The organism is Novosphingobium profundi, from assembly GCF_018491765.1.
GTDB lineage: Bacteria > Pseudomonadota > Alphaproteobacteria > Sphingomonadales > Sphingomonadaceae > Novosphingobium > Novosphingobium profundi.
In genome coordinates this window covers 1-114,303 of record NZ_JABWCU010000001.1, presented here as the reverse complement: position 1 = coordinate 114,303, position 114,303 = coordinate 1, and the positions used below count along the sequence as shown (strand labels likewise).

Genomic DNA, 114,303 nt, shown 5'->3' with positions numbered 1-114,303 from the left:
TGGCGAAGCGCACCGCATACTCGCCCCCGGCCGCTGCCTGATGGATCGCCTGGGCCAGCGCCTGGCGCTCGGCCGGCGCGAGCGCGGCGATCGCCTCGGGCCGCAAGCTGCGGTGCGGCTGCTCGCCAGCCTGGCAGGCAAGTCCCCAGCGGGTCTGCGTCTCGAGCACCTGGCGCACGTTGGCCGCGGCTTCGGGGTTCAGGAAATCGCGCACCTGCACGCGGCCATCGCGCGCGAACCTCGTGCGCAGCGCCGCCCGGTCAAGCCCGGGATTGAGATCGAAAAGGGATAGCGTCATGGTATCACCCGGCTAGCACAGCCGATCCTCCTTGCCCAACCCCGTAGGCTGCGCGCATTGATCCCGGTCATGGCCTTGCGCTATCGCGCCAGGCCATAGCGACACCGCGCCTTTGGCGTGAAGCAGCCAGCGAGTTCCTCCATGCCCCAGACCCAAGGCCTGCACCTGGCCCTCAATCCCGCACTCGACGTCACGACGCTGGCAAACGACTTCGCACAGGGCGGCCATGCCCGCATCCGCGACTTCCTTGCAGCCGACAGCGCCGAGGCGCTGTGGACCGAGCTGCGCACGCGCAAGGACTGGAAGCAGGTGATCAACAGCGGCGACAAGCTCTTCGAGCTCGACCGCGAGACACGCAGCAAGATGCCGCCCGAGCAGACCGCTGCGCTCGACACCGCTGTCTATGCCGGTGCTCGCGGCGGCTTCCAATTCCGCTACGAATCGCTGCGGGTTCCCGATGGTGCAAAAGAGCGCGCGCAAAGTCGCGATCCGCTCGCCGCCTTCGTACGCTGGATGTCGAGCGAGGCCGTACTCGACGTGCTGCGCGCGATTACCGGTGAGGCCGGGATTAGCTTTGCCGACGCACAGGCGACGGCCTATGCGCCGGGCGATTTTCTCACCGGGCACGACGACGTGGTGGCAGGCAAGAACCGCCACGCCGCCTATGTGCTGGGGCTCAACCCGGTGTGGCGTCCGGAATGGGGCGGCTTGCTCGTCCTGCACGACGACGAGGATGCCGGACGCATCGCGGTCCCCTCGTTCAACACGCTCGACCTCATCCGGGTCGGCCATGCCCATTCGGTCAGCGAGGTGACCCGCGCCGCGCCCAACCGGCGCTACGCGATCACCGGCTGGGCACGCAAGGGCGCGGTTCCCGCCTGAGCCGGAAGGCGCTGCCCTCACGGCCGCCTCGCACCGAAAATTTCCCACCGCGGCAAGGACCTCGGGACTTTCGCCCGGGCGGACACTGTGCAAGTCTGCGAGCCCGCCAAGCCCGTACCACGCCTGCACGAGGACACCGACCATGGCCGCCGGACTTTCCTTCAAGCCCCCCCTGCCCACGCGGCTGCTCACGCTCGCGCTCGCACTCACGGCACCGACGTTGGCGGTACTGCCCACCCTCGCCCAGGCCGACGAGCCGGGCGAACGCCCCACTTCGCTGCGCGCCCTGGCGCAATGCCGCACGCTCACGGACGACGCCGCGCGGTTGGCCTGCTTCGACCGGGAGAGTGCTACGCTGATCGCCGCGAGCGACCAGGGCGAAGTCGCGATCGTTGACAAGGACGAGGCGCGCAAGGTTCGCAAGTCGCTGTTCGGCTTCGGCGTGCCGCGCATCGCCTTGTTCGAGAAGGGCAAGGACGAGGCCGAGGAGACCCGGCTCGTCTCGAGTGTGACGGCGGTCCAGACGCTTCCGCGCGGCTACTACCGCGTGACGATCGCCGAGGGCGATGCAGTCTGGGAGACCAGTTCACGCCGAAATGGACAGTCAGCCCCCAAGCCCGGTGACCGCGTCGAACTCGAGCCGGCCGCGATGGGCAGCTATTGGCTTCGGCTCAATGGCGAGATGGGTGTCAAGGCGCACCGGGTGCGCTGACCCAAAGACCTCGGGCACGCGACGCGAACGCCCTGGCCTACGTATACATACCTGTAATTTCAGGAAATTTTTTCTGGCGAGCCCGAAATCTTGGGCCGCTCGAGATGTGCGTTGCCTCGCGCCGATCTTTTATCACCTTGCGGCGACAACGAAATGTCCAGTGTTGCAGCTTTATTACACCTAAACGGTTTTTTTGTTGCTTCCAAGGGTTTGAAGTTGCCGCGTGCCACCACCGTGGCATCGTTGCCCCAACGCAGTCGCAAGACATCGCTCTTCCTTGCAGATCCTCGTCGCGGTCACACCTCGGGGATCTGCAAGTCGGTTGCGTGACATCATGAACAAGGGGCAATCCATTGAAATCCCATCTCAAGCGCACCGCGCTCTTTAGCGCGACGTGCCTGTCCACCATTGCGCTCAGCGCCACTCCCGTTCTGGCTCAGGACGCCACTGGCGACGAGACCGAAGCTCCCAGGGACGCAATCGTCGTCACCGGTTCGCGCCTCTCGCAGGACCGCAACTTTACCTCGCCCGAGCCGCTGACGGTCATCAACCGCGACCAGATGGTCGAACAGGGCTTCAACTCGCTTTCGGACGTGCTGCAGAGCAACGCGGTCACCCAGGGCGGTTCGCAGATCAACAACTACTACGGCGGCTTCGTCGTGAACGGCGGCACCGGCGTCAACACCGTCGGCCTGCGCGGCCTGGGCCCGAGCCGTACGCTCGTGCTGCTCAACGGCAAGCGCCTGGCTCCCGCCGGTACGCGCGGCTCGGTCGGCTCGGTTGACCTCAACACCATTCCCACCTCGATCGTGAAGTCGGTCGAAGTGCTCAAGGCCGGCGCCTCGTCGGTTTATGGTTCGGACGCCGTGGGCGGCGTCGTCAACATCATCACCGATGACAGCCTGATCGGCCCCAAGCTGGAAATGCAGATCAACGTGCCCCAGATGGGCGCAGGCGTCGATCAGCGAATCTCCGGCGCCTACGGCATCGGCGGTGACAACTGGCACGTGGTCGCCTCGGTCGACTGGCGCAAGCGCAAGGAAGTGACCCTCGGCGACGTCGATTTCACCAAGTGCCCGATCGGCGGCTACCTCTCGGGCGAAGGCACCGCGTTCGGTTCGGGTGACTACGTCGATCCGAAGACCGGCGAGCCCGCCTGCTACACGCTCGACAACGGTGGCCTGACGATCAACACCATCGGCGTTCCCACCCGTTCGGGCACCGACCGCGTGACCGGCGAGACGGGCCGATTCAACCGTTTCGTCCCCGACGCTTCGGTCACCGGCGGCAACACCCCGGGCTACGCGGGCGTGAGCTACTACACGCGCGACACGTTCACCAAGGACATGCTCAAGGAATCGCTGGTCACTCCCACCGAGAACCTGAACGTCTTCCTGCAGGGCAGCGTCGACCTGAACGCCCTGGGCGATGCCGAACTCTACGGCGAGTTCCTCTATTCCAACCGCAAGTCGTCGGGCTCGGGATACCGCCAGCTTGCGCTCGACTACGCCACCGGTTCGGAACTCATCCCCGAGCAGTTCCGCAACGGCGTGTTCCTCTCGCCTAACGAGATCTCGAACGGCAACTACGTCGCGCTGCGCTCGTTCATCGGCTACGGCATCATGAAAAGCGAGCAGGACGTGGACTTCTTCCGCGCCGCGGGCGGCCTTCGTGGTGAAACGGGCCTGAGCGACTGGCGCTATGACGTCTACGGCAGCTATTCGTGGTCGAACGCGAAGTACGGTCAGGAAACCTTCCTCACCGATCGCATCGCCCAGTCGCTGGACGTGGTCGCCAACGGCGACGGCACCTTCAACTGCGTCGACACCTCGAACGGCTGCGTCGCCGCGCCCGCGGTCAACGCGGATTCGGTCGGCGGCAACCTCAGCCAGGCCTACCGCGACTTCATCACCGACACGGTCTGGGGAACCACCAAGACCGCCGAGTACATCGCCTCGCTCTACGTCGACGGTTCGCTCTTCGAACTGCCCGGCGGCACGGCCAAGGCCGGCTTCGGTGCGGAATACCGCCACTCGAAGCTGGATGACCAGCCTTCGGCCGACAGCATCAACGGCAACATGTACAACCTGACCACCTCGGCACCGACCTACGGCACCGACGAGGTCTGGGAAGTCTTCGGCGAAGTCGCGCTGCCGGTCCTGGCCGACATGCCCTTCGCCTACAGCCTCAACATCAACGCCTCGGGCCGCTACACCCACTACCGCTCGTACGGCGGCGAGTGGACCTACAAGGCGGGCGCCGATTACGCTCCCGTTCGCGGCGTGACCTTCCGCGGCAGCTACGGCACCTCGTACCGCGCGCCGTCGCTCTTCGAGCAGTACCTCGGATCGACCAGCGGCTTCCTGTCGAGCTCGTACGATCCTTGCGACAGCTATGGCGAATCGAACAACGTCATTCTCCAGCAGAACTGCGCCTCGATCGGCCTGAACCCCGACTTCACCCAGACCAGCTCGATCCAGGTCAACTCGGGCGGTGGTTCTTCGACCGGTCTCTCGGCCGAAACCTCGAAGAACCTCTCGGCGGGCGTCATCCTGCAGCCGGTTCTGCCGAGCTGGGCGGGTAACTTCTCGATCTCGGCCGACTACTTCTCGATCAAGATCAACAACGGCGTGCAGCGCCTGGGCGCCAGCAACATCCTCAACCTGTGCTACGGCTCGGGCGGCTTCGATCCGGACAATGGCTATTGCCGCCTGGTCACCCGCAGCGCCGACAACGCGCTCACCGTCGAGAACAACTACATCAACGTTGCGACCGACCAGGTGAAGGGTTGGGAATTCAACCTGCGCTATTCGCACGACGTCGGTCCGGGCGTCTTCTCGTTCACCGCGCTCGTCACCAAGTTCACCGAGCAGGCCAACAAGCTGTTCGACGACAACGCGCTCGAGGACCTGAACGGCACTGTCGGCAGCCCGGCCTGGACCGGCACCTTCAACGCGACCTACGCGCTGGACAACGTCAAGCTCCGCTACGGCATCGACTGGACCGGTGGCACCGGCAAGGCGACCTACACCTACCTGGCGCTGAACTCAGACGGCACCAAGAACCCCGAGCTCGCGCAGGTCTACAAGGACAACTACTACTTCGAGACGCCGGACTACTTCCTGCACTCGGCCTCGGTCCAGTGGGACCTCAACGACCAGTTCGAGCTCACCATCGGCATGCGCAACATCTTCAACACGCAGCCGCCGCGGATCTCGGCCGACGCCTTCAATCTCTACGGTAACTCGCCGCTCTACTCGGGCTACGATTACCTGGGCCGTACGTTCTTCGCGAACTTCACGACCAACTTCTGATCGCCGCCACGCGGCGACACGTACCGCCAAGTCCCTTGAACGGTACGGGAAAGGGCCCCGGGAGCGATCCCGGGGCCCTTTTTTTCGCGCCTTTCCCACCCGTGCGGGCGGGATGCCGTCAGCCGACGGTGATTGTCAGCGCGCCGTCGCCATCGTCGATATGGACGTGCGAGCCATCGGGGATCTCGCCGGCCAGCAGCTTTTCGGCGAGCGGATCCTGCAGATACCTCTGCACCGCACGCTTCAGCGGCCTGGCCCCGTACACCGGGTCGTAGCCGACACGGCCCAGCCAGTGCTTGGCCGCCTGCGTCAGGTCGAGCACGATCTTGCGATCCTTCAGCAGCTTCTGCACCCGGTTCACCTGGATATCGACGATCGGGCCCATGTGGTCCTGGCCGAGGCGGTGGAACATGATCACCTCGTCGAGACGGTTGAGGAACTCGGGCCGGAAGTGCCCGCGCACGACTTCCATCACTTGCGGCTCGACGCTCTCCACGTCCTTGCCGTCCTCGATCTGCGTCAGGAACTGGCTGCCCAGGTTCGAGGTCAGGATGATCAGCGTATTCGTGAAGTCCACCTGGCGTCCCTGCCCGTCGGTCAGGCGCCCGTCGTCGAGCACCTGGAGAAGGACATTGAACACATCCGGGTGGGCCTTTTCGACCTCGTCGAACAGCACGACCTGATAGGGGCGCCTGCGCACCGCCTCGGTCAGCACGCCGCCTTCCTCGTAGCCGACATAGCCCGGAGGCGCGCCGATCAGGCGGGCGACCGCGTGCTTTTCCATGAACTCGGACATGTCGATGCGCACCATCGCGCTGTCGTCGTCGAACAGGAATTCGGCGAGCGCCTTGGTGAGCTCGGTCTTGCCCACGCCCGTGGGGCCCAGGAACAGGAACGAGCCGAGCGGGCGGTTGGGGTCCTGAAGCCCCGCGCGCGCGCGGCGCACCGCCTTGGACACCGCGACGACGGCCTGCTTCTGCCCGATCACGCGCTTGCCGATCATCTCCTCCATCTTGAGGAGCTTCTCGCGCTCGCCCTCGAGCATCTTGTCGACCGGCACGCCGGTCCACTTGCTGACCACGCCGGCGATGTCGTCCTCGGTGACCTCCTCGCGCAGCAGCGCGTTGGCGGCCTGGTCCTGCGCCTCGGCCAGCTGCTTTTCCAGGCTCGGGATCGTGCCGTAGGACAGCTCGCCCGCGCGCGCGAGATCGCCCGAGCGCTGCGCCTGGTCGAGTTCGATGCGGGCCTTGTCGAGGCTTTCCTTGATCTTGCCTTCGGCGGCGATCTTGTCGCGTTCGTTCTGCCAGCGGGTGGTCAGCTCGCTCGACTGCTGCTCGAGATTGGCAAGGTCCTCGCGCAAGGTCACCAGCCGGTCCTTCGAGGCCTCGTCGTTCTCCTTGGCGAGCGAGAGTTCCTCGATCTTGAGCTGGATGATGCGGCGGTCGAGCTTCTCGATCTCCTCGGGCTTGCTTTCCACTTCCATGCGGATGCGGCTGGCGGCCTCGTCCATGAGGTCGATCGCCTTGTCGGGCAGGAAGCGGTTGGTGATGTAGCGGTTCGACAGGGTCGCGGCCGCCACCAGCGCGCCGTCGGTGATGCGCACGCCGTGGTGCAGCTCGTACTTCTCCTTGAGCCCGCGCAGGATCGAGATGGTGTCCTCGACCGTGGGTTCGCCCACGAAGACGGGCTGGAAGCGGCGCTGGAGCGCGGCGTCCTTCTCGACGTACTTCTGGTATTCGTCGAGCGTGGTCGCGCCGATGCAGTGCAACTCGCCGCGCGCCAACGCGGGCTTCAGCAGGTTGCCGGCGTCCATCGAACCTTCGGATGCACCCGCGCCGATCAGCGTGTGCATCTCGTCGATGAACAGGATGATCTGCCCTTCGGCGCCCTTCACCTCGTCGAGCACGGCCTTGAGGCGCTCCTCGAACTCGCCGCGGTACTTCGCACCCGCGATCAGCGCGCCCATGTCGAGCGCCATCAAGGTGCGGTCCTTGAGGCTGTCGGGCACGTCGCCGTTGGCGATGCGCAGCGCGAGCCCTTCGGCGATGGCGGTCTTGCCGACGCCGGGGTCCCCGATGAGCACGGGATTGTTCTTGGTCCGGCGCGCGAGGATCTGGACGGTACGACGGATTTCCTCGTCGCGCCCGATGACAGGGTCGAGCTTGCCGTCGCGCGCGGCTTGCGTGAGGTCGCGCGCGTACTTCTTCATCGCGTCGTAGGCGTTTTCGGCCGAGGCGTTGTCCGCCGTGCGCCCGCCGCGCAGTTCGGTAATCGCGGCTTCGAGCGCCTGCGCAGTGAGACTGGCCGAGGCCAGCGCCTTGCCTGCCGCCGTGGCGGTGGCCAGCACGAGCGCAAGCAGCATGCGTTCGACGGTAACGAAACTGTCGCCCGACTTGGTGGCGAGCTGTTCGGCCTGGTCGAGCACGCGCACCGCGTCGTTGTCGAGCCCCGGGGTGTTCTGCGCGCCCGAGCCCGAGACGGCGGGCACCTTGGAAAGCGCCGCGTCGATCGCCTGGACGGCGACCTTCGGATTGCCACCGGCGCGCTGGATCAATCCGGCGGCCATGCCTTCGCTGTCCTCGAGCAGCGCCTTGGCGATGTGCTCGGGGGAAATGCGCTGATGGTTGTTGCGGATCGCCACCGTCTGGGCGGCCTGCAGGAAACCCTTCGCGCGATCGGTGAACTTTTCGAGATTCATGGGTAATGTGCCTCCTGATACCCCCGGATATAGTGTTGCATATTTGCAACACAAGGGGTGCCCGCCAAGATTTTCCCGAGCCATATCTGGGCGCTTTTCGCCGCGATTCAATTGCCCTCGATCAAGCCCCTGTCCGAATTTCCGCGAAGCCCCGACGATGCACGAAGCGCTGGTCAAGTCGATCGGGCGTGCTAGACAAGAGCCCATGCGTATCGGAACCCGTTCGAGCCTTGCCGCTCTCGCCGCCGCCCTCCTCGTCTCCACTGCCGGACCGCTCGCCGTCCACGCACAGGACAAGCCCGCCGCCACGGCCGCGCCTTCGCCCACCCCGGCCGCGACGCCGGCGCAGCTCGTCGCCAAGGTGGACATCCCCTACGAGACCTTCCAGCTCGCCAACGGGCTCACCACGATCGTCCACACCGACCGCAAGGCGCCGATCGTGGGCGTGACGCTCTACTACAAGGTCGGCTCAAAGAACGAACCGCGCGGCCACACCGGCTTTGCCCACCTCTACGAGCACCTCTTCTTCGGCGGTTCGGCCAATGTGCCCAACTTCGACATCCCGCTCGAGGCAGCCGGTTCCACGCCCTCGAACGGCTCGACCTGGTACGATCGCACCAATTACGTCGAGACGGTGCCCACCGGCGCGCTGAACCTGGCGCTGTTCATGGAGAGCGACCGCATGGGCTGGCTGCTGTCGGCCGTCACCCAGGACAAGCTCGACCAGCAGCGCGGCGTCGTCCAGAACGAGAAGCGCCAGGGCGACAACCAGCCTTACGGCCTCACCCGCTACGCACTTTCCGAAGGCCTGCTCCCGGTCGGCCACCCCTATCGCCACACCACGATCGGCTCGATGGCGGATCTCGACGCGGCCTCGCTCACCGACGTGCGCACCTGGTTCACCGACCATTACGGCCCCAACAACGTGGTGCTGGTGCTGACCGGCGACATCGACGCCAAGACCGCCCGGCCGATGGTCGAGAAGTGGTTCGGCGCGATCCCGCGCGGGCCCGAAGTCGCCCCGATCCCCGAGGCCAAGGCCGGGCCGGTGACGCTCGCCAAGTCCGCCTCGCGCGACATGCCCGACCAGGTGCCGGTGCTACGCCTCACCCGCGCCTGGACCGGCCCCGGGCTCAACGATCCCGAGACCCCCGCGCTCGAGATCGGCATGCACATCCTGGGCGGCCTTGCCTCCTCGCGGCTCGACAACGCGCTGGTGCGCGGGCAGGAGCTGGCTGTGGGCGTCACCGCCTCGGACGAGCCCTACCAGCAGCTCAGCATGCTCTCGATGGCGATGATGGTGAAGCCGGGCGTCGCGCGCGACAAGGCCGAGGCCGCCTTCGACGCCGTGCTCGCCAAGTACCTCAAGGAAGGCCCAAGCGCGGACGAACTCGAGCGCGCGGTCGTTTCCACCTTGTCGAGCGAGATCGGCGGCCTCGAGGAAGTCGGCGGTTTCGGCGGCAAAGGTGTCACCCTCGCCGAGGGCGAGGCTTATTCGAACGACCCCGCCTTCTACAAGAAGCGGCTCGAGGCGATCGCCGCGCTGACCCCTGAGAAGGTGCGCGCGGCGATGGTCAAATGGCTCTCGCGCCCGGTCTACAAGCTCGCCATCGTGCCCGGCACGCGCGTCGACGACGGCGCGAAGATGGGCGGCTGGGGCGACGAGGCAACGACGCCGGCCCCTGCGCCCGACGCCAAGCGGCCCGCCCCCGCGCTGCCGCCCGCCCCCCAGCGGTCCGCCCCCCAGCTCGGCGCGATCGGCGACCTCAAGCTCCCCGCGATCGAGCACGCGACGCTCTCGAACGGCATCCCCGTCACGCTCGCGCGGCGCACCGCGGTGCCCAAGCTCGAACTCGCGATCGACTTCGACGCGGGGATCGCCGCCGACACGCTCGACACCCCGGGTACGCAGGCGCTCATGCTCGACATGCTCGAGCAAGGCACCGACCACCTCGATGCGACCGGCGTCGCCGAGGCGCAGGAGCGCATTGGCGCGCGGATCGAGACCGGCGCCTCGACCGACACCAGCACGATCTCGCTCTCCGCGCTCAGCGACAACCTTGCGCCTTCGCTCGACCTGCTGAGCCAGCTCCTGCTCCACCCCGCCTTCCGACCCGAGGACGTCGCGCGCGAGAAAGCAGGGCAGCAAGCCCAGCTCGCACAGGCGCTGTCCTCGCCCAACGCACTCGCGCAGCGCACGCTCGACAGCGCGCTCTACGGCCAACATCCTTATGCCCAGCCGCAGGATGGCCTTGGCACCGAGGCCTCGCTCGCCGCGCTCACCCCGGCCGACCTCAAGGCCGCGCACGACAAGTGGCTGCGCCCCGATCTCGCGCGCATCACCGTGGTGGGCGACGTGACGATGGGTGAGCTCAAGCCCATGCTCGAACGCGCCTTCGGGCAGTGGAAGGCCCCCGCCACCCCGGCTCCCGCCAAGGCCAAGGCGATGGCCACCACGCTGCCCGCCGCAAAGGCCCGCATCCTGCTCGTCGACCGCCCCAATTCGCCCCAGTCGGTTATCATGGCCGGGCACGTGCTGCCGATGTCGGGCACCACGCAAGGAACCGAGGCGCTCGACCTGGCCAACGAGGTCATGGGCGGCGGCTTCCTCTCGCGCCTCAACGCCGACATCCGCGAGAAGAAGGGCTGGAGCTACGGCGTCTACAGCCGGGTGACTCGCAACGAGGGGCCGCGCGCGCTCGTCGTGCGCGCACCGGTACAGGCCGACCGCACCGGCGATTCGATCAAGGCGATCCTCGCCGACATGGCCGCGCTGCCCGCCACGGCCCCGGTCACCCCCGAGGAGCTCCAGCGCGTGACCGAGGGCGCGATCCGCTCGCTCCCCAACGCCTTCGAGACCAACGCCGCGGTCGCCGATGGCATCCGCCGCAACGCGCAGCTCGGCCGCCCGGAAAACTATTATGAGACGCTCGCCGCGACCTATCGCGCGATCGACGCCAAGGCGATCGACAAGGCCTCGGACACCTACCTGCAACCGGGCGAGGTGACGTTCGTCGTGGTCGGCGACCGCAAGGTCGTCGAAAGCCAACTGCAGGGCCTCGGCCTTCCCGTCGAGGTCGTGCCCGCACCGACGGTGTCGACCGCCGACGACCAATAAGACAACCAGGAGAGATACCAAGATGGCGCTCGAAGGACGCTACGACTGCATCACCAAGACCCCGATCGGCACCCAGAAGGGCGTGCTCAGCGTGGTCCCCGAAGGCGATCGCTTCACCGGCACGATCACCGGGGATCTCGGCTCGATGCCGCTCGAGAACGGCACGATCGTGGGCAATACGCTGCGCTGGACGATGACGATGACGAGCCCGATGAAGATCGAGCTCGACTGCACCGCCACGATCGACGGCGACACCCTGAGCGGCAAGATCAAGGCCGGGTTCTTCGGCTCGATGGAGCTTTCCGGCACGCGCGTCGCCTGAACCCCGCGCGCAGTCGGCGCAAAAAAGCCGGCCGAATCGCCCAAGCGACGGGACCACGTTCCTAGAATGAGACACCATCCATCGACGCGCGCGGGACCTCTCGCGCGCGTCTCGCCAAGGAATCTCTCTTGCGAACGATCCACGGGCTCTACGCCCTGTGCGCCGCCAGTTCGGCGCTGGCTGCCACCCCTGCTTTCGCGAAGGCCGTCGATGCCCCGGCCGACACCAGCGTCAGCCTTGGCGTGACCGGCGGCACGCTGGGCATCGGCCCCGAAGTTACCTGGCGTGCGAGCCCGGTGCTGTCGCTGCGCGCCAACGCCACCTGGATGGCCGCGAGCCACGGCGTCGACGGCGATGATATCCGCTACCACGGCCACCTCGACCTCAATTCCTATGGCCTGATGGCCGATCTCCACCCGTTCCGGAACGGCTTTCGCATTTCGGGCGGCGTGCGCTTGAGCGGCAACAAGATCGACTTGCGGGGCAAGGCCGCGGACGGCGATGTCGTCTCGATCGGTGGGCAGGACTACACCGGCGCCGAAATCGGCACGCTGACCGGCAAGGTCGAGGCGAACGACGTCGCCCCCACGCTCACCATCGGCTACGCCGCCAACGCCACGCGCGGCCTCAAGTTCGGCGCCGAACTGGGCGCGATGTTCATGGGCCGTCCCCGCGTCAACGACCTCACCGGCACCGGCATCGCCATGCAGGACCCCGATTTCGCGCAGGACCTCGCCAACGAGGAACGCGACATCGAGGACGATATCGGCGACTACCGCGTCTACCCCATCCTCCAGGTCTCGCTGAGCTACGCCTTCTGAAGACCCGGCTTCCGGCAAAGACCGGTTCCGGGCTCGTGACCCCCTTCGGCCCGGAAACGACTGCGGGCGGAGCGATGCCCCACGCATCGCTCCGCCCGCCTTCTCGTTGTGGGAGGGGCCTCTCCGGCCCCGCCCGGCTCAGCCCAGCTTGGTCTTGAGGATCTCGTTGACCACCTGCGGGTTGCCCTTGCCCTTCATGGCCTTCATCGTCTGGCCGACGAAGAAGCCGAACAGGGCGACCTTGCCGTCCTTGTACTGGGCGACCTTGTCCTCGTTCGCCGCCAGGATCTTGTCGACCTCGGCCTCGATCGCGCCGGTGTCCGATTCCTGCTTGAGGCCTTCGCGCTCGACGATGGTCTCGGCGTCATCGCCGGTCTCGAGCATGATCTCGAGCACCTGCTTGGCGGCCGAGCCCGAGATCGTGCCCTTGGCGATGAGCGCGAGCAGGTCGCCGCCCTTCTCGGGGGTGACGGGCGATTCCTCGAGGCTGGTGCCCAGCTTGTTGAGCGCGCCGAACAGTTCCGAGATCAGCCAGTTGGCCGCCTGCTTGGACACCTCGGCAGGGGCCTTGCCCGAAGCCTTGGCGGTTTCGGCCAGAAGACGCTCGAACCAGCGCGCGGTGTCGACATCGGCGGTCAGCACGGAGGCGTTGTAGGCCGAAAGACCCAGCTCGTTCTCGTAGCGCGCCTTCTTCGCATCGGGCAGCTCGGGCAGCGAAGCACGGCAATCTTCAAGGAAGTCATCTTCCAGGATCAGCGGCAGCAGGTCGGGATCGGGGAAGTAGCGGTAATCGTGCGCATCTTCCTTCGAACGCATCGAACGCGTGGTGCCCGAGTTCGGATCGAACAGGCGGGTTTCCTGGACGATCTGGCCACCCGATTCGAGCACGTCGACCTGGCGCATCGCCTCGTGCTCGATCGCCTGCATGACGAAGCGCACCGAGTTGACGTTCTTGGTCTCCGTGCGCGTGCCGAGCGGTTCGCCCGCCTTGCGCACCGAGACGTTGACGTCCGCGCGCATCGAGCCCTGGTCCATGTTGCCATCGCATGAGCCGACGTAGCGCAGGATCGTGCGCAGCTTGGACAGGTACGCACCCGCCTCGGCGGGCGAAGTCATGTCGGGGCGGCTGACGATCTCCATCAGCGCCACGCCCACGCGGTTGAGGTCCACGTAGGACATCGTCGGGTGCTGGTCGTGCATCAGCTTGCCCGCGTCCTGCTCGACGTGGATGCGCTCGATGCCGATGACCTTGTCTTCGGGGATGCCCGCCTTGGCGTCGGCCTCGATCGTCAGCGATCCCTCACCCACGATCGGGTGGTAAAGCTGGCTGATCTGGTAGCCCTGCGGAAGGTCGGCGTAGAAGTAGTTCTTGCGGTCGAAGCGCGAGTACTTGTTGATCTGCGCATTGATCGCCATGCCGGTGCGCACCGCCTGGCGAATGCACTCCTTGTTGGGCACGGGCAGCATGCCGGGCATCGCCGCGTCGATCAGCGCGACCTGCGTGTTGGGCTCGGCGCCGAACGCCGTCGCCGCGCCCGAGAAGAGCTTGGCCTGCGAGGTGACCTGCGCATGGACTTCGAGGCCGATCACGACCTCCCACTCGCCCGTTGCACCCTGAATGCGATAGTTGCTCATATTACCACCACTTCTCCGGCTTGGCCGTAAACTGGGCGCGCTGTTCGAGCGCGAGGCCGGCGTTGAGGACGCCCTGTTCGTCGAAGGCCTTGCCGATGATCTGAAGGCCCAGCGGCAACCCGTCCTTCGAGAGTCCTGCGGGCACCGACATGGCAGGAAGGCCCGCCAGCGAAGCGGGGACCGAGAACACGTCGTTGAGGTACATCGACAGCGGATCGTCGACGTTTTCGCCGAGCGCGAAGGCCGCGGTCGGCGTGGTCGGGGCGAGGATCACGTCGCACTGTTCGAAGGCCTTGGCAAAGTCCTGGCTGATCAGCGTGCGGACCTTCTGCGCCTGCGTGTAGTAGGCGTCGTAGAAACCGGCCGAAAGCACGTAGGTGCCGATCAGGATGCGGCGCTTCACCTCGGGGCCGAACCCGGCGGCGCGGGTCGCGGCGTACATGTCCTGAAGGTTGGCACCCTCGGGCAGGTCGCGCAGGCCATAGCGCACGCCGTCGTAGCGCGCGAGGTTCGAGGACGCCTCGGCGGGGGCGATGATGTAGTAGGTCGGCAGCGCGTACTTGGTGTGCGGCAGCGAGATGTCGACCACCTTCGCGCCCGCGTCCTTGAGCCAGGCCACGCCCTGGTCCCACAGCGCCACGATCTCGGCGTCCATGCCATCCATGCGGTACTCGCGCGGGATGCCCACGGTCTTGCCCGAAAGATCGGCCGAGAGCAGCGCTTCCCAATTGGGCACGGGCAGATCGAGGCTGGTCGCGTCCTTGGGGTCGAAGCCGGCCATGGCTTCCAGCATGATCGCGCAGTCGCGCGTGTCCTTGGCCATCGGGCCCGCCTGGTCGAGCGAGCTGGCAAAGGCCACGACGCCCCAGCGCGAGCAGCGCCCGTAGGTCGGCTTGATGCCGGTGGTGCCGGTGAAGGCGGCCGGCTGGCGGATCGAGCCGCCGGTGTCGGTGCCGGTCGCGGCGGGGCACAGGCGCGCGGCGATCGCGGCCGAGGAGCCGCCCGAGGAGCCGCCCGGTGCCAGCGGCGCGTTCGAACCTGCCTTGCGCCAGGGCGAAATCACGTTGCCGAAGTAGCTCGTCTCGTTCGACGAGCCCATCGCGAACTGGTCGAGGTTGAGCTTGCCCAGCATCCCCGCGCCCGCGTTCCACAGATTCTGCGAAACGGTCGATTCGTACTGCGGCCTGAAGCCTTCGAGGATGTGGCTGGCCGCCGTCGTCTGCACGTCGAAGGTCGCAAAGAGGTCCTTCATGCCGATCGGCACGCCGCCCATCTTGCCCAGCTCTTCACCCGCAGCGCGCTTGGCGTCGGTGGCCTTGGCCGCTTCGATCGCCTTTTCGGGCGTGGCGACGATGAAGGCGTTCAACGCCTCTTGCGCTGCGGCGACATTGGCGTTGAACGCCTCGGCCACTTCGAGCGCGGTAAAGTCACCGGCTTTGACGCCGTCGCGGATCCGGGCAACGCCCAGTTCGGTAAGTTCGGTCATGGTTCTTCTCTTTTCCGCCTGCGCCTTACTCGATCACCTTGGGCACGCCGTAGAAGCCGTGCTCGGCCACCGGCGCGTTGGCGAGAACCGCCTCGCGCTTGCCACCGCCGGTCAGCGGGTCGGCATCGACCACGTCGTCGCGCAGGCGCAGCGTATTGGGGATGACCGCGGTCATCGGCTCGACATTCGAGGTATCGACTTCGCCGAGTTGCTCCACCCAGGCGAGAATCCCGTTCAGTTCGGGCACCATCGCCTCGAGTTCCCCCTCGCTCACCTTGATGCGCGCGAGGCTAGCGATCTTCGCAACGGTTGCGGTATCGACCGACATGGCGTTCCTTCTTGTGTTGTCCTGACAGCCCGGCTGCGGCGCACACGGGATCGTGCGCGCACGCAAGCGGCGGCGCTCGTGATGACAGCCGCTAGCATCGGCGGCGGCGGGCTTCAAGCGGGGGCGACCCCGTCGGCCACGCGCGCGCCGACTTATTGCTGTTTCGGGTCCGGCTCGGGATCGGCGCCGCCGCCCTGCGCGGCGTCGATGCGGGCCTTGGCGGCGCGCTCCTGCTCGGCCTGGATCGCGGCCATCATCTGCGCGATTTCCTCGGGCGTCTTGTAGTCGATCAGCTCGATGTCGAAGACGAGGGTCGAATTGGCCGGAATCGGTCCGCTCGCTTCGGCCCCGTAGCCCAGTTCGGGCGGGATCGTCAGGCGGTAGTGCCCGCCGCGCTTCATCTGGACAAGCCCTTGCGCGAAGCCGGGCACCACGTTCGAGAGGTCGAGCGGCATGCGCTCGGCGGCGTCGAACTGGGTGCCGTCGGTGAGCATACCCTTGTAGGTGACGAGCACGAAGGAGCCGGGGGGAACAGTTTCGCCCTCCCCGTCCTTGAGCGTCTCGACCTTGACCTTGGGGCTCGCCGCCTCGGGTGCGGGGGCCGCCGACTTGTCCTGCGCGAGGAGCGGCGAGGCCGAAGACAGGGCCACCGCCGCGAGGAGCGCGGCGGTAAACGGCTTGCGGATCATGCCCAGGGCCCCGGCGCGCTTACTGCGCGGCGCCTGCGGGCGCCGGCGCGCCGGCGGCTCCGGCCGCGCCCTGCTGCTGCTGCATCTGCATCATCTGCTGCATCATGCGCTGCTGCTGCTCGATCTCGGCCTTGCTGCGGAAGTCGAGCAGCTCGACCTCGAACGTCAGGTCGGTGTTGGGCGCGATCTGGCCCTGGCCCTTGTCGCCATAGGCGAGCTCGGAAGGGATCTTGACCGTGTACTTGCCGCCCGCCTGCATCTTCTGCAGCGCGGTGGAGAAGCCCGGAATCACGCCGTCGAGCGCCATGGGGACCTGCTTGGCCTCGTCGAAGACCTTGCCGTCGGGAAGCGTGCCCTTGTAGTTGATCAGCACCATGTCCTCGCTCGTCGGCGAAGCGCCGTGGCCCGCGGTCAGCGTGGTGACCTTCACCTGCGGGGGCATCGCGGCATAGGCAATGCCGGCACCGGCGAGTGCGAGAGCGAGCGCGCCCACCCAGATCTTGGACAGCGAACCCTTCTTGACGGGCTGCAGCGGAACGCGGGTGATCTCGGTCATCGTATCGTAAGGCCTCGTGACGAAAGCGTGCCGCAGATTCGGCACCGGTGCGCAGATAGCGCCCCTTGGACCTTGCGCAAAGAGACCTTGTTGCCACAAACGCAAGTTCGCCAAGGACGCCAGACGCACAAAGGGCGCGAAACCTGAAAGTTCGCGCCCTCATGGCTCATGCGGCCGCGCCGTTCAAGCGGCGCGTCCGTATATCGAGGTGCCCGGGCACCGCCAGCCTGGCGCGCCCGGCGAACGCCGCCTTACTTGACGCCGTCGCGCTCCATGCGCTTGCGCTCGAGCTTGCGGGCGCGACGCACGGCAGCGGCCTTTTCACGGGCGCGCTTTTCCGAGGGCTTCTCGTAGTGGCGACGCAGCTTCATTTCGCGGTAGACGCCTTCACGCTGCAGCTTCTTCTTGAGCGCACGAAGGGCCTGGTCAACATTGTTGTCGCGAACCATGATCTGCATAAAACTACCACACCTCAAAAAATACAAACGAAGTCCGGCCCGCACCTCCTTTTGGCGAGTCGAACTGCGAATCATAGATGAACCAAAGGGCCGAATCCCGTGAGGAGACCGGCTTTGTTGGGCGCGCCAATATCAAAGTGACAGGTCAAAGACAAGCACGAACCAGCGAAAACCGCGCCCCGCGCCCTGCCTTGCCCGTGCGAAACATTGGAAAATGGGCGAATCGCGGGTAAGGCAGGCGCTTATGCCAACTCCTTCCTTTCTCGCCGCCTCGCTCTATGTAGCCACCGGCGGAGGCCTGGGCGCCTGGCTGCGCTTCCTGGTCGGGCGCGCGTGGGTCAGCGCGATCGGCCCGGTCCGTGCGGGAGCCTTTCCCTACAATACCTTGACCGTGAACCTGGTGGGCAGCCTGTTCATGGGGCTTCTCGTCGGGTGGTTTGCACGCTACGGGAGCCACGGCGAAGGAACGCACCTGTTCCTGGCCATCGGACTGCTGGGTGGTTTCACGACCTATTCCTCCTTCAGTCTCGATTTTCTATCTCTTGTCGAACGCGGCCAGCTCGGACTTGCCGCGATCTACCTCGGGATCTCGCTTGCGGCCGGGTTCGCAAGCCTCTTCCTGGGACTACTTATCATGCGGAGCGTCTGAATGGCGGGCAATGACGATACGGTTCGCCAGTTCACGGTGGGCCACGATGACGAAGGCGCGCGGCTCGATCGCTGGTTCAAGCGCCACCTGCCGCAAGTCGGCTTTGCGATGGTCTCGCGCTGGGCGCGCACCGGCCAGATCCGCGTCGATGGCAAGCGCGCCGATGTCGACACGCGCCTCACCGCAGGCCAGGTGCTGCGCGTGCCGCCCGGCGGCGAAGCGCGCCCCAGCGGCAAATCGCCCTACAAGCCGCGTGAGCTGTCCGAGGAAGAACTCGAGCTCGCCGACCAGATGGTGCTGACGCAGGACCGCGCCGCGATCGTACTCAACAAGCCGCCGGGCCTCGCCACGCAGGGCGGCTCGGGCATGAAGCAGCACGTCGACGGCCTGCTCGACGCCTATGCACCCAAGGGACCGCGCCCGCGCCTCGTCCACCGACTCGACAAGGACACCTCGGGTGTCCTGCTCGTCGCGCGCACGCCAGGCAGCGCGGCCTATTTCTCCAAGCGCTTCTCGGGCCGCACCGCCAAGAAGATCTACTGGGCGCTGGTCATCGGCGTGCCCAACATCAACGACGGCATGATCGAATTGCCCCTCGCCAAGCAGCCGGGCACCGGCGGCGAGAAGATGCACGTCGATGAAGAGAACGGCCAGAGCGCGCGCACCCGCTTTCGCGTGCTCGACCGCGCGGGCAACCGCGCGGCCTGGGTCGAGCTCCACCCGCTGACCGGACGCACCCACCAGCTGCGCGTCCACATGGCCGCGATCGGCCACCCGATCGTGGGCGACGGCAAGTACGGCGGGCAGGACGCGTTTCTTTCGGGCACGATCAGCCGCAAGATGCACCTCCACGCCCGGCGCCTGATCATCGAGCACCCCGATGGCGCCCCGCTCGACGTCACCGCCCCGCTGCCCGAGCACTTCGCCAATTCGATGGAGAACCTGGGCTTCGACGAGGCGGATGGCGCCGAACTGCCCCCCGCTCCGCCCGAATTCACCAAAGCCGATGAAAAGCGCGCGGCCAAGCAGCACTCCAAGCAGCTGCGCAAGGAGCGGCGTGGCGAGCGGCGCTCGCGCACCGGCGGCCAATCGGACGATGCGCGCGCGCCGCGCTCGGGCGGCGCCCGGGGCAAGCCTTCGGGCAAGCCCGGCGGCAAACCGGACGGAAAGCCGAGCGGAAAGGCGGGTGGTCGGGGCTTTGCCAAGGCCGGACCGGGCGCGCGTCCGGTCAAGAAGTCGGGCCCCAAGAAGGGCAAGGGCAGTCCCGTGCCCAAGGGCAAGCGCTGAGCGCGGGAGTGGCCGTGATGAAACTGGCGGTCTTCGATTGCGACGGCACCCTGATCGACGGGCAGGCCGCGATCTGCGAGGCGATGGAGGCGACCTTCGCCGCCTTCGACCTCGCCGCCCCCGCGCGTCCGGTGATCCGCCGCGCAGTCGGCCTCTCGCTGCCCCAGGCGATGCGCGCGCTGCTGCCCGAGAGCGACGAGGCCCAGCAGCACGCGATGGCCGACACCTACAAGCAGGCGTTTCGCCAGGCGCGCACCGAGGGCCGCGTCTCGCAGCCGCTCTTCGAGGGCGTTCGCGAGATGCTCGAGGACCTCGTCGGGGCGGGCTGGACGCTGGCGGTCGCCACCGGCATGTCCGACCGGGGCCTGGCGCATTGCCTCGCCAACAACGGCATCGCGGAGCTCTTCGTCAGCCTCCAGACCGCCGACCGCCACCCTTCCAAGCCGCACCCCGCGATGCTTGAGCAGGCGCTGTTCGAAGCGGGCGCGCAGGCCAGCGAGGCGGTGATGATCGGGGACACCGTCTACGACATGACGATGGCCAAGGCCGCCTACGTGCGCGCCGTGGGGGTCGACTGGGGCTACCACCACCCCGAGGAACTGCGCGCGGCGGGCGCCGAATTCGTCGCCGAGACCCCGGCGCAGCTGACCGCGCGCCTCCTGGCATGAGCGCGACGCCTCCCCCCTCCCCCCGGGAACCGGCTGCGCGGCGCTTCTTCGTGCTCCAGGCCGCGCGCCTCTCGGGCGTGGCGCTGGTGGTGCTGGGCATCATCGCCTCGAAGGGGACCGCGCTCCTCTTCCTCGGCGAAGATCTCGGCTACGCGATGATGGGCCTGGGGCTCCTCATCCTCTTCTTCGTGCCAGTCTGGCTCGCCCGCAAGTGGCGCAGCGAACAGCCCGGCCGCGACACCCAGCCCGACTGAACGACGAGACCGACGTGAAACGTTTCTACAAGGAAGTGACCACCACACCGGCCGATGCGGCCGAGAACGCAGGTGGCTGGCGCGTGCTGCTCGACGGGCGCGCGATCAAGACCGCCGGCGGGCGGGCGCAAGTCGTGCCGAGCCAGGCGCTGGCCGAAGCGCTGGCGAGCGAATGGGCCGCGCAGGGCGAGGAGATCGATCCGCGCCTCTTCGTCACGCGCGATCTCGTGGACTACGCGATCGACGCGGTGGCGCCCGCGCGCGAGGCCGCGCTCGCCGAGCTGCTCCCTTACGCCGACACCGATACGCTGTGCTATCGCGCCGATCCCGACGAGGCGCTCTACAAGCGCCAGCTCGAGGTCTGGGAGCCGATCCTGACCGCGACCGAGACCCGCCTCGGCGTCCGATTCACCCGCATCTCGGGCGTGATCCACCGGGCGCATCCGGCCGAGACCGCCGCGCGCCTTCACGCCCTGCTGGCCGAAGCCGACCCTTTCACGCTCGCCGCCCTCAAGATGATGGCAAGCCTTGCCGCCTCGCTGGTGATCGCGCTCGCCGCGCTCGAGGACGACGCCGATGCACAGAAACTGTGGCGCGCGGCCAATCTCGAGGAAGACTGGCAGGTCGAGCTGTGGGGCGAGGACGAAGAGGCGGCCGAGAACCGCACCGCCCGCTTCGAGGCCTTCCGTCTCGCGCAGCAGGTCGCCGCGCTGACCCGCGCGGCCTGACCGCCGCACCGCTCACCCGATGATGCAAGAAAGCCCGCCCCGGTCGAACCGGAGCGGGCCTTTTCCGTCGTCAGCCTCTCGGTGGCGTGTGCCGACGATCAGAACTTGGTGCCGACGGCGATCACGCCCTGGTGACGGCTAAAGTCCGACTCGTAGTTCGAGTAGCGATACTCGGCCTTGACGAAGAGCGTGCTGGTCACGTCGACCTCGTAGCCCGCACCGAGGCGGAAGCCGTCGAGGTCGTGGTGCGCGGTCGCGTCGCTGAAACCGGTCGCGTCGAGCGAGGGCGAGTTGTAGCTCGAGCCGACGCGGGCGTTGGTGTAGCCGCCGAAGACGTAAAGCTTGGTCTTCTCGCTCATCTGCGTGCCCACGCGCACGACGGCGGCGAGGTCACGGTTCGCCTCGAGGCAGCTACGGTCACCGGCTTCGGCCACATCGTGCACGCAGTCGCGCGCCGTGCTGTCGCCGTAGGTGCCCTGAATACCGACGAACATGCCGCCGGGGATCTGGTAGTCGTAACCGGCCGAAACGCCGTAGTCGAAGCCTGCCTCGGAATCGCCGCCCTGCTGCGCCACGTCGAGACCACCTTCGACCTGCACGTAAGCCTGTGCATTGGCGATGGCGGGAACGGCGAACAGCGCTGCACTGGCAGCAAGAAGAGCAATCTTCTTCATTGTAAACTCCTGAATATATTGGCCGCAACTGGTCACTTGGCCAGCGGGCCCGGGCCCCATACGCCTCACCACAGGGCGTGCAACCGGCGTGGGGGAGCCTCCCCGCCCGCGCTTCTGGAGCGTGTCTTTTTGACCACAGTGGTCCCTGTGGACAGTTTCATGCAACCGCGCAAATCCGGGCCTGCGCGCTATTCGGCCCCGTCGAGCGCTTCGTGCCGTAACAAATTTGTAATCTGTGGTCTTTAAATTGCACGATGCAGCACTATGTGTTTTGTATTGTTGCATCACCAATGCACAATTTTGCACCCGTGCAACGCAAAGTTGCTGGTGGCCTTCCACGAATCACGCAAATCCGGCGATTTGCCAAGGCCGGCGCGTCTTGCGTGCAGGTCTTGCACGAAAGCGCCGCAATCACGGCAGTTCGGCCACCTGCGGCGTCACCGCAACCCGCGTCAGCCGATCGCCGAAGGCGGTCCCCAGCCACCAGGCCCCGCTCGCGCGCACCGTGACCGAGAAGCCCGGGCTGGTGCGGCCGGCCGAGCGCACCAGGGGGCGCCAGCTTCGCGCCCTGAAGTCGACCAGCACCGCCGAGGAGGGAAAGGCACAGCCCGCCGGCCCCAGCCCTGCACAGTTGCGCGTGCTACCCCTCGGAGCGCCGGTGCCGCCAGTGACGATCGCCTCATGGTCGGAAAGAAGCGTGACGTTGTCGGGCTGCATCGCCAGGGCGACGTGCACCGCGCCGCGTCCATCGGGTGCGAGGCGGGTGACACGGCGCCCGTACGTCTCGGCGTAGACCAGCACGCCGCCGTCGGCGCTGGCATCGACACCGTTGGGAAAGCTGCCCGCCGCACCCGGAACCGGTGCCCAACCACCCGTCGGCGTCCAGCGCATCACCTCGCCCGTCGGTGCGCCCCGGGCAAGAAGCGCCTCGAGCGCGGCGCGATCGAGCGCGCGGTCGAACATGTGCGTGGCGACGAGGCTTCCCTCGGGAAGCGGCGCGAGATCGTTGAGATAGAGCGCAGAGGGCACCGCGAGACAGCCCAGACGCCGCGCGGTGACGCCGTGCCGATCGACCGCGAGGCGCCATCGCTCGATCGTGTCGTGCGCGCCGTGGACGATGCGCAGCAGCCGGTAGCCCTTCCCTTCACGGCGTACCCCGATCCCGCCGGCGCGCCCCGACAGACACCCCGCCGCCTCGGCCTGCACTCCGGTCGGCCGCGCGAACGCGATGCGTCGCCCCCCGCGCGTGTCGATCGCGACGAGGCCCGTGTCGCCCTGCCCGCGGCCCTGCCCGCTCACCACCAGCCAGCGGCTTCCGGCGAGAACCGCGATGTCCTCGGGTCCATCGAACCCGCATAGCGCGCCGCGGCACGGCCCGAGCGCGACCCCGCCCGGTTCGCCGAGTCCGGTGCCTTGCAATCCCACATGCGCCCATCCCGCAGGGGCGAACGGGCCGGTCACGGCCAGCGTTAGAGCCAGAGCCATTCCGGCGATCGCAGTGCGGGTCTTCGGGCGCATGCCACCTCCTGTGCGGGCGCCACGCCGGTTCGCCGGTCGGGGCTAGCACCCGTCGGGCCACCCGGCAGCGCACGGCGGGCCCGCCTGACCATCTGGCGAACAGGCCGCAGCCGGAAGGCAAGCCTCATGCCCGAAAACGCGAACGGCGCCGCAGCCCAGGCCGCGACGCCGTTCAAGCGTTCATCAATTCGCGCCGGTTCAGTCGCGCACCCAGGCGGCGACCTGTCCGGCGACGTCGTTGGCCGCGCGGTTGAGCGCGGGGCCCACCGTTTGCGCCTTGGGCGCGACGCCGGGGATCACCGCCTCGAAGCGCTTGCGCTTGATCTCATCGCCGCCACGATGCGAAAGCACCGCGTCGAAGCGCACCACCACCGACTGGGTCGATGCCTCGTAGCCCATCTCGAGCAGGCGCCCGCCGACGAAAGTCTTGCCGGTCACCTCGAAATCGCCGCCCTCGAGCACCATGCCGCCGTTCTCGGCGCGGATCGTCTCGGCGAGCAGGCCGCGGAACAGCCGGGTCGGCTTTTCCACCCAGCCCGCGTCCTTGAGATAGGCGAGGCTCGAGGCGTCGACCCGGACCGGCACGCGCAGCGCATCGAGGCTGCGATCGGCCTCGGGATCGAGCACCACGAGCGCATCGGTCAGCTTGCCGCTGGTGGTCGTACCCGCAGGCGCGACGTGTTCGGGCGTCAGGCGCAGCAGCGAGTCGGGCGCCTCGGGCGCGAGGCTGACACAGCCGGCCAGCGCGAGACCGGCGAGACCGGCCATGGCCCATCCCCGAAAGGCCCGGGGCGAGATCGAAAGGGTGCGAACATGCGTCATCATCGTCGTGTCCTTGGCCGTGTCACGGCTTGTAGTCGGGCAGCTTCTGCCCCTTGAGCAGGGCACCGGCCCCCTGTTCGTCGATCTTCTCGGTCACGTTGCGCAGCGCCTTGCTGGTCGCCCGCAGATCACGGATCGCGGCCTCGGCGGCGGGCAGCGTGCTTTGCGAAACCTGGTCGAGCGCGGGCTGGGCGTGGGCCATCGTAGTGTTGAGCTGGTCCATCGATTCCTGCGCGGCCTTCAACGTCTTGCGCAGCTGGTCGGCCAGCGAATCGCCCTTCGAGCCGAGCAGATCGTCGGCCTTGCTGGCGACGCCCTCGAAGGCGGCCAGTGTCTTGGTCGCCTGGTCGAGCGTGCCCTGCAATTCGGCCAGCGTGCCGCGCAGCTGCGGGGTCGCCTGCGAGAGATCGCGCGTCATCTTGTCGGTATTGGCGAGAATGCCCGTGATCGAGCGCCGGTTCTCCTCCGACATGAGCTGGTTGAGGTTCTCGGTCAGCGTGGCGAGGCGCTCCATCAGGAGCGGCGCGTTGGCGAGCACTTCGGAGAAGCCGCCGCGCTTGGTCGGGATCACCGGCACGCCCTCGGGACCCGGCTCCTCCAGCAGCGGCGCGCCCTTGACCGCACCTTCCAGCTGGATGTCCGAGACGCCGGTGAAGCTTCCCTGGATCGTCGCGGTGGTGCCCACCGTGATCGGCACGCGCTCCTTCACCTTCACGCGCACGCGCACGAAGCTGGGGTCCTTGGGCCAGAGTTCGATCTGCGAGATCTGGCCGACCGGCACGCCCGAGAAGTTCACTTCCGACCCCAACGCCAGCCCATCGACCGACTGCTTGAAGAAGATGTCGTACTCGTGCTGGTCGCCCTCGTTGAGGCGGGCGAGCCAGATGACGAAGCCCGCGGCAAGCGCCAGCAAGAGAAGCGTGACCGCTCCGACCCAGACGTGATTGGCTTTGGTTTCCATGCGTGTGCCTTATGCCCCCGTCGTCGAGGAATTGTCACTCTCGCCCGCCGCGACGGCGCACTCGGCGCTGACTTCGGCGGCGGCCTCGAGCTGGGGATCGTTCTTGCCCGCGAGCGCGGCCCGCCCGCGCGGTCCGTTGAAGTATTCCTGGATCCAGGGATGATCGAGCGCGAGCAGTTCGGGGATCGTCCCCACCGCGATGACCTTCTTGTCGGCCAGCACCGCCACCCGGTCGCAGATCGCGTAGAGGGTGTCGAGATCGTGGGTGATCAGGAACACCGTAAGCCCGAGCGTTTCCTTCAGTTCGCGCGTGAGATTGTCGAACGCCGCCGCACCGATCGGGTCAAGCCCTGCGGTCGGCTCGTCGAGGAAGAGCAGCTCGGGATCGAGCGCGAGCGCGCGGGCCAGGCCAGCGCGCTTCTTCATGCCTCCCGAAAGCTCGCTCGGGAACTTGAAGGCCGCCTCGTCGGGCAGGCCCGAGAGACGCACCTTGAAGCGCGCGATCTCGCCGCGCAGCTGGTCCGAAATCTCGGGATAGAACTGCTTCAAGGGCACTTCCACGTTCTCGCCCACGGTGAGCGTCGAGAACAGCGCGCCGCCCTGGAACAGCACACCCCAGCGCGAACGGATGTCGATGTCGTCCTCGTCCTCGGGCTCCATCATGTTGCGCCCGAGCACCTCGATCTCGCCACTCGACGGGGTCTGCAGCCCGATGATCGAGCGCATCAGCACCGACTTGCCGGTGCCCGAGCCGCCCACCACGCCCAGGACTTCGCCCTTGCGCACCTTGAGGTCGAGATCCTCGTGGATGAGGTGCTCGCCAAAGGCATTGGTGAGGCCGCTCACGCAGATCGGGTACTCGCCGCTATAATCGTCGTTGAGGTCGGTCATTTCCAGCCGATCTTGGTGAAGAACACCGCAAAGAAGGCGTCGAGCACGATCACCGTGAAGATCGCGGTGACCACCGCCTGGGTGGTGCGGCTGCCCACTTCCTCGGCGTTGCCCGAAACCTGCATGCCCTGGTAGCAACCCGCCAGCGCCACGATCAGCGCGAAGACCGGGGCCTTGATGAGGCCGATCCACACGTCGGTGATCGGCACCACTTCCTGGGTGCGGCGCAGGAAGGCGAAGAAGGGGATGTCGAGCGCGAAGTTCGAGATGAAGGCCCCCCCGATGATCGAGCAGATCGCGGCGTAGAAGCCGAGCAGCGGCATCATGATCATCGCGGCCAGCACGCGCGGCAGCACCAGCGATTCCATCGGCGCGACGCCGATCGTGCGCATCGCATCGACTTCCTCGGTCAGCTTCATCGTGCCGATCTGCGCGGCGAAGGCCGATCCCGAGCGGCCCGCGACCATGATCGCGGTCATCAGCACGCCCAGCTCGCGCATCGAGAGGCGTCCGGTGAGGTTGATGGTGTAGAATTCGGCGCCGAACTGGGCGAGCTGCACCGCGCCCTGCTGCGCGATCACGATGCCGATGAGGAAGCTCATCAAGCCCACGATCCACAAGGCGTTGACGCCCACGTGCTGCATGTGGTGGACGAGCGCCTTGGCCCGAAAGCGCGACGGATGGACGATCGTCGTGCCCATCGTCGCCATCAGCGCACCGAAGAAGCCGACCGTGCGCACGAACCCGCTGCCCCAGTTCGTGACGAGATCGCCCAGTTCCTCGAGCGTGCGCGTGATGAAGGGCCGCATCGGCGGCTTGGGCTCGGCCTCGTCGAGGTCGCCCACCGCCGCGAACAGGCGCTCGGCCCGCTCGCTGGCGCCGGTAATCTCGATCCCGTGCTTTCGGGCGAACTCCATCGTCAGCCAGGCGCCGGTGGTGTCGATATCGGTCACCCCGGACAAGTCGATCGCGCTGTAGCCGCCACCCAGAGCGCGCAGGCGACTGTCGAGATCGCCAATCGAATGGACGCGCAACGACCCGCTCAGCACCAATACCGGCGCCTTGCCCCCGTCGCTCTCCGACACCGAAAAATCAGCCCATTGTCTCATTTGCGTGCGTAATGGGGAATAATCCGTGTCCCGGCAAGAAGTTCCGTGGCAGCGACGAAATGCGCGATCGGTGTCGGACGGTTCATCCATCCCCTCCCGCTGTGGCAGCAGGATGAGGCGAAATCGTGGCACACGAAAGGCACCGCAAGATGACAATGCGTAACCGGCTGCAACAGGCCGCTTGCGCGCGGCGCAGCGCGCTGGCAAAGCGCGGCGCCATGACCCAGACGCCCGAAAACACGCCCGAGAACGCTCTCGACAAGACCTTCGATCCCGCCGCGATCGAGGCCAAGTGGTACGCCCACTGGGAAGAGACCGGCCTCTTCCGCCCCGAGCGCCCCGACGCGCAGCCCTTCACGATCGTCAATCCGCCGCCCAACGTGACGGGCTCGCTGCACATCGGCCACGCGCTCGACAACACGCTGCAGGACATCGTCATCCGTCACGAACGTCTCAAGGGCAAGGACGCGCTGTGGGTGGTGGGCACCGACCATGCGGGCATCGCCACGCAGATGGTCGTCGAGCGCCAGATGGAGGCGCGCCAGGACAAGCGCACCAACCATTCGCGCGAGGACTTCGTCGCCAAGGTGTGGGAATGGAAGGCCGAGAGCGGCGGCACGATCACGCGCCAGCTGCGGCGCCTGGGCTGCTCGATGGACTGGAGCCGCGAGCAGTTCACCATGGACCCGCACTTCACGGGCGCGGTGGTCAAGGTCTTCGTCGAACTGCACAAGCAGGGCCTGATCTACCGCGACAAGCGGCTGGTGAACTGGGACCCCAAGCTCAAGACCGCGATCTCCGACCTCGAGGTGGAGACCCGCGAGGTCAAGGGCGGCTTCTGGCACTTCAAGTACCCGCTTGCCGACGGCGTGACCCGTGACGACGGGCTCGACTACATCGAGGTTGCCACCACGCGTCCCGAGACGATGCTGGCCGACATGGCGGTTGCCGTGAACGCCGAAGACGCGCGCTACACGTCGGTCATCGGCAAGGAGATCCTCCAGCCGATCACCGGGCGCCGCTTCAAGATCGTCGCCGACGAGCACGCCGATCCCGAACTGGGTTCGGGCGCGGTGAAGATCACCCCAGGACATGACTTCAACGACTTCGAGGTGGGCAAGCGCGCCGGGTTCAAGCCCGCCGAAATGCTCAACATGTTCGATGCCGATGCGAACGTGGTGCAGACCGCCGACGGCCTCGTGCCCGAAAAGTACCTCGGCATGGAGCGCTTCGCCGCGCGCGAGGCCGTGGTCGCCGAGATGAAGGCCCTTGGCCTGCTCATCCCCCACGTCGTCACCACGACGAACAAGGAAGGCGAGACCGAAACCGTCGAGCACGACGCCGAGCCGCGCACGATCCAGACGCCCTTTGGCGATCGCGGCGGCGTGGTGATCGAGCCCTGGCTGACCGACCAGTGGTACGTCGATGCCGCCACTCTCGCCCAGCCTGCCATCGCGGCGGTGCGCGACGGGGCAATCGAGGTCGTCCCCAAGACTTGGGAGAAGACCTATTTCAACTGGATGGAGAACATCCAGCCCTGGTGCGTCAGCCGCCAGCTCTGGTGGGGCCACCGCATTCCGGCGTGGTACACCGAGGACGGCGAAGTCTTCGTCGCCGAAACCGAGGAAGAAGCCCAGGCCCTCGCCGGCAACAAGGCGCTCAGGCGCGACGAGGACGTGCTCGACACCTGGTTCTCCTCGGCGCTCTGGCCCTTCGCGACACTCGGCTGGCCCGAGAAGACCGACCTGCTCGCCAAGCACTACCCCAACGACCTGTTGATCTCGGGCTTCGACATTCTGTTCTTCTGGTGCGCGCGTATGGCGATGCAGGGCATCCACTTCATGGACGAGGTGCCCTGGAAGAAGCTCTACCTCCACGGCCTCGTGCGCGCGTCCGATGGCGCGAAGATGTCGAAGTCGAAGGGCAACGTGGTCGACCCGCTCGGCCTCATCGACCAGTACGGCGCCGACGCGCTGCGCTTCTTCATGGCCGCCATGGAAAGCCAGGGCCGCGACATCAAGATGGATGACAAGCGCGTCGAGGGGTACCGCAACTTCGCCACCAAGCTGTGGAACGCGGCGCGTTTCTGCCAGTCGAACGGCGTCGTTGCCTCGACTTCGTTTGCCGCGCCCGCCGCGACCTCGGCCGTCAACCGCTGGATCATCGGCGAAGTGGTCGAGACCGTCGCCGAGCTCGACAAGGCGATGGCGGACTTGCGCTTCGATGCCGCCGCGAACGCGATCTACCACTTCGTGTGGGACAATTTCTGCGACTGGTACATCGAACTGGTGAAAGGCAACTTCGACGCCGAGACCCAGGCGGTCGCCGGCTGGGTGCTCGACCAGATCCTCGTCATGCTCCACCCCTTCATGCCCTTCGTCACCGAAGAGCTGTGGTCGAAGATGGGCGCGCGCGAGGCCGAGCTGATTGTCGCCAAATGGCCCGAACCGCAAGCCGCGGTCGACGCCGCCGCCAAGGCCGAAGTCGAAGGGCTGATCGCGCTCATCGGAAACTTGCGCGCGGCGAAGGCGGAGCTGGGCATTACCCCCGGCGCGCGCCTTACCGCCTATGCCGCAGAGGCCTCCGAGGCGACCCGCGCGATCATCGGCGGCAACGCCACCGTGATCGACCGCCTCGCCCGCCTCGACGCGATCCACTTCGAGGCCGCGCCTGCCGGACCTGTCCTCCAGGTCGGCGCGGGCGACACGATGCTCGCGATCCCGCTCGAGGGCGTGATCGACATCGCCGCCGAGAAGACCCGCCTCGAAAAGGCGCTTGCCGCCTCGCAGAAGGAAGCCAAGTCACTGGAAGGCCGCCTCTCGAACCCCAAGTTCGTCGAGAAGGCCAAGCCCGAGGCGGTCGAGAAGGCCCGCGCCGACCACGCGCACCACACCGCCGAAGCGACCCGCCTTGCCGCCGCACTCGAGCGGCTGGGTTAAACCCGACACGAAAAGGCCCGCGAACATCGCGGGCCTTTTCTTTTCAAATCCAAGGGGTTTACCACCCCTCGACCCCGTATACCGTCCAGCTCACGGGCGCGAAGTGCCCTCACCGATTTGGGGAGCCCGAGGGCGATGGCCCTCGGAAACCTACTTCGCTTCCTGCAGCGCGTCCCAGGCCGCCCAGTCGATCGAGCGCCCCGGATAGGCGACTTTGGCAAACGGCCATTCCTTCGCCATCCACGCCTGCACGAAGGCATAGAGTTCGTCCTCGAACCCGGCCTCATACTCGTCCTTGGTGACCCACAGCCGCACCTCCGCGTCGTAGCCCGCGACCTTGCTCGGGCGCACGTAGACACAGCCGCGCTCGCGCGTGCCGTCGGGGGTGAGCACCGAATAGGCGAACGAGTCACGGCGGCGAAAGCGCGCCTGTTCGGTCTCCATGTCCACCAGCGCCTCGGCATCGGTGATCCCCGCGTGCGGCCAGGCGGTGCTGCGCGTGAAAGTCTTCTGCAGGTGCTCGACCGAGGACATGTAGGCTTCGTAGTCGATCCGGGCGAGCTGCGGTCCCAGCGGCACGAGGCGGAAGTCCTTGCCCGCCGCCTGCGTCGGCACCGCGAAATCGGCCGGGACGAAGGAGGCGGGCGCATGCGAATGGTGTGCGGGCGCCTCAGCCTGCCCTGCCCCCGCCAGGCTCCCCAAGGCCAGTGCGAGAGCCATTCCGGCGATCTTCGATGTCATTGCAACGCTCCCCGGGGCGCACCGCGCGCCCCACCGACGTGGTGGCAGGAGCCGACCTCGCACGCAAGCCACGCGCGCGAACCGCGGCAAGGGTGGGACATCCGCCTGGGGGACTTATGGCGGACTTACATCGTGGACAGATCACGAAGCGGGGCGGGCCATACCGGGCCGCGGCGCCGCGGTACCGGCTCCAATTCCACGCAGTCCTCGCCCCTGAGGCACGCGAGGGCATCGGACACGACGGAGCTCTCCTGAACGATATCCAGACACTGGATGATGCGCCGCGATTCCGCTTCGTACACCTGGCCCATCCGGTCGATCTTCTCGAGAATGCCCGCGATATTCGGGTCCTTGATATCGAACACGTAATCCTGCTGCTCGAAATGCTCGGCCAGATCCTGATACTTGCTCGCCCAGCCCAGGATGACCGCCGGAACGCCGCTGCGATAGGCAAACACGACCGAGTGATAGCGCGAGGCGACCACATATTTGAACCGGCTTATGATTTCGATGAGCTGCGGGCTGGAGTATTCGCCCGAAATGATCCGAACGCGCTCCGGAAATTTGACCATGGCGACAAGTTCCTCGACGTACCGGGCATCCGCCGTCGACGAATTCAAGATGTGGACCTTCTCGCCGTTGCCGACCAGTCGGTTCACGATATCGGCGTACAACCTCAGCACCGCGCCAGGATCGCCCACCCTGAAGACGTTGGCGTTCAGGATGAAGCCGACCGAGCCTTTCGCGGGATAGGAAACCTGCGCAGCCATGGACGGGGCATGGATATCGTGGGTGGCGGGGAAGAACCTCTCCCGGATGACCATGTCCGCCGACAGCTCGACGTTCTTCAGCCCCAGACCCGCCAGGCTGGCATAGCCCTCCTTCTCCCGGACATATATCTTCCGGCAATACGCCAGCTCCTCCCGGATCTGGTCGTTGAAACGGGCGTCGTCGGCCTCGCCCCAGTCGAATGGGCCGAAGCTTTGCGGCATCAACAGGATATCCTTGCGGTACCGCCTGGCCGTTCGAATGGTGTCCAGCAGCAGCTCCCCGGCCTCTTTGTCCCAGCCCGAACCCAGCGTGTACCCACTGGCATCGAAAATGGCGTCGGCTTCCCGCAAAGCGCGCGTCATCACGGGCACCACCCCCAACCATTTCCGATTGTTCCGGAACAGCCCCAGGAGATAGGTCATCACGTGGTGCAGCCCCGGAATTCGGTCCAGCCGGTATTTGAACAGGAAACGGGTATAGGCATCGTACGGCAAGAGCGTGAACGCGTATTGCTCGGGGTTATCGTACTTGTTGGCGAACCCGACCACCTCGCAATCGCGGAAATTGGCCTTGAGAGCGTAATACAGGGACAAGAACATGGCCTGGGAGCCCTTGTTGCGCATCTGTATGCCGGTAATGATAAACTTAGGCATCCACGCAGCTCCCAGGAATGGCCATTTTACGGATCGCAAAGGCCGTTTTCGATTTTCAGTAGCGCAAGGCCCACGATGGCCCTGAAATCCGGTTCGCGCCGACGTCACGTCACAGACATGCGATCTCGTCGACCGGGCATGCGCCCGCCTGCAAGGGCACGTACCAACGCTGCAGCGATTGGCCGCTCATTCGCTCCAGCGCCTCGATCGACGGGCGGTAATAGTCACTGAGGCGCTGCCGCAAGTCCTGCGTCAATTGCGGATACCTGGGCTTGCGCGCGAACACGCCGCGCACCGCCTCGAAAGCCGGATTGCCGCGCATGGGCTCCACGATCGGGGTCATCCACCCCAGGTTCCTGCGCAATACGGCAGGCACGATCGGAGCTTCCTTGTCCTTGACCTTCGCGTGCCCCGCCTCAGCGAACGGACGCCGCGGCAAGCCAAGATGGTCCCGCACCTGCGAGATCTGTCCGTGCGGGTCCTGCGCCACGCCCTCGAAGAACAGCAAGAGCAGCTTCTCGCGACCGAAATGGTCGATGTAGGACTGCAAGTGCGAGGCGAAGGTGCCCGAACCCAGAAGCTGAACATTCTCGCTCAGCGCGGGATCGAGATAGGACTCGATCTGCGCACCGACCTGCCCCCGCCGAAACAACATGCAGTAGCTTGAATAGGCCCGCTCCACCGGGTTGCGCAGCTGCGCGATCAGTCGGACCTGCGGTGCGTCCCGGTGAAGCCGGCCGGCTGCATCGGGCGAGTACAGATAGGAATTCGATTTCTCGCCGACGGTCTTGCCCCGCGCCTCTTCGCCGAATTGCGAAAGATACCAGTCGCCCCCCCGCCCGTACTCGCGCGAGAAATAATGCAACTCGGCGTCCGGCATGTAGACGGCCGGATCCGACTGAAGCTGTCGTTGCAGCCAGGTCGTCGCCGATTTCGCAGCCCCGATGATGACGAAATCGATGTCGTCGAAACGCATGGACTGGTGCCGCCTTCATTTCACCATTCATGACGTTGAAATATCGCACATCCCGTCGGGCCGATAGCTAGCCAACGGTATATCATCCAGGTGAATGGATCACGACCACCTGTCTCTCGAATGGGTTCCTTCCGGGCTTGCGCGAAGCTCCTATCGCGCGCGCATAATCCCTGGTTCGGTCTATTGCCCGGTTCCTTGCGCCGACTTTTGGAGGGGACTGCGCCCCTGGCCCCACTCTCGCGAACGAAACCATTTTCCCGGGCCCACCAAACCTGACACACTCGGCGCTATGGCCTACGTGAACCCGATTTTGCTTGCAATGCGGCGCGAAAGCGCCTTTTGGGCGCCGCGGACACGGCCATCCGCGGACCGTGTCGACCTGACGGCAACCGACTAAGCGCGCAACCATGCTCACTCTCGCCACCACCACCCCGGGAGAACCGGAGATCTTCGCCTCGCTGCAGGGCGAGGGCGCGAGCGTGGGCAAGCCGAGCACTTTCGTGCGCCTCTCGCGCTGCAATCTCGCGTGCCACTGGTGCGACACCGCCTACACCTGGCGCTTCACCGGTGACAACCGTCCCCACACCGACGGGCTCGACTTCGAGCGCGGCGCGAACCAGGTCACGTTGGAGGAAGCCGAAGTCGCCGATCGCGTCGCCGCGCTAACGCCCGAACGGCTCGTGCTGACGGGCGGCGAGCCGCTGCTGCAAGGCGGCGCACTCGCGCGCATGGTCGCCGCGCTGAAATCGCTGCGCCCCTCCATGCACGTCGAAATCGAAACCAACGGTACCGTCGCGCCGCATCCGCGGCTCGATCCGCTGGTCCACCAGTTCAACGTCAGCCCCAAGCTCGCGCACAGCGGCAATCCGGCCGAGCTCGCGCTCCTTCCCGAGCGCCTCGCCGCCTATGCCCGCGACCCGCGCGCCTACTTCAAGTTCGTGATCGCCGAGCGATCAGATCTCGAGGAAGTGCTTGGCCTCGTCCAGGCCCACGACATGGTGCCCGCGCGGGTCTTTCTCATGCCGGAAGGACGCGACAGCGCGACGCTGCGGGAACGGTCGCGCTGGCTGGGGGACCTATGCGCCGCGCACGGGTTCAATTTCACCGACCGTCTTCACATTCACCTGTGGGGCGATACACGGGGTACCTGAGCCCGCACCGGCAGGGTGCCGGGGCTCGATGGGGGACATATGAACGAAGCATCGCCGATACCCGAGGGCGAATGGGAACCGGGCGAGGAAGCCAGCCACAGAGCGATGCAGGGTGACCTCACCAAGGGGCCGATCCTGAAGACGCTGATGCTCTTCTCGATCCCGATGCTGCTCTCGAACGTGCTCCAGACCCTCAACGGCTCGGTCAACGCGATCTGGGTCGGGCGCCTCATCGGCGAGAGCGCGCTGGCGGCCACGGCCAATGCCAACGTCATCATGTTCCTGCTTTTCGCCGCCGTGTTCGGCTTCTCGATGGCAACGACGGTGCGCGTGGGGCAGAGCTTCGGCGCGCGCGACGTGGTGGGCGCGCGGCGCACGTTCGGCTCGGGCGTCGGCTTCTGCACCGTAGTCGCCGCCCTGACGGGCCTCGCCGGCTGGTTCTTCGCCGAACCCCTGCTCAACGCGATGAGCACGCCGGCCGAGAGCAAGCTTCAGGCGCTCACGTACTTGCGGGTCATCTTCATCACCCTGCCATTCGGCTCGGTTTCGATGATGGTCTCGATGGGCATGCGCGGTGCGGGCGATTCGCGCACACCGCTCTACGCCATGATCATGGCAGTCTGCCTCGATATCGGCCTCAACCCGCTGTTCATCATGGGTGGCGGCCCGATCCCTTCGATGGGCATTGCCGGATCGGCCATCGCCACCGCGATCGCCAATCTGGGCGGGCTCGTCTTCCAGGTCTGGCGCATCTACAGCCAGGACCTGCCGATGCGCCTGCGCGGCCCCGAGCTGGATTTCCTGCGTCCGCGCCGCGACGAGCTGTCCTACATCGTCACCAAGGGCCTGCCGATGGGCGCGCAGATGCTGCTGGTCTCCTCCGCGGGCCTCATCATGATCGGGCTCGTCAACCAGCTCGGGCTCAACGCCTCGGCCGCCTACGGTGCCTCGCTCCAGCTTTGGAACTACCTGCAGATGCCCGCCTTCGCGATGGGCACTGCAGTCAGCGCGATGGTTGCCCAGGCGATCGGCGCGGGCGACCACAAGCGCGTGGACCAGGTCGCCAACGTCGGCATGATCGCCAACCTCGCGCTGACCACGGCGATGGCAGCGGTAATCGTCGGCTTCGATCGCCCGCTGCTCTCGCTGTTCCTGGGCTGGGACAGCCCGGCCATGCCGATCGCCGAGCACATCCAGCTGATCTGCACCGCCTCGTTCGTGATCGTCTCGGTGACGATGATCATTCAGGGCACGCTGCGCGCCTATGGCATCGTGATCGCGCCGCTGGTGATCATGTTCCTGGGGCTCTACCCGGGCCGCCTGGGCTTCTACTACCTGCTCCATCCGGCGCTTGCGGGTGACGCGGTCTGGTGGTCGTTCCCGTTCGGCTCGGTGGTGACGGTCGGCCTGACGCTCGCCTACTACCGCCTCGCCAACTGGCGCGCGAGCCGCTGACAGGGATCGCAGGGGCGCTCAGCGCCCCTGCGAACGCCAGCGCTGGACGGTGCGGGTGAGCATGTCTTCCTCGCCGCCCGACTGGCTCCACAAGTCGGTAAAGGAGGGGTCCGCCGAAGCCGGACGCTTGTATTCCTCAAGGTCGTCGAAGCGCACGCGCATCGGGATCGCGGTGCCCTCGCCGCAGATGATGCATTCGCGGTTGCGCAGCGCGGGAATCGAATCGAGGAAGCCGCGTGCACCTTCGGGCATCGCGGCGCGCACGAAGGCCTGATCGCGCTCGTTGTTGAGGCGCATCGAGATGATCGTGCCGCACTGCGAGAGCACGCCCTCGGCAAGATCGGACGGGCGCTGGGTGATGAGGCCCAGCGAAATGCCGTACTTGCGCCCTTCCTTGGCAATGCGCGAGAGGATGCGTCCGACCGAGGAACCGTCGGCGTTTCTCTCGTTGGGCACGTACCGGTGCGCCTCCTCGCAGACAAGGAGGATCGGGCGGGTCTTCTCCTCGCGCGCCCAGACCCCGAAATCGAAGACCAGACGCGAGAGCACCGCGACGACCGTGCTGGTGATCTCGGTGGGAACGCCCGAGACGTCGATGATCGAGATCGGGCGCCCGCGCGAGGGCAGGCGGAAGATCTTGCCGATGAAGTCGACCATGGTGTCGCCCACCAGCATGCCTGAAAACATGAACTGGTAGCGCGGGTCGGTCTTCAATTCGTCGAGGCGGTTCTTGATGCGCATGTAGGGCGCGCTGGAGTGGCCCTTGTCGAGCTTGCCCATCGCGTTGTTGAGGACGTTGGACAAGTCGGACAGCAAATAGGGGATCGGCGAATCGACCGTGATCTTGCCCATCTGCTCGGCCAGCCGGTTGCGCGAACGCGCCTCGAGCAGCGCGCGTGCGAGCACCTCGGAATCGAGTTGGCGATCATCTCCGCGCGTGCTCAGGAGAATCTCGCAGTGCTCCTCGAAGTTCATCAGCCAATAGGGCATCTGCAGGTTCGAGACGTCGAGGATGACCCCGGTGTTGCGGAAGGCCGAAGCGTATTCGCCGTGCGGGTCGACCATGATGATGTGGCCTTCGGGCGCGTGCTCGCAGATCCGGTGCAGCATCAGCGCGGCGCTCGTCGACTTGCCGGTGCCGGTCGAGCCGAGCAGCGCAAAGTGCTTGCCGAGCAGCGCATCGACGTAGAGCCCGGCGCGGATATCCTTGGTCGGAAAGACCTTGCCCACCGAAATGCTCGCGCGCCCGTCGCTGGCGTAGATTTGCTGGAGGTCCTGGCTGGTCGCCGGATAGACCAGCGCGCCCGGGATCGGATAGGAGGTGACGCCGCGGCGAAAGCCGTGGATGCGCCCGGTCAGCCGCTCTTCCTCGCCCTCGCCGAGGAAATCGACTTCGGCGATGATGCCGCGCCCGAAGCCTTCACCCATCTCCTGCTTCTGGGCGCGCACGCTCGCGAGCAGCCAGCCGTTGCCGACGCGCACCTTGACCTGGCTGCCGACCTGCCCCGAGATCGCGACCGAAGGATCGAGTTCGGCCGAGATCGCGGTCAGGCGTTCGAGATCGAACGCGATACGGCTGCCCGATCCGCTGATCTCGATGACCGCACCGATTGGATCATGCGCCGCGCTGCCTTGGCCCGCCGACTGCCCTGCCGCCGGCCCATCACCTCGAGGAGCCCCGAAACCATCCATCTTCATCTGATTCATTGCGCACCGAAAGCTGCTGCCGGTCGAAACCCGTTCTCCGACTTCAGCCTAGGAGGTCTGCCGTTAATTTAAGACTAAGGCGCGCGCCTTGGCGCCAGGCATCTTGCAATTGGAATCGGAGGGAAATTCAGACCAGTGCAAAGAGGCGGCCGGCAAGCCAGCCCATGCCCACCGAGACGAAGACCGCGAGCAGGCCATAAGCGAACCCGTAGTTCTCCGAGAAGTTCGCGATCGCCCTGTCGACCCCGAGCTTGCGCACTTCAACCTCACTGCTGGCCGAGGCCACCACCCGGCCATCGGTGATGGCGAAAGTCTCGGCAACGTACTTTCCCGTGGGCACTTGCGAGGGCAGGCGGATGCGCGCCTGGTAGAGCACTTGTTCGCTGACGGAGACCCCGCCCTCGTCCTCGCGGTAGAGCCCGGCATCGCGATTACGCTCGACGAGACCGGCGGCGAAGCGAACCTGTTCCTCCGGATCGATCGCACCGATCGGCGAGAGTTGCAGCCACTTGAGGCCAAGCTCGTAGATCGCCGCTGTCTTGTCGTCGACGATGTCCGCGATCGGCCGGGTCGAGGCGACCGCGTAGTACGAGGGCGCCGAGCGGAATTCGGTGCTCGCCGCGTTGACCCAGATGCCCGCCATCTTCTGCTTCTCGCGCAGCACGATCGACTGCGTAGGTCCCTTCAGGACGACGACGATGTCGTAGTCCTTGGCCGCGCGCGAACCATCGGGCGTCAGCAAGGCGCCGAAAAGCAGCAGATCAGTGCCGTTGAAGCCCTGCTGAAGGTCGATCTCGTGCTGCGAGACCTCGGGCACGAGAATGGGATCGCGCGCGCCGCCCAGGACAACGATCGCGGCAAGGGCGAGAAGGCACGAAAGCGCGCCCTTCACAGCGGCGCTACCGTGTAGATGTCGTCGGGAATATAGGTCAGCCCGAAGGCCATGCGCAGCGCAACCATCAGCACGATGATCGCCAGCACGAGGCGCAGCTTCACCGGGCTCGACTTCTGCGCGAACTGCGAGCCGACTTGCGCGCCGGTGACCGAGCCGAACAGCAGCATCGAGGCGAGCACGATGTCCACCGCCTGGGTGGTCATCGCGTGCATCATGGTCGTCGCGATAGTGGTGAACAGGATCTGCCACAGGCTCGTCCCCACCACGACATTCGCGCTCATGCCCAGGATGTAGAGCATCGCCGGCACCAGGATGAAGCCGCCGCCAATGCCCATCAGCATCGTCAGGATACCCACGCAGCAGCCCAGCAGCAGCGGAGCGAAGGGCGAGATGTAGAGGCCCGAGCGGTAGAAGCGCCAGCGCATCGGCAGGCTGGCGATGATCGGGTGGTGGCGCCGCTTCCTGGCGGCGATCTTCACTCCGCTGCGCTCGGCGCGGATCGCCTGGATGCTCTCCTTGGCCATCAGCCCGCCGATCGAGCCGAGCAGGGCGACGTAGAGGATGGAAATGACCGTATCGATCTGGCCGATCCGCTCGAGCAGGCGGAACAGGAGTGCGCCGATGCCGGTGCCCACGATGCCCCCCGCGACCATGACGGTGCCCATCTTGTAGTCGACCCCGCCGCGCCGCGACTGGAAGAACACGCCCGAAACGCTCGCCCCGGTCACCTGGCTGGCCGCCGAAGCGGCCGCGACCGTGGGCGGAATGCCATAGAAGATCATCAGCGGCGTCGTCAGAAATCCGCCGCCCACGCCGAACATGCCCGAGAGAATGCCGGTAATGGCCCCCAGGCCCACGATGACCAGTCCGTTGACCGACAGGTTCGCAATGGGAAGATAGACGTCCATGCCAGCCTTCTCGCTACCGCAGCATGGCGCCCGTGAAAAGCCGGTAATGGCCTGCTGCGTATCAGAAACCTGCGGACAGCGTCAGCGCCGGCCCCGAACCGGGCGCGGCATCGCCCGCAACGCGCAGGCGCCAGTCGAGCGCCAGTCGGCCGAAATAGCGCTTGCCGAGTGGACCTGCCAGCACCATCGAGGGGCCCGCGTCGAGGCGCGCCGCCCCCTTCTGCGCGCCGCCCCAGACACCGCCGCCGAGACGCGCGTCGAACGGCCCCAACCGCGCGAACCCGCGATCGAGCCGAATCTGACCATCCCCGAACGCAGTCGCATAACGCCCGGCGACATAGCCCGCCTGACCATAGATTTCCGCGCGGACGCCCTCGACGACCTCGAAGGGCGGCAATTCGCTCGTCACGAGGGCGGCGGGCTGGACGCGATTGCCCCCCAGGCCATTGGTGAGACGCCCCTCGACCATCGCGCTGAGAGGAACGCGAGGCAAGGGCCGGACCGCGAATCCAAGGGCTGCCGCGCTCTCTTGGACCTCGCCAAGCGCGGCGGTCGTGCGCATGTAGCCGGTCGGACGGTGCCCGCTGGACGGCCGCAGTCGATAGCGAAGCACCGCTCCGGCCTGACTGCCGCCATACGTCGAAGGCAATGTACCCGACCCGCTGACCGCCCCCTCGCCGCTGCGCACCAGCGCCCAAGCATCGGCCGACCAGCGCCGGGGACGCACTTGGGGCGCTTGCGGATCATACGCCGTGCTCGCGGGCGTGGCACCTGTTCCGGAAGCCGCTCCAGCGCCGCGCGGCGCAGGTGCGAAGCCCGCAGGCATGACCTCGCCCAGATCGAAGCCGGATGTTCCCGGTGCAAGGTAGAAATCGGCTGGCCCTCCCCTTGCCGGGTCTCCGACGCCGCGCGGGGGCAATTCCGGATAGGGGCCGGACGCCCCGCGCCCCCGATTGTCGAGCAGCGCGGCCAAGAGGCGGATCAGCTCGGATGCGCTTGCACGCGGCAAGTCCTCCAGTGCTTCGCTGCGCCCCCGCCATCCATCGGCCTCGCCCAGAGACGCGTAAGATTGCGGGCCATCGACCGAGAAATCGCTTTGCCCCCGGTCGGATACAGGCAAGGCCTTGTAGGAGCGCGGCAGGTACGCCGCGGATTGCAGCGGAACGTGCAGGAGCGATACCGGATCAAGCGTCGCCACACGTCCGCCGAGCCATCCGGCGAGCACGGCCACGAATGCCACCAAAGGCTGCCCGCGCATGCGCTCGGGCATCAGGTTGCCTCGCTCGTGATGACCGGGTGCGCGCGGTGCGAAGTCTTGTCCCACACCAGCCCCGACCCTCTCAAGCTGCGCACGTAGGCGGTGATCGCCCGGCGACCGGCGAGTATGGCAATGAGATTGGCGACGGGAATGCGCAGGACAGCGAAAGCCCCTTCGCGAAGGCCGTACTCGCTGGCGGTGAACGCAAAGCGCTGCGCCGTGCGCCAGGAGAAAGCGAGGATGCACAGAACAAGCAAAGGCTGCAGGATCGGCGGCGCTGGCTCGCGCGCATGGAGGCCGGCAAACTCGGCCGCGCCCAAGGCGAGTTCCACCGCCAGCAGGCCATAAGAACAGGCCAGCACGAAGGCCGACAGCGGTCCGCGCCGGTCCCGCAGCACCATCCACCAATCCCGCAGCCGACTGTCCCAGCCCAGTCGATCCCAACCCTGGAAGGCAATTCCGAGTATCCAGCGGGACTTCTGGCGCACCGACGATTCCAGGGTGCCCGGGAAATAGGCGCGCGTCGCCACCAGTTCGCCACCGGCGTCGCGCACGCGCAGGAAACGCGAACGCCCGCCTTGGCGCTGAACCAGAAGCCCGAGCTCGTAGTCCTCGGTCAGGCACTCGCCGGCGAAGGGACCGCCCAGGCTCTGGCCGGAGCGCATGCGCGCGATGCGCTCGATCATCGCGCGCGAGAAGGCGCAGCCGACGCCGGCAGCCGGAATGCCGACACCCAGCGCATCGCGCACGACGAGGGCCTTGGCGTGCGCCTCGGTGAATTCGTCGCAGTAGTGGCCGCCGATCCAGCGCGAGGTCCGCTGCGGCTCGGGCCGCACCGGCAACTGCACGTAATCGGCCTGTATCAGCGCGCGGTCGAAGACGGCCAGTTCGGCCGGATGGACCATGTCTTCCGAATCGTGAAGGACCAGGAACGCGAAACGTCCCGCACCGCGCCGCTCGTCGAGGCACAGTGCGGCGTAGATACGGTTGAGGCAATCCGCCTTGGTGGTCGGGCCCGCACTCGCATGGATCACCACGCGCACCCGCGGATCCCCGCCGGCAGCGGCCATCGCCGCGCTCACCGTGGTCGGATCGTTGCCGTAGCAGCCGACATACAAGGTGTAATCGCGCTGCCGCCACGCCGCCAGCGCGTGGCGAATGGTATGGCCGATGACGTGCTCTTCCTGCCAGGCCGCGATGAGGATGGCGGCTCTCCCCCGCAGCGGCGCGGCGGCTGCGGGGCGCGTGATCGATTCGTCACGCCCCCGCCCCCTCAGCTTCAGAACGATCCAGACGAGGTCTACCGCAAAGTCATCCAGCGCACCGAGTACAAACCAAAACGCTGAAAACAGCAGCAATTCGCGTTCGATCGACTGGAGGAAGGCGCACCCCCAATGCAGAAATAAAAGTGCCTCCACAGTGCCCCCCAAAAAAATGGGCGCCGTCCACGCCAGGGCGACTCCCCTTTCAGGAACTATGGATTAATGCCTAATCTACATTAAGCCTCTGCACGCGACTAATTGCTATATTGCATAAATTTAATACTTAATTTCACCCGAATGGCGCAGCCAGCGCGCGCCGCAAGGCGTGCCCCGCGCGGCCGGTGCGCGGGGCTCCGAGGGGCCTACCAGCTGCCGCTGTTCGCCATGCTCGCCCACGGCTCGCGCGGCGCGAGACGACCGTTCTGGAGAAGCTCGATCGAGATACCGTCGGGCGTCTTCACGAAGGCCATATGCCCGTCGCGCGGCGGACGGTTGATCGTAATGCCCGCGTCGGCAAGCGTCTGGCAGGTCGCGTAAATGTCTTCCACCTGGAACGCGAGGTGCCCGAAATTGCGCCCACCCTCGTACGTCTCGAACGAACCATCCTCGGCCGGCCAATTGTAGGTCAGCTCCACTTCGGCATCCTCTTGCCCCTTGCAGGCGAGGTAGACCAGCGTGAAGCGCCCCTGCTCGCTCTCGATACGGCGGGTCTCGTCGAGGCCGAGGAGATTGAAGAAAGCGATCGTCGCGTCGGGGTCGGTCACGCGGATCATGGTGTGCAGGTAGCGGGTCACGGTGGACATCCTTTTTGCTGGGGGCATTCGTTGCGAAACCGCAATCGCGCGACCCTTCACGGGCGCACGCAAGCGCAAGCCTCGGCACTGCCCGGATAGCCCTAGCCAATCGCCCCCCCGCAACCAAGACCCGAATTCGCCCCTGTGCCCGTCCGGCCGGGCGAACATGCCTGCCGGGCCCTTAACCTCGCAGCCTGATGAGCCCAGCCGCGCAGATTTGAGCCCAAGTGTTCCCGACATCTGAGGATACGCGTCGTCGCGGACTTGTCGTGAGCCTCTCGCAATCGTATCCAAGGCATCACATGCTAGGAAAACTTCGCAAGCTTTTCGCGGCGCCCAAAGCGGCGAACCAGCCGTCTCTCCCCTACCATGAGAGAGTTTACGCCATTGGCGACATTCACGGGCGCCTGGACCTTTTCGAGGACCTGCTCGCGCAAATCGCACGCGACGAGGCCGGACGGCCGGCCGCGGCGACCACGATCGTCCTGCTCGGCGACCTGATCGACCGGGGCCCCGACAGCGCCGGCGTTCTGGCCCGCGCACGCGCGCTTTCGCGTGAACGCACCGTCGAGATCCTCTCGGGCAACCACGAGGAAATGCTGATGTCCTGCTTCGAGGATGCCAGCACCATGCGCGCCTTCCTGCGCTTTGGCGGGATCGAAACGCTCGCCTCCTACGGCATCTCTCCCGAAACGATCGCCGAACTCGCGGTAGAGGACCTGCAGGTTCTCGCCGCGCAGGCGATACCGGCGGAGGACATCGCCTTCATCCAGGGGTTCAAGAAGCTGGTGCAGAAGGGCGACTACGTCTTCGTCCATGCCGGGCTGCGCCCCGGCGTTCCGATCGAGATGCAACTGGCCAACGACTGCCGCTGGATCCGCGAACCCTTCCTCAGCCATGCCGGGGATTTCGGCGGCTTTGTCGTCCACGGCCACACCATTACGCCCGAACCCGACGAACGCCCCAATCGCATCGGGATCGACACCGGCGCCTATGTCCACGGCATGCTCACCGCGATCGGCATCGAAGGCCAGCAGCGCTGGTTCCTGACCGCAAGCGACGCTTCGGGCGAGGACCAGGGCGAGGCGCTCGACCGCGTCTCGGCCTGACAGGATTTAGGAAAACGTGTGCCGGGGAGCCTGTAAGCCGGGTTCTGTACCTGGCGTGGTCTCCCTCAAGTTTCCTTGAACGAGGGACCTTACGCCGCGGTGGCAGCCATTCCTCTAGGCGTCCCGTTGCCGAGACGCTCAAGCAACCAACCCGGGCTGCCTCGGTCCGAAACCGACCGGCCGTTCGAGACGGCGCGCAGCCCCTATTCGGTCTTGCTCCGAGTGGGGTTTACCCTGCCGCTTACCGTTACCGGCAGCGCGGTGCGCTCTTACCGCACCCTTTCAGCCTTACCTGTTCCCGTCACGGCGCGAACGCAGTGGGGGTCATCGGCGGTTTGCTCTCTGTGGCACTGTCCCTGAACTTCGCGCGGGCCCGAAGGATCGCACTCGTCCGGCGGGCGTTACCCGCCACCCTTGTTTCGTGGAGCCCGGACTTTCCTCGGCATGGCAAAAGCCATGACGCGGCTGCCCGGCTCCCCGGCACGGGCGCTCACCTAGCACGACCGATGTCGCGCTCCAACAGGAGTTCGAACAGGATGCCCCCGATTTCCCCGTCGATCTCTCCATCGATCAGTTCCGGGCGCCAGCGCCGCTGGAAGGCGGTGACCGCCGCGCGGCCATCGGTGATGTCGTAGCCGAAGCGCTCGAGCGCGAGATAGAACTTGCCCGGATTGTCGTAGAACAGGTTCATGCGCGCCTTGGGAATGTCGAGTGCGAGGCCCAGTTCGCCAAGTCGCGCCCAGTCGAACAGCTCGCCCGGATCCTGCTTGCGCGCGGGCGCGATGTCCGAATGGCCCACCACGTTGGCGCGCGGAATGTCGTGGCGATCGAGAATGTCGGCGAGCAGCGGAAGGAGCGCGTCCATCTGCGCCTCGGGAAAGGCGCGGTAGCCCCATTCGTGACCCGGATTGACCAGCTCGATGCCGATCGAGGCCGAATTGACGTCGCTCTCGCCGCGCCAGTACGAACGGCCCGCGTGCCAGGCGCGGTTCTCTTCCGAGACGAGCGACGTGACGATGCCCTCCTCGTCGATCATGTAGTGCGCGGAGACCTCGGCGGCCGGATCGCACATCCGCTCGAGCGCCTCGGCCGCGCTCTTCATGCCGGTGTAGTGCAGCACGACCATGGTGATCGGCCGCTTGCGCGCGTTCCAGTTGGGCGATTGCACGAAGGAATTGACCAGCCACCGGTTCATCGTCGTTCGCGTCTCCTGTCCTTCACGCCATCGGGTTGCCGCTCAGGCTCCGGGGAGGACCGCTCCCAGTATCAGGGCACCCTCGCCCAAGGCAAACTGCATGCGCCCGCCGACCGTCTGCGCCAGCTGGTTGAGCATGGCCGCGGGTGCCGTCCGGCTGGAAAGCTCGGCTTCGGGCAGGGTTCCCTCGAGCGCCTGGCCGACCGAAGGATCGAAGGCGATGCGCGGGCCTGCCGCGCGCACGACCAGCTCGGACGTGCCATCGCCGATCTGCTCGGGACGCAGTTCCACCGCGAGGTCGAGCGTACCGCCGCGCGGCAGCGCCTCGATCCCGAACAGGGCGAAGTTGAGCAAGGTCTTGATCGCGGGCTTGGGCAGGGCATCGGCCGAGATCGCCCAGTTGATCGTGATGCGCGCGTTGTTGGCGACGAGCGCCTCGACCAGCCCCTTCGCCTCGCCCACCGCAACGCGCTCGCCGAAGCCCCCGGCCGCGCCATAGGCCAGACGGAAGAACTTGAGCTTGTCCGCCGAGATCCGCGCGCTCTGTTCAAGCAGCTCGAAACAGCGCTGGCGCATCTCGGGATCGTTCTCGTCCGCCAGCAGCTCGAGCCCGTTGGTAAGCGCCCCCACGGGGCTGAGCAGGTCATGGCAGAGGCGCGAACACAGCAGGCTTGCGAGATCGAGCGAGCTCGTCGTCATGGAGAAATTCTTTCCGTTTTTCTTGTCGTTCCAGCCGGTGCTCCCTCAGGTGGGAACGCTTGCGGCATTTACCAGCCCCCGTCCCTCACACCTCGCGGCACCGCACGGGTTCGAACCCTTCCGCGCGATCGCGCCAGAAAGCAACAACGCCCTCGGCAACGATCGCCCAAATGCGACAATCGCCGGTGGAATGTTCACAATCCGTGACGGACGGCGCCGGTTTTCCCGTAGGGTGCGAGTGGTAGTAGCCCACGACCTGCGGCCCGCCGGCCCGCGCCGCCTTGTGCGCGGCAAACAGGACCATCGGGTCGATCTCGAAACGCACGCGCGGGGTCGCGGCCAGGTTGGCGGCAGGCCGGATCGCATCGATTCGCTCGCCCCCCTCTCCGCGCACGCCCAGAAGGAGCCCGCAGCACTCCTCGGGCGCGGCCAGCGCAGCCTGGCTGTGGAGCAATTCCAGCACCCCCCTTGTCACCTCGACGTCCATCCCCAAATGCTAGCGGCAATGGGGGCAACCGCAAACATCGTCGCAGGGCACATTCCACCGTCGGGTGGACGGCTCGACAAGGCGCTGGCCGACGCCAGCGGCCTCTCGCGCGAGCGCATCAAGGCGCTCCTGGCGCAAGGGTGCATCACGCTCGAGGGCAAGCCGGTCAGCCAGGCCTCGGCCAAGGTCGCGGGCGGCACCGCCTTCGCGATCGAGGTTCCCGAGGCCACGCCCGCCGAGGCGATCGCGCAGGACATTCCGCTCGTCGTGGTCTACGAGGACGAGGAACTCATCGTCATCGACAAGCCCGCCGGCCTCGTCGTCCACCCGGCTGCGGGAAATCCCGACGGTACGCTCGTCAACGCCCTCCTCCACCACTGTCGGGGGCAGCTTTCGGGGATCGGCGGAGTCGCGCGCCCGGGCATCGTCCACCGCATCGACAAGGACACCTCGGGCCTGCTCGTCGTTGCCAAGACCGACCGCGCGCACGAAGGCCTGGCCGTGCAGTTCGCCGACCACTCGATCGAGCGCGCCTACAAGGCGGTGGTGGCCGGACGGCCGATCCCGATGGCGGGCACCGTGCGCGGGGCGATCGGGCGCTCGAGCCACGACCGCAAGAAGATGACGATCGTCGAGGAAGGGCGCGGCAAGCACGCGGTGACCCACTACCGTACGCTTGAGAATTTCGCCTACGCGAGCCTCGTCGAGTGCCGGCTCGAGACCGGTCGGACCCATCAGGTGCGTGTTCACATGTCGTCAATCGGCCACATGCTATTGGGTGATCCTGTTTATGGACGCACACCCAAGGCCATCCGGCCGATTCTCTCCCGACTCGCTTTTTCGCGGCAGGCTTTGCACGCAGCGGAACTTGGCTTCGTCCATCCCGTTACAGGTGAGAACGTCCGTTTCGCGAGCGCCCTGCCCGACGACATGCGGACCCTGATCGACGAATTGCGACTCTGAAATCGGATTTGTGTGCTAGGATTAACAGGTGGCCGCAAGTTAAGATGCCTAGCACAAGGGTCTTAGACCGCGCGCCGACCGAGAAGAAGGACGGATACCAGTGAGCAATACCCAACGTAACCTACCGGCAGTCCCGGCCCTGGGCGGTGAGCAGAGCCTCAACCGCTACCTGGCCGAGATCCGCAAGTTCCCGGTGCTCAAGCCCGAGCAGGAATACATGCTCGCCCAGCGCTACAAGGAGCACGAGGACCCGCAGGCCGCCGCCCAGCTGGTGACCAGCCACCTGCGACTCGTCGCCAAGATCGCGATGGGCTATCGCGGCTATGGCCTGCCCGTCTCCGAACTCATTTCCGAAGGCAACATCGGCCTCATGCAGGGCGTGAAGAAGTTCGAGCCCGACCGTGGTTTCCGACTTGCCACGTATGCGATGTGGTGGATCAAGGCCTCGATTCAAGAGTACATCCTGCGTTCGTGGAGCCTCGTGAAGATGGGCACCACGGCGGCGCAGAAGAAGCTCTTCTTCAACCTTCGCCGGATGAAGAAGAACCTCGACGCGTACGAGGACTCCGATCTCCACCCCGACGACGTGACCAAGATCGCCACGACGCTGGGCGTGTCCGAGCAGGAAGTGGTCAACATGAACCGGCGCATGATGATGGGCGGCGATGCCTCGCTCAACGTCAGCTTGCGCGAGGAAGGCGAAGGCCAGTGGATGGACATCCTGCAGGATGACAAGCCGCTGCAGGACGAGATCGTCGCCGAGGCCGAGGAAAAGACCGTCCGCCACGACATGCTTGTCGAGGCGATGGACCAGCTCAACGACCGCGAGCGCGACATCCTCACCGAACGCCGCCTGTCCGAAGACCCCAAGACGCTCGAGGAACTGAGCCAGGTCTACAACGTCAGCCGCGAACGCGTGCGCCAGATCGAAGTACGCGCCTTCGAGAAGCTGCAAAAGGCGATGAACCGCATCGCCACCGACAAGCAGTTGCTGCCCGCCGGCTGAACGGACCCTCGCCAAGAGCGTCGAACGCGCCGCCCTCGCCCCAGGCGAGAGGCGGCGCTTTTCGTTTCTGCCTATGGCGATGTCCGTGATTGCGGACATCGCCGCGCTTGGCTCTGGCCCTCCGCCCCCGAGGCAGGCTATCTGGCCGGGCACTCATCGCCTACAGGATCGCCTGCCCCATGCGCCTCTTCGCCAAGCTGATACTCGGTTTCATCCTCCTGAGCGTCGGCATCACGCTGCTCTACCGCTTCGTGCCCGTGCCCGTAACGCTGACCATGCTGACCGACGGCAACGGCATCACCAAGGACTGGACCTCGCTCGAGGGCATCAACCGCAACATGGTGGACGCCGCGATCGCGGCCGAAGACAGCAAGTTCTGCTCGCACAACGGGTTCGATACCGACGCGATCGAGAACGCGATGAAGCGCAACGCGGCGGGCGGCCAGCTTCGCGGCGGTTCGACGATCAGCCAGCAGACCGCCAAGAACGTCTTCCTGTGGCAGGGCGAGGGCTGGAGCCGCTATGCGCGCAAGGGCTTCGAAGTCTGGTTCACTTTCCTGATCGAGCACCTGTGGGACAAGCGCCGGATCATGGAAGTCTACCTCAATGTCGCCGAGACGGGCATCGGCACGTATGGCGTGGAGGCGGGGGCGCAGCGCTATTTCGGCACTTCGGCCGCCGATCTCAGCCGCGTTCAGGCCGCCCGCATGGCGGCTGCCCTCCCCAGCCCCAAGACCCGCAGTGTAAAGAGCCCGGGCGGCTTCACCCGCCGCTACGGCAACACCATCGCCGCGCGCATCGGCACGGTGCGCGGCAGCTACGACACCTGCGTCTACGAATGAGGCCGCGCGCCGCAGCGGCGCTCCAACCGCACGTGGACACGAAAAAGGGGAGAGCCGCGCGGCCCTCCCCTTCCTTCTGTGCGACCTTGGCCGAGCTCGGTCAGAACTGGAAGCTGATCGAACCCGAGATCGTGCGACCGGCGCCGATGTAGGCGTAGCTCGTGTCGGTCCGGTCCGGACCGGCATCGTCGAACGAACCGTAGTAGAACTCGTCGAAGAGGTTGACGACGTTGAGCTGGACGAAGGTCTTGTCGCCCATGCCCGCAAACGCCATGTTCAGCCGCGCGTCGAGATTGACCACGGTGTAGGCCGGAACCTTGGCGCCCCAGATCTGGTTGCCGTCGTCGTCAAGGACCGTCTCGTTCTGGTCGTTGTAGTAGCGCGCACCGGTGCGCTTCACGTCGAGGCCCAGCGAGACCGGACCGGCGTTGCCTTCGATGCGGCCGCCGAAGGTGTAGTGCGGAATGCCGCCTTCCATCTTGCCCGAGGTCGCATAGTAACCGCCCGAAGAATCCGCGACGTCGTCGCGAATGCTCGACCACAAGTACGAACCGAATAGGTAGGCCTTCACGTGGCTGTCGGGCTGGACCGCGAAGGTCGCGTCGATGCCGTAACGGTCGACCGTTCCCAGGTTGGTGTAGGTCGAGATCTGGTTCACCGGATCCCACGAGGAAGACAGGCGGTTCGAGAAGATCGTGTACCAGGCGCCGAGGTTGGCCTGGATGATCCCGCTCGAATAGCGCACGCCGAGATCGAAGTTGTTCGAAGTCTCGGGCTTGGCCGACTTCGCGCGCGCGTCGGACTCGTCGTAGTAGAAGGTCTGGTACAGGTTGTCCGTGCCCGGGACCTGCATGCCCATCGAGTAGTTGAAGTAGACGCTGGCTTCGGGCGCGAGGTTGTAGACCAGGCCGAAGGTCGGCAGCACGTGGCTGTAGGTGAACTCGCGCTGGTCACGCCCGCCATAGCTCGAAAGCGTGGCGGCATAGGCGGCCTCGTCGGCGCTGTCGGTGGTGAAGCAGCTGACGTAGCCCGAATTGCTGGTGGTCAGGCAGTTGTTGGTGAGGTTGCGACGGAAGAAGGGCACGCGCACGCCCGCGTTGACGTGCAGCGTGTCATCCAGCCAGTCGCCGGTGTACTCGCCCGAGACCTGGTGCAGGATCGCGTAGGACAGGCGGTCGCGCTTCTGCAGGATGTTGCCGTTGACGTCGGTCAGCGCGCTATCGATGTTGAAATAGTTGGCGCGGCTGCCGTCGGAGTTGATCAGGCCCAGCTCGCCGGTCTGGCGGTGGCGACCGCGATCGTAGGTATAGGCCACGCGCACGCGGTTGTCGGCATCGATGTCGTAGCGCAGCGAGGCGATCACGCCGATGCGGTTGGTGACGGTCTGGCTGGGAGCGGCAATGCGCACCTTGTCCATGGTATCGCCGTCGCCATTGAGATCGACACCGCCAAAATAGGCCGTGCCCCCGATGTAGCCACTGGTGATCGTGTCGCTGTAGGTGCCCTCATAAGCGGTCGCATAGCCGCTGCCGCCGTTGGCCGAGGTATATTGGAAGTAGGGGTCGACGGTCAGGACCATCTTGTCGCTGAGCGTGAAGCGCGAGTTGATGCGGATATTGCCCGTGTTCGACGGGTTGTAACCGTACTCATAGGCGGTGCCGCAAGCATCCGCCGAATCCGCAACGCCGCTGGTGCCGGCTGCGACCTGGCAGCGGGCGACCTGGTAGGAATCGCGCTCGGACTTGTTGAGCGGAATTCCGCCATCCGCGTACGAAGTCGCGGTGCTCATCACCCAGTCGGAGGCGTTGTTGTTGCGGTTGCGGTTGTAGTGACCCGAGACCGAGATGAAATCGCCGTTGTTGCCGAGAGGCTGGTAGACCTTGGCGTTGAACTGGGTCTTGTCGATCTTGCCGTAGTCGCCCCAGAGCGCGTCGTAGGTGTCCTTCGAGGCCGAGAACCAGGCGCGCGTGCCCGAGGAGTTGAGATCGCCCGTGTTGATCAGGCCGAAGATGCGCATCTTGTTCTGCTCGCCGATCGTACCGACCATGCGCGCGCCGAATTCGTGGTCGGGGTCGATCGAGCGGTAGTTGACGGTCGAGCCCGAAGCCGATGCCGTGGGGGAATCGACGTCGGTGGTGCCCAGGTTCACGTTGACCTGCTCGATCAGTTCGGGGTCGAGCTGCTGGTTGGTGTAGAGCGAATAGTTGCCGGTGTCGTTGAGCGGAATTCCGTCGAAAGTCTGCGAGATGCGCGTGTCGTCGAAGCCACGGATCATCAGGCTGCCGCCCGAGGAGCCGTAGGCGTCGTTGTTGGTGAAGCTGACGCCGGGGACGAGGTTGATCGTCTCGTTGATGGTCTGGCCCGGCGTACCACGGCCGATCAGGCTCTGGTCGATGACCTGCTTGGCCTTCGACGTGTCGGGCAGTTCGATTCCGGCGACGCCCTTCTCGGTCTGGCCGGTGACGACGATTTCGCTGTTCTCGAAATCGATCGAACCCGTCGACTGGGCCTGGACGGGGGCGGAGCCAAGCGCGCTGGCAACCGCCAGCGACGCCGCGCCTGCAGCGAAATAGCTGAGCTTTTTCATTAACTAACGACCTCTTTATACGCTCTCGGGGGAGAGAGCGAGATTTCCTGGCGAGCGCTTCCTTGCTCAAGGCAAAGTCGAACCGTCCGCCAACGGTCGTCCTCAATCAGCGGGTCGCACCCCGCTGCGCAGGCGCCCTTAGCCGCTCGTTCATGACAATTTCGAGACGAAGTTTTCGCGCGTACACCAGAGGCGATGCACCTGTGGCAATCGAGCCACAGCGATTTCCGGCTTCGAAATCAGGTCCCCTGGACCAAATTTGCCGCAATTCCGCGCCGAAACGGGTCATCGCGGCGCACAAAAAAGGGAGAGGCCCGCAGGCCCCTCCCTCTTTTCGCTTTTTCCGTCGTGGATCGGTGCGAACCGATCAGAACTGGAAGTTGATCGAAGCCGAAACCGTGCGGCCCGCACCGATGTAGGTGTACGAGGTGGCGGTGTCCGACACGCCCGCATCGTCGAACGAGCCGTAGTAGAACTCGTCGAAGAGGTTGGCGACGTTGAGCTGGACGAAGGTCTTGTCGCCCATGCCAACGAAGCTCATGTCGAGACGCGCGTCGAGGTTGACGACGGTGTAGGCCGGAACCTTGGAGCCCCAGATCTGATCGCCGGAACGCGAGTAGACCGGTGTGTTCAGGCTGTTGTAGTAACGCGAACCGGTACGCTTGGCTTCTACGCCGACCGAAAGCGGCCCCACGTTGCCCTGCACACGACCACCGAAGGTGTAGGACGGCACGCCGCCTTCCATGTTGCCCTTGGTTTCGGCGTAGCCGGTCGCCGAGGTCTGGACGTCGTCGCGGATCTTCGACCAGAGGTACGAACCGAAGACGTAGGCCGTGAAGTGGCTGTCGGGCTGCACCGCGAAAGTACCGTCGATGCCGTAGCGGTCCACCGTACCGAGGTTGGTGTAGGTGGTGATCTGCGAGGTCGGGTCGTACGACGAGGACAGGCGATCCGCGAAGATCGTGTACCAGCCACCCAGGTTCGCCTGGATCATGCCGCTGCGGTAGCGGATGCCGAGGTCGAAGTTGTTCGAGGTCTCGGGGTTCGGCGACTTGGCGCCCGGCTCACCCGGTGCATAGTAGAACGACTGGTAGAGCGCGTCGGTACCCGGAACCTGCAGGCCCATCGAGTAGTTCGCGTAGATGCTCGCTTCGGGCGTGACATTGAAGGTCAGGCCCGCGGTCGGCAGCACGCGGCTGTAGTTGAACACGCGGTGGTCAGGCGCACCATGCGTCGGATGCTCGGCCGCGTAAGCTGCCTGGTCCGCCGTGTCGGTGGTGAAGCAGCTCACCGTGCCCGAGCTCGTCGAGGTGATGCAATTGTTGGTCAGGTTGCGGCGGAAGAAGGGAACGCGCAAACCGGCGTTGAGGTGCAGCGTGTCGTTCGCGAAGTCGCCCGAGTATTCACCCGAGAACTGGTGCAGGATCGCGTAGGACAGGCGGTCGCGCTTCTGCAGGATGTTGCCGTTCACGTCGGTGAGGGCATCGTCCATGTTGAAGTAATGCGCGCGCGTGCCGTCGTCGTTGAGCAGGCCCAGTTCGCCGGTCTGACGGTGGCGGCCGCGGTCGTAGCTGTAGGCCACGCGGAAGCGGTTGCTGTCGTTGAGATCGTAGCGCAGCGAGGCGATCACGCCGATGCGCTGCGTGCGGGTCTGGCTGGGGCCGGCGAGGTTGACGGTATCCATCGTGTCACCGTCACCGTTCAGGTCGACGCCGCCGAAGTAGGCATTCGCATAGCTGCCATCGGTGATGTAGCCGCTCACGACCGAACTGGTGGGGTGCGAACCCAGGACTGCGTCGTTGTAGGCGTATTCATAGGCGCGCACGTAGCCGCTGCCGCCGTTCGCCGAAGTCACCTGGAACGAGGGATCGACGGTCAGGACGAGGCTGTCGCTGAGCGTGAAGCGCGAGTTGATGCGGATGTTGCCCGTGTTCGACGGGTTGTAGCCGTATTCGTAGCTCGTGCCGCAGCTCGAGTAGGTGTCCGCAACGCCGTAGACGCCTTCGGCCCGCTGGCACGGGGTGACACGGTAGGCGTCGCGCTCGTCCTTGTTGAGCGGGATGCCGCCTGCGGTGAACGCCACGTCGTCGCGCAGAGCCCAGTCCGAAGCGTTGTTGTTGCGGTTCCAGTTGTAGTGACCTGCAACCGAGATGAAGTCACCGTTGTCGCCGAGCGGCTGGTAGATCTTGCCGTTGACCTGGGTCTTGTCGATCTTGCCGAAGTGCCCCCACAGCGGGGTATAGGTGTCCTTCGAAGCCGCGAACCACGCACGGGTACCCGAATCGTTCAGGTTACCGGTGTTGATCATCGCGAAGATGCGCATCTTGTCGTTTTCGCCGACCGTGCCGACCATACGCGCGCCGAATTCCTCGTCCGGGTTGATCGAACGGTAGTTCACCGTCGAACCCGAAGCGGCTGCCGTCGGCGAGTCGACGTCGGTGGTGCCGAGGTTGACGTTGACCTGTTCGATCAGCTCGGGGTCAAGCTGCTGGTTGGTGTAGAGCGAGTAGCCACCGGTGTCGTTCAGCGGCAGACCGTCGAAGGTCATCGAGATGCGCGTGTCGTCGAAGCCACGAATCATCAGGTTGCCACCCGAAGAGCCGTAGGCGTCATTGTTGGTGAAGCTGACGCCGGGGATCAGGTTGATCGATTCGCCGACCGACTGGCCGGGCGTGCCGCGGCTGATGAGTTCCTGCGTAACGACCTGCTTGGCCTTCGACGAATCGGGCAGTTCAACGCCCGCAACGTCCGAAGCGCGTGCACCGGTGACGACGATGGCGTCGTTGTCGAAGTCGATCGAGCCGGTCGACTGGGCGAAAGCCGGCATAGCGAGGAATGCAGCACCAACGGCGATCGCGCTCGTCGCGGTGTTGAGAACGGTATGAAACTTCATCTGTGCCCCCTGAGAAGTCAGTCTGGGATGATGCCAATTGCGATGGGAGAGCCACCGCATCGTGCTGCGGCCGCTATGCGCAGTCACATATGACAGCTTTCTGACAGTTGGGAGCCATTTACCGCTACAAAGGCGCAATTTTACAACTCAAACAGGATCTCCGGCGAGATTTGAAAATTAATTCATTGTAATACAACAATTTATTTCATAGCCGATTTTTTGCAGTGCGGCAAAAATGTCACGAAGCAAGGTCTCTTGACGCCCAACGGCCTGCCGCAAAAACGGCGATGACATGATACGACATCGCTTGAACCCTGCCCCCCTGCCATGAGAATGAGCTTGGCGATGCCCGACAACACCCCCTCCTCCGCAGTGCAACATGCCGATAGCCGCCGTGTGCCCGATCACAGTCATGATCATGGGCATGGGCATGGGCATGGGCACCACGGACACCATCACCATGCGCCCCCGCCGCCTGGCGGCGCAAACACGGCCTTCGCCATCGCGGTGGGTCTCAACGTCGTGTTCGTCGTGGTCGAGGTCGTCGCCGGCCTGCTCAGCGGATCGATCGCCCTGCTGGCGGACGCCGGGCACAACCTGACCGACGTCGTCTCGTTGCTGCTAGCCTGGGCCGCGGCGGTGCTCGCCGCGCGTCCGCCCTCGGAGCGCTTCACCTACGGGCTCAAAAGCTCCTCGATCCTCGCCTCTATCGCCAACGCCGCGCTGCTCTGGGTCACCGTGGGGGCCATCCTCGTCGAGACCGTGCGGCGCCTGTTCGAGCCTGCCCCGGTTGCCGGCACGACGATGATGATCGTCGCCGCGGTCGGCATCGCCATCAACGCGCTCTCGGCGTTGCTTTTCGCGAAAGGCTCGAAATCCGACCTCAACTTGCGCGCCGCCTTCGTCCACCTCATGGCCGATGCGGCGGTATCGGCCGGCGTGGTCGTCGCGGGCGCACTGATCACGCTGACCGGTATCGCGCTGCTCGACCCGGTCACTTCGCTCGTCATCACCTTCGTGATCGCCTGGTCGAGCTGGGCCATCCTGCGCGATTCGCTGCGCATGGGCATGCTCGCCGTGCCCGATGGAATCGATGTTGGCCGGGTACGTGCCTTGCTCGAGGCGCAGCCGGGTGTCACGCATGTCCACGACCTGCATATCTGGCCGATGAGCACGACCGAAACCGCTCTCACCGCGCACCTTGTCAAGACCGACGGGCCGGCCGACGACGCCTTCCTCGCCACGATCGCGCACGATCTGGCGCACGATTTCGGCATCGGGCACCCCACGATCCAGGTCGAGGCGAGCCTCGAGCACGCCTGCGCCCTGTCCAGCCCGGACACGGTCTGAGGCGCTGCGAACCGCCGGTCCGCCGCACACGCGACAATCCGCGACACGATCCTGGCGCAACACCGCCCGCCTTCGCGCGTTCAAGCCATGACCCGTTCAGGATGCCCGGCGCAGATCGGCACCGGCTCCGGCCCAAACGACGACAAGGTGTTCCGCCATGCTTCCCACGTTCGCCAAGACTCTCTTCGCCACCTCGGCCCTCGCCTGCCTGACCTTGGGCTCGACCCTTCAGGCGGCCCCGCTGCCGGCGCCCCACGGCACCACCCAAAGCCCGGCGCAGGCCCAACTGCAGGCGCGCTACACGGAGCTCAAGGCGGCGATGGAATCGCGCTCGGCCCCGCGCATCAAGGCGATGCTTGCCCCCGGCTTCGCAAGCACGCTGCTGAGCGGCAAGACCGTCGATGCCGACACCATGATCGCCGAGCTCGCCCGCGTGCCGCAGGATCCCGACCGCAAGACACAGACCACGCTTGGACCGGTCACCGTCTCGGGCAATCTTGCGAAAGTCGAGCAGACGATGACCGCAAGCGCGCTCGTCAAGGGACACGCGATGAAGCTCATCGCGGTGTCCGACGACGTCTGGGAGCACGGCCCCCAGGGTTGGCAGCTCAAGACGACGACATCCAAGGACATGACCGTCACGCAGGACGGCAAAGTCATTCGCCACGCCCACCTCGGCGATCCGAAGATAAGCGCAGCCGCGCCGACCCGGGGCAAGATGGGCCCGGTAATGACCGGGCGCTAAAGCGGTTTTCGATCTGACAGCGCTAATTTGACCGCTCCAGAGTTTTGTTTTTGCGCATTTTCAGAACCGTCTGGTGATTCCATCTGCCTTGAAAATGCGCTCACCTCGCGGCGCGCAGCCGAGGTATGTAAACTAGGGCAGATGCCGGGCCATTCGCGCCTCGAGCAGATCGACGAGGCGCGGGTCCATGGAGGCGTAGTCGTCCGGAATGTCGAGGCAGACGACACGCCGCCCGCCAAGGTGCCGTGCAAAGCGGCTCTGAAGCTTCGCGCGGTGTGCCTTCTCCATGACCACGATGACATCCGCCCAGCGCACCCATTCCGCGCTCAGCGGTTCTTCGGCATCGTGGTTGGTGCCGGCCGAGGCGACCTCGATCCCCCGCCGACCGGCGAAGACCTGCTCGGCGGTCGGACTGCGCAGCCGGTTCTGGCTGCAGACGAAGAGGAAGCGCTTCACGCGAAAAGGCCCGGCCATCTGGGATGGCCGGGCCTTTCGAAAGTGCTTGGCGCCAAACGCGCGATCAGGCCGCTTCTTCGGCCTTGTCGCCCTTGAGGACGCGCACCGGTTCCTTGCGACCGGCGACAACGTCGGCATCGACGACGACTTCGGCGATGTTCTCTTCGGTCGGCAGATCGTACATCGTGTCGAGCAGCAGCCCTTCCACGATCGAACGAAGGCCACGCGCGCCGGTCTTGCGATCGATTGCCTTTTGCGCGATCGCCTCGAGCGCTTCGTCAGTGAAGGTCAATTCGACGTCTTCCAGATCGAAGAGCTTGGCGTACTGCTTGATCAGCGCGTTCTTGGGCTCCTTGAGGATCTGCACGAGCGCCGAGATGTCGAGGTCTTCCAGCGTCGCGATGACGGGCAGACGACCGACGAACTCGGGGATCAGGCCGAACTTGAGGAGATCTTCGGGTTCGCTCTTCTGCAGGAGTTCACCCACGCGGCGCTTGTCGGGATCGGCGACGTGCGCGCCGAAGCCGATCGAACGCTTCTGCAGGCGGTCGGCAATGATCTTCTCGAGACCTGCAAAGGCGCCACCGCAGATGAACAGGATGTTCGTGGTGTCGACCTGGAGGAATTCCTGCTGCGGATGCTTGCGCCCGCCCTGCGGGGGAACCGAGGCGGTGGTGCCTTCCATCAGCTTCAGGAGCGCCTGCTGCACGCCTTCGCCCGACACGTCGCGCGTGATCGAGGGGTTCTCGGCCTTGCGGCTGATCTTGTCGATCTCGTCGATGTAGACGATGCCGTGCTGCGCCTTCTCGACGTTGTAATCCGACGCCTGGAGCAGCTTGAGGATGATGTTTTCCACGTCCTCGCCCACGTAGCCCGCTTCGGTCAGCGTGGTGGCATCGGCCATCGTGAAGGGCACGTCGAAAGTCTTGGCAAGCGTCTGCGCGAGCAGGGTCTTGCCCGAACCGGTCGGCCCGACGAGCAGGATGTTCGACTTCGACAGTTCGACGTCGCCCTGCTTGCTCGAGTGCTTGAGGCGCTTGTAGTGGTTGTGGACAGCCACCGACAGGACGCGCTTGGCGCGTTCCTGGCCGATCACGTAGTCGTTCAGCGTCTCGCAGATGTCACGGGGGGATGGCACACCGCCATCCTTCTTGCCCGCGATGCCCGCCTTGGTTTCCTCGCGGATGATGTCGTTGCACAGCTCGACACATTCATCGCAGATGAAAACCGTGGGGCCCGCGATCAGCTTGCGCACTTCGTGCTGCGACTTGCCGCAGAAGCTGCAGTACAGGGTGCTTTTCGCGTCAGATCCGCTCAATTTCTTCGCATTCCATCTAATGCCCCACCTAGGGCGACTCGTCGAGTGTACCTTGGCAGGGGCGGGTTTAGCAATCCTAGGCGGTCATGCTTGACAGGGAGTGAAGGGACCGTTCCGCCTGTCACGGCCCCTTCCGCAATCTCCTCAGCCTTCCGACTTGTCCGTGTCGGGGCGGGATTCAAAGACCTTGTCGACGAGGCCGAAGGCCAGCGCTTCCTCGGCTTCGAGGAAGGTGTCGCGGTCCATCGCCTTTTCGATTTCCTCGAGCGACTTGCCGGTGAACTTCACGTAGCAGTCGTTGAGGCGCTTGCGCATGCGCAGGATCTCGCGGGCCTGGATCTCGATGTCCGAAGCCATGCCCTGCGCGCCGCCCGAGGGCTGGTGCACCATGATGCGCGCGTTGGGCAGCGCGATGCGCATGCCCGGCTCACCCGCCGCGAGCAGGAAGCTGCCCATCGAGGCGGCCTGGCCGATGCACACGGTCGAAACGCGCGGCTTGATGTACTGCATGGTGTCGTAGATCGCCATGCCCGCCGTGACGACACCGCCCGGCGAGTTGATGTACATCGAGATGTCCTTCGAGGGATTTTCCGATTCGAGGAACAGCAGCTGCGCGACGATCAGCGAGGCCATGTGGTCCTCGACCTGGCCGGTCACGAAAACGATGCGCTCGCGCAGAAGGCGCGAATAGATGTCGAAGCTGCGTTCGCCGCGGCTGGTCTGCTCGACGACCATCGGCACGAGTGCACCGGTCACGGGATCGGTAGTGAACTTTCCTTGAGCGCCTGATGCGCCAAACAGGTCGAGCATGGGATTCCTCATCTGGTTGTCCGCCTTATTTCGCGTGCCCTTCCCCGATGTTCAAGGGCCATAACCCATCAATCGGTGTATGGATCGCGACAAACGCGCGACATTCGGCATGTGCACGCGACAATGTCCGGCAATGGAACGCTCCCGAGGCCAATTGCGAAGACCCTCCCTCGCCGTTCGACCCAGGGTCCTTACGTACCGTCCCGTCATGCAAAAGGAGGCGCGCCGGCTCGGCACGCCCCCTTTTCACGGACTGGCATAAGCCGCAACGCGCGACCACCGAAGCAATCGCGCGTCCAGGACGACCTCAGTCTTCCTTGGCAGCCTTCTTCGCCGGAGCCTTCTTGGCAGCCGGCTTCTTGGCGGCGGGCTTGGCCTCGCCGTCCTCGTCCTTCTTGGCGGCAGCCTTCTTGGCCGGAGCCTTCTTGGCGGCCGGCTTCTTGGCTTCGGTTTCCTCGGCCGCAGCGTCTTCGGCCGGAGCCTCTTCCGCCTTCTTGGCCGCCGCCTTCTTGGCCGGAGCCTTCTTGGCGGGCTTGGCCGGAGCTTCCTCGGTCTTGCCGTCCTCGTCGGCCTCGATCGCGGCCTGGAGTTCCTCGCGGGTCACTTCACGCTCGGTCACTTCCGACTTCTCGATGAGGAAGTCGACGACCTTGTCCTCATAGAGCGGCGCGCGCAGCTGGGCGGCCATCATCGGGTCCTGCTGGACGTATTCGAAGAAGCGCTGACGGTCCTCGGGACGGTACTGCTGGGCAGCCTGCGAAACCAGCATCGACATTTCCTGCTGGGTCACTTCCACGCCGTTGGCCTGGCCGATTTCCGAAAGCAGAAGGCCCAGGCGCACGCGGCGCTCGGCGATCTTGCGGTAGTCGTCCTTCTCGGCCTCGATCTCCTTGAGCGCGGCTTCGGGATCTTCCTCGTTCGAGGCTTCCTGGACGAGCTGCTGCCAGATCTGGCTGAATTCGGCTTCGACCATCGAAGGCGGAACCTCGAAGTCGTGGCCGGCGGCGAGCTGGTCGAGCAGCTGGCGCTTCATCGCGGTGCGGGTGAGACCGGCGGTCTCCTGCTCGAGCTGGCCCTTGATCAGGCCCTGGAGCTGCTCGAGGCTCTCGAGGCCCAGTTCCTTGGCGAAGGCATCGTCGATGGCGCCCTCGGCGGGCGCCTTGATCTCGTGCGCGACGATGTCGAAGGTCGCGTCCTTGCCGGCGAGGTTCTCGGCCGGGTAGTCGGCCGGGAACGTCACGGTGATGACGCGCTCGTCACCCGCCTTCATGCCGGTCAGCTGCTCTTCGAAGCCGGGGATGAGACGGCCCGAGCCGATCACGATCGGCTGCTTCTCGGCCTTGCCACCCTCGAACTCGACGCCGTCGAGCTTGCCGGTGAAGTCGCAGATGACCTGGTCGCCGTCAGCGGCCTCGCCGTCCTTGGTCTCGAAACGCTGCTGCTGCGAGGCAATGCGCTCGACCTGCTCGGCCACGGCGTCCTCGGCGACGGGGACGGTCAGCTTCTCGAGCTTGAGGCCTTCGATCGAGGGGGTCTCGATGACGGGGAGGATTTCGAGCGCGACGGTCAGCTCGGCATCCTTGCCCTGCTCGTAGCCTTCGCCGAGCGAGACGTCGGGGTTCATCGCCGGGCGCAGCGCCTTGTCGGTGACCAGCTTGTCCATCGCTTCGCGGATGACGCTGTTGAGCGTGTCCTGGTGGATCGAGTCACCGTGCATCTTGCGCACGAGGTTGGCGGGAACCTTGCCGGGGCGGAAGCCGGGCATACGCACCTGCGGAGCGATCTTCTTGATCTCGCCCTCGATGCGGTCGGTGATGGTGGTGGCCGGGATGGTCACCGTGTAGGCGCGCTTCAGGCCCTCGTTGGTGGTTTCGACGATCTGCATCTCAATGCCTTCCTGTGCAATCCGTGGAGCCGTGCACGACCAAATGCCGGGCGCGACCGATTCGCGGGGCCACATCCGGCCATGCGCGACGGACTGGTGCGGGCGAAGGGACTCGAACCCCCACATCTTGCGATACCAGAACCTAAATCTGGCGCGTCTACCAGTTCCGCCACGCCCGCATACGGATGAAGCCTAAAACTCAAGGGACGTGCCCTTATAAGGACACGGGCAAAAGGGCAAGCTCCGCGAGGCCTTCACACCAGCAAGTTCCACGATTCGCTGCCCCTTGCACGCCGCGCGCGCGATCCCCACGTCGATCGGGAACGTTCCGGAGCTGTCCGGCGCGAACCAGATGGAGCATGCGATGGCCACTCAACCCGGTGACGTCCCCGGCGACACTCCGCCCGAGACTCCCGTTCCACCAAGCGAGCCCGCCCCCGCACCGGCGCCCGACGAAGCGCCGATGCCGGGCCCCGACACCGACGTTCCCGACACCGGCCCGAGCGAGCTCCCGCCGCAGTAATCCGCAGCAGTCCGCGACTTTGCAGAGCCCCCTGGCTCAGCGGCGTCCGAGAAGCGCCGCGAGCCACGGCGCGGCGCTGGCCGGCGCGGGACGCTCGGGCACGGCCACGTCGCCGCCGAGCCCTGAGCAGACCATGCAGAAGGCCTGGACGCCGGTCTCGCCCAGCATCGCCTGGAGATCGGACGCGGCGCGACCCATGCGCAAGGTGGTGCGCCGCGCGACGAGCGAAGTGTAGTCGCTCGGCGCGCGCGTTTCCTGCGCGCCCGAACTGTCGAACAGGCCCGACAGCAGCGATTCGAAGGGATCCTCCGGCTCGGCAAGGTAGACCGGATGCCAGGCCCCGTTGCCCACGCCCCCCAGCTTGGCGGCATAGGCCAGCGCCTGGTCCATGCCGCCGATCTCGTCGACGAGACCATTGGCCTTGGCTTCCTGCCCCGACCATACGCGCCCCTGCCCGATCGCGTCGATCGCTTCGGGCGTCTTGCCGCGCGCCTTGGCGGCGAGCTGGGTGAACTTGGCGTAAGTTCCCGAGACCGAGGCCTGGAAGAGCTGCTCGACCTCGGGCGAGAAACCGCCCAGGACATCGGGCTCGCCCGAGAGCGGGGTCGTCTTGACCCCGTCGCTGGTCACCCCGAAGTCGGCAAGCGTCTTCTCGAAGCTGGTCACCACCGCGAAGACACCGATCGAGCCGGTGATCGTATCGGGCTGGGCGAACACGCGCTGGCCCGAGGTCGAGACCCAATAGCCCCCACTCGCGGCCAGATTGCCCATCGAGACCACCACCGGAATCTTGCGTTCGCGATAACGCATGATCGCACGGCGAATGCGCTCGGACGCCATCGCCGAGCCGCCCGGCGAATCAACCCGCACGACGAGCGCCTTGAAGCCCTCGTCGATGTTCTCGTCGAGCAGGCGCGCAATGCGATCGCCGCCCGCCTCGCCCGGCCCCGCGTCGCCGTCGACGATCGTGCCCGCAACGGTCACGACCCCGATCGCCGCCCCCTTTTTGGAGACCGGCTTGGCCGCAAGCCAGGTCGCGAGCGAGGTGTGCGCATAGGGCAGGTCGCCGGGCTTGGGGGCTTCGGCCTTGCCCACGACCTCGGCCACGCGCGCGTCGAATTCGCTCTTGTCGCCGATCCGGTCGACGAGGCCCGCTGCCTTGGAGGCCTGTGCCAGATCGCCCTTCCCGGTCGCAAGCCAGGCCGCGGGATCGTGCGTCATCTGCTCGACCGAGACCTTCGGCCGCGCCTTCGAAAGATCGGCGCGCCAGGCGTCCCACAGCGCTGCGTAGATGTCCTGGTAGTTTGCGCGCGCCTCGTCGGACATGCCCGAGCGGAAGTAAGGCTCCACCGCGCTCTTGTAGGTCCCAGCCCGGAAGATATGCGCCTTGACCCCGTATTTGTCGAAGAGCCCCTTGAAGTACAGGTGGTTGCCGCCGGGGCCCGACACATAGGCGCCGCCCATCGGATCGGCCCAGACCTCGCTCGCGTGGGCGGCAAGCAGCACGCCATCGTCGGCATAGGCGTTGGCGAAGGCCAGCACCGGCTTGCCGGCGTGGCGCACTTCGTCGATCGCGCGCGCCACCGCACGCTCGTGCACCTGTCCGCCACCAAGGAAGCGCGAGAGATCGAGGACCACGGTCTTGATGCGCGTGTCACCCGCCGCCTCGTGCAGCGCGCGCACAACGTCGCGCACCGGATATTCGCCCACCGGCGCGCGCTGCGAGAGCAGCACGTTCAGCGGATCGGGCGCGCTCTTCTCTTCGACGAGCGCGCCGTCGAGCTCCAGCAACAGGGCGCCATCGGTCACCTTGCCCGGTGTCGGGCGCAGGCTCAGCGCCCCGAACAGCACGGTGAAGAAACCGATCAGCAACAGCAGCACCAGAGCGTCCTTGATGCCGACCAGCAATGCCCAGACCTTGGAGGCGAATTTCATTGGAACTCCCGGAAAAATCGAGAACCAACCTAGCGGCCGCGCTGCGACGGCGAAAGAGCGCAATCGCCGCAAGGCCGATGTTGACCGACGAGCGACGAGCGAATGGGGCTTGAGCGAGGCTCCCTAGCGGCCTAAGGCCCTGTCTTCGATGACAGCTCCAGAATACATCTATCCCGAGGGCCGTGCGGCGTTCCCGCACGACGGCCTCGTCGGTATCGCCGGCCTCGCGCCCCACGAAATCTGGTTCCTCCTCGACGAAGCCGAACAGTGGGTCGAACTGAACCGGGGGGCGCAGAAGCGGCGCGACCTGCTCTCGGGGCTGACCATCATCAACGCCTTCTTCGAGAATTCGACCCGCACGCTGCTGAGCTTCGAGATCGCGGGCAAGCGCCTGGGCGCCGACGTCGTCAACATGGCCGTAGCCACTTCGAGCGTGAAGAAGGGCGAGACGCTCATCGACACCGCGATGACGCTCAACGCCATGCGCGCCGACGCCATCGTCATCCGCCACCAGAGCTCGGGCGCGGTGCAGCTGATCGCCGACAAGGTCGACTGCCCGGTGCTCAATGCAGGCGACGGCCAGCACGAACACCCCACGCAAGCCCTGCTCGACGCGCTGACCATCCGCCACGCCAAGCGCGCTTTCAACGGCCTTCGCGTGACGATCTGCGGCGACATCCTGCACAGCCGTGTGGCGCGCTCGAACATCCTCTCGCTCACCTCGCTCGGCGCCAACGTGCGCGTCTGCGCGCCGCCCGCGCTGATGCCCGCCGACATCGAGCGCATGAACGTCACCGTCTTCCACGACTTCGAGGGCGCGCTGAAGGGCGCCGACGTGGTCATGATGCTGCGCCTGCAGATGGAGCGCATGGAAGGCCAGTTCATCCCCTCACCGCGCGAGTATCGCCATCTCTACGGCCTCTCGCAGGAGCGCCTGACGCTGGCCGAGCCCGACGCGCTGGTCATGCACCCGGGCCCCATGAACCGGGGCATCGAGATCGAAAGCAATGTCGCCGACATGATCGACCGTTCGCAGATCACCACCCAGGTCGAGATGGGCGTCGCGATGCGCATGGCCTGCCTCGAAGTCCTCACCCGCAAGGGCCGCAAGGTGGAGGGCTGGGCATGAGCCAGCACGCTCCCCTCACCATCGTCAACGGCCGCCTGGTCCTTCCCGACGGCACGATCACCCCGGGCGCGCTGCGTTCGCAAGGCGGCTTCATCACCGCGCTCGGTGCCGAGGTCAGCGCGCAGGACGGTGACACCGTCCACGACGCGCGCGGCGCGCTGATCGCGCCCGGCCTCGTCGACCTCGGCGTCTTCGAGATCGACAAGCCTGCCTTCCACTTCGGCGGCATTACCCGCGCCGCGCTGATGCCCGACCAGTCGACCCCGCTCGACATTCCCTCACGCGTGCGGTTCGCCGCGCAATCGGGCAAGCCGGACTTCTGGGTCCACCCACTCGGCGCCGCGACGCGCGGCCTCGCGGGCGAATCGCTCGCCGAAGTCGCGCTCATGCGCGAGGCAGGTGCGCGCGCGGTCGCCACCGGCCGGCGCTGGATCGGCGATTCGGGCACGATGCTGCGCCTGCTGCAGTACTGCGCGATGCTCGACCTGCCCGTCATCACCCACGCCGAGGACGCCGGGATCACCGGCAAGGCCGTGGCTACCTCGGGCGAGATGGCGACGCGCCTTGGCCTGCCGAGCGCGCCGGCCGAGGCCGAAGCCCTCGCCATCGCGCGCGACGTGGCGCTGGCCGAGCTGGCGGGCGCGCGGATCCATTTCCGCAACGTCACCACCCGCGCTGGGCTCGATCTGGTGCGCGGCGCCAAGGCGCGGGGCCTGCGCGTGACCGCGGGCGTATCCCCCGCCTACTTCATGCTCTCCGACCTTGCCGTCGCCGAATTCCGGACCTTCGCCCACCTCTCGCCGCCGCTGCGCTGCGAAGAGGACCGCAAGGCGGTGATCGCGGCGATCGCCGACGGCACGATCGACGTCGTCGCTTCGGGCCACGACCCGCGCGGCGCCGAGGACAAGCGCCTGCCCTTCGCCGATTCCGCGCCGGGCATGGCCGGGGCCGAGACGCTGCTTCCGCTCACCATGAACCTGGTGCGCGACGGCGTCATCGCCCTCTCCCGCGCCTTCGAACTGCTCGCTGCAAATCCGGCCGCGATCCTGGGGGTCAACGCCGGCACGCTCGCCTTGGGTGCCGAAGCGGACATCGCGGTGATCGACCCCGACCGTCCCTGGATCGTCGATTCGCTCAAGATGGCCGCCAGCGCGGGCAACACCCCGTTCGACAAGCAGCCCGTGCAGGGCCGCGTCCTCGCCCTGTTCAAGGGTGGCATCACGATCAAGACCAAGCGCGTCACCGCCTGAACCTGGCGGGGCCCAAAAGAAGGCCCCCGTTCCCGAGGGAACGGAGGCCTTTAGGTTCACATGGAACTGGTAAGGTCGACCGGGCTCAGCGCCGCGCGCGCAGCGCCGCGCTACCGCGCATGGCTGGCACCGCACCGGGCAGTTCGCGCCCGTCGGCATAGGCAAGGCAGCCGTTGCCCCGGCTCTTGACCGTCGAGCACATCGTCTGCGCCGCGCCGCGATCGAACCCTTCGGCGGCAACGCGGTAGTAGCGCCGACCGGCAACGAGGGCCTCGGTAATGCGCATGGTATGGTCCTTCAGGCGCGGATCACGCGCCACGAAGATGCCCCAGGCGCGCTGGGCGCCTTCCATCGTACGGAACGAGCCAAGCTGGACGAGATGGGTGCCGTCGACCACGGGCGCCGCTTCGGCGACGCGGGCCGCGCTCGGTGCGCGGGCGGCGACCTTCGCCACGGCGCTGCGCGCAGGCGCCTGCGCACTCTTGCCCATACGCACTTCGGGAATACGCTGGACGACAGGCCTGGCGACGTAGCGTACGCCATCGTTGGGCTCCGCGGAAACGGGCGCCTGGGAAACCTCGGCGAGTGCCACCGCGCTCTCGCGCTCGGTGGCGCGCGGCATCGGAGCCATCGGCTCGGGGCGCGCCAGGGCCGGAAGTTCGCCTTCGACCGCCGGCATCTCCGCCGCGGCCATCGCGGGAGGGACGGGAATGGGGTCGGCCTCGGCCATGGCAGGCGCGTTCTCCCCGCCGCCGAGCGCAAGCGCGGCCGGCTGCCCGGGATCGAACGCCTGGCGCGGCGTGCCCAGAAGGCCTGCGACTCGTACGGCGCTGTCCTGCGGGCGCGCGGTGCGTGCCCATTCGCTCAGGCGGGCGTTGAGCTGGTCGCCGGGAATGTCCTGCGCGGCGATCACGCGGGCCTGGGCCCACTGACCGCTCAATGCATAGGCATAGGCCAGGTTCTGGCGCGACTTGGGGGAATTTTCCCCGCCGCGCACGACATCGGTGAGGATCGCCACGCCCTGCGAGGGCTGCCCCGCCAGCGCGACCGCGAGACCAAGATCGCTCGCCGGGATGCGATCGCGGTACTTGGCAAGGACCTGCAGCGCCTCGGCATTACGCCCCGAACCGATGCAGGCCAACGCGAGCCCGAGCGCCGTGCGCGGCTGATCGTCGCCAAGCGTCATCGCATCGCGGAACGAAGTGGCCGCCGATTCGAAACGACCCGCCGCGAGATAGGCATTGGCCAATTCGCCACGGCGCGAGGCCGAATCCATCGAACGCGCGACGCGCTTTTCGGCCTTCGCGATCTCGGCGGAGACGGCATCGGCCTGCGCCTCGCCCGAGACCGCTTCGGCCTCGCTGCGCGCGAGCGCGGAATGGCTGACGAAGCCGCCGAGCAGGGCAGCTGCGAGAGCCGTACACACCGCGAACCCGGCGTGCCGTGTCTGAATGTTCGTGCGTTGCATCAGGCCTCTACTCCTCACCTTCTTCGTGCCGCGGGGCTGGTCCGGAACCTGCGATCAGGAACCGGCAACGCGGCGACCGAAGCCACCCACGGGCCGCGTCATGCCCTGCACGGGCGCTCCGGCCGTCGGCGCGGCGAAGATGGTGCGGCGGAAATTCTTCTCGAGCCGGTCGGCGATGTAGTTCCACAGCGCCGCGACTTCCTGCGAAGAACGGCCATTGGGGTCGACTTCCATGACGGTGCGACCATCAATCATCGAAGCCGCGAAATCGGTGCGCTGGTGCAAGGTGACCGGAGCCACGGTGCCGTGCTGCGAGAGCGCCACGGCGGCCTCGGCGGTGATCCGCGCCTTGGGTGTCGCGGCATTGACCACGAACATCAGCGGCTTGCCGGCGCGTTCGCACAGATCGACGGTCGCGCCCACGGCGCGCAGGTCGTGCGGGCTGGGGCGGGTCGGCACGACGATCAGTTCGGCCACCGAGATCACGCTCTGGATCGCCATGGTGATCGCGGGCGGCGTGTCGATGACGGCGAGCTTGAAGCCCTGCTGGCGAAGGACCTGAAGGTCGTTGGCGAGACGCGCGACGGTGGTCTGCGCGAAAGCGGGAAGTTCGGCTTCGCGCTCGTTCCACCAGTCGGCGAGCGAGCCTTGCGGATCGATGTCGATGAGGACCACGGGACCTGCGCCGGCACGCTGTGCCTGAACGGCCAAGTGACCGGACAAAGTGGTCTTGCCCGAGCCACCCTTCTGTGATGCCAGTGCCAATACGCGCAAAGTCGATCCCCTACGAAAAACGCAATCGAGGCCAATAGTTTCGAGGAATGGAATCGCAGAGCGTTCCTAATTTACCGTTAATCAGCGCAAATTTCACACAATCCGCCTCACCGACCCAACCCGCAGGCCGAAACCTGCGGGAATTTATCGCTAACCGCGAATTTACCTTGGTCTGCGAAGAAAGCCGGGCGTCTCCAGAGGCACACGAGCAAAGACAAAAATCGTCTTGCTACGTATGGTTGCGTCAGGAGACTCGAATAAAGAATCGATCCCGGACGTGAAGAGGGTGCTGCATTGAACAAGCCTGAACTGCCCATTGCGGTCCCCCGCACCCTTCTGGCCGGGCTTGCCGCCGGTTTCGTCGCGCTCGGGGCGAGCTCGGGCGCAGCCGATGCCAAGGCCGGTGACGTCAAGGCTGGTGTCGATGCCTGGTCCGCGGGCGACTACACGGGCGCAATTTCACAGTGGCGGCCGCTCGCCGACAAGGGCGATCCCGACGCCTTGTTCAATCTGGCCCAAGCCTACAAGATGGGGCGCGGGGTGCCAGTCGATCTCGAGCGCGCCAAGCAGCTCTACGGCGCGGCCGCCGCCAAGGGGCATGTCCAGGCGGCCGACAACTACGGCCTCCTGCTGTTCCAGGACGGCGAGCGCGAGAAGGCCATGCCCTATCTCGAGGCCAGTGCCGCACGCGGCGATCCGCGCGCGCAGTACATTCTGGGCATCGCGCACTTCAATGGCGACTTCGTGACCAAGGACTGGGTGCGCGCTTACGCCCTGCTGACCCTCGCACGCGAGGCCGAACTTCCGCAGGCGACAGGCGCACTCGCGCAGATGGACACGCACATCCCGCTCGACCAGCGCCAAGAGGGCGTGGCCCTCGCCCGCACACTCGCGGCCCAGGCCGCGGCGAACCGCAATCGCCTCGCCACGGCGAGCGAGCTCAACACGCCAGGGCAGACAACGGCTGGGTCGATCAAGCTCGCCTCGACCAGCCCGGCCACCAGGCCAACCACCAGGCCAACCACCAGCCCGCCTCCCGCCAGATCCGGCAACTTCACGCCGGCCGGGAGCAACGTGCGCGCATCCTCGCCCGCCGAGGCCGGCGCCGACTATGCCCGCCCTCAAGTGGAAAGCTGGCCGGCCCCGCGTGTCGAAACGACTTCCGCAAAGGCCGCCAGCACGCCCCTCACGCCGCCCGCGCCAAGTCCCGCGCGCGCGCCCACCAAGGTCGCCGCCAGGGAACCGACGCGCACGAAGGACACCGCGTCGACCAAGCCGAGCCCGCCACCCGCCCCAGCTCCTGTTGCGACCAAACCCGCGAGCGGCCCCTGGCAATTGCAGCTCGGCGCCTTCGGCGTTGCGGGCAATGCCGAGAATCTGTGGCAAAAGGTCCGCGCGCGCGCCGAGATTCGCGGCCACACCAAGCGTACCGAGCCAGCCGGACGCCTGACCAAGTTGCTCGTCACCGGATACTCCTCGTCGCAAGAGGCGCAGGATGCCTGTCGCAAGTTGAAGGCGGGCGGCTACGACTGCCTCGTGACGCGCGACTGACCCTGCCCCCCGCCTCGTCCCCGATGCCCTGCGCAAACGAGGCGGGGCGGCTCCCCGCGCTGGACCTCATCCGCGGGGTGGCCGTGCTCGGCATCCTTGCCGTCAATATCGCCGGTTTTTCGGGCCCTCTCGCGGGCACCGTGAGCCCCGCGCTGACCGCCCCCACGACTGCACTTCCCTCGGCCTGGGATGGCCTCGCCACGGCGGCCACGCTGGTGCTCTTCGAGGGCAAGATGCGCGTGCTCTTCTCGCTGCTGTTCGGCGCGGGGCTGGTCTTGTTCTGGGAGAGCACCGAAGCGCGCGGCGAGAACGGCGACGTCCTGCAGGTCCGCCGGCTCGCCTGGCTGCTGCTGTTCGGCCTCCTGCACTACCTGCTGCTGTGGTGGGGCGACATCCTCTTCGTTTATGCGCTGTGCGGCCTGGCCGCGCTGCTCCTGCGCCCGCTGCGCGAACGCACGCTGATCGTCATTGCCCTCCTGCTCTACTACGGCTGGCACTTGTGGGGTCTCTTCGAGCTTGCCCCGATGGTGCGCGCCGAAACCGCGCTGCGCCTTGGCACCGCCACGCCCGCGCAGGCGCAGGCCGTCGCCCACTGGATGGAAGTCGTGCACGGCGCCATCGCCAGGGACCTCTCCGAGGCGCACTACGGCTATCTCGACCTCGTCCTCACCAAGCTGCGCGAGCGCCCCTTCTGGCTCTTCGGCATGACCTGGAACATCTTTTCGGAAACGCTGCCTTTGATGCTGCTGGGCATGGTCATGCTACGGCGTGGCTTCTTCGATCCCGCGTGCCATCCCCGCCATTTGCGCAGCGCCGCGCGCGTGTGCATTCCCTGCGGCCTCGGCCTCAGCCTTGCCTTCACGATCTGGGCCGCGTCGCGCGGGTTTCCCCCGCTGGCGATGGAGGCGGCGCTGTCCTGGGGGCTGGCCCTCCCCCATCTGCTCACCGCCTACGGCTACGCCGCGCTGCTCGTGCTCCTCACGCCCCGCCTCGTCCGCTGCGCTCTGGGCCAGCGCCTGGTCGCGGCCGGACGCATGGCCTTCAGCAACTACCTCGCCACCAGCCTCGTCATGACCTTCATCTTCTACGACTGGGGCCTTGGCCAGTTCGGGCGTTTCGGACCGGCTCTCCAGGTGCCCTTCGTAGGCCTTGGGTGGATTGCCATGCTCGGCTGGAGTCCGCATGTTCTCAGGCGCCTCCGGCGCGGTCCGCTCGAGTGGATCTGGCGCTCACTGGTCGAAAAACGCTGGCTTCACAATCGTTTCTAAGAATCGTTATCAATGCTATTGCGATCCATTCGCAGACACGTATAGTGGAAGGACAAGAGGATTCGCCCATGTACGTTTGTATCTGCAATGCCATCCGCGAAAAGGACCTGCGCTGTGCGGCCCGCCGCCTGTGCGGAGACGCCGAAGCGGTCTATGCTGCGATGGGCAGCAAGCCCCTGTGCGGCCAATGCCTCGAGGAGGCCGACGACATCATCGCCGAGGAAGTTGCAAGTTCCTGCATGTCGCGCGCGGCCTGACCGCGTCCGTCCGGAAAAGGCGGACAAAATCGTTTTCATTGCCTTGCCCTTGCTTGCCGGGGCGCTCATAATCGTGCCCACTTCCCATTCAGGAGAACCGGCATGAAGGGCGACCCCCAGGTCATCGATTTTCTCAACAAGGCGCTCTTCAACGAGCTCACCGCGATCAACCAGTACTGGCTGCACTACCGCATGCTCGACAACTGGGGGATCAAGAAGCTCGCCGAGTACGAGCGCCACGAATCGATCGACGAGATGAAGCACGCCGACGTGCTGGCCGATCGCATCCTCTTCCTCGACGGTCTCCCCAACTTCCAGGCGCTGGGCAAGCTGCGCGTGGGCGAGGACGTGGTCGACATCCTCAAGTGCGACCTCGCGCTCGAGCACGATGCGATCCCGCTGCTCAAGGAAGCCATCGCCCATTGCGAGGCGGTGCGCGACTACGTCAGCCGTGAGATTTTCGAGCGCATCCTCGAGAGCGAGGAAGAGCATGTCGACTATCTCGAGAAGCAGTTCGACATGATCGAGCGCATGGGCCTGCAGAACTACTGCCAGCTCCAGAGCAAGCCTGCGGAAAGCTGATCGGCACGCCCGAGGTTTGAACGCCGCCCCGATGTCCGATTTCTGTGAGAGCCTGGGCCTCAGCGTTCCGCTGGTCCAGGCGCCGATGGCGGGTACCTCCACACCCGAGCTCGCCGCCGCGGTCTGCGCGGCGGGCGGGCTGGGTTCGCTGGCCCTCGGGCACCTCGCCAGCGCCGACGCGGGCGAGGCGCTGGCGCGGATGGCGGCGCTCACCGAGCGGCCTTTCAACGTCAACCTCTTCGTCCACGGTCCGCCGAACGAAGACCCTGTGCGCGAAGCGGCCTGGCTCGAAGCGCTTGCCCCCGCCTTCGCGCAGTTTGGCGCCACGCCGCCCAGCCGGCTCGAGACGATCTACGAGAGCTTTCGCAGCAACGCCGCCTTGCTCGACGTCGTGCTGGCAGCCAGGCCGCGCGTCGTCAGCTTCCATTTCGGATTGCCCGACACCTCGGCCATCGCCGCCCTGAAGGCAGCCGGCTGCCTTTTGCTGGCGAGCGTTACGTCCCATTCCGAAGCCAAGGCCGCGTGCGCCGCCGGGATCGATGCGCTCGTCGCCCAGGGCTGGGAAGCGGGCGGCCATCGCGGCGTGTTCGATCCCGATGCGCCCGACGCCATGCTGGGCACGTTTGCGCTCGTGCGCCAACTCGTCGCCTGGGGCCGGCTACCGGTGATCGCGGCGGGCGGCATCATGGACGGGGCGGGAATCGCGGCCGCGCTAAACCTCGGCGCCGTGGCGGTCCAGATGGGCACCGCCTTCCTCGCCTGCACGGAGACCGCAAGCGACGCGGCCTACCGTGCGCTCCTCGCTTCCGAGGCAGCCCGGCACACGGTGATGACCCGCGCGATCTCAGGCCGACCCGCGCGCTGCCTCGCCAATCGCTTCACCGCGCTCGGCGCCGAGCCGGGCCTTGCGCCGGTGCCCGATTACCCGCGCGCCTATGCGGCGGGCAAGGCGCTCAACGCGGCCGCCAAGGCCCGTGGCGAGCCGCTCTACGGCGCGCAGTGGGCCGGCCAGGGCGCGCCGCTGGTGCGGGCGATGGGTGCCTGCGAACTCGTGGTCACCCTCGCCGCAGAACTCGCCGCTATTCGCCGCCCGGCGTAGGAGCCGGTACCGACGCCTTGTCGGTGCGGTAGCGGTCGAACCAGGCCAGGATCGCCGAGGCCTTCTCGGCCGACTGCGAGGGCCGCGCCGCGATGCCGCCGTGGCTGGCCCCGGGCACCTTGACGAGCGCGGTAGGAATGCCGCGGATCTGCAGCGCGGTGTAGAGCTGCTCGGCCTCACTGACGGGGGTGCGGAAATCCTGCGAGCCCACGACGACCAGCGTGGGCGTCTCGACATTGCCGACGAGACTGAGCGGCGAGCGCTTCCAGTAGACCATCGGCTCTTCCCAGACCGGCTTGTCGAACCAGTGGTCGTGGTAGGTCGTGGCGCCATCGGAGGTCAGCGAGAAGCTGCCCCAGTCGATCACCGGCTTTTGCGAAGCGGCCGCCTTGAAGCGGTTGGTCTTGCCCACGATCCAGGCGGTCAGCACACCGCCGCCCGAACCACCGGTGACGAAGAGATTGTCGGGATCGGCGACCCCGTCGGCAATCGCGGCATCGACCGCGGCCATGAGGTCGTCGTAGTCCGGCCCCGGATAGTTGCGGTCGATGAGGCGCGCGAATTCCTCGCCGTAGGAGGTCGAGCCGCGTGGATTGGTATAGAGCACGGCGTAGCCGTGTGCGGCGTAAAGCTGGTCATCGGTCGAGAAGGTCGAGCCATAGGCCGACATCGGGCCGCCGTGGATCTCGAGGATGAGCGGCACCTTCTGCCCCGGCTGGAGGCCCGGCGGGGTAACCAGCCAGGCGTCGATCGGGCGGCCGTCGGGCGCGGTCACGGGCAGCTTGCGCACCGGCGCCATCGCCTTGTGGTCGATCCAGGTGCCGTTGAGATCGGTCAGACGCCGTCCCTTGCCCCCTTTCCCGGCCTCGCTCACCCACAGATCTGCGGGCCGGTCGGTGCCGTTGGCGGTATAGGCGATACGCCCCTTTTGCGAGACGGAGAAATCACCACCGGTGTAGGGCCGGTCGTAGTGCGCGCCCTGGGTGATCCCCTCCAACAGGACACTGCGCGAACCGTCGAGGCCGACCTTGCCGACCTTGCGCGTGCCGTGATCGTCGTAGATCACGTAAAGTGTCGAATTGCCGACCCAGATCGCCTGGTCGATACCATAGTCGAAAGTGGCGGTGAGCGAACGCTTGCCACTGCCATCGGCGTTCATCACGTAAAGCTCGGTGTTCTCGTAGGAGCGCAGCGCGTCGTCGAAGCCGAGGTAAGCGACGTGCTTGCCGTCGGGCGAGACCACCGGCGACCCGTCCGGGCCGAACCGGCTGGTGAGCGCCGTGACCGCCCCGCTCGCGACATCCACGCGGTAGATCTCGCTGTCCATCCCCTTGCGCCGCCAGTCGTCCTTGCGGTTGCCGGTAAACAGGATCGCGCGGCCATCGCCGCTCCAGGCAAGATTGCCCTCGTCGGCGTAGTTGCCGAAGGTGAGTTGGCGCGGCGCCCCGCCGCTCGCGGACACCACGAAGACATGCGAGGAGCCTGCGGCGATATAACCTGCACCATCGGCGCGATAGGTCACGCGGTCGATCACCTCGAGCGGCTCGGCCCAGGTGGCGCCCTCGGGCTTGCCGGCGGGCGGTTCGCCCAGCTTGGGGCCTTCGCCCGGAACGTGCATCGCATAGGCGATCTGGCTTCCGTCGGGCGACCAGGCGAGGCTGTCGGGGCTCTCGGGCAAGTCGGTGAGGGCCACGTCGGCGCCACTGTCGAGCCACAGGACATGGAGCTGCGGCGCGCCCTCCCCCACGCTCGAGACATAGGCGAGACGCTGGCCGTCGCTCGACCAGCGCGGCGCGAAATGCGCGCCGGGGCCGGCCACGAGCGGACGCTGCGCGCCGCTGGCGACGTCGACGAGCCAGAGCGAGGGGACCAGCCGGTCGCTCATCACATCGGCGCTCGAGCGCACATAGACGATGCGCTTGCCGTCGGGCGAAATCTGCGGGTCGGTCGCCCCCTGGAGGCGGAACAGGTCCTGCGCGACGAAGCCGCGCTGCGGGCCGCGATCCCCCTGTTCGGCCGGGTCCGTTGCCGGTGCGGCAAGCGCGGCGCCCGGCAGGGCGAGTGTCAAGGCACTGGCCGCGAGCCAGCTCCAACGTGTTGCGACCACGAAATTTCTCCCTTGCTTAGTCCGGGCGGACTCTTGCGCGATGTCTCGAAAAAATCCACCCTCGCCACCAAAGGATGCACACATCGCCGCAGCCACCTCCTCGCGCGCGATCGCCTGCAGATGACACCGGCAAACGACATCGGGAAAAGCGAAGCAAAGCGCATGAGCGAAGTGAAGAAACCCAACATCGAGATCGAGGATGCCGGCTATGGCGCGCTGATCATCCTCATCACGCTGGCCTTTGCCTACCTGGTCGCCCCCTTCTTCGGGGCGGTGCTGTGGGGCGTGGTCGCCGCGATCATGTTCGAGCCGATGACACGCAAGCTGACGGCAGTACTGGGCGGTCGCAAGAGCCTCTCCGCCGCGCTGGTGCTGGTCGGGCTGCTGGCGCTCGTCATCCTGCCCACGATCGTGCTCGGCGTCAGCCTCGTCAACGAGGCCAGCGCGCTCTACGCCAAGATCAAGGCCGGCGACATCAGCTTCCCGCAGATCCTGGCCCAGTTGGAGCATGCCCTCCCCGATCGGGTCGCGCAATTCGTCCGGCAATACGGGCTCACCGACTTCAACACACTGCGCCGGATGTTCGGCTCGAGCGTGACGAGCGGCTTGCAGACGGTGGCCTCGCAGGCGCTGATGCTGGGTCAGGGCGCGCTGAGCTTCCTCGCCGCATTGGGTGTCATGCTCTACCTCACCTTCTTCCTGCTGCGCGACGGGCAGCGCTACACCGAGCTGGTGCGCGACGCGATGCCGCTTCGCCCCAAGATGCGCGATTCACTGTTCGCCCACTTCACCGTCGTGGTGCGCGCAACGATGAAGGGCACGGTCGTCGTCGCGGTCATGCAAGGGCTGGTCGGCGGGATCATCTTCTCGCTGCTGGGGATCGAGGGGGCGCTCCTGTGGGGCGTGCTGATGGGCTTCCTCTCGCTGCTGCCCGCGGTCGGGACCGGCCTCGTGTGGGTTCCGGTCGCGATCTATCTGCTGGTGACCGGGTCGGTCTGGCAGGGCGTGGTGCTGATCATCTGCGGCATGTTCGTGATCGGCATGATCGACAACGTGCTGCGCCCGGTGCTGGTGGGACGCGACACGCGCCTGCCCGACTTCGTGGTGCTGATCGCGACGCTCTCGGGCCTGCAGCTGTTCGGGCTCAACGGCTTCATCGTCGGCCCGGTGATCGCGGCGCTGTTTATCGCGATGTGGAACATCGTCAAGGAGCAGCGCGACGAGGCCCGCCGCCCCTACGAGACCGGGATCACTGCGGCCGCCAGCGAAGAGGACGTGGCGCGCGCCGAGGCCGAGGCGGGCGCGCATCCGGGCTGACCAGAGAAAAGGCCGGGAACGCGTGCTGCGTCCCGGCCTCGTTCGTCACTTCTTGTTTGCGAAGGGGTTCTTCGGGCTGCGCAAGTTGAGCCGGATCGGAACCGCATCGAAACCCAGTTCGCGGCGGATGCCGTTGATCAGGTAGCGCTTGTAGCTTTCGGGAAGCATGTCGAGGCGCGTACCGAACAGGACGAAGCCCGGCGGGCGGGTCTTGGCCTGGGTGATGTAGCGCAGCTTGATGCGCTTGCCCCCGGGCGCCGGGGGCGGATTGGCCGAAAGCGCGTCGTCGAACCAACGGTTGAGCGCGGCGGTCGGCACGCGGCGGCTCCAGGCCTCGCGAATCGAGAAGGCGGCGGTCATGAGCTCGTCGAGCCCCTTGCCGGTGCGGCCCGAGATCGCCAGCAACGGCACGCCGCGAACCTGGGCCAGACCTTCGTTTAGCGCGTCGCGGATACCGTTGAACAGGCCGCTGGCGTCCTCGGCGACGTCCCACTTGTTGATCGCGATCATCAGCGCGCGGCCTTCCTCGAGGACCATCGAGGCGATCTTGAGATCCTGGTGCTCCAGCCCGCGCGTCGCATCGAGAACGAGCACGACGACTTCGGCGAAATCGATCGCGTGGCGCGCGTCGGCAACCGCGAGGCGCTCGAGCTTCTCGATGACCTGCGCCTTCTTGCGCATGCCCGCAGTGTCGATCAGGCGCACCTCGCGGTCCTCGCCCGACTTGGGATCGTGCCAGGACCAGTCGATCGCGATCGAATCGCGCGTGATGCCCGCTTCGGGGCCGGTCAGCAGGCGATCTTCGCCGAGGTAACGGTTGATGAGCGTGGACTTGCCCGCGTTCGGGCGCCCGACGATGGCGAGCTTGAGCGGCCCGCGCAAGAGCGCTTCCTCGTCCTCCTCGTCGATCTCCTCTTCCTCGGGCGGCTGGAGCGGCTCGAGATGCGGGAGAAGCGATTCGAAGAGGTCGCCCATGCCTTCGCCGTGCTCGGCCGAGATCGCGACCGGATCGCCCAGGCCCAGCGAATAGGCCTCGAGCAGCCCGCTCTCACCCGCGCGGCCTTCCGCCTTGTTGGCAAGCAGGATCACGGGAACGGGCGAGGCGCGCAGCCACTGGGCGATTTCCTCGTCGAGCGGGGTGAGACCCGCGCGCGCGTCCATGACGAAGAGCGCGACGTCGGCGGTGGCGAGCGCGGCTTCGGTCTGCTGGCGCATGCGCCCGGGCAGCGTCTCGGCCTCGTCGTCCTCCCACCCGGCGGTGTCGACGATGGTGAAATCGAGACCGAGAAGATGGGCGTCGCCAAAGCGACGGTCACGGGTCACACCCGGCTGATCGTCGACGAGCGCAAGGCGCTTGCCGACGAGCCGGTTGAACAGCGTGGACTTGCCGACGTTGGGCCGGCCGATGATGATAACTTGTGGAAGCATGATTCCCACCCGATTGGGGACTTCGGAGCGTTTTGGCAAGAACTGTGCGCAACCCCGAGCAATTCTTACACGCCCGTTAACCGAACCTGACAGCTTGCAGCTAACCCGGTGCGGGCAAACCCGTCGCCATGAAGCGACTTGGATTGGCCCTGACATTTGCCGCCGCGACAATGGCTTGCCAGCCGGTGCACGCGCGCTCCGCGATCGACACCATCGTGACGAACAGTCCGGAAAGCGCCTCCGGCGGCGCGGCGCCCGGTGCGCCGGGCAAGCTCGAATGCGTGCCCTATGCCCGCACCGTCTCGGGGATCGCGCTTTACGGCGATGCCTATACCTGGTGGTCGCAGGCGCAAGGGCACTACAAGCGCGGGCATGTCCCGCGCGTGGGCGCGGTCATGGCCATCGAGCCGCACGGCAACTCGCCGCTCGGCCATGTCGCGACGATCAGCCAGGTCGTCGATTCGCGCACGGTGCTGCTCGACCACGCCAACTGGTCGTACCCGGGCAAGATCGAGACCGGCGTGACCGCGCTCGACGTGTCGCCCAACAACGACTGGAGCGAAGTGCGCATCTGGTATGGCCCCTCACAGACGCTGGGGACAACGCACTGGCCGGTCGCGGGCTTCATCTACAGGGAAGCCGGCAAGGAAAAGGCGCCGGCCCCACGAACCGCGGGAACGACGCCTCGAAACGATCCGATCGGGGCGATCATCGCGGACGCTCTCTGAAGAACCTCGCGGCAGCCCCGGATCGCCGGAAAAATTCAGCCGATCCTGGCCACCGGCGGGTTCTCGCCGAGGTCTTCGTACCAGGCTTCGACCGGGCCGGTCAGCTTGATGGTCAGCGGGTTGCCGTGGCGGTCGAGCGAACGCCCGGCCTGGACGCGGACCCAACCTTCGGAAATGCAGTATTCCTCGATGTTGGTGCGCACGGTGCCCTTGAACCGGATGCCGATGCCGCGCTGCAGCTTCTCCGCATCGAAAAAGGGGCTGCGCGGGTTGATCGCGATGTGATCGGGCGGCACGTCGGGGCCGACGGAGGTCTCTTCGGTCATGCACCGCGATTTAGAGCCCCGATTGCCCCTGTCAATCGGCTCTCAATCGGCGCGGCGCAAATCAGTGCTTGTCAAGCGATCCAAGATGGCCTAGGGGCGCCTTCCGCACTTGGTAGCGGGCGCGTAGCTCAGCGGTAGAGCACACCCTTCACACGGGTGGGGTCACAGGTTCAATCCCTGTCGCGCCCACCATCCTCTCCAGCAGGATGGCGGATTTTCCCGATACATTTTCGAACGTTGCCACCGCTTTTGCGGCCAGGCCGGGTGCGCGCCATCCAAGCCTCACTGGTTCTCGAAGAAGATCTGGCGTGCGCGTTGGATGTGCGAATGCGCGATCGATCGCGCCCAGACGCCGTTGCGCGCACGCAGTGCTTCCACGAGTTCCACATGGTCCTGCAGACTGCGCGCGAGATGCTCCGCGTCGTAGTGACGCAAGTTCTGCTGCACGTTGGGGATCATCAGCACGCGCTGGATCAGCAATTCGAGCACTTCCGAGCGCGCCGCCTCGAGCAGGAGGGAATGGAAGCGCGAGTTGCAGGAATTGACGCGCGTGTAGTCGGGGATTTCGGCCGAGAGAGCCTGGCGGTAATCCTCGTTGCAGGCTTCGAGTGCGGCAAGCTGGTCCGCATCGATTCGCGCGGCCGCGCGCTCGGCAATGTAGGGCTCGATCATACTGCGGGTGGCGAAGACGTCCTCCATCGCGTCGGTGGGCCAGATGCGCACGTAGGAGCGCTGCCGGTCGCGCTCGATGAAACGCTCGCCCTGGAGGCGCTGGATGGCCTCGCGCACGGGGGTTCGCGAAACGTTGCACTGGCGCGCCAGGTCCTCCTCGATGATCTGCATTCCCGGGGGAAAACTGCCGTCGAGGATCCAGTCGCGAATTTCCTCGTAAACCTTTTCCCCTGCCTTCGACATCGTCGCTTCACATCCTCACTGGTGCCCGATGCGCGCCCACACGGCGCCGGAGCCCCTCCGTGGCTAGAGGAATTGCATGAGGAAGACCATCCTTGCCCCCGCCAGACGATGCACGGGGGCGACCGGGCACTTCTCGTGCTTGCGCGGGGCCCCTCGAGACGGCATAGCCCGCGCCATGCACGATATCCGTTCGATCCGCGAGAACCCCGCAGCCTTCGACGCCGGCATGGCGCGCCGCGGGATGGAGCCGCAATCCACCCAGATCCTGGCTCTCGACGAGCAGCGCCGTTCGCTCGCCACCCGCGCGCAGGAAGGCCAGAACCGCCGCAACGAGGCCTCGAAGGCGATCGGCAAGGCGATGGGCCAGGGCGACACGGAAACCGCCGAAGCGCTGAAGGCGGAAGTCGCGCAACTGAAGGAAAGCCTGCCCGCGCTCGAGGCCGAGGAAAAGGTCGTGGCCGCACAACTTAACGACATGCTGGCCGCGCTCCCCAACATTCCCGTGGACGACGTGCCCGAAGGCGCGGACGAGAACGACAATGTCGAAGTCGCCAGGTGGGGTTTGCCTGGCACCTTTGCCTTCACGCCCAGGGAGCACGCCGACATCGGCCCCGCGCTCGGCCTCGACTTCGAGACCGGCGCGAAGCTTTCGGGCGCGCGCTTCACCTTCCTCAAGGGCCAGATGGCGCGCCTGCACCGCGCGCTCGCGCAGTTCATGCTCGACACGCAGACCGCGACCAACGGCTACATGGAATGCAATGTGCCGCTGCTGGTCAAGGACCATGCGGTCCATGGCACTGGGCAACTTCCAAAATTTTCTGCCGACCTCTTCTTCGCAGCAGACATGAGCACTCGTAGCGAACTGTTCTGGGATGCCATGCCTCAAGATTTCGAAAGTCAGATGTCGGGTGTTTCGGAAGGCAACTACCGTCCAAAACTCGAGACAATGCTCGAGGAGGCCGATACAAAGGAACAGTTCTGGCTGATCCCCACTGCCGAAGTGAGCCTGACTAATTACGTTCGCGACGAGATCGTCAACAACGCCGAACTGCCGCTGCGCATGACCGCGCTTACCCCCTGCTTCCGTTCGGAAGCGGGTTCGGCCGGGCGCGACACGCGCGGGTTCATCCGCCAGCACCAGTTCGAGAAGGTCGAACTGGTCACGGTGTGCCGCCCCGAGGAAAGCGAGGCCGAGCACGAGAAGATGGTCGCGGCAGCCGAGGGCATCCTGCAGGCGCTGGAGCTGCCCTACCGCAAGGTGCTTTTGTGCTCGGGCGACATGGGCTTCACCGCGAAGAAGACCTTCGACCTCGAAGTCTGGCTGCCGGGCCAGCAGGCCTACCGCGAGATCAGCTCGGTCTCGAACTGCGGCGACTTCCAGGCGCGGCGCATGAACGCGCGCTACAAGCCCGAAGGCAGCAAGAAGACCGAATTCCTGCACACGCTCAACGGTTCGGGCCTCGCGGTCGGGCGCACGCTCGTCGCGGTTCTGGAAAACTACCAGCAGGACGACGGCTCGGTGCGCGTGCCCGAGGTGCTCAAGCCCTGGATGGGCGGCATCGAGGTGCTGACACCCCTCGCCTGAACGCCGCCCCAAGCCCCCCATTTCCGATAGCGACGACAAGCGAGATTCAAATGCGCATTCTTCTCACCAACGACGATGGCATCAACGCCCCCGGGCTCTACGTGCTGGAGAAGATCGCCGCGCAGCTTTCGGACGACATCTGGATCTGTGCGCCGAGCGAAGAGCAGTCGGGGGCGGGGCACTCGCTCACGCTCAACCGGCCGGTGCGGCTGCGCGAACACGCGCCGCGCCGTTTCTCGGTGACGGGCACGCCGACCGATTCGGTGACGATGGCGCTGCGCAAGGTGCTGCCGGGCGCGCCGGACCTGATCCTCTCGGGGGTCAATCGCGGGGCCAACCTGGGCGACGACGTGACGTATTCGGGCACGGTCTCGGCGGCCATGGAAGGGGCGCTCGCAGGCATCCCCTCGATCGCGCTCAGCCAGGTGATCGAGCACAATGACGCGGGCAACGACGTCAGCTTCTCGGCGGCCGAGGAATGGGGCGCGAAAGTGCTGAAGCCGCTGGTCGGTGCCGCGCTGGCCCCGCGCACGCTGATCAACGTCAATTTCCCCGCGCTTGCGGGAAACAAGGTTAACGGTATTCGCGTGGTTCGCCAGGGATTCCATGATTATGCGCGCGGATCGCTGGTGGAATCCGTAGATCCACGGGGTTTCCCCTATTTCTGGTTTGGTTTACACGGCATTGAGCATACTCTGGGACGTAACACCGACCTGGAGGCCACAACGGAGGGCTACGTGTCGGTTACCCCGCTTCAGGTCGATCTTACCCACGATGCATCGCTGGCGATGCTGGCCAAACGTTTCGACGCATGATCCGCATTCCTGGCGCGGTCCGGCGCCTTCCGGCCCTTCGCGTCCACGCCGCTCTGGCGCTGGGCTGCGCGCTCGTCATGCCTGCGCATGCGGCGCCCGCTGGCGAAGAGACCACCCACATCGTCGCGCAGGGCGAGACGCTGAACGGGATCGCCAACCGCGCGGGCGTGAGCGCGGGCGACCTCGCCAGCGCCAATGGCCTTGCACCGCCCTACGTCGTGCGCACCGGTCAGAGGCTGGCCATTCCGCGCGCCACGAAGGCGCGCAGCGTCTCGACGGCCCCGGCCACGCCAACACCAGTGCCGAGTAGCCCGCGCCAGTACACGGTGACCTCGGGTGAGACGCTGAACGGCATCGCCAACCGCACCGGCGTCACGCCCCAGGCGCTGGCGCAGGCCAATGGCATCGCCGAGCCTTACGTGGTGCGCGTCGGCCAGATGCTGACAATTCCGGGCACTGGTCCGGACCGTGCCCCGCGCACGGCCTCACGCACGATCGCGGCACGCCCCCCCGGCACCAGCGCCGCATCGCCCTCTTCCGGCTCTTCGCCGAATGATGCGTCGAGCGAGAGCTACGTCGTCAAGCCCGGCGAGACGCTGGGCGGCATCGCCAACCGCACCGGCGTGCCGCGCGTGCTGATCGTGGAAGCCAACGCCTTGCAGCCGCCCTATACGGTGAAGGTCGGCCAGACGCTGCACATTCCGCGCACCCGCCACCACACGGTAGGTACAAGCGAGACCGGCTTCTCGATCGCGCTCCAGTACGGGGTACCCTGGGAGCAGATCGCGATCGCCAGCGGGATTGCCCCGGGCGCGCCGCTTTCGGCGGGACAGAAGCTGGTGATCCCCTCGGTGCTGACCCCGCCCGCCGGAGCGCTGGCCGCGCCTGTCGCCAAGCCGGCCGCAAGCCCCGCAACGCCCGCCCGCACGGCGCCTGCCGGCCGCTTCCTGTGGCCGGTGAAGGGCCCGATCGACCGAGGCTTTGCAACCGGAACCGATTACCACGACGGCCTCGACATCAAGGCCGCCAAGGGCACGATGGTGCGCGCGGCCGCGGCCGGAACGGTGCGTTTCGCCGGGCTGGAGAAGGACCAGTTCGGCAACCTGGTGGTGATCGACCATGGCGACGGCTGGTTCACGGCTTATGCGTTTCTCAGCCGGGTGACGGTGAAGAACGGCGCGAAAGTCAGCCAGGGCGAGCGCGTGGGTCTCGTCGGCGACACCGGCCTTGCGAAGGGTGACGAACTGCACTTCGAGATCCGCAAGGACGGCAAGCCCGTGAACCCGGTGGACGAACTGCCCAAGGCTCCCTAAGCCTTGGTGCCATGCCGAGACCGCAGCGCCCGAAAAGGCGGACACCGCCCGCCGTGTTCAATCCGCTGCGCCGCGCGCTCGCGGTGCCGGTGTGGGCGGACGTTGCGCTGCGCATCGGAGCGGCGCTCGCGCTGATCTCGATCGTGGTGCTGGTCCACTGGCTGGACCGCGAGGGCCTGCGCGACGGCTACGACAATGACGTGAGCTTCCTCGACGTCGTCTATTTCACGATGATCTCGATCACGACGACCGGATTTGGCGACATCGCACCGGTCAGCGACAAGTCGCGGCTGGTGGAGGCGATCATCGTCACTCCGATCCGGCTCGCAGTCATCTACATCTTCGTGGGCACGGCCTACAACTTCATCATCAAGCGCAGCTGGGAGACTTGGCGCATGAAGCGCATCCAGGAACGCCTCGAGAACCACGTGGTCGTGCTCGGCTACGGCGTCAGCGGCTCCGAAGCGGTGGCCGAGCTGATCGCCCGCGACACCGACCCTTCCGACATCGTGGTGATCGATTCCTCGCCCGCACGCCTAGCACAGGCCGAGCAGGCCGGGTGCAACGTGCTGGAGGGCGATGCAACGCGCGACGAGACGCTCAACGCGGTGCGAATCACGCGGGCGCGCACGGTGCTCGTCTCGGCAGGGCGCGACGACACGACGATCCTCATCATCCTGACCGCGCGCCACCTGGCGCCCAAGGTGCCGATCACCGCGGTGGTGCGCGCCGACGACAACGAATTGCTGGCACGGCAAGCGGGCGCGGACAACGTGATCAACCCGGTGCGCTTCACCGGATTGCTGCTGGCAGGCTCGGCGCAGGGCAAGCACATCTCGGAATACATGTCGGACCTCGCCTCCGTTTCGGGGCGGGTGCAACTGGTCGAGCGCGCAGTGAAGGCCGAGGAAATCGGACGCCCGCTCGATGCCATCGCCACCGGCAAGGGCCTTCGCATCTATCGCGGCACGCGCGCGATCGGATTCTGGCAGGACGAAGCCCGCGCGCTCGCGGCCGGCGACGTGATCGTCGAGATCACCGCCACCGGGCAGGACGACGATTCGCTTGCACGCTCAGCCTAGGAGCCAGAAGACCGCGCCCATGGCGAGGTAGGTCACCAGCCAGAACAGGCAGTCGAACACCCGCCACATCGGTTCGGTCCGGCTTTCGAGGTGGGTGAGCCAGAGCACCGGCATGACGAAGGCGATGGCGATGCCACCGGTCTGCATGAAGTAGAGCCAGGGCTTGGCCGCGAGGGTATCAACCCCGATCCGCGCGAAGGCGTGGCCGAACATGGTGGCGGCAAGCCCCATCACCACGAGCGGTGCCAGGAAAGTCATGCTTGAACGGGGCGCGCCGAGGATGGGCTGGCGACGGTTGCGCGACAGCGGCCCGTACCACAGCAACCCGAGCAGGAATCCAAGACCTGCGGCGAGGCCGACGGCCAGCCAGTTGACGGGACCCATCCATCTTCCTTTCCAAAATATCGCGCCGTCCTAATCTCTTATATGACGGCACAACGACCCGGCGTTTCAATTCGTCGCAGGCAGGGGTGCCACAAATCCCACCGCCGCGTCCATCCATTCGCACGCGAAACCAGCCAATGTGTCGCGCACAGTGTCCAATTCACCCGAATCGAGCCTTCTTTGGGGAACCAACCGGGCCGCCCAGGTGCCTGAATCGACCTCGCGTCGTCGTCGCCCCCGACTGGACGTGTTCGACGAGGGCCTCGCCCCGAAGCCGCTCGACCAGCGCATCCACGAACGGGCTGGCCCGACCTGCCCCGTCCGCCGAGGTCTCTGACTGGTGCGACGAGCTCGTGCGTCCGCACATGCATCCCCCAGAAACCCCAAGCAAATTCGCGAGCACCTGCGACGAGGCCGTGGAAGGCGTTGCGCGGCAATGATCCTCGTACGCTTGGCCTCCATACGCCCAAGCACCGACCCGGCGCAGCGTATCGATGCGAACATGATCGATACTTGGCCGCGCGCCCTCACCCTTTTTCGTGACTTCCGGGTCCAATACGCGTATCGGGCGGCCCATCCCATGGCTATAGAAATCCCCTCCCCGCCCAAGGTCGGCATGGTCAGCCTCGGCTGTCCCAAGGCGCTCGTCGACTCCGAACGCATCCTCACCCGGCTGCGCGCCGATGGCTACACCATGAGCGCGGACTACGCCGGCGCCGACGTGGTGCTCGTCAACACCTGCGGCTTCCTCGATTCGGCCAAGGAGGAAAGCCTGGCCGCGATCGGCGAGGCGATCGCCGAGAACGGCCGCGTCATCGTGACGGGCTGCATGGGCAACGAGGCCGAGGCGATCCGCGCCCGCTTCCCCGACGTGCTCGCCGTCACCGGCGCGCACCAGTACGAGGACGTGGTCAGCGCGGTGCACGATGCCGCCCCGCCCGAGCTTTCACCCTATGTCGACCTTATCCCGCAGGCGCGCGGCGACTTCCCGGACGATGCGGGCGTCAAGCTGACTCCGCGCCACTACGGCTATCTCAAGATCTCGGAAGGCTGCAACCACGCGTGCAGCTTCTGCATCATTCCCTCGCTGCGCGGCAAGCTGGCCAGCCGGCGGATCGACGCAGTGCTGCGCGAGGCGGAAAAGCTGGTCCAGGCCGGCACGCGCGAGCTGCTGGTGATCAGCCAGGACACGTCGGCCTATGGCGTCGACGTGCGCCACGAGGAGCGCAGCTGGAAGGGCAATCCCGTGCGCACGCACATGACCGATCTCGCCCGCGAGCTCGGCCAGCTGCGCGACGCGAACGGCCAGGCACCGTGGGTGCGTCTGCACTACGTCTACCCCTACCCGCACGTCGACCAGGTCATTCCGCTGATGGCCGAGGGGCTGATCACGCCCTACCTCGACATTCCCTTCCAGCACGCGGCGCCCTCGGTGCTCAAGTCGATGAAGCGCCCGGCCAACGAGGCCAAGGTGCTCGACCGCCTGCGCGCGTGGCGTGAAATCTGCCCGGACATCGCGATCCGCTCGAGCTTCGTGGTCGGCTTCCCCGGCGAGACCGAGGCCGATTTCGAATATCTGCTCGACTGGCTGGAAGAGGCGCAGCTCGACCGTGTCGGCGCGTTCCGATTCGAGCCCGTCGAGGGTGCGGCGGCCAATGCCCTGCCCAACGCGGTGCCCGAAGCGGTCAAGGAAGAGCGCTATGCGCGAATCATGGAGAAGACCGCCGCGATCAGCGCCGCCAAGCTGCGCGCCAAGGTCGGTCGCGTGCTGCCCGTGATCATCGACGAAGTCGGCGAGCCCGACGAGGACGGCGACGTGGGCGCCACCGGTCGCTCGCAGGCCGACGCGCCGGAAATCGACGGCAACGTCTACTTGCGCGACGTGCGTCCCGACCTCGCGCCGGGCGATGTGGTTTCGGTGCACATAGAGGATGCCGACGAACACGACCTCTTTGGCGTCATTCGCTAGGGCATTGGCCTTTGGTATTAAGAAACCCCGCTGACGTGCGCATGGTGGACGAGCGCGGGAACCAGCTCGATGCTGGACATCGAGCGGGGTTTCTTATGGCCAGAATGATCGCAAATAACTGAATAATAGCTATAAATTGAAGTTTGTTGCAACGAATGCAGCGTACGTCACGTATTACGATTGCAGGTTTTGCATCATTGCCAGAATTTTTCGCATTTGCAGCAGAGCGCGTCTCACTGCATACAGAACTCGCCTTTCAGGCATCCTCTCCCAAAAAACTTCCATAGGCTGGCCTTCGGGCCGGCCTTTTTTTTGCCCTGCGCCCGCGCTCCTGCGGCGGGCTTGCCTGCCGTGCGCGGCAAAGGGCGCCCTTTCGTCTCCGGCCAGCGAATTCAATCGCCTGCACACGCGAGAGGGACTGGCCCCGAACGGCCATTTGTCCTAGCCATGCCCCATGTCTAACGCCTCGCGAATCTACACGGCCGCCCTCGTCGTCATCGGTGATGAGATCCTTTCCGGACGCACCCACGACAAGAACATCGCGCAAGTCGCCGCCTGGCTGCAGATCCAGGGTATTCGCCTGAAGGAAGTGCGCGTGGTGGCCGACGAAACTCCGGCCATCGTCGAGGCGGTGAACACGCTGCGCGCCCGCAACGACTATCTCTTCACCACCGGCGGCATCGGGCCGACCCACGACGACATCACCGTCGACGCCATCGCCGAGGCGCTTGGCGTGCCCGTGATCGTCCACCCCGAGGCGCGCGCCATCCTGGAAGATTATTACACCACGCGCGGCGGGCTCACCGAGGCGCGGCTGCGCATGGCGCGCACGCCCGAGGGCGCCAGCCTCATTCCCAACCGCTACACCGGCGCGCCCGGCATCCACGCCGAGAACGTCTTCATCATGGCCGGTGTGCCCAGCATCACCGCCGGGATGCTCGACGCGCTGACCGGGACGCTCGAAGGCGGCGCGCCGCTGCTGTCCGAGACACTGGGCTGCTGGGTCGGCGAGAGCGAGGTCGCCGAACTGCTGCGCGCGACCGAAAAGGCGTACGTGAACTGCCAGATCGGTTCGTACCCGTTCTGGGGCGAAGGGCGCACCGGCGCCAACTTCGTGATCCGCTCAACCGATGCCGGAGAGCTCGCCGCCTGCACGCAGGCGCTCGTGGAAGGCCTCCGCGCGCTCGGACGCGATGCCGTTCCCGGAGGCATCTGACGCGGCGGCGCTTTCGCGACGCCCCTCTTTCTCGTGGCCCGCTCCAGCCCCCCAGATACCCCCGCGACTGGATCGATCCTCGCCCGCTTCGAAGCCACTCTGGCAGGTCACGACAGCGCGACGCTCGCGCTTGAACGCTGGTGGAGCCGGCGCGGGCTCGCCGCCCCGGTCCGGATCCAGGTGCGCGTCATCGAACGGGCGCTGGCCCTGCCGCCGCCCGACATCCTTCGCGCGCTCGCACTTGCCCGAGGCGAAGAAGCGGCGAGGCGCCGGGTCGAACTGCGCTGCGGACCGCACGTGCTTTCGATTGCGACCAACTGGTATGCACCGGCACGTCTTCCCGCCGACATGAACCGGGCTCTCGCGCAAGGCGAAGAGCCGTTCGGAACGGTGGTCGCGCCGCTCGGCTTCCGGCGCCGCAGGCTCGAGCGGCATTTCCCGCCATCCACGGCCTGCCCCGCCGGTACGGTCAGCGCGCACCGTGCCCTCCTGGTCCTGCCCGACGGACGGCCCCTGGCCCACGTGCACGAGTGCTATACGCAGGCCAATCTGGCGCCGCCGCCCGGTTAGCTCCGAACACGCGCGATGGCGCTGGCACCTGGCTGCAAACGTGCTAGCGTCGCCCGGGTGACAGACCCTCGCTTTGCCGATTTCGCCAACCAGTGGGTTCCCCTCGGACTGGCGCGTACGATCGCGGCCGACCGCCCCTTTGCCTTTGTCGTCGCCGACGAGCGGATCGTAGTCTTTCGCGATGCACACGGACGGCTCAGCGCCCTCCACGACCGCTGCCCGCACCGCGGTGTCGCGCTTTCGCTGGGCCGGATCGAGAAGGGCGAACTGCAATGCCCCTTCCATGGCTGGCGCTTCGACGGGGCGGGCGCCTGCACCCACGTGCCCTGGAACCCGCAGGCCCGCCGCGATAGCCTCGGTGCCACGGCGCTGCCCGTGTGCGAGGTTGCCGGAGTGGTCTGGCTTTACACCGGGCTGACCGCAATTGGCACGCCCAGCATCCCGGAGATCCTGACGCGCCCAGGCCTGCGCCTCAGCGCTCAGACGTTCCTCTGGAACGTCCACTGGACTCGGGTAATGGAGAACATGCTCGATGCCCCCCACCTCCCCTTCGTCCACAAGGGTACGATCGGGCGTGCGCTCAAGGGCAAATCGGAGCGGCGCATGGACATGGAGTGGCGCGAGACCGCGACGGGCGCGCAGATAGTCGCGACTCGCGAGGGCGAGGCTGCGCGCACAGCGCTGCGCTATCACTATCCCAACGTGATGGAACTGGCGATCGATCCGGGAGGTCGCACCTTGCGCCTTCTCGCCGTGTGCACCCCTGAACGGCTGAACCGGACGCGGTTGACGCTCTATACGGTGCGCTCGTTCGCCAAGTGGCCATGGCTCGACCCGCTGTTTGCCCGCGTCAACGCGCGGATCGCGGCGGAGGACAAGGCGATCGTGGAAAGTTCACTGCCCGCCTGCGTTCCGGCTCCGGGCGCCGAGCGTTCGGTTGCCAGTGACGGGCCGACGCTGGCCTTCCGCAAGCTCTGGTTCACCCGCATCCGCGACCCCAAGCCGCCTGAGCCCTCGACATCGACGGAGTAACCGAACCGCGAAATCAGCGCGCATGCTATCTTGCGAGGAATGGTACTTTTGAACTAAACAAGAGAAACATAATAACCACAAACGGAGTAGCGGGAGAGGACGCGGCGGTAAGCCGGAAAGGCGCATGAACGGAAAGGATTGCGTTGTGAAGGACACTCCTGCCGCGCCCGGTGCGAGGGATGCAGGCATAACGGCCGAGCCTGTCCGGCCCCCGCTGACCCGCGCCCGCCAGGGTGCGATCCCCGCCGCGAGCGGGGACGCCACGCCGCACAGCCTGTTCGAGGACGTCTATGCCCTGTTCGTGGGCACCGTGCTGCTCTCGCTCGGCGTGGTCATCCTGCAGAAGGCCGAACTCGCGACCGGTGGGGTCGCCGGCCTCGCGCTCACGCTGAGCTATTTCACCGGCCTGCCGGTCGGCCTGCTTTACGCCGGGCTCACCCTCCCGATGCTTGCGGTGACGATCCGCTCGATGGGACGCGCCTTCCTGATCAAGACTCTGATCGTGACCTTCGGCGTCTTCGCCCTGACCGCGCTCGCGCCGTCGGTGTTCACGATCGCGCACATCGCGACACCCGTCGCCGCGCTCGTGGGCGGAAGCGTGATCGGCATGGGCGCACTGGCCCTCGCGCGCCATGCGGCAGGCTCGGGTGGATCGGGTGCCATCGTCCTGTGGCTTTACCGAACGCGCGGATGGAACGCGGGCCGTTCGCAGATGCTGTTCGACGCCTGCGTACTTGTGTTCTCGCTCGTCAGCCTGAACTTTGGCGCCATGCTGTGGTCGCTGCTCGGTGTCGCGGCTACGGGCGGCATCCTCTACGTCTGGCATCGCCCGGGACGCTATACCGGTTACTGAGGCGTCGCGCCGCAACATTAGGCCGCGGGATCAGGCAGCGGGGCGCGGACTTCGGCCGCATCCCCGCAGGCATCACTGCGCGACATGTTCATACAAATGATGACACTCCTGAACGGAATCTGCCGAAGTCGCTCGCCCGCCATTCAGTGACGCACGCCTAGAACGGACATCAACGGGGGTGAAGCCGAAACCGCTCCACTCCAAACAAGGAGATGCCAAGATGACCGTTTTCAAGAAGACCCTGCTCGCCGGCGCACTGGCCGCCACCGCCGCCGTTTCGACCACGCCGGCCATGGCACGCGACAGCTATCGCGGCAACGACAACACCGCCGCCATCGCAATCGGTGCGGGCGTCGTGGGCCTGGCGCTCGGCGCGATCATCGCCTCGAACAACGACGATCGCTACGACGACGGCTACGCCCGCGCGGGTTACAGCTATGGCCCGGCCTATACCCGCGGCTGGGAAATGCGCGACGGGTACTACTGGGACCGGGACGGCCACCGCCACACCCGTGACGAATATGCCCGCTACCAGCGTTCGGACCGCGGCCGCGACGACTATCGCGGCAACGACCACCGCGGCAACGACTATCGTGGAGGAGGCTACAACCAGCATCGCGGGCGCTAAGCCCGGCCCGGCTCTGGCCTGAAACCCGCCCTTCCGGCCGGGCCCCTCCTCCCGGCCAATGGAAAGCCCCCCGGTCAGCGGTCTGACCGGGGGGCTTTTTCATGCCTTGAGCGGCAAGTCTCAGAAACCGGCGGAAACCGAGAATACCACGGTCGAACCCGCGATCATCGACCCGTTCTTGGTCGAGCGGAAGCCCGAGCCGAGGTAAGCCGATTCCGACTTGGAGATGTCGGTGTCGATATAGGCGACGCTGAAGGTGAGCGGGCCCATCGCGTAATCGGCGCCCAGGCTCCAGTCGATATATTCGCCCGTCGGCGCGAGGCTGGTGCCCCAGGGGCCAAGACCTGCGTTACCGTTCGAATAGCCCAGGTGCGCATTGAGCGTGAGCGGCGTATCGGGAATGCCCGCGCTGAGATCGCCATAGAGGTAGACGTTGTCGCTCTTGTCGCCCGGATCGTCATAGCCGTCCGAGAAACCGCTGTAATACCAGGTGCCGAGCGCTTCCTGCTTGGGCGCGTAGTTGACGCCGGTAGTGACGCTGACCGGGCCCACGTCACCCGACATCGATAGGTGCAGTTCGGCGAAATCGGTGGTGTCGAGGCCGCCGGGATACATGATCCAGGTCAGTCCCGCATCGACGGTGATGCCACTGCTCACTTCGGTCGAATAACCGGCGGAAAGGTCGAGTTCGGTGTTCGAGCCACCGAAGGTGCCCCAACCTGCGAGGTTCGAGGCCCAGACACCGGCGTAGACGCCGCTGGCATGGGTCACCGTGATCCCGCCCTGGATCGCCATTTCCTTGTCGGTCATCGAAACGCCGCGGTAGCGGTAGTCGGTGGTCAGGGTCGCTTCGCCCGAAACCGTGAATTCTTTGTCGTCCTGCGCTGCCGCAGGGTTGGCGGCGGCGAAACATGAAAGGGCAAGGCAGGCCGCGCCTGCGAGCATACGAATCTTCATTTCTGGAACGTCCCTCATTTATACTGTGATTTTTACGTTCCATCCTGCGGCCGCCATGCCGGAACTAGCTGCGTGGCAGCTCCGTTTCATGTCAGCCGCAACAATTTATTAGAAATCACCCTTCGGGCAAAATAAATATTTCGCAAGGGCACACTTGCTGCGACCACAGTTGCACAGTTGCAACATACGAAAATGGGCGGGCGCGTAACGCAACCCACCCATTTCCAGAGGCGTTCCAGATACTTGCGTAAAGGTCAGGCGCGCATCGCCACCAACAGCGATTCGTCCGCGGTCACGCGATCGTTGTGCCCGCCCTGCCGTCGCCGCGCGATCCACTCGGCCAGCGTCTCGGCCGTGGTATGGTCCATGCCCTTCACGCTGCCAAGATCGAGGTGGACGGGTTCACCGTGGGGCTGCCGCTCGAGCACCGAATTGAGTCGGGTCAGACCCACGAAGGTCGCCGCGCCGTGAAGCGCCACGCGCCGGCCCTCGTCCTCTTCGTGCTCGTGCACCTTGAGGCGAATGTCGCGCAAGTGCGGGAGCAGTTCGACCACCGAAAGCGCAAGGCCAACGAGGACACCGGTCAACAGGTCGGTGGTGACGACGAGCACGAAAGTCACCGCCCAGATCGCGGCGGGAAGGTAGCCATGGTTCTTGTAGAGGTGGGTGACGTGCTTGAGGCTCACCAGGCGCCAGCCGGTGATCACCAGGACACCGCCGAGCGAAGCCATAGGCACTTCACGAAGGAGCCAGGGCAGGAGCGCGATGAAGGCCAGGATCCAGATTCCGTGCAGGATCGTCGAGAGGCGCGTGCGGGCACCGGCCTGGACATTGGCCGAGGAGCGCACGATGACGCCCGTCATCGGCAGCGCACCGACGAGGCCGCACAGCATGTTGCCGATACCCTGCGCGCTCAGTTCCTTGTCGTACTTGGTGCGCACGCCGTCGTGCATACGGTCGACCGCGGCGGCCGAGAGCAGCGTTTCCGCGCTGGCGATGAAGGCGATTGCCAGCGCGGTCACCAGCAGTGCGGGGCTCGCCAGCGGGGCGAACCAGGCGGCGCTGGTGGGCAGCGCGAAGGCGGCGCCGATCGAGGCCGGGACTTCGATGCGCGCGACGTCGAGGCCCAGGCCCCAGGCGACGGCCGTGGCCGCGACCACGCCCAGCAGCGCACCGGGAACCAGCCCCATCGACTTGGGACGCAGCTTTTCCCAGCCCAGCATCACCACGATGGTGAGCAGGCCCAGGCCCAGCGCGATTTCGGTTGCCGACACACTCGAGAAATCGAGGCCGAACACGCGGCCCGGGATCGCCGCGAGGTTGTCGACCCCGCTCGAGAGCGGCTTGGCGTCGAACAGGATGTGGAACTGGCCGATGACGATCAGCGCGCCGATACCCGCCAGCATGCCGTGGACGACCGCCGGGCTGATCGCCCGGAACAAACCGCCCAGCTTCGCCCAGCCGGCGACGAGCTGAAGAACGCCCGCGAGCAGGAGGACCGGCCCCAGCGCCTCGAGGCCGTGCTCGCGCACGAATTCGAAGACGATCACGGCAAGGCCCGCTGCCGGCCCGGAGACCTGCAGCGGCGACCCGGCGAAGAGGCCCACGACGATGCCGCCGATGATGCCGGTCACCAGGCCCTTCTCGGGCGGAACGCCCGAGGCGATGGCGATGCCCATGCACAGCGGCATGGCGACGAGGAAAACCACGATCGAGGCGGTCAGGTCCCGCCCGAAGTGCGCGAAGAGGCCGCTGCGGGCCTCCTTCGCGGGAGCTGCGGTCGTGCTCATTCGGCCGCCTCCGCGAACTCGGTGGCGATGCGGTTGCGCGCGGGCAGAGCCACGGGCAGTTCGCGCCCTTCACGCAGCGGCTCGAACTCGCCGGTTTCGCCGTTCAGGCCGAGGACCTGGCCCGCATGGATGTCGACGAACCAGCCGTGCAGCGTGATCTCGCCGCGCGCGATGCCGGCCGCGACGGAAGGGTGGGTGCGCAAGTGGCTGATCTGTGCGATCACGTTCTCGAGCGTGATCGCGCGCACGCGGGCATCCCCCTCGAGCTCGCCGTGGCAGGTCGAAACGATGTGTTCGGCCGCCGCACCGTGCTTGAGCCAGGCAGCGACGTTGGGCATCTTTTCAAGGCCGGTGGGATCGGAGAGCGCCTTCATCGCGCCGCAGTCCGAATGGCCGCACACGATGATGTCGCTGACGCCCAGCGCGGCCACCGCGTATTCCACGGTCGAGGTCACGCCGCCGTTCTGGGTGGAATAAGTCGGCACGATGTTGCCCGCGTTGCGGCAGACGAAAAGGTCGCCGGGCTGGGCCTGCATGATCTGCTCGGGCACGATTCGCGAATCGGCGCAGGAAATCATCAGGGCCTTGGGGGACTGGCCCTGCGAGGTCAGCTTGCCGAAAAGCTCGCTGCTGGCGGGAAAGATGGACTTCTCGAAGTGGAAGACGCGACCAATCAGTTCGTTCACGTTTCGTCACCTTACATAGTGGAAGGGGCAACCAAGCGCACACAGACACCCGGCTTCCCTTCTAAGCTATGTCACTCCCTTGTCCCGCCACGTTCCCATTTGTTACGAAGTCTTGCTGCGTGCGCGAAAGGCATTTGCGGATGCATTTTCCGAAACAATTCAGAGGGGTGGACACTGCGATTTTGTGGAACCGAACGAACGGGAGGCCCGTGGGGGCTCGAAATCACGTGGCGAGCGGGAGGCGGACCGTTGCGCGCAGACCGCCTTCGTCGCGGTTGCGCAAGTCGAGCGTGCCGTTTTCCATGCGCACCGCCTTCTGCACGATCGGCAGGCCCAGCCCCATCCCGGCGGTATCGCGCGAACGGGCGGTATCGAGGCGCACGAAAGGCTGCATGACGTCGGCGATGCGGTCCTCGGGGATACCGGGACCGTCGTCCTCGATGGTGATCTCCACCCCGTCCCCGTCCTTGCGCACGTAGACGCGCACGTTGCCGCCATAGTGCAGTGCATTCTGGATGAGGTTGGAAAGTGCCCGGCGAATCTGCACCGGGCGCGCACGCACGACCGCGTGTCCGACGCCGAAATAGGTGGCGTCCTCGCCCTGGTCCGCCGCGGTGTCGACCAAGGTCTGCGCCATGACCGCAACGTCGATGCGTTCGCTCGCGATCGCCTCGCCGCCGGTGTCGACATAGGCCTGGATCGATTCGATCAGCATGCGCATCTCGTCGATGTCCTGCGACATGCCCTCGCGCATGTCCGAGGCGAGCCGGTCGTCGTCGAGCCGCAGTCGCATGCGCGCGAGCGGCGTCTTGAGATCGTGGCCGATCGCCAGCATCGTCTGCGTGCGGTCCTTCAGCGACTGGTGGACCCGCTCCTGCATCGCGTTCATCGCGCGGATGAGCTGGCGCATCTCGTCCGGGCCGCTCTCGGGAACAAGCCGCGGCGGCCCCGAATCGAATTCGCGCGTGGCCCCGATCACCGAGCGCAGCGGGCCGAGTGCGGCGCGCAGCAGCACCCAGGCCAGCGCGATCAACAGCAAAGTGGGCGCAACCATGCTTGCCACGCGGCCGGCGGTGAGCGTCCAGGCCGCGTTGGCATGGGTGTGGAACTTGAGCACGCTGCGATCGAGAAGCTGCATCGAACCGCCGATATTGCCGCGCCCGGGCACTTCCTCGAGGTGCATTTCGATGTCCGAGCCGGCAAGGTCGGGCTCGAACTCGAGCACTTGCGCGCGCAAGTTGGCAAGACCCACCGGCCCGCGATGGCGCGCGCTTGCGGGTACCCAGTCGAGCGCGAAGCGACGCGTGCTGAGCGCCTTGGCGACGGCGGGCCGGGCGGACGGTGCCACCCTTTCGAGTGCGCGCGAGGCCAGCATCAGGTTCTCGGCGATCCGTTCGGCATCGTCGCGGCGAAGCTCGAAGGAATTGGCGCTCTCGAACAGCATGGTGTTGGCCGCGAAGTCGACCACGACCACCAGCAGGAGCACCGCCAGAAGGCGCTCGGGCAGGCCCAGCCGCCGCACGAAAGCCAATGCGCTGGAGAGCATCAGGCGGGGATCACCGGCGCCGTCCGCAGGGCGCGCCGCCTGCGGACGCGGGCGCAGCTCACTGCCGCGTCACTTCGGCGCGGAACATGTAGCCCACGCCGCGCACGGTGACGATCGGCGAATCACCGCCTTCGGCCTGGAGCTTGCGGCGCAGCCGGCTGACCAGAACGTCGATGCTGCGATCCGAACTGTCGCCGATGCGCGAGCGCGAGAGCTCCATCAGGCGTTCGCGGCCGAGCACCCGCTGGGGATAGCCGAGGAAGGTGGAGAGCAGATCGAATTCGGCGCCGGTCAGGTCGACGATCGCGCCATCGGGCGAACGCAGTTCACGGCGGGCTTGCGAGAGGTTCCAGCCATCGAACAGGATCGTGTCCGCCGCACGGCTCTCTCCACCCAGTTCCGAGATGCTTTCGCTCACCCCGTTGCCCCGGCGCAGCACGGCGCTGACCCGCGCGGCCAGCTCACGCGTGCTGAAGGGCTTGGCAAGATAGTCGTCCGCGCCCAGCTCGAGGCCGAGCACGCGGTCTTCCTCGCTCCCGCGCGCGCTGATGAAGATGATCGGGATGTCGCTTTCGCGGCGCAGGCGGCGGAACAGATCGAAGCCGCTGGTGCCCGGCAGCATGATGTCGAGCACGATCAGGCTGACCGGGGAATCGCGCAAGGTCACCCACATCTCGGCTCCGGTCGCGGCGGTCAGCACGTTGAAGCCGCTCTGGCGAAGCGCCCGGGCGGTCAGCGTGCGCAGCGCCCCGTCATCCTCGACCAGCAGGATGGTGGATGGGCCCGACTGCGGCGGACTGGAAAAGGTGTTCGTTGAAGGACCGTTCATCATCTCACTTGTTTTCCATCGCATTCATACCGGCACTCGAATCGCGAAGCAAACCGGAACACACCGCAAGGTCGGTATCGGATCGAACCAGCACCGGCCGAAGGCATCGTTCACAGGAATGGCTTGCCGATCCCTCCCCAAACCGGATCGACCTTGCGGCGGGCGAATCCGGCTAAGAAACGGACACGGCTCGCTTTCCCGGCGGACACGCGAGACGTATCTGGACACGCCCGGTGTCCAACTCCTGTCCCTTTTGTAACGAAACATTGCTCGCGCGATGGGACGCCCCTTCGAACCGACGATCAGCCGGCGACCGCGCACACGTCCGCCGCCGCCGGGCCCTTGGACACCGGCGCGACCACGACACGGTTGCGCCCCTCGCTCTTGGCGCGATAGAGCGCGGCGTCCGCGCGCCGGTAGAGTTCGCGAAAGGCCGTGGCCGCATCGATGTTGCGCGCCCGCGCCTCCCGCTCCGGCCACGCGGCGAGCCCGATCGAAACCGTGACCGCGCCCGGCGCCAGTGCCACGCCATGCCTGCCATGCCCGCCTTGCTCGACACCGCGGCGCACTTCGTCGGCGAAACGCAGCAGCGCAAAACCGGACAGGCCGCTCGTCGCCAGCGCGAATTCCTCGCCACCCAGCCGCGCCACGGTGCAATGGGCGCCCGCGCGCAGACCCAATGTCCCCGCCAGCGCAACCAGGACTTCATCCCCGGCGTCATGTCCGAAACGGTCATTGATCGCCTTGAACCGGTCCACGTCGAGCAACAACAGCGCGAAGCAATCCTGCCCTTCTCGGGCTCGATCCAGCATCGGCGCGATCGCTTCGAGGAAGCCGCGCCGGTTGAAAAGGCCGGTCAGGGGATCGCGACGCGCCTGTGCCAGCGCCTCGGCCTCGTTGCGGCGCGCAAGGTCCCGCTCGGCGCGCAGCCGCCCGCTCGCCCGCGAGATCGCGACGGAAAGAAACAGCGCCTGCCAGGTCGCCGCGCAGAGCACCACGATCTGCGAGCCTGCCCCGTAGAACCACATTTTGATGGGTGCGACCTCGAGAATGGCCAGCACGATCATGGGAAGCGCCCAGGCACCGACGTAGGAACGCGCTTCGCGGCTGCCCCGCTTCCAGGCCAGCGCGAGGCACGCCGCAACCGCGGCGAGGTCCAGCAGGACCAAAGCACCCAGAAGCGTGGCGTAAAGCGCCAGGGGCCCTACGCGCACCAGGGCCAACGGGACGCCCAACAGCGCGATCGCAACCGCGAGCCCCAATGTCGTGCGGCGCAGCGCGCGCGGCAGAAGGCGCTTGTCGGGGGCCGTGACCGCACTGAACGTGGCCAGCATGATCGCGAGGCAGGAAAGGCCCGTGCAAGCTTGCGCGCTTGGAGCTCCCGCCATGGCTGGCCACACGAACAGCGCGAGCTGCGACCAGAGCGCGCCCCAAACGACCATGACCAGAGCCCAGCCGCTCTGCCACAAGGCGCCGAGCTGGCGCGCCGCGATCGTCAGCGTCAGGTTGTAGAGCGCGCACAGGGCCAGGAGCACGAGAGCGCCTCCGATCACGCCCGCCAGCGCGGTGACCTGCCAGTTGAGCGCGCGCGTGTCGATCAGCCGCATGCGCAGCATCGGCGCGCTGGCGAGGCGGTCGAAGCGCACCACGATGCCCGTGAGCGCCGCATCGCGCGCAGGCGCCTCAAACGCGATCTGGCCTCCGGCGCGCCAGTGATCACCGAAATGGCCGGTCCAGACCTGCTGACGCCGCACGGCCCCGTCGGCATAGCGGAAATAGACGACGAGGCGCTGGAAGCGCGAGAGCCCGACCATCAGGACCCTGGGGCCGCCCTGCGCCGCCCCCGCCCCTTCCTGCGCGCCGAGCGTGAAGCGGTACCAGAGGCGGGCACTCTGATAGTCCTGAGGTGCTTTGTCCTCGCCGCAGGTGAAGTGCGGGAAACCTGTCTGCTGAGGCGTCCGCGCGAGCGGTGTCACCGCAAGGCAGTCGGGCTGGAGCGCGAATGCCGCGCCCGTCGGACCATCCGCACCCGCTCCCGCCTTTGCTCCGGCCGGAACCGAAAACAGGATCGACAACCCGAGCAGCGCGGCAAACGCGGCCCAACCCGCCACCCACCCACATGATGGGCCCAAGAGTCGCAGAAGTTTCGGGAGTCGGCGAAAAGTTGGCGAGCGGTGCGCGATCATCGTGGCGCACTAATGGCACAACAGCGACTTCCAAAACCTTACTTGCTTTCGCCCCGTTATGGCCGCGCGGGCGCGCCGCTCGTCTCGAACATCCCACGCCCCGGCGCGATCCAGCGCTCTGTGCAAGGGATTGCATCGGCACAATTCAGCCGACATTCAGTCCCTCCACGCTAGTCACGGTTCCACTACCTGCCGCCGAACCCGCCGTATTTGGTTGGCACAGGAAGGGAGTGCGACTGAATGAAATTTTCGTTGAAGGGCTTCGGCCCGAAATTGAGCCTGGCCGCTGCGGCAGGCGCCTGTGCGTTGCTCGGTGCAACGCCGATCCAGGCCCGTGATCATTACCGTGACGGCGGCAACGACGCGGCCATCGCGATCGGAGCGGGCGTTCTGGGGCTTGCCGTCGGCGCTGCACTGGCGGACCGAAGCGACCGCTATTACTACGACCGCGGCTGGTATTCCTCGCGGCGCTACGTGACCATCCGTGACCGTCCCGGGTATTACTATTATTACGAGGGACGCCCCAATCGCTACTATCGGGACCGCTACTACGACCGGTACTACGCGCCCTACTACCGCAGCCACTACCGCGGCTGGGATCGCGGACGCCGCGACTACTACCGCCATGATCGCAGGGACTATCGCCACGACCGGCATGATCGTCGCGATTATCGCCACGACCGGCGCGACCACTATCGCGGCCATCGCTGACCGGGCCTTCGGCGCGGCGGGGTGGCATCCTCGCCACACCCGCCGACCGGCGAGAACAGTCCGGCCCTAGCCCCTCGCCAAGCCCGGCGAGGGGCGCTATGGGGCCCTGCATCATGGACATTTCCGATCTGCGCATCGCCCTGTTTTCGGGCAACTACAATTACGTTCGCGACGGCGCCAATCAGGCGCTCAATCGCCTCGTCGAATATCTCCTTCGCCAGGGCGCACAGGTGCGCGTCTATGCACCGGTTGTAAAGGAGCCGGCCTTTCCCGCCACCGGCGACCTGGTCGGCGTCGGTGCCCTGCCAATTCCCGGCCGTGCGGAATACCGCATCCCGCTCTCCATCGCGGGCAAGGCGCGCCGCGACCTCAAGGCCTTCGTCCCCAACATCGTCCATGTCTCCTCGCCCGATCCGGTCGGCCACAAGGCCGTGACCTGGGCCCGTCGGCGCGAGGTCCCCGTGCTGGCCTCGGTCCACACGCGGTTCGAGACGTACTTGCGCTACTACAACATGGCCTGGGGCGAGCCCGTGGTCGAAGCGATCCTGCGCCGCTTCTACCGCCGCTGCGACGCGCTGGTGGCGCCCTCGGAATCCATGGCCCAACTTCTGCGCGAACAGCGCATGAACTACGACGTGACGATCTGGTCGCGCGGGGTGGACCGCGAGATCTTCCACTCCGGACGCCGCGACCTTGCCTGGCGTCGGAGCCTGGGCATTGCCGACGACGAAGTCGTCATCGGCTTTCTCGGTCGCCTGGTCATGGAAAAGGGGCTCGACGTCTACGCCGACACGCTCGACGATTTGCGCCGTCGCGGCGCCTCGTTCAAGGTCATCGTCATCGGCGAGGGCCCCGCGCGCGAGTGGTTCGAGAGCCGCCTGCCTGATGGTGTCTTCGTCGGCTTCCAGCAGGGCCAGGACCTTGGCCGCGCGGTCGCCTCGATGGACATTCTCTTCAACCCCTCGGTCACCGAGACCTTCGGCAACGTCACGCTCGAAGTCATGGCCTGCGGCCTGCCGGTGGTGGCCGCCGCCGCCACCGGCAGCCAGAGCCTCGTCGCCGACGGCGTTTCCGGTCGCCTGGTGCCTCCGGGCGCGGTGCGCCAGTTCGCCGACGCGATCCGGGCCTATATCGAAAATCCGGATCTGCGCGCCGCGCACGGCCGGGCGGGCGAGGAGCGCGCGGGCGACTTCGACTGGGACAAGATCAACCAGGCCGTGGCCGACACCTATCTGCGCCTGATCCGCCAAAGGGCGAAGCGCTGAGCGGTTCCACCCCTCAGCGCAGGATCCCGGCACGGCGCATGCGCAGCGCGAAGACCAGCAAGGCGAGCGCGACAGTCCAGATGACAAGGCTCAGCACGAGCCCTGCAAGGCCTCCCGAAACGGACGCCGGGAGGGTCTCGTCGCTGCGCTGGTAGAGCGTGGTGACCAGCAGGCCCACCAGCGAGAGCGCAAAGGCGGCAGGGGCCCAGCGCGAACGTACAAGCAGGAGCACCGAGCCCAGCAAAGCGCCTCCGACGCCGGCCGCCCAATACCCGAACAACCAGAGCGGAAGCGTATCGAGGTAGGCGACGTAATCGGGCGGAAAGGCCGCGAGGTATGCCGAACTGCGCGCCGCGGTCAGCGCGAAGTCAAGGCAGCCGTAGGCATTCCAGACAAATGCCAACCCAGCCACGGCCCAATACCATGCCGGAGTCTTCCTAGCCCGCATCGCGTTCGTCCCCGCCATTTTCCACCCGGCCAGGCTAGGCGCGGCAGGGAGACGATGCAATCGGGCAAAGAACCGGCTAGGGAAACGTGATGGCTGACCTCTTCGCAGACGACCTGCCCCCGCCCACCCCCGAAGACACCGTGGCCGAGGACGCACCGCTGGCCGATCGGCTGCGTCCGCGCACGCTGGACGACGTGGTCGGGCAGGAGCACCTGACCGGACCCGAGGGCGCGATCGGGCGGATGGTGGCGGCTGGAAAGCTCTCCTCGATGATCCTGTGGGGGCCGCCCGGTACTGGCAAGACCAGCACTTCGCGCCTGCTTGCCAAGGCCGTGGGCATGCGCTTCGCGGCGGTTTCCGCGGTGTTCTCGGGCGTCGCGGACTTGCGCAAGGCCTTCGCCGAGGCCGAAGTCGCGGCCAAGGCCGGGCAACGCACGCTGCTCTTCGTCGACGAGATCCACCGCTTCAATCGCGCCCAGCAGGACGGCTTCCTGCCTTTCGTCGAACGCGGCACGGTCACCCTCGTCGGCGCGACCACCGAGAACCCGAGCTTCGCGCTCAACGCCGCACTGCTGAGCCGTGCGCAAGTGCTCGTCCTCAACCGCCTCGACGCGGGCGCGCTCTCCTCGCTGCTCGACAAGGCCGAAGCGCTCGAAGGCCCGCTTCCGCTCGAGTCCGCCGCGCGCGATGCCCTCATCGCCACAGCCGACGGCGACGGGCGCTTCCTGCTCAACCAGGCCGAGACGCTCTATGCCGCGAAGATCGAGGAGCCGCTCTCCCCGGCCGCGCTCGGCACCTTCCTCCAGCGCCGCATGGCGGTCTACGACAAGGACCGCGACGGACACTACAATCTCATTTCGGCCTTTCACAAGTCGGTGCGTGGCTCGGATCCGCAGGCCGCGCTCTACTACATGGCGCGCATGCTGGTGGCGGGCGAGGAACCGCTCTACATCCTGCGCCGCCTTGCCGCGATCGCCAGCGAGGACATCGGCCTCGCCGACCCGCAGGCGATGGCGCAAGTCATGGCGGCGAAGCAGTCGTTCGAGTTTCTCGGCTTGCCCGAAGGCGAGCTGCCGCTTGCGCAGGCGGTGATCTACTGCGCCAGCGCGCCCAAGTCGAACGCCTCCTACCTCGCCAAGGCCGCCGCGATGACCCTCGCGCGCGAGACCGGCTCGGTCCCCCCGCCGATGAACATCCTCAACGCGCCGACCGCGATGATGAAGGACCTGGGCTACGGCGCTGCCTACCATTACGATCACGACCAGCCCGACGCCTTCTCGGGCGACGACTACTGGCCTGAAAGCGTACCACCCCAGGAATTCTACCAACCCAACGAACGCGGCTTCGAGCGCGATCTCAAGAAACGCCTCGAATGGTGGCAGCGCAAGCGGCTCGAGCGGCGCGGGGGTTGACGCCCACCCCATGGACGCGAACCGCTTTTCGCATTTCCTTGCGATCGACTGGTCGGGTGCGCAGGGCACCCACCACAAGGGCATCGCGCTCGCGCTGTGTCGGCGCGAAGGCGGCGCGCCCGACCTGCTGCCCCCGCCCTCGCCGCGCGGATGGTCGCGCGAGGGGGTGCTCGCCTACTTGCGCGACGGCCTGCCGGCGAACACGCTCGTCGGGCTGGACCTCGGCATCGCGCTGCCCTTCGAGGATGCCGGCGCCTTCTTTCCGGGTCTGGCCGATAGCCCGGCCGACGCGCGCAGCCTGTGGCGCCGGGTCGACGAAGTCTGCGCGGGGGAGGTCGACCTCGCCGCCTCGCGCTTCGTCGACCACCCGGACTACGCGCCCTATTTCCGTCGTCACGGCGGGCGCGAGGGCGCGCGATTCCACCTGCCCGCCGCCGCGCACCGGCGCGGGCGCCTGCGCGTGACCGAAGCCGCGCAGGCCCGCCTTGGCTGCAAGCCCTATTCGAACTTCAACCTCGTGGGCGCAGCGCAAGTCGGCAAGTCCAGCCTGACCGGCATGCGCCTGCTCCACCGCCTGACCGGCCATTTGCCCGTCTGGCCGATCGATCCGCTGCCCGAGGCTGGCAGCGTGGTGGTCGAGATCTACACCACGCTCGCCGCGATCGAGGCGGGCCGCAGCGCCGGACGCGCCAAGATCACCGAGCGCCACGACCTCGACACCGCGCTCGCGGCCTTGGGCAGCCCGGTTCGCGGCGAGAGCGGCGCGATCGACGACCACAGCGCCGATGCCCTGCTGACGAGCGCCTGGCTGCGGCGTGCCGCGCCGCGCGCCGCACTATGGTCCCCGCCCGAGCTCAGCCCGCAGCTCGCCCGCCGCGAGGGCTGGACCTTCGGCGCGAGCTGAGCCAGAGCGGGGCAAACAACAGGCGCGGCCCCCAACAGCCGCCAGAGGAGAGCCCGATGGATTTCGATTTCGCGACCCTTTCCCCGCAGGAGCGCTACAAGCTGCTCGGCTCGAGCGTGACCCCGCGCCCGATCGCGTGGATCGCCTCGCAGTCGGCCGATGGCGTGCGCAACCTTGCCCCCTTCAGCTTCTTCAACGCGATGGGCGCCAATCCGCCACTGATCGCGGTGGGATTGATCACCCGGCCCGACGGCCGCCTCAAGGACACCGCCGCGAACATTCTGGCGACCGGCGAATTTGTCGTCCACCTCGTCAGCGAAGCGCTTGCCCCGGCGATGAACCTCACGTGCATGGACGCGCCGTCCGAGGTCGACGAAATCGCGCTGGCGGGGCTCGCCACCTTGCCCTCGAGCGCAGTCGCGGTACCCCGCCTCGCCGAGGCTCCGGTCGCGATGGAGTGCCGCCTCTACCAGGCGATCCCGGCGGGAAGCACCACGATCGTGCTGGGCGAAGTGCTTCACTTCCACATCCAGGACGCGCTCATCGACACCGAAAAGCTCTACGTCGACACGCTCGGCCTCGATCTCGTCGCGCGCATGCATGGTGGGGGCTGGTACGCGCGCCAGACCGACCTGTTCGACATGCCCCGCCCGCTATATAAGGACTGGCAGGCCGAACACGGGGGCAAGAGCGACTGAGTACCCGGGGCGCGAATTTCATGCCCCCAAGGCAAATTGCGAAGCTTTTGAAAATCGCGCTGGACCAAATGCCCTCCGCCTTGGTAAGGGCCCCCTCTCGCAAGGACGTGTGCCGGTTTAGCTCAGCTGGTAGAGCAGTTGATTTGTAATCATCAGGCCGCGGGTTCGACTCCTGCAACCGGCACCACCCAACTCTGCGATTTTCAAGGCAAACGCTTGCCACGACGCGAGTCGATCCTCGCGGGCGGGCAAGGAGACAGCAGGCCTTCCAGCTGAGCATGGAAGCAGCCGGACACTTGCGCGAATTGCAAGATTTTGGATCAAACGGGTTGCCGCTTTAAACCGGTGCCAGTCGCACACGTGTGCCCCACCTGCTGGTCTCTACCCATGTCGGTCGTTCAACTGCAGATTTTGATGTTCAGGAACCGGCCGATCAACGCCCCGAACCGCCTTCCATCGTAAATCTCCACCAAACGCGGGACAATGAAAAGGATGGATTTCATTCGAGGCCGCACGTCCTCGACGAAAATCCGCTGATTTCGCCCCCTCCCCCCTCAGGGTTAAACCCGATCCTCCTGCACCTCTCCAAGGCGCTAGCATAAGTCCGAGGCTTTTCAGGCCCATTGCAGGGGAGGGTGCGACGATGAAGAATGCCTTGGCGTGGGGGCTGATCACGGTGTCGTTGGGCCTTGCCGGGTGTTCGGGCGATAAAGCGCCCGTGCCCGATGTTTCCGAGGGCAGTGCGCAAGCGCAGGCCGAAGCCGATGTCCCGCAAAACCCGCTCAAGGAGGCCTATTTCGGCGAGACGCACGTGCATACCGGGGTCTCGATGGACGCCTTCATCGGCGGCAACCGACTGACGCCCGATGATGCCTACCGCTTCGCTACGGGCGAGGAGATCATGGTCAACGGCTCGATGCACAAGATCAAGCGCCCGCTCGATTTTGCCGCCGTGACCGACCACGCCGAATTCATGGGCGAGGCCTATAGCCTGATGACTCCCGGCGCGCCCGGTTACGACGATCCGGTGGCCAAGTCCTTCCGCGAGGCCAGTGACCTCAAGACCGCACTCGGGCTTTACGGAAAGTACGTCCTCGCACCGCTGGCCGGTGGCGGCAGCCCGCATCCGGCCTTCTTCCAGGGCGCCGAGGCGATCAAGACGACCTGGAAGAAGAACTGGGACGCCACCGAAAAGTACTACAAGCCAGGCACGTTCACGACCATTCACGCCTATGAGTGGACTTCGGCACCCGGCGGCGCGAACCTGCACCGCAACGTGCTGTTCCGCGACAACCACGTGCCCGACATGCCCTTCTCGTCGAACGAGAGCAGCGATCCCGAACAGCTCTGGGCCTGGATGAAGGCGCAGCGCGCAAAGGGCATGAAGCTCTTTGCGATGCCGCACAACTCGAACGAAAGCAAAGGCCTGCTGTTCACCGAGGCGACCCTGAGCGGCAAGCCCATCACCAAGGACTACGCCGAGACCCGGGCGAGCATGGAGCCGCTGATCGAGATGATGCAGATCAAGGGCAACTCCGAGGTCGTGCCCGATTTCTGGCCCGCCGACGAGTTCGCCGACTTCGAGAACGCGCGCTCCTTGCAGGATTACAACGGACGCACCTTCAAGAAGCAGAACTTCGTGCGCTGGGGACTGGGGCGCGGACTCAAGTACAAGGCGGACCTGGGCATCAACCCGTTCAAGTACGGCTTCGTGGGCGGCACCGACAGCCACAACGGCGCCCCCAGCAACGTCGAGGAGAACAACTGGCTGGTCGGCAGCCACGGGCTTGCCGACAAGACCGCCGAGATCCGCGCCGCGGCCATCCTGGAAGGCGAGATGAAGGTCTCCGACCTCAATCCCGGCGCGCTGACCGGCGTGTGGGCGACCTCGAACACGCGCGGGGCAATCTGGGATTCGATGGCGGCCAAGGAGACGTTCGCGACCAGCGGCCCGCGCATGAAAGTGCGCGCCTTTGCGGGACAGGGCTTTGCCGCCAAATACGCCTCCTATTCGGAACTGGTGAAGGCGGGCTATGCCAAGGGCGTGCCGATGGGTGGCAACTACACCGGAGACAAGGCCCCGCAGATCCTGGTCTGGGCGGTGAAGGACCCGATCGGCCCCAACCTCGACCGCATCCAGATCGTCAAGGGCTGGTACGAAAACGGCGAGATCAAGGACAAGGTCTTCAACGTCGTCGCCTCGGGCCAGCGGCTGCGCCCCGACGGTTCGGTCGTGCCGATCGACGCGCCGATCGACCGCAAGACGGGCAAGTTCAACGCGCAGAAGGGCGATCCCGAGTTGTCCGGCGTCTGGACCGATCCCGACTACGATCCCGCCCAGCAGGCCTACTACTACATCCGCGTGCTCCAACTGCCGACCGCGCGCTGGTCGCTTTACGACGAGCTGCGCGCGGGCGTGAAGTTCGCGCCCGACGTCAAGCGCGAGATCGTCGAGCGCGCCTGGGGCTCTCCGATCTGGCACGAGGTCGACTAAGTCGGTGACCGTGAAATCGCTGGTCCGCGAACCGCTCCTCCATTTCCTGGTGTTGGGAGGTCTCATCTTCGCAGGCTGGTACTGGCTTCATCCGCCGCGCCCGCCCGTCAACGAGATCGTCATCGACCAAAACGAGCTCGACCATCTCAAGATGCTCTGGAAGGCGCAGTGGAAGCGCGACCCCGCGCCGGGCGACGTCCAGGCGATCATCGATCGCCACGTGCGCGAGGAAGTGTTTTATCGCGAGGGCCTGAAACTGGGCCTCGACCGCAACGACGAGATCGTCAAGCGGCGGATCTCGCAGAAGATGGAAGCCGTCGCCAACGACGTGGGCGCGCTGATGAAGCCGGTGACCGACGCGGACCTCGCAGCCTTTCTGGAGGCACACCCCGATCAGTTCCGCCTGCCACCTGCCTACCGCTTTAGCCAGGTGCTCTTCGTGAAGGGGGAAGAGGCAAAGGCGCAGGCGACGCTGGCAGCGTTGCGCGCGGGCCAGCCGATCCCCGCAGCCGACGCCGCGCGCCTGGGCGTACCCAACGCGTGGAAGGACGCCCCGGCACCCGATCTTGCCAACGCCTTCGGGGACGCCTTCCCCCGCGAACTGGAGGGGCTGCCGCTGGGCGAATGGGCCGGGCCGATCGCGTCGGGCTATGGGCTCCACCTCGTGCGCCTCGAACGGCGCGACGCTCCGCACCTTCCTGAACTTGACGAGGTGCGTGCCTGGGTCGAGCGCGAATACGAATACCAGGCGCAGATAGATGCCGAGCAGGCCGCCTTCGATACCCTGCTCAAGGATTATAGCGTGCGCATTACCGCGAAGGGCGTTCCGCCCGCGACCCGCACCGCGCTGGCCGCCAAGTGACGCCATTGCGAGCCTTTACGCATGGGATCGGGGCCGTACTGGTGTTGCTCCTGGCTTTCCTCGCCCCGCTCGCCACGGCGCACGAGATCCGGCCCGCCTTCCTCCAGGTACGCGAGATCGCGCCGGACCACTACGACGTGCTCTGGAAGGTACCGCGCACCGAGGAAACGGTGCTTGATCTCACGCCGCGTTTCGGCCCCGGCTTCACGCTCACGCCAACCGACAAGGGCGGCATCATCAACGGGTTCGTTCTCTTCAACTATCGCTTGACGGGAACGCGCGGGCTTGGGGGAACGCGCCTCGCGATCGCCGGGCTCGAGCAATCGACCGTCGATGCGCTCGTCGAGATCCGATGGCGCGAGGGGCACCGTGACAGCTATCTCCTGCAACCCACACAGCCCTCGGTCACGATCGAGGCCGACCCGTCGTGGCGGACGGTCGCGCGCACCTACGTGACGCTTGGTATCGAGCATATCCTGACCGGCTTCGACCATCTCCTCTTCGTTCTTGCCTTGGTCATCATCACGCGCGGCACGGCGCGCATCATCAAGACCATCACCGCCTTCACCCTGGCGCACTCGATCACCCTCAGCCTTGCCGCGCTCGGCTATGTCCACGTGCCCGCGCCGCCGGTCGAAGCGACGATCGCGCTCAGCATCGTTTTCCTCGCCGTCGAAATCCTGAGGGGGATCGAAGGACACACCACGCTCACGGCCCGGTGGCCATGGCTGATCGCCTTCACCTTCGGGCTGCTCCACGGCCTTGGCTTTGCCGGCGCGCTGGCGGCGATCGGCCTGCCCCAGAGCGCGATCCCGCTGGCGCTGGCCTGCTTCAATATTGGCGTCGAGCTGGGGCAACTCGCCTTCGTCGCGCTCGTCCTGGTGGCCATGCGCTTGCTGACCCTTCGCCCCGCATGGCCCCTGCCATTGCGCAAACTGGCGCCCTACGCGATCGGTGCGATCAGCATGTTCTGGGTGATCGAGCGCCTGGCCGCCTTTACAGCCCCCGCGACCTAGGAGGCTCGAGTTGAACCATGCCATTTCGCCCCATGACGGACGCTTCATCGCCGAGCGCCGGGCGGGAAGACGAGCTTGAGCCCCTTGCCTCGGCTCTCCCGCACAGCGGCGGCCAGGCGCAACGCTGACCCGCGCCTCTGCGTTGCGCCCCGGACCTGCCTCGACAGGCGGCGTCAAAGCGGCCTCACGGCCATGTCCGGTGTGCCGCATTGGAACTTTCGCGGTGAATGGCCTTTGTTTGAAAAGGGCGGCCATACCGACCGTCCACCGGGATCGAGGCCGAAGGTATGTATTCACCCCGCGCTCCAATCGCGTCCGCTGGTACCGAACGGGTCCGGGCCGGTCCGCCCGACCTGACGCGTTTGCACACGACCCGCGACCTGAGCGTCGCCCTTGCCAGCGGGCTCAACGAAGCCGACGCGACAGTCCAGTCGATGCCCGATGCCTCTCCCGTCAAATGGCATCTGGCCCACACGACCTGGTTCTTCGAGACGTTCCTGCTGCGCGACACGCGATCCGGCTATCGCCTGTTCGACGAAAAGTGGCCCTTCCTCTTCAATAGCTACTACGAAGCCGAAGGTGCCCGCCTGGCGCGCCCGCACCGCGGTATGCTCACCCGTCCGACGCTAGAGCACGTCCTCGCCTATCGCGCGCATGTCGATGCCGCGCTCGAACGGGCCTGGCCCGACCTTCAGGAACACCATGCCGCCCTGCTGGAACTGGGCCTTCAGCACGAACAGCAGCACCAGGAATTGCTCCTGACCGACCTGAAACATCTCTTTTCCTGCAATCCGCTCGGCCCGGCCTATCGCGAGGAAGGTCCCCCCCCGTCCACAAGTGTCGCCACCGAGCTCAGGTGGCTGGAAGGGCCGAGCGGCGCACGTACCTTCGGCCACACCGGCGAGGGTTTTGCGTTCGACAACGAGGGGCCAGCGCACATGCAATGGCTTGCTCCCCACGCGCTCGCCGATCGCCCGGTCACCAACCGCGAATGGTGCGCCTTCATCGCCGATGGAGGCTATGAAACCGCGTCGCTGTGGCTCTCGGATGGGTGGGACTGGGTCCGCAACGAGGGCGTGGCAACTCCGCTCTATTGGAGGGGGGAAGGCGAACCGGAGGCGCGCGAGGCCTTCACGCTTTCCGGTTGGCGCCCGATCGACCCCGATGCCCCCGTCACCCACATCTCGTTCTACGAAGCGGACGCCTACGCGACCTGGGCCGGGGCGCGCCTCCCGACCGAACAGGAATGGGAAGCGGCCGCCAGCGGCCGGGCGGCAACGGGCGGGGTCCAACTCGACCGAGCCGAAGCCGTCCAGCCGCGCGGCGAGAACCCGGAAGGGAACTTTGCGTCGCTGTACGGCAACGTCTGGGAATGGACGGGGTCGGCCTATCGCCCCTGGCCGGGCTTTCGCCCCGCCCCCGGCGCGGTCGGCGAATACAACGGCAAGTTCATGTCCAACCAGTTCGTGCTGCGCGGTGGAAGCTGCGCGACCCCGCGCGGTCACGTGCGCGCGACCTACCGCAATTTCTTCCACCCGCACCAGCGCTGGCAATTCACCGGCCTACGACTTGCAAGGGATCTCTAGACATGGCCACATCGCCGCTCGACGCAACCAGGGAATCGGTTCATCGCTCCTTCGACCCTGCCTTTCGCACGGATGTGCTGAGCGGCCTTGCGGGGCGGGCCAAGTCCATCCCGGCCCGGTGGCTTTACGATGAAACCGGCTCGGAGATCTTCGAGGAGATCACGCAGGCCCCCGAATACTATCCGACCCGCACCGAAACCGCGTTGCTGCGTGCGCACAGCGCGGACGTCGTGCGCCAGAGCGGAGCGGACGCGCCGGTGGTCGAGTTCGGATCGGGCAGTTCGCTCAAGACGCGCATCCTTCTCGAACACATGCCGAAGACGACCTACGTCCCCATCGATATCTGCGGCGAATTCATGGATGCCGCCTGCGCCGAGCTCGGCTCGCGCTTCCCCAAATTGGAGATCCTGCCCGTCGAAGGCGATTTTACGCAGGAAGTGCCGCTGCCCTCTTGCGTGAAGTCGTCGGACGGCGCGTCACCCGAAGCGCTCGGCTTCTTTCCCGGCTCCACCATCGGCAACCTTCTGCACGCCGAAGCGGTCGACATGCTGGGCGCCATGCGCCGTACACTCGGCGAAGGCGCCTGGCTTCTCATCGGCATGGACCGCGCGAAGGAGCCGGACCGGCTCATTGCCGCCTACGACGATGCCCTGGGCGTTACCGCCCAGTTCAATCTCAACCTCCTCACCCGCATCAACCGGGAACTCGATGGTTCGATACCGGTCGACTGCTTCCGCCATCTGGCTCTCTGGAACGAAGAGCGCAGCCGTATCGAGATGCACCTCGAGGCCATTCAGGATGTCCGCTTCGAAGTCGCAGGCACGCCGTTCACAATGGGCCATGGCGAGACCATTCACACGGAAAATTGCCATAAGTACACGCCACGGGAAATGGAAGACCTGCTCGCCGCAGGAGGCTGGACCACGCATAGCCACTGGAGTGATGCGGATGGGGACTATTCGCTGCTGCTGGCCCGCGCATACGATCAGAAGCGCAGCTGAAAGGTCAGCGGGCTTGGCGAGCGGGCGCCGTCTCGGGTATCCCCACGAATACCGCGATTGCGCAGAGGGCAACTGCCGAGATCATCGCGCCGGGCGCCCCGGCCCAGCCGGTCCCGGTTACCAGAAGATGCGCGATCACGGGGGTCAGACCGCCGAAGATGGCGGTTGCGCTTGTCGCGCCCAGGGCCAGACCGCTCAGACGGCCCTCGCCCGGGAACAGTTCGGCCGTGGTCACCGCCCCCACCGCGCTGACCGCTCCGCCGAGCGCCGCCATGACCAGGGCACCTGCCCAGGTCGCGGGGCCATTCGCGGTCATCCCCGCAAAGAGCGCCGAAGGCACCACGATCGCGACCAGCGCCAGCGCAACGAGCACCGGGCGACGGCCGATACGGTCCGAGAGCATGCCCGTCAGCGGGGTCACCAGAATGACAGTCAGCGCGGCCAGGGTCGAGATCGAGAGAGCCTGCGTTTCGGGCATGGTTCCGGTCGCATCGAGAAACGCAGGAACATAGGTGATCCCCACATAGTATGTGATCGAGCCCAGGGCCGAGATCGCAAAGCCACGTGCGATGGCGGCGCGATGGCCCGACAGGATGTGCCGGATCGGCCGATCCGGGACCGTACCGCTCCGTTTCTGGGCATGGAATTCGGGCGTCTCGGAAAGAGCGGCACGGGCAAACAGCACACAGGCGGCCAGCGCCCCGCCAAACAGGAAGGGGATACGCCAGCCCCATTCGACAAGCGCATCGGACGGCATGATCCATACCGTCAACGCCGCGGCGCCCGCCGCCAGGAGAGCCCCGATCTCGCTCGAGGCCGACGCGCAGCTCGCGACCAGGCCACGGCGGTGCGCGTGCGCGCCTTCGAGCAGATAGGCGACCACCCCGGTATATTCACCCCCGACCGAAAACGACATTACGCAGCGCAGGAGCACGAGCAGCACGCCCGCCACAGGGCCCGCCTGCGCATAAGTGGGCAAGACGGCCGTTGCCAGCATTGCCGCCGTCATCAACGCCATCGAGCCCAGCATCGAAACGCGCCGTCCGAAGCGGTCGCCAAGGTGGCCGAACACCAGGGCGCCGATAGGGCGCAGCAGGTAGGCGATCGCGAAGCCGCCCAGCGTCTGCGTCATCGAATGTCCATCCGCTGCGAAGAACACCCGCGCCAACACAGTCGCGAAATAGAGATAGAGCGTGAAGTCATACCACTCGACCATCGTCGAAAGCGCGGCAATCACCATCGAGCGCCGTGGCATCGGCGGGTGATGAGCGATATGCGAGGGTGCGGCGCTGCGCGCACTTTGGCTGGCTTCGCCGTTCATCCCCTAAGGGTGCCGTATTCCCGCCACCCGAACAAGGCCCGCGTCACCGCGCCCTTGCCCCAGCCAGGAGGGGGCCCGGCGTGACCGAAGCGCATTTCGACTTCGACACTCCTGTGGAGCGGAGCGGATCGGACTCGGCCAAGTGGCAGGAGGGCGCAGACATCCTGCCGATGGGGATTGCCGACATGGACTTTCGCACCGCGCCGGCCGTGATCACGGCGCTGGAAGCGCGCCTTGCGCACGGCGTGTTCGGCTACCCCGCTCCCGACACGGCCTATTTCGAGGCTATCGCGAGCTGGTTCGCGCGGCGCCACGGCGTTCGCCTGCCGCGCAGCGGCGTCATCCCGACGATCGGCGTCGCACCCGCAATCCAGGCCATCCTGCGCGCCCTGTGCGCGCCGGGTGACGGCGTGATCGTACAGCCTCCGGTCTACAACCGCTTCCTCTTCGCAATTGAGCACATGGGCTGCCACCGGATCGAGAACCCGCTGGCGCTGCGCCAGGGCCGCTACGAAATGGATTTCGCCGACCTGGAACGAAAGGCCGCATCGCCTGAGACGCGCGTACTTCTGCTGTGCAACCCGCACAACCCGGGCGGACGCGTCTGGACACGCGCGGAACTGGAGCAGCTCGCCCGGATCTGTGCGCGCCACGGCGTCCAGGTGGTGAGCGACGAGATACATGGCGATCTGGCGTTCTGCGAGCACTCCTTCACCCCTTTCGCGGCACTGGCTCAAGACGCTGCGCTGGGCTGCATCACCTGCACCGGGGCCGGCAAGGCCTTCAACATTTCGGGGCTTCAGAACGCGTTTGTGGTCGTGAACGATCCCGAATTGCGAGCACCTGTCGAGGCAGCCATGACCGCGCATCAGATCCGCGACCTGAACCCGATGGGGCTGGCCGCCACGACGGCAGCCTACACCGAGGGGGAAGCATGGCTGAACGCGCTCATCGCCTATCTGGAAGGCAACTGGCGCCTGCTGCGCCAGGCCTTTGCCAGGCACCTCGAGCACATCGATGTGATCCATCAGGAAGGAACATACCTCGCCTGGATCGACAGCCGTAGCCTCGGCATGTCCAGCGAGGCGCTTGCGGATCGCCTGGTTCACAAGGCTGGCGTGCGCGTCATTCCCGGCTCGATCTTTGGGGCGCAGGGGGACGGCTTCGTGCGCGTCAACTTCGCCTGCCCGCGCGCACGGCTCAAAGCTGGTCTCGACCGACTGATCCGCGGACTTTCCGGTTAGCTGCCCTGGCGCGCTAGCTGTGCTGGTCCGAACCAGGCGCGAACGCGAAGCGCTCTTCCCGGCTCTCGTCCACCACTCGTACCTGCCAGGGCTGGGTTTGCCGCAAGCGCTGCGGAACTTCGAGCAGTAGCTTCCCTGAAAGCGGGATCGCCGCAAGGATGGCGGCTTCCCCGCTCACGAAGTCCGCCGACATGGCGCCAGCGTCGGGCGTGCCATCACAAGCTTGAAAATGGAATCGGTTTACTGACCTGGCGCCAGTCTCGCTCCACCAGCTTTCACATGCAGGTGGAGTGAGTACCCGTAGATTTCTGGACGCCTTCCCGCCTGTTGGCGTGACCTTGAGGCCGAAGCCAGAAGCTGCCCCCTTGCCGTCATCCCAGAGGTAATACCAACCTGCATTGATCAGAACCTACGCGCCCATTTGCGACGTCCGATGGTCATGATGCGCCACGGCTGATCGACGAGCTTGTTCCAGGCTTCACAGCAGAGGTCGATGATGTTTTCGTAGGA

At 66.3% G+C, this 114,303-nt stretch carries 100 protein-coding genes, 3 tRNA genes and 1 other RNA gene (1 of these 104 only partly in view); 53 read left to right on the top strand and 51 right to left on the bottom strand.

Annotation, left to right across the window (positions count from 1 at the left end):
* Positions 1 to 298, bottom strand: partial view of a 2OG-Fe(II) oxygenase gene (locus HT136_RS00520; RefSeq protein WP_214196698.1) — the start only. 434 nt of this gene lie to the left of the window's left edge; the window shows 298 of its 732 coding nt (coding positions 1-298); its start codon is at positions 296 to 298; the stop codon falls past the left edge of the window.
* A 141-nt stretch (positions 299 to 439) separates the two neighbouring features.
* Here HT136_RS00520 and HT136_RS00515 point away from each other — a divergent pair, with 141 nt between their 5' ends.
* Positions 440 to 1,180 carry a 2OG-Fe(II) oxygenase gene (locus HT136_RS00515; protein WP_214196696.1) on the top strand — a complete coding sequence of 247 codons (741 nt, stop codon included), beginning with the start codon at positions 440 to 442 and terminating at the stop codon, positions 1,178 to 1,180.
* A 142-nt stretch (positions 1,181 to 1,322) separates the two neighbouring features.
* Positions 1,323 to 1,892, top strand: coding sequence for a hypothetical protein (locus tag HT136_RS00510; RefSeq protein WP_214196695.1), 570 nt, complete (start codon positions 1,323 to 1,325; stop codon positions 1,890 to 1,892).
* Positions 1,893 to 1,951: 59 nt separating this feature from the next.
* Here the strand turns inward: HT136_RS00510 and HT136_RS00505 are convergent, their stop codons facing one another.
* Positions 1,952 to 2,155, bottom strand: a complete 204-nt coding sequence (locus HT136_RS00505; RefSeq protein ID WP_214196693.1) for a hypothetical protein — start codon at positions 2,153 to 2,155, stop codon at positions 1,952 to 1,954.
* A 90-nt stretch (positions 2,156 to 2,245) separates the two neighbouring features.
* Between HT136_RS00505 and HT136_RS00500 the strand changes: the two genes are divergently transcribed.
* Complete coding sequence (locus HT136_RS00500) at positions 2,246 to 5,206, top strand: TonB-dependent receptor plug domain-containing protein (RefSeq protein ID WP_214196691.1); 2,961 nt, start codon at positions 2,246 to 2,248, stop codon at positions 5,204 to 5,206.
* A gap of 118 nt (positions 5,207 to 5,324) precedes the next feature.
* Here HT136_RS00500 and clpB read toward each other — a convergent pair whose 3' ends face one another.
* The gene (gene clpB, locus HT136_RS00495) at positions 5,325 to 7,904 is read right to left on the bottom strand and encodes an ATP-dependent chaperone ClpB (RefSeq protein WP_214196689.1); all 2,580 of its coding nucleotides are present in this window, start codon (positions 7,902 to 7,904) and stop codon (positions 5,325 to 5,327) included.
* A gap of 205 nt (positions 7,905 to 8,109) precedes the next feature.
* Between clpB and HT136_RS00490 the strand changes: the two genes are divergently transcribed.
* From HT136_RS00490 to HT136_RS00480, 3 genes are all read left to right on the top strand, one after another.
* Positions 8,110 to 11,022 carry a M16 family metallopeptidase gene (locus HT136_RS00490; protein WP_214196687.1) on the top strand — a complete coding sequence of 971 codons (2,913 nt, stop codon included), beginning with the start codon at positions 8,110 to 8,112 and terminating at the stop codon, positions 11,020 to 11,022.
* Between the two features lie 22 nt (positions 11,023 to 11,044).
* A complete protein-coding gene (locus HT136_RS00485) occupies positions 11,045 to 11,344 on the top strand; it encodes a hypothetical protein (protein WP_214196685.1) in 300 nt (99 codons plus the stop codon).
* A gap of 128 nt (positions 11,345 to 11,472) precedes the next feature.
* A complete protein-coding gene (locus HT136_RS00480) occupies positions 11,473 to 12,165 on the top strand; it encodes a hypothetical protein (protein ID WP_214196683.1) in 693 nt (230 codons plus the stop codon).
* Between the two features lie 138 nt (positions 12,166 to 12,303).
* Here HT136_RS00480 and gatB read toward each other — a convergent pair whose 3' ends face one another.
* The 6 genes from gatB to rpsU form a co-directional block, all read right to left on the bottom strand.
* On the bottom strand, positions 12,304 to 13,800 hold the full coding sequence (gatB, locus tag HT136_RS00475) for an Asp-tRNA(Asn)/Glu-tRNA(Gln) amidotransferase subunit GatB (RefSeq protein WP_214196681.1): 1,497 nt from the start codon (positions 13,798 to 13,800) through the stop codon (positions 12,304 to 12,306).
* Between the two features lies 1 nt (position 13,801).
* The gene (gene gatA, locus HT136_RS00470; protein WP_214196679.1) at positions 13,802 to 15,286 is read right to left on the bottom strand and encodes an Asp-tRNA(Asn)/Glu-tRNA(Gln) amidotransferase subunit GatA; all 1,485 of its coding nucleotides are present in this window, start codon (positions 15,284 to 15,286) and stop codon (positions 13,802 to 13,804) included.
* A 25-nt stretch (positions 15,287 to 15,311) separates the two neighbouring features.
* Complete coding sequence (gene gatC, locus HT136_RS00465) at positions 15,312 to 15,614, bottom strand: Asp-tRNA(Asn)/Glu-tRNA(Gln) amidotransferase subunit GatC (protein WP_214196677.1); 303 nt, start codon at positions 15,612 to 15,614, stop codon at positions 15,312 to 15,314.
* A gap of 152 nt (positions 15,615 to 15,766) precedes the next feature.
* Positions 15,767 to 16,303: an FKBP-type peptidyl-prolyl cis-trans isomerase gene (locus HT136_RS00460; protein ID WP_214196675.1), complete on the bottom strand. Its 537-nt coding sequence runs from the start codon at positions 16,301 to 16,303 to the stop codon at positions 15,767 to 15,769.
* Between the two features lie 19 nt (positions 16,304 to 16,322).
* Positions 16,323 to 16,859 carry an FKBP-type peptidyl-prolyl cis-trans isomerase gene (locus tag HT136_RS00455; RefSeq protein WP_214196672.1) on the bottom strand — a complete coding sequence of 179 codons (537 nt, stop codon included), beginning with the start codon at positions 16,857 to 16,859 and terminating at the stop codon, positions 16,323 to 16,325.
* Positions 16,860 to 17,110: 251 nt separating this feature from the next.
* Entirely contained in the window at positions 17,111 to 17,317 is a 207-nt protein-coding gene (rpsU, locus tag HT136_RS00450; RefSeq protein ID WP_007011585.1) for a 30S ribosomal protein S21, read from the bottom strand.
* Between the two features lie 244 nt (positions 17,318 to 17,561).
* On the opposite strand from rpsU, the gene crcB reads away from it, so the two are divergent.
* Genes crcB through HT136_RS00425 form a run of 5 tightly spaced genes read left to right on the top strand, consistent with a single transcriptional unit; the run spans position 17,562 to position 20,903 of the window.
* Entirely contained in the window at positions 17,562 to 17,966 is a 405-nt protein-coding gene (gene crcB / locus HT136_RS00445; RefSeq protein ID WP_214196671.1) for a fluoride efflux transporter CrcB, read from the top strand.
* Entirely contained in the window at positions 17,967 to 19,253 is a 1,287-nt protein-coding gene (locus HT136_RS00440; protein WP_214196669.1) for an RluA family pseudouridine synthase, read from the top strand.
* Positions 19,254 to 19,270: 17 nt separating this feature from the next.
* A complete protein-coding gene (locus HT136_RS00435; protein WP_214196667.1) occupies positions 19,271 to 19,921 on the top strand; it encodes an HAD-IA family hydrolase in 651 nt (216 codons plus the stop codon).
* Positions 19,918 to 20,175, top strand: coding sequence for a hypothetical protein (locus HT136_RS00430; protein ID WP_214196665.1), 258 nt, complete (start codon positions 19,918 to 19,920; stop codon positions 20,173 to 20,175). Before HT136_RS00435 ends, HT136_RS00430 begins: the two co-directional genes overlap by 4 nt.
* A 14-nt stretch (positions 20,176 to 20,189) precedes the next feature.
* Positions 20,190 to 20,903: an ATP12 family chaperone protein gene (locus HT136_RS00425; protein WP_214196663.1), complete on the top strand. Its 714-nt coding sequence runs from the start codon at positions 20,190 to 20,192 to the stop codon at positions 20,901 to 20,903.
* Between the two features lie 98 nt (positions 20,904 to 21,001).
* Here the strand turns inward: HT136_RS00425 and HT136_RS00420 are convergent, their stop codons facing one another.
* The 6 genes from HT136_RS00420 to HT136_RS00395 form a co-directional block, all read right to left on the bottom strand.
* Positions 21,002 to 21,577, bottom strand: coding sequence for an outer membrane protein (locus tag HT136_RS00420; protein ID WP_214196662.1), 576 nt, complete (start codon positions 21,575 to 21,577; stop codon positions 21,002 to 21,004).
* A 411-nt stretch (positions 21,578 to 21,988) separates the two neighbouring features.
* Positions 21,989 to 23,095 carry an SMP-30/gluconolactonase/LRE family protein gene (locus HT136_RS00415; protein WP_214196660.1) on the bottom strand — a complete coding sequence of 369 codons (1,107 nt, stop codon included), beginning with the start codon at positions 23,093 to 23,095 and terminating at the stop codon, positions 21,989 to 21,991.
* 198 nt (positions 23,096 to 23,293) lie between these two features.
* On the bottom strand, positions 23,294 to 23,920 hold the full coding sequence (locus tag HT136_RS00410; protein WP_343222067.1) for an ABC-type transport auxiliary lipoprotein family protein: 627 nt from the start codon (positions 23,918 to 23,920) through the stop codon (positions 23,294 to 23,296).
* 19 nt (positions 23,921 to 23,939) lie between these two features.
* On the bottom strand, positions 23,940 to 24,878 hold the full coding sequence (locus tag HT136_RS00405) for an MlaD family protein (protein WP_214196658.1): 939 nt from the start codon (positions 24,876 to 24,878) through the stop codon (positions 23,940 to 23,942).
* 9 nt (positions 24,879 to 24,887) lie between these two features.
* Positions 24,888 to 25,769, bottom strand: coding sequence for an ABC transporter ATP-binding protein (locus tag HT136_RS00400; protein ID WP_214196656.1), 882 nt, complete (start codon positions 25,767 to 25,769; stop codon positions 24,888 to 24,890).
* Complete coding sequence (locus HT136_RS00395) at positions 25,766 to 26,878, bottom strand: ABC transporter permease (RefSeq protein WP_214196654.1); 1,113 nt, start codon at positions 26,876 to 26,878, stop codon at positions 25,766 to 25,768. Before HT136_RS00395 ends, HT136_RS00400 begins: the two co-directional genes overlap by 4 nt.
* Positions 26,879 to 27,096: 218 nt before the next feature.
* On the opposite strand from HT136_RS00395, the gene HT136_RS00390 reads away from it, so the two are divergent.
* A complete protein-coding gene (locus tag HT136_RS00390; RefSeq protein ID WP_214197181.1) occupies positions 27,097 to 29,817 on the top strand; it encodes a valine--tRNA ligase in 2,721 nt (906 codons plus the stop codon).
* Positions 29,818 to 29,967: 150 nt separating this feature from the next.
* Here the strand turns inward: HT136_RS00390 and HT136_RS00385 are convergent, their stop codons facing one another.
* From HT136_RS00385 to HT136_RS00375, 3 genes are all read right to left on the bottom strand, one after another.
* On the bottom strand, positions 29,968 to 30,558 hold the full coding sequence (locus HT136_RS00385; RefSeq protein WP_214196653.1) for a twin-arginine translocation pathway signal protein: 591 nt from the start codon (positions 30,556 to 30,558) through the stop codon (positions 29,968 to 29,970).
* A gap of 125 nt (positions 30,559 to 30,683) precedes the next feature.
* Positions 30,684 to 31,982 (bottom strand): polysaccharide pyruvyl transferase family protein, encoded by a 1,299-nt coding sequence (locus HT136_RS00380; RefSeq protein WP_214196652.1) that lies wholly within the window; start codon positions 31,980 to 31,982, stop codon positions 30,684 to 30,686.
* Positions 31,983 to 32,091: 109 nt separating this feature from the next.
* Positions 32,092 to 32,958, bottom strand: a complete 867-nt coding sequence (locus HT136_RS00375) for a sulfotransferase family protein (RefSeq protein ID WP_214196651.1) — start codon at positions 32,956 to 32,958, stop codon at positions 32,092 to 32,094.
* Between the two features lie 407 nt (positions 32,959 to 33,365).
* Here HT136_RS00375 and HT136_RS00370 point away from each other — a divergent pair, with 407 nt between their 5' ends.
* Together HT136_RS00370 and HT136_RS00365 are read left to right on the top strand one after the other, a co-directional pair.
* The gene (locus HT136_RS00370) at positions 33,366 to 34,109 is read left to right on the top strand and encodes a 7-carboxy-7-deazaguanine synthase QueE (protein WP_214196650.1); all 744 of its coding nucleotides are present in this window, start codon (positions 33,366 to 33,368) and stop codon (positions 34,107 to 34,109) included.
* 39 nt (positions 34,110 to 34,148) lie between these two features.
* The gene (locus tag HT136_RS00365) at positions 34,149 to 35,564 is read left to right on the top strand and encodes an MATE family efflux transporter (RefSeq protein ID WP_214196649.1); all 1,416 of its coding nucleotides are present in this window, start codon (positions 34,149 to 34,151) and stop codon (positions 35,562 to 35,564) included.
* 18 nt (positions 35,565 to 35,582) lie between these two features.
* Here HT136_RS00365 and HT136_RS00360 read toward each other — a convergent pair whose 3' ends face one another.
* The 6 genes from HT136_RS00360 to HT136_RS00335 all read right to left on the bottom strand — a co-directional run bounded on the left by HT136_RS00360 (position 35,583) and on the right by HT136_RS00335 (position 42,388).
* Entirely contained in the window at positions 35,583 to 37,262 is a 1,680-nt protein-coding gene (locus tag HT136_RS00360) for an ATP-binding protein (protein WP_425516868.1), read from the bottom strand.
* Positions 37,263 to 37,398: 136 nt separating this feature from the next.
* Positions 37,399 to 38,163 carry a TIGR02186 family protein gene (locus HT136_RS00355; protein WP_214196647.1) on the bottom strand — a complete coding sequence of 255 codons (765 nt, stop codon included), beginning with the start codon at positions 38,161 to 38,163 and terminating at the stop codon, positions 37,399 to 37,401.
* A complete protein-coding gene (locus HT136_RS00350; RefSeq protein ID WP_214196646.1) occupies positions 38,160 to 39,074 on the bottom strand; it encodes a sulfite exporter TauE/SafE family protein in 915 nt (304 codons plus the stop codon). The genes HT136_RS00355 and HT136_RS00350 overlap by 4 nt, the downstream gene beginning before the upstream one ends.
* A gap of 61 nt (positions 39,075 to 39,135) precedes the next feature.
* Positions 39,136 to 40,344 (bottom strand): hypothetical protein, encoded by a 1,209-nt coding sequence (locus tag HT136_RS00345; RefSeq protein ID WP_214196645.1) that lies wholly within the window; start codon positions 40,342 to 40,344, stop codon positions 39,136 to 39,138.
* Positions 40,344 to 41,750 (bottom strand): glycosyl transferase family protein, encoded by a 1,407-nt coding sequence (locus HT136_RS00340; protein WP_343222066.1) that lies wholly within the window; start codon positions 41,748 to 41,750, stop codon positions 40,344 to 40,346. The genes HT136_RS00345 and HT136_RS00340 overlap by 1 nt, the downstream gene beginning before the upstream one ends.
* Positions 41,751 to 41,956: 206 nt before the next feature.
* The gene (locus HT136_RS00335; protein ID WP_214196644.1) at positions 41,957 to 42,388 is read right to left on the bottom strand and encodes a VOC family protein; all 432 of its coding nucleotides are present in this window, start codon (positions 42,386 to 42,388) and stop codon (positions 41,957 to 41,959) included.
* Positions 42,389 to 42,690: 302 nt separating this feature from the next.
* On the opposite strand from HT136_RS00335, the gene HT136_RS00330 reads away from it, so the two are divergent.
* Entirely contained in the window at positions 42,691 to 43,497 is an 807-nt protein-coding gene (locus tag HT136_RS00330; protein ID WP_214196643.1) for a metallophosphoesterase, read from the top strand.
* A 17-nt stretch (positions 43,498 to 43,514) separates the two neighbouring features.
* Here HT136_RS00330 and rnpB read toward each other — a convergent pair.
* The 4 genes from rnpB to HT136_RS00310 form a co-directional block, all read right to left on the bottom strand.
* Positions 43,515 to 43,978, bottom strand: an RNA gene (gene rnpB / locus HT136_RS00325) — RNase P RNA component class A.
* A 9-nt stretch (positions 43,979 to 43,987) separates the two neighbouring features.
* Entirely contained in the window at positions 43,988 to 44,692 is a 705-nt protein-coding gene (locus HT136_RS00320) for an N-acetylmuramoyl-L-alanine amidase (protein ID WP_214196642.1), read from the bottom strand.
* A 42-nt stretch (positions 44,693 to 44,734) separates the two neighbouring features.
* Positions 44,735 to 45,391: a histidine phosphotransferase family protein gene (locus HT136_RS00315; protein ID WP_214196641.1), complete on the bottom strand. Its 657-nt coding sequence runs from the start codon at positions 45,389 to 45,391 to the stop codon at positions 44,735 to 44,737.
* 85 nt (positions 45,392 to 45,476) lie between these two features.
* Positions 45,477 to 45,878 carry a M67 family metallopeptidase gene (locus HT136_RS00310; protein WP_214196640.1) on the bottom strand — a complete coding sequence of 134 codons (402 nt, stop codon included), beginning with the start codon at positions 45,876 to 45,878 and terminating at the stop codon, positions 45,477 to 45,479.
* 18 nt (positions 45,879 to 45,896) lie between these two features.
* On the opposite strand from HT136_RS00310, the gene HT136_RS00305 reads away from it, so the two are divergent.
* From HT136_RS00305 to mtgA, 3 genes are all read left to right on the top strand, one after another.
* A complete protein-coding gene (locus HT136_RS00305; RefSeq protein ID WP_214196639.1) occupies positions 45,897 to 46,841 on the top strand; it encodes an RluA family pseudouridine synthase in 945 nt (314 codons plus the stop codon).
* Between the two features lie 100 nt (positions 46,842 to 46,941).
* Positions 46,942 to 47,847: an RNA polymerase sigma factor RpoH gene (rpoH, locus tag HT136_RS00300; RefSeq protein ID WP_343222065.1), complete on the top strand. Its 906-nt coding sequence runs from the start codon at positions 46,942 to 46,944 to the stop codon at positions 47,845 to 47,847.
* Between the two features lie 179 nt (positions 47,848 to 48,026).
* Positions 48,027 to 48,689, top strand: coding sequence for a monofunctional biosynthetic peptidoglycan transglycosylase (gene mtgA, locus HT136_RS00295; protein WP_214196638.1), 663 nt, complete (start codon positions 48,027 to 48,029; stop codon positions 48,687 to 48,689).
* A gap of 100 nt (positions 48,690 to 48,789) precedes the next feature.
* Here mtgA and HT136_RS00290 read toward each other — a convergent pair whose 3' ends face one another.
* Both HT136_RS00290 and HT136_RS00285 read right to left on the bottom strand, forming a co-directional pair.
* Positions 48,790 to 51,276, bottom strand: a complete 2,487-nt coding sequence (locus tag HT136_RS00290; protein WP_214196637.1) for a TonB-dependent receptor — start codon at positions 51,274 to 51,276, stop codon at positions 48,790 to 48,792.
* Positions 51,277 to 51,643: 367 nt separating this feature from the next.
* Positions 51,644 to 54,169 (bottom strand): TonB-dependent receptor, encoded by a 2,526-nt coding sequence (locus HT136_RS00285; RefSeq protein ID WP_214196636.1) that lies wholly within the window; start codon positions 54,167 to 54,169, stop codon positions 51,644 to 51,646.
* Between the two features lie 345 nt (positions 54,170 to 54,514).
* On the opposite strand from HT136_RS00285, the gene HT136_RS00280 reads away from it, so the two are divergent.
* Both HT136_RS00280 and HT136_RS00275 read left to right on the top strand, forming a co-directional pair.
* Positions 54,515 to 55,519 carry a cation diffusion facilitator family transporter gene (locus HT136_RS00280; RefSeq protein WP_214196635.1) on the top strand — a complete coding sequence of 335 codons (1,005 nt, stop codon included), beginning with the start codon at positions 54,515 to 54,517 and terminating at the stop codon, positions 55,517 to 55,519.
* A gap of 157 nt (positions 55,520 to 55,676) precedes the next feature.
* On the top strand, positions 55,677 to 56,264 hold the full coding sequence (locus HT136_RS00275; protein WP_214196634.1) for a nuclear transport factor 2 family protein: 588 nt from the start codon (positions 55,677 to 55,679) through the stop codon (positions 56,262 to 56,264).
* A 132-nt stretch (positions 56,265 to 56,396) separates the two neighbouring features.
* Here HT136_RS00275 and HT136_RS00270 read toward each other — a convergent pair whose 3' ends face one another.
* The 5 genes from HT136_RS00270 to HT136_RS00250 form a co-directional block, all read right to left on the bottom strand.
* A complete protein-coding gene (locus HT136_RS00270) occupies positions 56,397 to 56,738 on the bottom strand; it encodes a low molecular weight protein tyrosine phosphatase family protein (RefSeq protein WP_214196633.1) in 342 nt (113 codons plus the stop codon).
* Between the two features lie 46 nt (positions 56,739 to 56,784).
* Positions 56,785 to 58,059: an ATP-dependent Clp protease ATP-binding subunit ClpX gene (clpX, locus tag HT136_RS00265; protein WP_214197176.1), complete on the bottom strand. Its 1,275-nt coding sequence runs from the start codon at positions 58,057 to 58,059 to the stop codon at positions 56,785 to 56,787.
* Between the two features lie 123 nt (positions 58,060 to 58,182).
* Complete coding sequence (clpP, locus tag HT136_RS00260) at positions 58,183 to 58,848, bottom strand: ATP-dependent Clp endopeptidase proteolytic subunit ClpP (RefSeq protein WP_214197174.1); 666 nt, start codon at positions 58,846 to 58,848, stop codon at positions 58,183 to 58,185.
* Positions 58,849 to 59,155: 307 nt separating this feature from the next.
* Positions 59,156 to 60,733 carry a trigger factor gene (gene tig, locus HT136_RS00255; protein WP_214196632.1) on the bottom strand — a complete coding sequence of 526 codons (1,578 nt, stop codon included), beginning with the start codon at positions 60,731 to 60,733 and terminating at the stop codon, positions 59,156 to 59,158.
* Between the two features lie 94 nt (positions 60,734 to 60,827).
* Positions 60,828 to 60,912 (bottom strand) — tRNA-Leu (locus HT136_RS00250).
* Between the two features lie 185 nt (positions 60,913 to 61,097).
* Here HT136_RS00250 and HT136_RS00245 point away from each other — a divergent pair.
* The gene (locus HT136_RS00245; RefSeq protein WP_214196631.1) at positions 61,098 to 61,256 is read left to right on the top strand and encodes a hypothetical protein; all 159 of its coding nucleotides are present in this window, start codon (positions 61,098 to 61,100) and stop codon (positions 61,254 to 61,256) included.
* Positions 61,257 to 61,292: 36 nt separating this feature from the next.
* Here the strand turns inward: HT136_RS00245 and sppA are convergent, their stop codons facing one another.
* Positions 61,293 to 63,191 (bottom strand): signal peptide peptidase SppA, encoded by a 1,899-nt coding sequence (gene sppA / locus HT136_RS00240; RefSeq protein ID WP_214196630.1) that lies wholly within the window; start codon positions 63,189 to 63,191, stop codon positions 61,293 to 61,295.
* A gap of 148 nt (positions 63,192 to 63,339) precedes the next feature.
* Here sppA and HT136_RS00235 point away from each other — a divergent pair, with 148 nt between their 5' ends.
* Both HT136_RS00235 and HT136_RS00230 read left to right on the top strand, forming a co-directional pair.
* The gene (locus tag HT136_RS00235; RefSeq protein WP_214196629.1) at positions 63,340 to 64,320 is read left to right on the top strand and encodes an aspartate carbamoyltransferase catalytic subunit; all 981 of its coding nucleotides are present in this window, start codon (positions 63,340 to 63,342) and stop codon (positions 64,318 to 64,320) included.
* Positions 64,317 to 65,570, top strand: a complete 1,254-nt coding sequence (locus tag HT136_RS00230) for a dihydroorotase (protein ID WP_214196628.1) — start codon at positions 64,317 to 64,319, stop codon at positions 65,568 to 65,570. Before HT136_RS00235 ends, HT136_RS00230 begins: the two co-directional genes overlap by 4 nt.
* An 85-nt stretch (positions 65,571 to 65,655) precedes the next feature.
* On the opposite strand, the gene HT136_RS00225 is transcribed toward HT136_RS00230, so the two are convergent.
* Entirely contained in the window at positions 65,656 to 67,038 is a 1,383-nt protein-coding gene (locus HT136_RS00225) for an SPOR domain-containing protein (RefSeq protein ID WP_214196627.1), read from the bottom strand.
* Between the two features lie 54 nt (positions 67,039 to 67,092).
* Entirely contained in the window at positions 67,093 to 67,812 is a 720-nt protein-coding gene (locus tag HT136_RS00220; RefSeq protein WP_214196626.1) for a ParA family protein, read from the bottom strand.
* A 294-nt stretch (positions 67,813 to 68,106) separates the two neighbouring features.
* Here HT136_RS00220 and HT136_RS00215 point away from each other — a divergent pair, with 294 nt between their 5' ends.
* The 5 genes from HT136_RS00215 (at position 68,107) to HT136_RS00195 (ending at position 72,569) form a co-directional block, all read left to right on the top strand.
* Positions 68,107 to 69,363, top strand: coding sequence for an SPOR domain-containing protein (locus HT136_RS00215; RefSeq protein ID WP_246543226.1), 1,257 nt, complete (start codon positions 68,107 to 68,109; stop codon positions 69,361 to 69,363).
* 23 nt (positions 69,364 to 69,386) lie between these two features.
* Positions 69,387 to 70,631 carry a DUF418 domain-containing protein gene (locus HT136_RS00210; protein WP_214196625.1) on the top strand — a complete coding sequence of 415 codons (1,245 nt, stop codon included), beginning with the start codon at positions 69,387 to 69,389 and terminating at the stop codon, positions 70,629 to 70,631.
* 68 nt (positions 70,632 to 70,699) lie between these two features.
* The gene (locus HT136_RS00205) at positions 70,700 to 70,888 is read left to right on the top strand and encodes a (2Fe-2S)-binding protein (RefSeq protein ID WP_214196624.1); all 189 of its coding nucleotides are present in this window, start codon (positions 70,700 to 70,702) and stop codon (positions 70,886 to 70,888) included.
* A 102-nt stretch (positions 70,889 to 70,990) separates the two neighbouring features.
* Positions 70,991 to 71,470 (top strand): bacterioferritin, encoded by a 480-nt coding sequence (gene bfr / locus HT136_RS00200; RefSeq protein ID WP_214196623.1) that lies wholly within the window; start codon positions 70,991 to 70,993, stop codon positions 71,468 to 71,470.
* A 31-nt stretch (positions 71,471 to 71,501) separates the two neighbouring features.
* The gene (locus HT136_RS00195) at positions 71,502 to 72,569 is read left to right on the top strand and encodes an NAD(P)H-dependent flavin oxidoreductase (protein ID WP_214196622.1); all 1,068 of its coding nucleotides are present in this window, start codon (positions 71,502 to 71,504) and stop codon (positions 72,567 to 72,569) included.
* Here HT136_RS00195 and HT136_RS00190 read toward each other — a convergent pair.
* Entirely contained in the window at positions 72,550 to 74,676 is a 2,127-nt protein-coding gene (locus HT136_RS00190) for a prolyl oligopeptidase family serine peptidase (RefSeq protein ID WP_343222064.1), read from the bottom strand. The two genes, HT136_RS00195 and HT136_RS00190, sit on opposite strands and share 20 nt — an antisense overlap.
* Before the next feature lie 162 nt (positions 74,677 to 74,838).
* On the opposite strand from HT136_RS00190, the gene HT136_RS00185 reads away from it, so the two are divergent.
* Complete coding sequence (locus HT136_RS00185) at positions 74,839 to 75,993, top strand: AI-2E family transporter (protein ID WP_214196620.1); 1,155 nt, start codon at positions 74,839 to 74,841, stop codon at positions 75,991 to 75,993.
* Between the two features lie 45 nt (positions 75,994 to 76,038).
* Here the strand turns inward: HT136_RS00185 and der are convergent, their stop codons facing one another.
* Complete coding sequence (gene der, locus HT136_RS00180) at positions 76,039 to 77,421, bottom strand: ribosome biogenesis GTPase Der (protein ID WP_214196619.1); 1,383 nt, start codon at positions 77,419 to 77,421, stop codon at positions 76,039 to 76,041.
* A 143-nt stretch (positions 77,422 to 77,564) separates the two neighbouring features.
* Here der and HT136_RS00175 point away from each other — a divergent pair, with 143 nt between their 5' ends.
* Positions 77,565 to 78,149 carry a CHAP domain-containing protein gene (locus HT136_RS00175; protein ID WP_246543225.1) on the top strand — a complete coding sequence of 195 codons (585 nt, stop codon included), beginning with the start codon at positions 77,565 to 77,567 and terminating at the stop codon, positions 78,147 to 78,149.
* 35 nt (positions 78,150 to 78,184) lie between these two features.
* On the opposite strand, the gene HT136_RS00170 is transcribed toward HT136_RS00175, so the two are convergent.
* Positions 78,185 to 78,475, bottom strand: coding sequence for a DUF3297 family protein (locus HT136_RS00170; protein WP_214196618.1), 291 nt, complete (start codon positions 78,473 to 78,475; stop codon positions 78,185 to 78,187).
* Between the two features lie 117 nt (positions 78,476 to 78,592).
* Here HT136_RS00170 and HT136_RS00165 point away from each other — a divergent pair.
* Positions 78,593 to 78,667: transfer RNA gene (locus tag HT136_RS00165), tRNA-Val, on the top strand.
* Between the two features lie 90 nt (positions 78,668 to 78,757).
* On the opposite strand, the gene HT136_RS00160 is transcribed toward HT136_RS00165, so the two are convergent.
* A complete protein-coding gene (locus tag HT136_RS00160; protein WP_214196617.1) occupies positions 78,758 to 79,390 on the bottom strand; it encodes a GntR family transcriptional regulator in 633 nt (210 codons plus the stop codon).
* Between the two features lie 175 nt (positions 79,391 to 79,565).
* Between HT136_RS00160 and serS the strand changes: the two genes are divergently transcribed.
* From serS to HT136_RS00140, 4 genes are read left to right on the top strand one after another with little or no spacing between them, the layout of a single operon-like run.
* The gene (gene serS / locus HT136_RS00155; RefSeq protein WP_214197169.1) at positions 79,566 to 80,975 is read left to right on the top strand and encodes a serine--tRNA ligase; all 1,410 of its coding nucleotides are present in this window, start codon (positions 79,566 to 79,568) and stop codon (positions 80,973 to 80,975) included.
* Positions 80,976 to 81,025: 50 nt separating this feature from the next.
* The gene (gene surE / locus HT136_RS00150; RefSeq protein WP_214196616.1) at positions 81,026 to 81,790 is read left to right on the top strand and encodes a 5'/3'-nucleotidase SurE; all 765 of its coding nucleotides are present in this window, start codon (positions 81,026 to 81,028) and stop codon (positions 81,788 to 81,790) included.
* Positions 81,787 to 83,103, top strand: a complete 1,317-nt coding sequence (locus HT136_RS00145; RefSeq protein ID WP_214196615.1) for a LysM peptidoglycan-binding domain-containing protein — start codon at positions 81,787 to 81,789, stop codon at positions 83,101 to 83,103. The genes surE and HT136_RS00145 overlap by 4 nt, the downstream gene beginning before the upstream one ends.
* An 11-nt stretch (positions 83,104 to 83,114) precedes the next feature.
* Entirely contained in the window at positions 83,115 to 84,185 is a 1,071-nt protein-coding gene (locus tag HT136_RS00140; protein WP_214196614.1) for a potassium channel family protein, read from the top strand.
* Here HT136_RS00140 and HT136_RS00135 read toward each other — a convergent pair.
* Positions 84,177 to 84,569, bottom strand: coding sequence for a DUF1761 domain-containing protein (locus HT136_RS00135; RefSeq protein WP_214196613.1), 393 nt, complete (start codon positions 84,567 to 84,569; stop codon positions 84,177 to 84,179). The genes HT136_RS00140 and HT136_RS00135 overlap by 9 nt on opposite strands.
* 580 nt (positions 84,570 to 85,149) lie before the next feature.
* On the opposite strand from HT136_RS00135, the gene rimO reads away from it, so the two are divergent.
* From rimO to HT136_RS00105, 6 genes are all read left to right on the top strand, one after another.
* Positions 85,150 to 86,538 (top strand): 30S ribosomal protein S12 methylthiotransferase RimO, encoded by a 1,389-nt coding sequence (rimO, locus tag HT136_RS00130; RefSeq protein ID WP_214196612.1) that lies wholly within the window; start codon positions 85,150 to 85,152, stop codon positions 86,536 to 86,538.
* Positions 86,539 to 86,992: 454 nt separating this feature from the next.
* A complete protein-coding gene (locus tag HT136_RS00125) occupies positions 86,993 to 87,754 on the top strand; it encodes a competence/damage-inducible protein A (protein ID WP_214196611.1) in 762 nt (253 codons plus the stop codon).
* A 33-nt stretch (positions 87,755 to 87,787) separates the two neighbouring features.
* Positions 87,788 to 88,324 carry a hypothetical protein gene (locus tag HT136_RS00120; RefSeq protein ID WP_214196610.1) on the top strand — a complete coding sequence of 179 codons (537 nt, stop codon included), beginning with the start codon at positions 87,788 to 87,790 and terminating at the stop codon, positions 88,322 to 88,324.
* A 57-nt stretch (positions 88,325 to 88,381) separates the two neighbouring features.
* Positions 88,382 to 89,356 (top strand): Rieske 2Fe-2S domain-containing protein, encoded by a 975-nt coding sequence (locus tag HT136_RS00115; RefSeq protein WP_214196609.1) that lies wholly within the window; start codon positions 88,382 to 88,384, stop codon positions 89,354 to 89,356.
* A gap of 145 nt (positions 89,357 to 89,501) precedes the next feature.
* A complete protein-coding gene (locus HT136_RS00110; RefSeq protein ID WP_214196608.1) occupies positions 89,502 to 90,209 on the top strand; it encodes a YitT family protein in 708 nt (235 codons plus the stop codon).
* Positions 90,210 to 90,429: 220 nt separating this feature from the next.
* Positions 90,430 to 90,837 carry a hypothetical protein gene (locus HT136_RS00105; RefSeq protein WP_214196607.1) on the top strand — a complete coding sequence of 136 codons (408 nt, stop codon included), beginning with the start codon at positions 90,430 to 90,432 and terminating at the stop codon, positions 90,835 to 90,837.
* Between the two features lie 120 nt (positions 90,838 to 90,957).
* Here the strand turns inward: HT136_RS00105 and HT136_RS00100 are convergent, their stop codons facing one another.
* From HT136_RS00100 to HT136_RS00075, 6 genes are all read right to left on the bottom strand, one after another.
* The gene (locus tag HT136_RS00100; protein WP_214196606.1) at positions 90,958 to 91,794 is read right to left on the bottom strand and encodes a TorF family putative porin; all 837 of its coding nucleotides are present in this window, start codon (positions 91,792 to 91,794) and stop codon (positions 90,958 to 90,960) included.
* Positions 91,795 to 92,048: 254 nt separating this feature from the next.
* Entirely contained in the window at positions 92,049 to 93,584 is a 1,536-nt protein-coding gene (locus tag HT136_RS00095; protein ID WP_214196605.1) for a SulP family inorganic anion transporter, read from the bottom strand.
* The gene (locus HT136_RS00090; protein ID WP_214196604.1) at positions 93,581 to 94,270 is read right to left on the bottom strand and encodes a carbonic anhydrase; all 690 of its coding nucleotides are present in this window, start codon (positions 94,268 to 94,270) and stop codon (positions 93,581 to 93,583) included. The genes HT136_RS00095 and HT136_RS00090 overlap by 4 nt, the downstream gene beginning before the upstream one ends.
* Before the next feature lie 223 nt (positions 94,271 to 94,493).
* Positions 94,494 to 95,816 (bottom strand): ATP-binding protein, encoded by a 1,323-nt coding sequence (locus HT136_RS00085; RefSeq protein WP_214196603.1) that lies wholly within the window; start codon positions 95,814 to 95,816, stop codon positions 94,494 to 94,496.
* A gap of 58 nt (positions 95,817 to 95,874) precedes the next feature.
* A complete protein-coding gene (locus tag HT136_RS00080) occupies positions 95,875 to 96,648 on the bottom strand; it encodes a response regulator transcription factor (RefSeq protein ID WP_246543222.1) in 774 nt (257 codons plus the stop codon).
* Between the two features lie 299 nt (positions 96,649 to 96,947).
* The gene (locus HT136_RS00075; protein ID WP_214196602.1) at positions 96,948 to 98,756 is read right to left on the bottom strand and encodes a GGDEF domain-containing protein; all 1,809 of its coding nucleotides are present in this window, start codon (positions 98,754 to 98,756) and stop codon (positions 96,948 to 96,950) included.
* Between the two features lie 315 nt (positions 98,757 to 99,071).
* Here HT136_RS00075 and HT136_RS00070 point away from each other — a divergent pair, with 315 nt between their 5' ends.
* Together HT136_RS00070 and HT136_RS00065 are read left to right on the top strand one after the other, a co-directional pair.
* Entirely contained in the window at positions 99,072 to 99,542 is a 471-nt protein-coding gene (locus tag HT136_RS00070; RefSeq protein ID WP_214196601.1) for a hypothetical protein, read from the top strand.
* Between the two features lie 113 nt (positions 99,543 to 99,655).
* Positions 99,656 to 100,807 carry a glycosyltransferase family 4 protein gene (locus tag HT136_RS00065; protein WP_214196600.1) on the top strand — a complete coding sequence of 384 codons (1,152 nt, stop codon included), beginning with the start codon at positions 99,656 to 99,658 and terminating at the stop codon, positions 100,805 to 100,807.
* 13 nt (positions 100,808 to 100,820) lie between these two features.
* On the opposite strand, the gene HT136_RS00060 is transcribed toward HT136_RS00065, so the two are convergent.
* Positions 100,821 to 101,219 carry a hypothetical protein gene (locus HT136_RS00060; RefSeq protein ID WP_343222063.1) on the bottom strand — a complete coding sequence of 133 codons (399 nt, stop codon included), beginning with the start codon at positions 101,217 to 101,219 and terminating at the stop codon, positions 100,821 to 100,823.
* Between the two features lie 125 nt (positions 101,220 to 101,344).
* On the opposite strand from HT136_RS00060, the gene HT136_RS00055 reads away from it, so the two are divergent.
* From HT136_RS00055 to egtD, 9 genes are all read left to right on the top strand, one after another.
* Complete coding sequence (locus tag HT136_RS00055; RefSeq protein ID WP_214196598.1) at positions 101,345 to 102,667, top strand: replication-associated recombination protein A; 1,323 nt, start codon at positions 101,345 to 101,347, stop codon at positions 102,665 to 102,667.
* Positions 102,668 to 102,677: 10 nt separating this feature from the next.
* Entirely contained in the window at positions 102,678 to 103,571 is an 894-nt protein-coding gene (locus HT136_RS00050) for a hypothetical protein (protein WP_214196597.1), read from the top strand.
* Between the two features lie 56 nt (positions 103,572 to 103,627).
* The gene (locus HT136_RS00045; RefSeq protein ID WP_214196596.1) at positions 103,628 to 104,269 is read left to right on the top strand and encodes a flavin reductase family protein; all 642 of its coding nucleotides are present in this window, start codon (positions 103,628 to 103,630) and stop codon (positions 104,267 to 104,269) included.
* A gap of 111 nt (positions 104,270 to 104,380) precedes the next feature.
* Positions 104,381 to 104,456, top strand: a tRNA-Thr gene (locus HT136_RS00040).
* Between the two features lie 456 nt (positions 104,457 to 104,912).
* Positions 104,913 to 106,763 (top strand): DUF3604 domain-containing protein, encoded by a 1,851-nt coding sequence (locus HT136_RS00035; protein WP_214196595.1) that lies wholly within the window; start codon positions 104,913 to 104,915, stop codon positions 106,761 to 106,763.
* Between the two features lie 10 nt (positions 106,764 to 106,773).
* A complete protein-coding gene (locus HT136_RS00030; RefSeq protein ID WP_214196594.1) occupies positions 106,774 to 107,625 on the top strand; it encodes a peptidyl-prolyl cis-trans isomerase in 852 nt (283 codons plus the stop codon).
* Between the two features lie 41 nt (positions 107,626 to 107,666).
* Positions 107,667 to 108,641, top strand: coding sequence for a HupE/UreJ family protein (locus tag HT136_RS00025; RefSeq protein ID WP_214196593.1), 975 nt, complete (start codon positions 107,667 to 107,669; stop codon positions 108,639 to 108,641).
* 287 nt (positions 108,642 to 108,928) lie between these two features.
* Positions 108,929 to 110,227, top strand: a complete 1,299-nt coding sequence (gene egtB / locus HT136_RS00020; protein ID WP_214196592.1) for an ergothioneine biosynthesis protein EgtB — start codon at positions 108,929 to 108,931, stop codon at positions 110,225 to 110,227.
* A gap of 2 nt (positions 110,228 to 110,229) precedes the next feature.
* Positions 110,230 to 111,228: an L-histidine N(alpha)-methyltransferase gene (gene egtD / locus HT136_RS00015; RefSeq protein ID WP_214196591.1), complete on the top strand. Its 999-nt coding sequence runs from the start codon at positions 110,230 to 110,232 to the stop codon at positions 111,226 to 111,228.
* Between the two features lie 4 nt (positions 111,229 to 111,232).
* Here egtD and HT136_RS00010 read toward each other — a convergent pair whose 3' ends face one another.
* Positions 111,233 to 112,483: an MFS transporter gene (locus HT136_RS00010; RefSeq protein WP_214197165.1), complete on the bottom strand. Its 1,251-nt coding sequence runs from the start codon at positions 112,481 to 112,483 to the stop codon at positions 111,233 to 111,235.
* 146 nt (positions 112,484 to 112,629) lie between these two features.
* Here HT136_RS00010 and HT136_RS00005 point away from each other — a divergent pair, with 146 nt between their 5' ends.
* Positions 112,630 to 113,793, top strand: a complete 1,164-nt coding sequence (locus HT136_RS00005; RefSeq protein WP_214196590.1) for a MalY/PatB family protein — start codon at positions 112,630 to 112,632, stop codon at positions 113,791 to 113,793.
* Positions 113,794 to 114,303: the final 510 nt, after the last annotated feature.

Excerpts from the sequence above, each read along its gene's own strand:
- HT136_RS00515 (WP_214196696.1), top strand. The coding sequence starts at position 440 with ATGCCCCAGACCCAAGGCCTGCACCTGGCCCTCAATCCCGCACTCGAC.
- HT136_RS00510 (WP_214196695.1), top strand. The coding sequence starts at position 1,323 with ATGGCCGCCGGACTTTCCTTCAAGCCCCCCCTGCCCACGCGGCTGCTC.
- clpB (WP_214196689.1), bottom strand. The coding sequence starts at position 7,904 with ATGAATCTCGAAAAGTTCACCGATCGCGCGAAGGGTTTCCTGCAGGCC.
- HT136_RS00490 (WP_214196687.1), top strand. The coding sequence starts at position 8,110 with ATGCGTATCGGAACCCGTTCGAGCCTTGCCGCTCTCGCCGCCGCCCTC.
- HT136_RS00485 (WP_214196685.1), top strand. The coding sequence starts at position 11,045 with ATGGCGCTCGAAGGACGCTACGACTGCATCACCAAGACCCCGATCGGC.
- gatB (WP_214196681.1), bottom strand. The coding sequence starts at position 13,800 with ATGAGCAACTATCGCATTCAGGGTGCAACGGGCGAGTGGGAGGTCGTG.
- gatA (WP_214196679.1), bottom strand. The coding sequence starts at position 15,286 with ATGACCGAACTTACCGAACTGGGCGTTGCCCGGATCCGCGACGGCGTC.
- gatC (WP_214196677.1), bottom strand. The coding sequence starts at position 15,614 with ATGTCGGTCGATACCGCAACCGTTGCGAAGATCGCTAGCCTCGCGCGC.
- HT136_RS00460 (WP_214196675.1), bottom strand. The coding sequence starts at position 16,303 with ATGATCCGCAAGCCGTTTACCGCCGCGCTCCTCGCGGCGGTGGCCCTG.
- HT136_RS00455 (WP_214196672.1), bottom strand. The coding sequence starts at position 16,859 with ATGACCGAGATCACCCGCGTTCCGCTGCAGCCCGTCAAGAAGGGTTCG.
- rpsU (WP_007011585.1), bottom strand. The coding sequence starts at position 17,317 with ATGCAGATCATGGTTCGCGACAACAATGTTGACCAGGCCCTTCGTGCG.
- crcB (WP_214196671.1), top strand. The coding sequence starts at position 17,562 with ATGCCAACTCCTTCCTTTCTCGCCGCCTCGCTCTATGTAGCCACCGGC.
- HT136_RS00440 (WP_214196669.1), top strand. The coding sequence starts at position 17,967 with ATGGCGGGCAATGACGATACGGTTCGCCAGTTCACGGTGGGCCACGAT.
- HT136_RS00435 (WP_214196667.1), top strand. The coding sequence starts at position 19,271 with ATGAAACTGGCGGTCTTCGATTGCGACGGCACCCTGATCGACGGGCAG.
- HT136_RS00430 (WP_214196665.1), top strand. The coding sequence starts at position 19,918 with ATGAGCGCGACGCCTCCCCCCTCCCCCCGGGAACCGGCTGCGCGGCGC.
- HT136_RS00420 (WP_214196662.1), bottom strand. The coding sequence starts at position 21,577 with ATGAAGAAGATTGCTCTTCTTGCTGCCAGTGCAGCGCTGTTCGCCGTT.
- HT136_RS00415 (WP_214196660.1), bottom strand. The coding sequence starts at position 23,095 with ATGCGCCCGAAGACCCGCACTGCGATCGCCGGAATGGCTCTGGCTCTA.
- HT136_RS00410 (WP_343222067.1), bottom strand. The coding sequence starts at position 23,920 with ATGATGACGCATGTTCGCACCCTTTCGATCTCGCCCCGGGCCTTTCGG.
- HT136_RS00405 (WP_214196658.1), bottom strand. The coding sequence starts at position 24,878 with ATGGAAACCAAAGCCAATCACGTCTGGGTCGGAGCGGTCACGCTTCTC.
- HT136_RS00400 (WP_214196656.1), bottom strand. The coding sequence starts at position 25,769 with ATGACCGACCTCAACGACGATTATAGCGGCGAGTACCCGATCTGCGTG.
- HT136_RS00395 (WP_214196654.1), bottom strand. The coding sequence starts at position 26,878 with ATGAGACAATGGGCTGATTTTTCGGTGTCGGAGAGCGACGGGGGCAAG.
- HT136_RS00390 (WP_214197181.1), top strand. The coding sequence starts at position 27,097 with ATGACCCAGACGCCCGAAAACACGCCCGAGAACGCTCTCGACAAGACC.
- HT136_RS00385 (WP_214196653.1), bottom strand. The coding sequence starts at position 30,558 with ATGACATCGAAGATCGCCGGAATGGCTCTCGCACTGGCCTTGGGGAGC.
- HT136_RS00380 (WP_214196652.1), bottom strand. The coding sequence starts at position 31,982 with ATGCCTAAGTTTATCATTACCGGCATACAGATGCGCAACAAGGGCTCC.
- HT136_RS00375 (WP_214196651.1), bottom strand. The coding sequence starts at position 32,958 with ATGCGTTTCGACGACATCGATTTCGTCATCATCGGGGCTGCGAAATCG.
- HT136_RS00370 (WP_214196650.1), top strand. The coding sequence starts at position 33,366 with ATGCTCACTCTCGCCACCACCACCCCGGGAGAACCGGAGATCTTCGCC.
- HT136_RS00365 (WP_214196649.1), top strand. The coding sequence starts at position 34,149 with ATGAACGAAGCATCGCCGATACCCGAGGGCGAATGGGAACCGGGCGAG.
- HT136_RS00360 (WP_425516868.1), bottom strand. The coding sequence starts at position 37,262 with ATGAAGATGGATGGTTTCGGGGCTCCTCGAGGTGATGGGCCGGCGGCA.
- HT136_RS00350 (WP_214196646.1), bottom strand. The coding sequence starts at position 39,074 with ATGGACGTCTATCTTCCCATTGCGAACCTGTCGGTCAACGGACTGGTC.
- HT136_RS00345 (WP_214196645.1), bottom strand. The coding sequence starts at position 40,344 with ATGCCCGAGCGCATGCGCGGGCAGCCTTTGGTGGCATTCGTGGCCGTG.
- HT136_RS00330 (WP_214196643.1), top strand. The coding sequence starts at position 42,691 with ATGCTAGGAAAACTTCGCAAGCTTTTCGCGGCGCCCAAAGCGGCGAAC.
- HT136_RS00320 (WP_214196642.1), bottom strand. The coding sequence starts at position 44,692 with ATGAACCGGTGGCTGGTCAATTCCTTCGTGCAATCGCCCAACTGGAAC.
- HT136_RS00315 (WP_214196641.1), bottom strand. The coding sequence starts at position 45,391 with ATGACGACGAGCTCGCTCGATCTCGCAAGCCTGCTGTGTTCGCGCCTC.
- HT136_RS00310 (WP_214196640.1), bottom strand. The coding sequence starts at position 45,878 with ATGGACGTCGAGGTGACAAGGGGGGTGCTGGAATTGCTCCACAGCCAG.
- HT136_RS00305 (WP_214196639.1), top strand. The coding sequence starts at position 45,897 with ATGGGGGCAACCGCAAACATCGTCGCAGGGCACATTCCACCGTCGGGT.
- mtgA (WP_214196638.1), top strand. The coding sequence starts at position 48,027 with ATGCGCCTCTTCGCCAAGCTGATACTCGGTTTCATCCTCCTGAGCGTC.
- HT136_RS00290 (WP_214196637.1), bottom strand. The coding sequence starts at position 51,276 with ATGAAAAAGCTCAGCTATTTCGCTGCAGGCGCGGCGTCGCTGGCGGTT.
- HT136_RS00285 (WP_214196636.1), bottom strand. The coding sequence starts at position 54,169 with ATGAAGTTTCATACCGTTCTCAACACCGCGACGAGCGCGATCGCCGTT.
- HT136_RS00280 (WP_214196635.1), top strand. The coding sequence starts at position 54,515 with ATGCCCGACAACACCCCCTCCTCCGCAGTGCAACATGCCGATAGCCGC.
- HT136_RS00275 (WP_214196634.1), top strand. The coding sequence starts at position 55,677 with ATGCTTCCCACGTTCGCCAAGACTCTCTTCGCCACCTCGGCCCTCGCC.
- HT136_RS00270 (WP_214196633.1), bottom strand. The coding sequence starts at position 56,738 with ATGGCCGGGCCTTTTCGCGTGAAGCGCTTCCTCTTCGTCTGCAGCCAG.
- clpP (WP_214197174.1), bottom strand. The coding sequence starts at position 58,848 with ATGCTCGACCTGTTTGGCGCATCAGGCGCTCAAGGAAAGTTCACTACC.
- tig (WP_214196632.1), bottom strand. The coding sequence starts at position 60,733 with ATGCAGATCGTCGAAACCACCAACGAGGGCCTGAAGCGCGCCTACACG.
- HT136_RS00245 (WP_214196631.1), top strand. The coding sequence starts at position 61,098 with ATGGCCACTCAACCCGGTGACGTCCCCGGCGACACTCCGCCCGAGACT.
- sppA (WP_214196630.1), bottom strand. The coding sequence starts at position 63,191 with ATGAAATTCGCCTCCAAGGTCTGGGCATTGCTGGTCGGCATCAAGGAC.
- HT136_RS00235 (WP_214196629.1), top strand. The coding sequence starts at position 63,340 with ATGACAGCTCCAGAATACATCTATCCCGAGGGCCGTGCGGCGTTCCCG.
- HT136_RS00230 (WP_214196628.1), top strand. The coding sequence starts at position 64,317 with ATGAGCCAGCACGCTCCCCTCACCATCGTCAACGGCCGCCTGGTCCTT.
- HT136_RS00225 (WP_214196627.1), bottom strand. The coding sequence starts at position 67,038 with ATGCAACGCACGAACATTCAGACACGGCACGCCGGGTTCGCGGTGTGT.
- HT136_RS00210 (WP_214196625.1), top strand. The coding sequence starts at position 69,387 with ATGCCCTGCGCAAACGAGGCGGGGCGGCTCCCCGCGCTGGACCTCATC.
- HT136_RS00205 (WP_214196624.1), top strand. The coding sequence starts at position 70,700 with ATGTACGTTTGTATCTGCAATGCCATCCGCGAAAAGGACCTGCGCTGT.
- bfr (WP_214196623.1), top strand. The coding sequence starts at position 70,991 with ATGAAGGGCGACCCCCAGGTCATCGATTTTCTCAACAAGGCGCTCTTC.
- HT136_RS00195 (WP_214196622.1), top strand. The coding sequence starts at position 71,502 with ATGTCCGATTTCTGTGAGAGCCTGGGCCTCAGCGTTCCGCTGGTCCAG.
- HT136_RS00185 (WP_214196620.1), top strand. The coding sequence starts at position 74,839 with ATGAGCGAAGTGAAGAAACCCAACATCGAGATCGAGGATGCCGGCTAT.
- der (WP_214196619.1), bottom strand. The coding sequence starts at position 77,421 with ATGCTTCCACAAGTTATCATCATCGGCCGGCCCAACGTCGGCAAGTCC.
- HT136_RS00170 (WP_214196618.1), bottom strand. The coding sequence starts at position 78,475 with ATGACCGAAGAGACCTCCGTCGGCCCCGACGTGCCGCCCGATCACATC.
- HT136_RS00160 (WP_214196617.1), bottom strand. The coding sequence starts at position 79,390 with ATGTCGAAGGCAGGGGAAAAGGTTTACGAGGAAATTCGCGACTGGATC.
- serS (WP_214197169.1), top strand. The coding sequence starts at position 79,566 with ATGCACGATATCCGTTCGATCCGCGAGAACCCCGCAGCCTTCGACGCC.
- surE (WP_214196616.1), top strand. The coding sequence starts at position 81,026 with ATGCGCATTCTTCTCACCAACGACGATGGCATCAACGCCCCCGGGCTC.
- HT136_RS00145 (WP_214196615.1), top strand. The coding sequence starts at position 81,787 with ATGATCCGCATTCCTGGCGCGGTCCGGCGCCTTCCGGCCCTTCGCGTC.
- HT136_RS00140 (WP_214196614.1), top strand. The coding sequence starts at position 83,115 with ATGCCGAGACCGCAGCGCCCGAAAAGGCGGACACCGCCCGCCGTGTTC.
- HT136_RS00135 (WP_214196613.1), bottom strand. The coding sequence starts at position 84,569 with ATGGGTCCCGTCAACTGGCTGGCCGTCGGCCTCGCCGCAGGTCTTGGA.
- rimO (WP_214196612.1), top strand. The coding sequence starts at position 85,150 with ATGGCTATAGAAATCCCCTCCCCGCCCAAGGTCGGCATGGTCAGCCTC.
- HT136_RS00125 (WP_214196611.1), top strand. The coding sequence starts at position 86,993 with ATGTCTAACGCCTCGCGAATCTACACGGCCGCCCTCGTCGTCATCGGT.
- HT136_RS00105 (WP_214196607.1), top strand. The coding sequence starts at position 90,430 with ATGACCGTTTTCAAGAAGACCCTGCTCGCCGGCGCACTGGCCGCCACC.
- HT136_RS00100 (WP_214196606.1), bottom strand. The coding sequence starts at position 91,794 with ATGAAGATTCGTATGCTCGCAGGCGCGGCCTGCCTTGCCCTTTCATGT.
- HT136_RS00095 (WP_214196605.1), bottom strand. The coding sequence starts at position 93,584 with ATGAGCACGACCGCAGCTCCCGCGAAGGAGGCCCGCAGCGGCCTCTTC.
- HT136_RS00085 (WP_214196603.1), bottom strand. The coding sequence starts at position 95,816 with ATGCTCTCCAGCGCATTGGCTTTCGTGCGGCGGCTGGGCCTGCCCGAG.
- HT136_RS00080 (WP_246543222.1), bottom strand. The coding sequence starts at position 96,648 with ATGATGAACGGTCCTTCAACGAACACCTTTTCCAGTCCGCCGCAGTCG.
- HT136_RS00070 (WP_214196601.1), top strand. The coding sequence starts at position 99,072 with ATGAAATTTTCGTTGAAGGGCTTCGGCCCGAAATTGAGCCTGGCCGCT.
- HT136_RS00065 (WP_214196600.1), top strand. The coding sequence starts at position 99,656 with ATGGACATTTCCGATCTGCGCATCGCCCTGTTTTCGGGCAACTACAAT.
- HT136_RS00055 (WP_214196598.1), top strand. The coding sequence starts at position 101,345 with ATGGCTGACCTCTTCGCAGACGACCTGCCCCCGCCCACCCCCGAAGAC.
- HT136_RS00050 (WP_214196597.1), top strand. The coding sequence starts at position 102,678 with ATGGACGCGAACCGCTTTTCGCATTTCCTTGCGATCGACTGGTCGGGT.
- HT136_RS00045 (WP_214196596.1), top strand. The coding sequence starts at position 103,628 with ATGGATTTCGATTTCGCGACCCTTTCCCCGCAGGAGCGCTACAAGCTG.
- HT136_RS00035 (WP_214196595.1), top strand. The coding sequence starts at position 104,913 with ATGAAGAATGCCTTGGCGTGGGGGCTGATCACGGTGTCGTTGGGCCTT.
- egtB (WP_214196592.1), top strand. The coding sequence starts at position 108,929 with ATGTATTCACCCCGCGCTCCAATCGCGTCCGCTGGTACCGAACGGGTC.
- egtD (WP_214196591.1), top strand. The coding sequence starts at position 110,230 with ATGGCCACATCGCCGCTCGACGCAACCAGGGAATCGGTTCATCGCTCC.
- HT136_RS00010 (WP_214197165.1), bottom strand. The coding sequence starts at position 112,483 with ATGCCACGGCGCTCGATGGTGATTGCCGCGCTTTCGACGATGGTCGAG.